Origin of the sequence: Rouxiella badensis (assembly GCF_026967515.2) — a bacterium.
Lineage (GTDB): Bacteria > Pseudomonadota > Gammaproteobacteria > Enterobacterales > Enterobacteriaceae > Rouxiella > Rouxiella badensis.
Window position 1 is genome coordinate 4593269 of the sequence record NZ_CP114062.1, and the last position, 115343, is coordinate 4708611.

The window sequence follows — 115343 nt, forward strand, 5'->3', positions numbered from 1 at the left end:
TGGCCAAGTGGTCATCGCGTATTAGCAAACGTACCTTCGATATCATCTTTTCTCTGGCGATTATCATCTTGCTGTCCCCGGCTCTGTTTTATATTAGCCGCAAGGTGAAGAAAGACGGCGGTCCGGCTATTTACGGGCATGAGCGTATTGGCAAGGGTGGGGTGCCGTTCAAATGCCTTAAGTTCCGTTCGATGGCAATCAACTCGAAAGAACTGTTGGCTGAGCTGCTGGAAACCGATCCTGAAGCACGTGCGGAATGGGAAGAAACCTTTAAGCTCAAGAACGATCCTCGTGTCACTAAAATCGGTGGACTGCTGCGTCGTACCAGTTTGGATGAACTCCCTCAGCTGTTTAACGTGTTAAAAGGTGAGATGAGCCTGGTAGGCCCACGTCCTATCATTCACGCTGAGCTCGAGCGTTATCGCGATCAGGTCGACTATTACTTGTTGAGCAAGCCTGGAATGACCGGGTTGTGGCAGGTGAGCGGACGTAGTGACGTAGACTATGAAACTCGTGTCTATTTCGATGCCTGGTACGTTAAAAACTGGTCTATGTGGAATGATATCGCCATTCTTTTCAAAACAATTGGTGTAGTCTTTAAGCGAGATGGCGCGTATTAAAAAATATTTTTGAGGGAGTATATTTGAGCTCCCTCAATACATTCATACGTAGAGTGAAGTCAAAATGCATTTTTTTTCCAGGTTGAGGATTACAGAGTTAAAGCTAAGAAGATATAATCTCTTCTCTGGTGTTGCTTTCTGCATAAATCCATTTGTCTCTTTAATGTTTTCTGCTTACTACTATTTCAAGGGTAGGGATACTAGTTTTTTCTTTGCATTATCCTTGGCATTAATATTTGTTTATTTCCCAATAATGTATGACACATCAAGTAACTTCTTTGCACAATACTATGTAAAAGAAAATGATGTTTCAAATTTATATGTTGTTCTGCCAAGAGTTCTGCGCGAGTCATATTCCATAAATTACTATTCAGTAGTTTATCTTTACACTGCAATAATCTTCTACTGCTGGTTAAAAACTCTTTATTATAATTTTTCACAGTCTGAAAGTTCACGACGCTTATTGTACCTTATTTTTATAGCAATTTTTTCTCTGAACTACAGGGACGTAATGGACCTAAACAGGAACTGTTTAGCTATTGCCTTGACTTTTTACTGTATATTGTATTTGAATGTTAAATATAGAAAATTAAAATTATTAAACAGCATTGTATTTTTAGCATTATCAAGCTCACTACATATTACTGCACTAATGGTATGGGGGGCTTATCTAGTTGTAACAATGATGAAGTTAAGTCGAAGGAAGTATATAGTCATATTAATATCATGTTCTATTGTCGGTTTTATACTGCCTACTGTTCTACAAGCTTTCAGCGGTGTCATTTCCTCACTTGATGGACCCCTGGGAGGGCGGCTTTCTTTTTATCTGTTCAATAGTAAGTTTGGTGTACAAGTATTTACTGTCTCAACTGCATTGAAAAAGTTCTTAAATTATATCATTTTGATTGGAATAGCATATTTAGGTGTGAAGTATAAGAAAAAAAATAATAGTGATAAAACTGTAAATGTTCTTCTCTTACTATGTTCTCTGGCATTTTTATTTTCAGCATATGTGACATTCTTTGAGCGGCTCGTCTTATGTATTACTTTTTTTTATACTTACCTATTCTTTAAGGATAACGACTATAAGTCAGCAAAGAAAATTTTACTTATGTTGGTAGTTATTAGGACTCTCGCGCTAGATGTTACAGTATATGGACCAATATTCTTTGGTGATTACAGTGATGTGTTACCAGATTATGATAGTAAAGTTGATTTAGAACTTAAACCATTTTATTACCCCACGCCGTTATTATTAGATGTGGATAATGGATATTCTGATAAATATCTTTTGATAAACGACAAGTGGGACTACTGATTAATGATAAATTTACCATGGGGTTATAAATTGTCATGAGAACGGCTGTTTTAATACAGGCTCATAAAAACGAAAAATATATTGAATATCTAGCAAAGAATAACACTGATGTTGCATTCTATGTGCATATTGATAAAAAAAATAAATCCCCATATCAATACCTTATGAGGCTGAACTTATCAAATTTAATAGTTCTAGAAGACCGAGTCTCAGTCTTTTGGGGAGGAAGCAGCCAAATCCATGCGACATTGCGTTTACTTGAGGCTGCTTATGCCAATGTTGAACATAAATTCTTTCATCTCATAAGCGCTGAGTGTGTCCCTCTTAAATCGTTTTCGAAAATTGAAAGTGAATGGATGGAAGATGAAAGTCTGAATTTTATAGAAAGCCGTAAGAGAAAAGAAACAGAATGGAGACTTAAGATCAGAGTGTTCCATTCTAATACTGCATGGATGAGGACAATACCAGGGAGAGTCATAAATAGAGTTTCAAGAGTGTTAGGCTCAATTTATAATTTCTCAGGAATGGATGAAGATCTTTTTTATTTTGGCTCGCAATGGTTTTCCATCAATCGAGAGTTGGTAAGTAGAATATTATATGTTAACAAGGAAATGGATTTTTTTGATGAGTTCAATGGCATATCCTGTGCAGACGAACATGCATTTAATATTTTTGTCAAAAAGTTTGACATAAAAACGATTGATAGTAACAAAAGATTTATTATATTTGACGGCGTAAGTCCAAAATACCTGAATTATGAAGAGCTGAAGGAGTTAACTTCCTTGAAGAATGAAGACTTTTGGTTTGCCAGAAAAGTAACCCCGGCTACTGCAAAGGTTTTTCTCTCAGGAAATACTAATTAGGTTAGATGATTAATATGAATAAAAATGACAATACCGCAGGGGCTGAAATGTTTTCAGTGCTTATTTCCTTGTATAATAAAGAGAAGCCAGAATATCTTTATGAATGCTTGGAAAGTCTAGATAAGCAAATTCTAAAACCAGATGAAACTGTCATCTTTTATGATGGATTTATTTCTAAGGAGCTTGATGATGTTGTAAATGAGTTTTTAGTTTCATTAAATATCCAAAAGGTAATTTCTAAAGATAATATCGGTCTAGGATTAGCTTTGTCGGAGGGACTGAAATTCTGCAGCCATAACATCGTTGCACGCATGGATACAGACGATATTTGTATTAATACAAGATTCAGTAAACAGATTCCAATGTTCAAACAAGACAAAAATCTTGCTCTTTTGGGATCTGCTGTTGAAGAATTTGATGAAAAGGGCGAAACGCGAATCAAGATGCTACCTCTTGATTATGAAAGTATAAAAAAATATGCGCTTATGAAGAACCCTTTTAACCACATGTCGGTTATTTTTAGAAAAGATAAAATATTAGAAGTTGGCGGTTATAGCCATCACCTCTACATGGAGGATTATAATCTTTGGCTTAGATTGATCGAAGTAGGGGAAAGTCTAAAGAATATCCCTGATGTTTTGCTACGCGTCAGGGTGAACAGCGATATGGTTAAAAGAAGAAAGGGTTTGGTTTATATTAAAAGTGAAATTCAGCTCCTTAGGCTAAAGTTAAAGCTAAAAATACATACCCCTTCCAGTAGTATTGCTTCTTTTGTTGTTCGATCGGTTCCAAGAGTTTTACCAACTAATCTGTTATCTGCTTTATATAAAATTGATAGAAGTTAAAATATAATTCTGAGGTGGGTAATGGACTTGTCAGTAATTGTACCTGTATTTAAAGTGGAAGAATATATAGGTAGCTTTTTGGATTCATTATTTAGGAACGTTCCTGAAGGAGTTGAATTTGTATTTGTAGATGATGGAAGTCCAGATAAAAGCATGGACATATTAAATTCTTTTATTGAAAAAAATTCAATATGTAAATCTCTTGTCAAAATTTACTCTCAGGAGAACAAGGGGTTAAGTGGTGCAAGAAATAGTGGGGTCAATTTAGCTAAGGGGAAATATATTTCTTTTTTAGACCCTGATGACGAAATAGAAAGTAGTTATTTTGATGTCATTTTGAGTGAAGTGAAACTAGGGCAAAATCCAGATATTATTACGTTTAATGCATGCAGCATAGATACTCATGGTAATTATCTAGATAAAATAGATGTATGCGATGCTAGTTTGCAAGAAAAAAATCATGCATTGCTTGATATTTTCAACAAAGGGCGTTGGTATGCATGGTCCCGTGCATATAGGCAAGATTTTTTCAAAGACTTTGCCTTTCCTGAAGGCAAAAGGTTTGAAGATTTACTTACTACACCATTTGTTTATCTGGCTGCCGAAAAAATAGTTAATAAAAATGATATTTTAGTAAAATATAGAACAAATCCTCAAGGAATATCTAATAATCCCAAAGATGAAGATATTAAAGATATCAGGATTTTCGCAAATCAGGTCTTTAAGGATTTTGAATTTGAAACTGATAGCAAAAGAAAGTCACTACTTTATATTATTTACTTGTCAGCTATTAAGACGTTATATTTTTTAACCGTCAATAAATATGGGTATGTTAAATCCTACCTTGCAATGAAGGATTTTAGGGAGCGTATTAGTCATGTTGATCCGGTATTTGATACTATGCTGAATAAGAAGAATAAAATCTTCTCTAGAAAGATGTTTCTTTATTATATAATTCAAATCATTAGAAGAAAATAAAGCAATTATTTTTGCTACCAAGTGTAGTTTTCAAAGTTTTAAAGGATGTCATATGGAAAGTTTACCCCTAATAACTATTTACATTATCAGTTATAAACGTTTGGACCTACTCAAAAGATGTATTGATGCAGCAAGAAAACAGACATATAAAAATGTTGAAATTATTGTTGTTGATGATAATTCAGGTTCTGAAATAGCTGATTATTTGGAAAGTATTGCTGAAATCGATGACAGAGTATCCTTTTTTATTAATGATCAAAATAGAGGTGCATGTTTCAGCAGGAATGTTGCCATTGTAAATGCGAAGGGTATCTATATCACAGGATGTGATGATGATGACTTCTTTGAGGAGGATAGGGTTCAGCGATTCTATGAAAACTCATCACTACTAGAGAAATACTGTTTTTTATACACGGGTAACAAATTTAAAATATCAACTGGTATAAAAACATCAAAGATTGATAATTTATCACCTGACGTTATTTCAACACGTGAGCTTATTTATTTTAATGCTGTTGGTAATCAAGTTTTCATTAAAACTGAGCTTCTTAAGAAATATAAGTTTGATATTACTATGCCAGCTTGGCAAGATTTTGATTGCTGGTATCGTATATTGGCCGGTGAGAAAAAGAAAGCTAGAAAAATAGACTACCTTACGTTAGTTCAGGATGTGTCGCACGGTGGTGATAGAATAAGTTCATCTAAAGTTGAAAAAATAAAAAAAGCATTTTCACTTTTTAAAAATAAAAATAATCTTACCAGTATAGAATCTGTTTTATTAGAAAATCATCTAAGAAACTATTTTGAAGGTAAGAAAATGTTCTTTAAGTCACTATTTTATATGGTTGTTTGTAGGTTTTCATTTTTAGCGTTTATAATATTCTCTCAAGCTATTATTAAGTATGTAAAATCTGGTTTTAGACGTCATACGAATGTATGAGTTTCACGCTTACATTAACAGCAATAGGTGGCTCCAATGAGATGTCTGAAAGGTCTGTTTTTAATTTTTTCACTTACATCATGCGCTTACGTTACGACTGCAGATTCGGCTAACACTAACAATAGTTTAGTTCACCGGGGTGAGCCTATCTTAGACGTCACGAATAAACCTGTCGATGCACATGCTGGAGATATTGTTGAGTATAAAGGTACATACTACTGGTTTGGTGAGAATAGAAGAAAAGCTAATCAAAACCCTGGTGTACAAGTTTATGAAAGTAAGGATCTGCTCTCATGGACAAATAAGGGTGTTGCTCTTGCACAAGTCGGCGATCCTAGTTCAGAAATTCAATATGGAAGCATTATTGAAAGACCTAAAGTCATATACAACGATAAAAATCAAGACTTTGTAATGTGGTTTCATCTTGAACACAAAGGTGATGGCTACAAAGATGCTTTAGTCGGTATTGCTCGTTCAAAAAGTATTACAGGCCCCTATAAGTTCATAAAGTCATTTAGAATCAATGCAGAAAAGTTGCCAATGAATACGCTTTCAATGCAGCATGTTCCTAACGGCAAGTTCTTCCAAAGAGACTTCGCCAATGGGCAAATGTCTCGAGATATGACTATTTTCAAAGATACTGATGGTCGTGCTTATCTTGTTAGCTCGTCAGAAGAAAATAGTTCTTTGACTATTTCGCTTCTGAATGACAGCTATGATGGGCTGACTGGCGAGTTTGTTCGTGTCGCCCCTAATGGATATAACGAAGCCCCAGTTATGTTTAAGAAAGGACAGCGATATTTTCTTATAACATCTGGAACTTCTGGATGGAAACCTAATAAGGCAAGGCTTTTCTACTCTGATTCCATCTTAGGAGATTGGCATGGCGCGAAGGCTCCGATCCAAAGTAATAATCCAAATGATGTGAACACGACTTTCAAGTCTCAAGGTGCATTCGTTTTCAACTATCAGGGGCAATATATATTTGTTGCAGATAGGTGGGATACTTCGAATATTATGAATAGTAAATATGTCTGGATACCTATTCGTTGGGACGCAAATGGGATGCCTTATTTGAATTTGAATTAAGTTAATCAAAATTTGCAAAAATAAGCACTTCTCAAAAGGAAATATTTCTTCGAGTAGTGCTTATCTATCTAACTAGATTTTCCTTTACTGGCGGTTTCTCAACCTCCCGTACTGATAATAATTGCTTTTTGGTGCTTAGTATGAGAAAGATTTTTTTAATTTGTGCTCATCAACCTTCTAAATCACTTTCATGGTGCGTTGATTACTTGTCTTCATTTGATGAGAATACAATTATCATACACTATGATAAAAAAAGTGATATTAACCAGGTTGTCAGTTTACAAAAAAATAACGTTCACTTTATTGAAAATAGAGTTGATGTTACGTGGGGGGAGGTAACTCAAATTCAAGCTACTCTCAGACTTCTTAATTTTGCAGTTAAGTTCGATTTTGAGTATTGCTTCTTTTTATCTGGTGATGATGTACCTGTAATGAGTAATGATAAAATGAATAAGATTCTTACCCGATACTCAGGGGCAGAGTTTATTCATTATCAAGATGAAAGAAATAGCTACGTTGATCCCTATGAACGTTGTATTTACCGCTATTCAAATGTATTCTTTTCAAGAAAAAAAGATGTCACCTCCAAAATATTGATGAAATATCATAGAATTACACGTGCAATTTTTTATAAAAATCATCAATTTATAAAATCAATGCGTGATGGCATAATTCCAAAATTATTCAAAGGAACGAACTGGTTTGCTTTTACATCAGATACAGCCAGCTGGTTAATCCAAACAATTGAAAAAAACCCCGCATATCTAAAGTCTTTTGATCATACATTTTGCGCGGATGAAATATTTTTCCATAGTTTATTAAAAACCAAGAAAGGCGTTAAGTTATATCACGATGTTACAAAAATGAATGACTGCCTAAGATACATCGACTGGAAAAGTGGGCCGCAGTATCCAAAGCTATTGAATGTAAATGATATTGATTTAATTAAAAATAGTAATACTTTCTTTTGCCGAAAAGTTGATGAGTCGATGAGTGAATCCGATTTTACTAAATTTAAAGAATTAGTTATTGATTGAAAAATTCATGCGGAGAAAGTATGAGCAGTTTGTTGTTAATCGTGCTTTATAATAAAAAGATCGAAGCTTCCCAAACACTTGCAACTTTGCTAGATTCAAACTATCAGGGCGAAATTTTTATATTTAATAATGGTCCAAACTCAGTCTCATTAGATGAACCATTATTAAGTTCTTTAGAAAGCAAGTTTGCAAAAGTCCATTTTGAGCAAGATATCACTAATCGTCCGCTAAGCGTGATGTACAATGATATTCTATCTTTGCCTGAGTATGATGTTTTTTATCTATTTGATGATGATACTTCAATACCAAGTGATTTTTTCGAAACTCCATTTACAGACTCTGATCTTGGGTTGCCAATAATTAGAGATGTTTCAAATAACCAGGCCTTTTATCCCGCTGTGAACGATTGTATTGCTTTAGAGCAGGGTCCTTTGCATAATAATGATGATGTTATATCGATTGGTTCTGGGTTGATTATCTCGCGAAGTTTACTCGATAAGTTTTGCCGACATAAGTTGAAGCCTTTTGATGAACGTTTTTCTCTTTATGGTGTGGATTTTAGTTTATTTAGAAGAATAAGGAATTTGAAATCTTCAGGAGAAGTAATAAAAATAAGTATCAAAGGTGAACTTAGCCATTCTCTATCTCGGGTAGGAGGGAAGAAATCAAAAGCACGTGAGTTAGAACGCATTATCGATAGAGTGTTATGCAAAATTCACTATTCTAATAGATTGCCTATTTTAACTTATGGCCATCTAGCTTGCATGGTTTTAATAAGCTTATTAAAGTTTGACTTTAAAACTGCAAGGGTAATTATCATGGTAATTAGAGATAAATGCCATCCTCGCAGTAAAAAATTTAAATTTAGATGGTGACTTTTAAAGGTTACCAATTTTATAAGGTTGATTTATGAAAGTTTTAGTAACCGGAGGGGCAGGTTTTATTGGCTCAGCGGTTGTTCGACATATTATAGAAAAGACTTGTGATGAGGTTATCGTACTTGATGCTTTGACCTATGCGGGTAATTTGGACTCTTTAAACAAAGTAAATACAGATCCAAGATTCCATATTGAGCAAGCCAGTATCTGTAATCATGAAAAAATGGATGAGATATTAAATAAATACCAACCAGACTTTATTATGCATCTCGCGGCAGAAAGCCATGTGGATCGCTCTATTGACGGCCCGGCGGCATTCATCGAGACAAATATTGTAGGAACTTACACCTTACTCGAAGCCACTCGCCGTTATTGGAATGGACTATCCGCTGAGAAAAAATCGGCGTTTCGTTTCCATCATATCTCTACGGATGAAGTTTATGGTGATCTTGAAGGGACAGACGACCTTTTCACAGAAACCACCCCTTATGCCCCTAGCAGCCCATATTCTGCTTCTAAAGCATCGAGTGACCACCTTGTTCGCGCATGGCATCGCACCTATAAACTGCCAGTCATTGTGACCAATTGCTCAAATAACTATGGTCCATATCATTTCCCCGAGAAGCTAATCCCTCTCATCATCCTTAACGCTCTTGAAGGCAAATCTTTACCCGTTTATGGCCAGGGTACGCAGATTCGCGACTGGCTCTACGTCGAAGACCATGCGCGTGCACTCTACAAGGTAGTCACAGAAGGCAAGGTTGGTGAGACTTATAATATTGGCGGACACAATGAACGTAAGAACATTGATGTAGTCAAAACCATTTGTTCATTGCTTAATGAGCTGGTTCCAGCAAAACCTCAGGGCGTTGCTGACTATGCTGATTTGATTACCTACGTGACTGACCGTCCTGGGCACGATCTGCGTTATGCCATTGATGCAAGCAAGATTGAAAGAGAGTTGGGATGGACACCAGAAGAAACCTTCGAAAGCGGTATTCGCAAAACGGTTGAATGGTATCTTGCCAATGAGGCTTGGTGGTCACGAGTAAAAGACGGTTCATATGCAGGTGAACGTCTGGGTCTTTCTGAATAACGTTGTTGAGTAGATATTGAAAATGAAAGGTATTGTTTTAGCCGGTGGATCTGGCACACGTTTGTATCCTATTACCCGTGGTATCTCCAAGCAGTTGCTTCCTATTTACGATAAACCGATGGTTTATTATCCAATATCTGTGCTAATGCTGGCCGGTATCAGGGATATCCTGATTATCTCTACGCCAGACGATATGCCTGCGTTCCAGCGTTTACTCGGCGACGGTAGCCAATTTGGTATCAACCTCAGCTATGAGGTTCAACCAAGCCCAGATGGCCTCGCCCAAGCGTTTATCATTGGTGAAAAGTTCATTGATGGTGACAGCTGCGCGTTAGTTTTAGGTGATAATATTTACTTCGGCGAAAGCTTCGGCCGTAAATTAGAGAGTGCAGTTCAAAATAATCAGGGTGCTACAGTCTTTGGTTACCAGGTGATGGACCCAGAGCGTTTTGGCGTGGTTGAATTTGATGAAAACAATCGGGCTATCTCTCTTGAGGAAAAGCCCGCCAATCCTAAGTCTAACTGGGCAGTGACTGGCCTCTATTTCTATGACAACGCCGTTGTTGAGATGGCAAAACAGGTAAAACCTTCTCCCCGTGGTGAACTCGAAATCACCACGCTGAATGAAATGTACCTCAACAAAGGTAAATTGAACGTCGAACTATTAGGGCGTGGATTTGCCTGGTTGGATACAGGTACACACGATAGTCTGCTTGAGGCGTCGCAGTTCATTCACACTATTGAGAAACGTCAGGGCTTTAAAGTGGCCTGTCTTGAAGAAATCGGTTTCCGAAATGGCTGGTTAAACAAGGATCAGGTTGCAGCTCAGGCTAAGGTTTTATCCAAGACGGGATATGGTCAGTATTTGCAACAATTGGTTGAAAGGGGATAAATAATGCAGATTATCAATACTAAAATTGCTGATGTTAAAATTATTCAGCCCAAAGTGTTTGGTGATGCGCGTGGCTTCTTCCTGGAAACTTTTGAACAGAAACGTTATCAAGAAATGCTTAATATTGACCTGAATTTTGTTCAGGATAATCACTCACGCTCCAGCAAAGGAGTACTGAGAGGCTTGCATTTCCAGACTAAAAATCCGCAAGGCAAACTTGTCCGCGTTGTTCGTGGTGAAGTGTTTGACGTCGCAGTGGATATCCGCCCTGATTCACCTACATTTGGTCAGTGGGAAGGGGTAGTGTTATCCGAAGAAAACAAGACTCAATTCTGGGTGCCACCGGGTCTTGCACATGGATTTGTGGTTCTGTCTGACGTCGCGGATTTTGAGTACAAATGTACTGACTACTATAATCCTGAGAATGAAGGCTGCTTGCTGTGGTCTGATTCTGATGTTGGAGTAGAGTGGCCGATTGAGTCTCCGTTGCTTTCCGAGAAAGACAAAGTCGGAAAAACGCTGAGGGAGCTTTTTGCATGAGGCTCCCACCTATCAGTGGCAGGCTTTTTCTCAGTTCGATGTACGCAATGCTGTCAGCCAATGGCTGGCAGTATCCGTTCTTTAGAGCCCTGGGTGGTATCGAGAGATGAGCTTACTTGCTAATGCAAAATGGAATTCGTTCTCTCAATTTTTCAAGATAGGTATTCAGCTAGTCAACATTGTCTATCTGGCGAAGCTAATCCCGCCCGCTGAGTACGGCCTAATGGCGATGGCTTTGGTAGTCTTAAATATGGCTATTCTGCTTCGCGACCTTGGAACCTCTGCTGCTATTATTCAGCGCAAGGAACTGACGAATTCTTTGATTAACACGGTATTCTGGCTAAATACCTTCATGGGGTTGGCGCTTGCAGTTATCGTCGTTTTGGCCTCACCTGTTATAGCCGAGATTTATCATCAGCCTAAACTTATCCCAGTGCTGATGCTTTTAAGCATAACCTTCCCTCTTTCAAGCTGTGCCGCAGCGCACCTCGCTCTATTGGAACGTGATTCAAAGTTTAAGAAAATCTCAGGGATAGAAATAAGCTCTTCAATGGTATCGGTTATTGTTGCTGTGGTTCTGGCAAACCTTGGGTATGGCGTATATAGCCTTGTTTTTCAGGCGATTACTCTTAATCTGATGTCGGCAATACAGTTCTGGCTAGCATCCTCTTGGAGACCTTTCTTAAGGGAATTTATAAAGCTAGATGAGCTTAAGAGCATTTTTGGCTTTAGTGCTAATCTTTCCTTTTTTAACTTTGTAAACTATTTCTCGCGCAACGCTGACAGCTTCATTATCGGGAAATTCATGTCAGTGTTTATTCTTGGCAACTATAGTCTTGCCTACAGAATAATGCTGTTCCCTCTGCAGAGTCTAACGTTTATAGCCTCGCGTTCTCTTTATCCTGTATTGAGTCGGAGCCAGGATAATAATGCCGATATATCTAAAACTTATCTGAACTGTGTTTTCGTTATTCTGCTAATCACAGCGCCGCTAATGAGCGGCCTTGCCCTGCTCAGCAAACCTTTTGTTCTTATGGTGTTTGGTCAGCAGTGGTCACTGGTTGGCGATATACTGAAGTGCCTTGCTCCGACGGCAATCATACAGTCAGTGTTGAGTACGACCGGTTCCGTGTTTATGGCAAAAGGACGAACCGATATTCTGATGAAGTTGGGGATTATTGGTACGATTTTGCAGGTTGGCGCATTTTTGATTGGCGTTCATTTCGACATTATCACGTTTGCATTGCTCTATTTTGTCGCCAACGTTTTAAATGCTTTCCCTGTTATGTACTGCCTGTTAAAGCTGATTAACTCAAACTTTAAAGATTTAATCGTCAAAATTGCACCAGTGGTTGGCGCTACGATCGTTATGGTCGTTGCAATGAAGTTTACCATTGCTCACATTGGCATCGATTTTATTTCTACTTTCCCAAGGCTGATCTCATTCTCTCTGTTTGGCGGCGCGATCTACTTTTTATCAATCGCGATACTGTCCACGCAGGTCAGAGGTGTGATTAAATCTGTCGCTAGAAAAAAATATTCTTAATTATTTAGGTGCGAGTTTTATGAAAATAACCATCGCCGGCACCGGCTATGTCGGGCTCTCAAACGGTATTCTGCTGGCGCAGAATCATGAAGTCGTTGCTCTGGATATCGATCAGAGCAAAGTGGACAAGTTGAACAACAAGATTTCTCCAATCGTTGATAAGGAAACTGAAGAGTTTCTCGCGACGAAGGATCTCAACTTTACTGCAACCACCGACAAGCATCAGGCTTATGAAAACGCTGATTTTGTTATTGTGGCAACGCCTACTGACTACGATCCGGTATCTAACTACTTCAACACCAGAAGCGTTGAGCTGGTGATTAGCGATGTCCTGGCAATCAATCCTCGGGCTACGATCGTTATCAAATCGACCATCCCGGTCGGATTCACCCGCAGCCTGAAAGAAAAGCTGGGCGTCGACAACATTATCTTCTCGCCAGAGTTCCTGCGTGAAGGGCGTGCGCTTTACGACAACCTGCATCCTTCACGCATTGTAGTGGGCAGCAAAAGTGAAAAGGCTCGCCAGTTTGCCGATCTGCTGGTTGAAGGAGCTATCAAGGAAAATATCGCGGTTCTGTTTACCGATGATACCGAAGCTGAGGCCATCAAGCTTTTCGCTAACACCTATCTTGCGTTGCGTATTGCCTACTTTAACGAGCTGGACAGCTACGCCGAGCACCACGGCCTTAACAGCCGTGAAATCATCGAAGGTATCGGCCTCGATCCGCGCATTGGTTCGCACTACAATAATCCTTCGTTCGGCTATGGTGGCTACTGTCTGCCTAAAGACACTAAGCAACTGTTGGCGAACTATGAAAACGTGCCAAATAACATCATTAATGCGATTGTTGATGCTAACCGCACGCGTAAGGACTTCATCGCTGATAGCATCGTGAAACGTAACCCTAAACGTGTTGGTATCTATCGTTTGGTTATGAAAGCAGGTTCGGATAACTTCCGTGCGTCTGCGATTCAGGGCATCATGAAGCGTATCAAGGCGAAGGGCATTGAGGTCATGGTTTACGAACCTGTTCTCGAAGAAAGCTATTTCTTTAACTCCCCAGTGACCCATGATCTGGCAGAGCTGAAGCAGGAATGTGATGTGATTATCGCTAACCGTCTGGTTGAAGAACTGAACGACGTGGCGGACAAGGTCTACACCCGTGACCTGTTCGGCAGCGATTAATCAACCATTGCACCCTCGTTAAACCCGCGAAAGCGGGTTTTTTATTGCCTAAATTTTGGTTTCTTCATCTGTTTCTTAATTGTATCGTGAGTTTGTAAGTATCCCAGCTGATGGCTGAGAAACCGGAAATCTCAAAAAGTGTGTGGAACTAAAGCCGGGATACTTACAAGCAAATGGCGGACGTAATGCGCTTCGGAAAGGGCAAGAAAGTAAAGCCACCGTTTGGCACGGTGGCTTCTACTGTTAGTGCAGGCAGCAGTTTTTGTACTTTTTACCGCTTCCGCAGGTGCAAGGGTCGTTACGGCCAATTTTTGGCGCAGCAACGCTCGGCGTTGCTGCCGGAGCAGGATCGTCCGACTGCTGGCTCAGCCAATAATCGTGCAGAGCAAGCGCGGCAGGAATGATGTTCTCGATATTTTCTTCAACGTCTTCATCCGACATTGCTTCCAGTCGCGCTTCGTTTTCATCGCGACCATGTAGAGCGATGGTGTCGAGAGAAGCCGTAAGCGATTCAGGTAGCGCAGACCAGTCATCCAGATCGACACCGCGCATATAGCCGTGGCACCACTCTTCGGCGACGGTATAGTCTTCGTCATCAATAGTATGCACGCCGAAAAGCGGCTCAAACTGATCGGGATAATCAATCAATCTGTCGGAAATATCATTCATGTGCTGGAAGGTCAGGTCCATAAAGCGATTAAGCTCGCGCTCTGACGCCCATTTAGGAATGTTTTCAGCACCGCCCCACAGCGCGACCAGCCATTCGCTCGGCTCAATCATGCGCGGGCCTGAAAGAATCGCAGTCAGAAAGCCGTCCAGCTCGGCAACATCCAGAACTGAATCGTCATTGCCGTACTTGACTAATACCTCTTCAAGCCATTCCAGCTCTTTCTCGTTCAGTGGTCCTTCTTTCATGTTGTCGTCTCCCGTGGAGTTTTATCTAAGTAGTGGCTCGATGGACGGCCAGATCTTCGCCCAGTTAATGAAGATCAGGAGTGCTGCGGATGCTGCGATGATGAAAAGCCACTTTCCAAGCATGTCCGTACCTCTTTCGTCTGAGATTGATTATCAGCCTTTTTATCTTATCCCGCGAGATTGTACCTCGTTACTTATAATTTGTTTAAATCCGGTTGTGATTTTTTCCAGCATGCTGAGATATCACTCTTTTAAGGCGCGACAGGCTATGAAACTGGCTTTTAATCCTACAATTTTGCCCCCGATTTTCTTTATCCTTTTGGGCATTTTATTGATAGCCAACGTGTGTGCGGCCGACAGGCGATTCGTTTTAGAGCCTGAGTTTCCGAAAAAAATCTGTGTGACACTGCTACCGCTTAAAGATGAGGGCAGCGATCGGCAGAGGATCCAGGCTGCAATCGCGCATTGTCCTTCCGGTGAGGCAGTACGATTGACCGCAGGGCGTTTCCTCAGTGGGCCTTTGCTGATGCGCTCTGGCGTATACCTTTGGATAGATAAGCGCGCCGTGCTTGCTGCCTCAACCGATCCTCATGATTACGATCGCGGGCAAGGAACCTGTGGAACATTAGGAACGCCTGGAAACGGCTGTCGACCATTTATTACATTTAACGGAAACGACGGCGGCGGCATTGTCGGCGACGGTGTGATTGACGGGCAAGGCGGGCAGCCAATGACCGGCAGCCGTGAGTCGTGGTGGCAGCTCGCGCGACGGGCGCAGAAAGAGCATAGTCAGCAAAACGTTCCACGACTTATTCAGCTCGAGCAGGCTAAAAATCTTATTTTCTATCGTATCCGATTGGTAAATTCCCCCAACTTCCATTTAGCGATGAACCATGTCGAAGGGATCACCGTATGGGGCGTCACAATCGATACCCCCGCCACGGCGCGTAATACCGACGGCATCGACCCCGGTGCCGCAACCGATGTCACCATTGCTCACACCACCATCAGCACCGGCGACGATAACGTGGCCATCAAGGGGGGCAGCAGCGGGGGAAGCCATTTTATTTCTCTCATTGATAACCATTTCTACGCCGGACACGGTATGTCTATCGGCAGTGAAACCTCGAGCGGCGTAAGCGACGTTTTAGTCAGAGGACTAACGCTGGATGGCACCACTTCAGGCCTGCGAATCAAAAGCGATGCCAGCCGGGGAGGATTGGTGAAAAACGTCGCTTTCCAGGACGTTATCCTGCGCAACAACCGCTGGCCGATCAATTTCGATACCCGCTACGACCCTGAAGCCAAAGGAGATTTAATTCCAGAGTATCAAAACATTACCCTGACCCATGTCAGTGGCGGCACGGGCAATCTCGTCATGCGCGGTTATGACGCTGCCCATCCGATCGGCATCACCCTCAATGGCGTACGCTTTGATAAGAGCGCGCGCTGGGAGATTGAGAATACGCGGGTGAAGGTTGTGGGGAAGGGCGTCTTTCCGGAGGTTACAGGGGGTATGCAAATCCAATGAATCTATTAAGTTATCTTAGGGGTAATGACTGCTTCAAGGCTATTCAGGCAGGAGTCTCAGGTAACTATACGCCAATGTTGCAGCCTGTTGATGACATCTCGCCCAATTAATGAGCTAAACCAACCGCCTTGGCTTGAGCCTGATACTGTTTAAGATTCTGCTCAATTGTCTGCACTGCTGCGCCAGTTTCGATAGCCGTTGAGCTAGCTACGGAGCGGTAGATTTGCTGTTTCGTTACTTTGGGGCGGGTATTTTTATCGGACATTTTATATTCCTCACTGTGCTTGAAGGAATTGTAATCAGTGATAGGGCTCCTTTAGAAGGTGGTTTTATTTTAGTCAAAAATTGCATTTGCTGACTTTATGCCGACTAAATTTTCTCTGTTGCCATTTTGTCGCCCAGTTTCCCCAAAAACAAAAAAGCCACTCCTCGCGAAGTGGCTTAATGTGCTGATTTAACAGCTAAATTTGGTGGCCCCTACTGGACTTGAACCAGTGACCAAGCGATTATGAGTCGCGTGCTCTAACCAACTGAGCTAAGGGGCCGCGGTGCAGGATTATACGGTAGTTAACTACTCCAGGTCTACACTTCATCCGACTGTATGCTTGTTTTATGTGCAACTTTTAGCTTGTTGTTATTGCTGCGAGTTTTTAGGATAGCAAGATTAAAATAGGCTGAAGGAGCAAGCATGATCACCGACATTATCGACCATAATCTGCGCGTCGTTTTCTGTGGTATCAACCCGGGTCTGTCTACCGCCCATCACGGCTATCACTTTGCCAATTCAAATAACCGTTTCTGGAAAGTGATTCACCAGGCGGGATTTACAGAACGTTTGTTGAAACCGGAAGAGGAGCAGCATCTGCTGGATACCGGTTGCGGTATCACGATGCTGGTTGAAAGGCCGACCGTAGAGGCTACCGAGTTGGCGCGCAATGAACTGCGCGACGGCGGTGAGGCGTTAAAAGCCAAGATGATGGAGTACCAGCCGAGGGCGCTGGCAGTGCTCGGCAAGCAGGCATTCAGCAGCGCATTTGGCATCCGCAAGGTCGCGTGGGGGCGTCAGGAAATAACGTTGGGCGATACTGAAGTCTGGGTGTTACCCAACCCAAGCGGCCTCAATCGCGCGACGCTGGACGAACTCGTTCAAAGCTATCAACAGTTGTCCGATACCATAAAATAGCGCTCTGCGTCTCCTGCAAGCATTTGTAGGCAATAAAAAAGCCCCGTCGGATTATCCAGACGGGGCTTTTGCTTTCAACTAACGATTATTGACTAATCGTCGAGGAAGCTACGAAGTACTTCAGAGCGGCTCGGGTGACGCAGCTTACGCAACGCTTTGGCTTCGATCTGACGAATACGCTCACGGGTAACGTCGAACTGTTTGCCCACTTCTTCCAGCGTGTGGTCAGTGTTCATATCGATACCGAAACGCATACGCAGAACTTTCGCTTCACGCGCGGTCAGGCCTGCAAGCACGTCGTGCGTTGCAGAACGCAGGCTCTCGGAGGTTGCAGAATCCAGCGGCAGCTCGAGGGTGGTATCCTCAATGAAGTCACCCAGATGCGAATCTTCATCGTCGCCGATTGGCGTTTCCATGGAAATAGGCTCTTTGGCGATTTTCAGCACTTTGCGGATCTTGTCTTCCGGCATCAGCATACGTTCGGCCAGCTCTTCAGGCGTTGGCTCACGGCCCATCTCTTGCAGCATCTGACGGGAAATACGGTTGAGCTTGTTAATCGTCTCAATCATATGCACCGGGATACGGATGGTACGTGCCTGGTCGGCGATGGAGCGGGTGATAGCCTGACGAATCCACCAGGTCGCATAAGTCGAGAACTTATAACCACGGCGATATTCAAACTTATCAACGGCTTTCATCAGGCCGATGTTACCTTCCTGAATCAGGTCGAGGAACTGCAGACCGCGGTTGGTGTATTTCTTGGCGATAGAAATAACCAGACGCAAGTTCGCTTCAACCATCTCTTTCTTGGCGCGACGCGCTTTAGCTTCACCGATCGACATGCGACGGTTAATGTCTTTGACCTGCTCGATGGTCAGACCGGTTTCTTCTTCGATCTGACGCAGCTTTTGCAGCCCACGCTGAACGTCTTCGGTCACTTCTTTCAGTTTTTCAGACCATGGCTTAGCCATTGCCAGTGCAGCATCGAACCAGGTTTGGTTGGTTTCGTTGCCGGCAAACAGGTTGACGAAGTTTTTCTTCGGCATTTTGCACTGTTCAACGCACAGCTTCATGATCAAACGTTCTTGAGCACGGACGCGATCCATCATGGAACGCATGCTGTTTACCAGGAAGTCGAACTGTTTTGGCACCAAACGGAACTGTTTGAAGACTTCGGACAGCTTCAGGATCTCTTCAGCAGAGCTCTTGTGGCTGCGGCCGTTTTTCTTGATAACCTGACGGGTAGCTTCATGTTGTTCACGCAGTTCGGTGAACTTCTGGCGCGCCAGTTCAGGGTCGATGCTGTTGTCGTCTTCAGCATCGTCGTCTTCGTCTTCATCGTCGTCCGAGTCGTCTAATTCTTCATTAGAAAGTTCAGAACCAACGTGCGTCGCGGTCGGTGCAACTTCTTCTTCTGCGTTAGGGTCAACGAAACCGGTGATCAGATCGGACAGGCGTGCTTCGCCCGCTTCAACACGGTCATATTGCTCTAACAAATAGGTGATAGCTTCAGGGTATTCAGCAACCGAACACTGAACCTGGTTGATACCGTCTTCGATACGTTTAGCGATATCGATTTCGCCTTCACGGGTCAGAAGTTCTACGGTACCCATCTCGCGCATGTACATACGCACAGGGTCGGTGGTACGGCCGATTTCAGATTCTACGCTTGAGAGCACCTGCGCTGCTGCTTCTGCTGCATCTTCGTCGGTATCAGGTCTATTTTCGGCCAGCATCAAGTCATCGGCATCAGGCGCTTCTTCAAGTACCTGTATACCCATGTCGTTGATCATCTGGATGATGTCTTCGATCTGGTCGGAGTCGACGATATCTTCCGGCAGATGGTCATTGACCTCAGCAAAGGTCAAATAGCCTTGCTCCTTACCACGGGTGACAAGTAGCTTAAGCTGTGACTGCGGGTTTTGCTCCATAAGACGGTATCCACACTTCAGAGTATTGGGTTGGTGTCGGTCGGCGAAACCGCCAACTATAACATTTGGGGCGTATTTGATTTCGCCGCGGCCCACTATGGCGGCATTTTGCGGGGTAGCATCCCGCTATATATCGGCACTTAAGCCGTGAGTTCTTTAACGCTTTGTCCATGAAGCTACAGCGCTGTTGGCTACGTTCATTCACACCAGTCAATTACTTAGTGTACGTAACTGGCGATTAATTCAGCTTACCGCCTTGCTGTAACTTCAATGGCTTTGCGTGACGCTGAGTATCTGAAGTTTTGGCTTCACTACTTTGCGTAAATTCTGTTATTAAGCGTTTTAACGCTTTCTGCGCGCTTCGGTAATGGCTCTGACTTCTTCCCGCTCTTCGGCACTCAAGCCTTCAGTTCGTGAGCGGGCAATCAATGTTTCTAGCCTTTGTACCAGTGCTGAATCGAACAAATGGTCCAACGCGTCCAGGAATGTTTTTTCTGCAATGTCCCTATCTGCTATATCGTCCCACATTGCCAGGATTTCAAGCTGTGGGCCGAATTTATTATCGCGGTACATCTCCAGCAACTGGCCTGTTTTCAGGCCTGGCTGTGCGTTGCAGATGTCGGCCAGTTCTTTCAGCAAATCAAGACCTGGAAGTTTTGATTGCTCTAAACCTTGCAACGAGGGTATAAGTGTAGCCAGTTGTGGATTTTGTACCAGTAACCCTATCAGTATACGCATGGTTGTGCGTTTTAGCTGGGGCGCCTGGTAGCTATTTGCACTCTCCGCCGGTTTCGGCATCAGTTTTTCCAGCTGGCTATCATCTAAAATCCCGAGTTTGTTCCCCAACTGCTGACGCAAGTACAGCCGCAGCGTCTCGCCTGGCACCTGACTTATCAGCGGCAGCGCGAGCATGCTCAGCTTGGTGCGCCCTTCAGGACTGCTCAGGTCGACCTGCGGCATTAACGTGTCGAACAGGAAGGTCGAAATCGAATGCGCCTCTTCCATACGTTGTTCGAACGCCTGCTTGCCCTCTTTACGCACCAGCGTATCCGGGTCTTCGCCGTCGGGTAAAAACATAAAGCGCAGCTGACGGCCATCCTGCAAATAGGGCAGGGCCGTTTCCAGCGCACGCCATGCTGCTTCACGCCCCGCACGGTCGCCGTCGTAACAGCAAATCACCGTGTCGGTTGCGCGGAACAACAGTTGAATGTGTTCAGCCGTGGTGGAGGTGCCCAGCGACGCAACGGCATAATCGATGCCAAACTGCGCCAGCGCGACGACGTCCATATACCCCTCAACCACCAGAAGTCGGGCAGGAGTAGGGTGATTCAACTGTGCTTCATAAAGGCCATACAACTGGCGGCCTTTATGGAAAATCTCGGTTTCCGGTGAGTTGAGGTATTTGGGTAATGCGTCACCCAGCACTCGTCCACCAAACGCAATGACCCGGCCGCGCTTATCGCGGATAGGAAACATGACACGTTCGCGAAACCGGTCATAACTGCGTCCTTGTTCGTTGGTAATCAACATGCCAGCGTCGGTCAGAGAGCTTCTGTCGTCGGCCGTTTTACCAAAGCGCTTTAGCGCGTTGTCCCAACCCGCAGGGGCGAAACCGATGGCAAAATGATTGATAACCTCATCGCTTAAACCGCGTTGAGCCAGATAGTCGCGGGCAGGTGCCCCGGCAGGCTGCTTAAGTGACTGCTGATAGAAGGCGCTGAGCGGCTCCATCAACTGGTAAAGACTTTGACGCTGATGACGTTCCATCGGAGTCGGGCCGGTGCCAACTTCATACGGCACTTCCAGACCTTGCATGGTCGCCAGTTCCTCGATGCACTCAACAAACTCGAGTCTGTCGTAGTTCATCAGGAAGTCGACGGCGTTGCCGTGTGCTCCACAGCCGAAACAATGATAAAACTGCTTATCGCCGTTTACGGTGAATGAGGGTGTTTTCTCATGGTGAAATGGGCAGCACGCGTGATAATTCTTGCCTTGTTTCTTGAGCTTTACCCGAGCATCGATGAGATCGACAATATCGGTACGAGCCAGCAAGTCATTGATAAAAACGCGCGGAATTCTCCCAGCCATAAGCCCCTTACTCACTTACCCTTTAATCAGTCGCGCTGCTGCGCTTGCCGCATCACGAAATTTATTGGGTGTAGCCTATAAACGAGAACAAGCCGCGCATTCCTTTCGGAAAGCACGGCCTTCGTATGCAACTACTCGGTCTGCGCGTTTTAAAAAACAGTATCACGCGGGTGGGGTTGCCCCCGAAGAATTAATACAGACGAGTGCGACGTGCGTTTTCGCGAGCCAGTTTCTTGGCGTGGCGTTTTACTGCAGATGCTTTAGCGCGTTTACGTTCGGTAGTCGGTTTTTCATAGAATTCACGACGACGAACTTCAGCCAAAACACCTGCTTTTTCGCAGGAACGCTTGAAGCGACGCAGAGCTACGTCGAACGGCTCGTTTTCACGTACTTTAATTACAGGCATGTGCCTCTCACCTCGATAAAATCGGTTTGTTCGCTAGCGTTGTGCCAGCTCATTTCAAAATGGTGCGGAATTTTACTCCAACTTGCCTAGCCTTGTAAAGCCCAATGGCAAATTGAAACAGGCGCATTACAATCCATTTATCGATGGACTGTGCGCTCGCTTTTGCGTCGGCCGCCGATTATATACCAATCAATTTGAATTGCTCGACATTAATCATTGATTTGTGCAAAAAGCTGGCGATTGTGCGCATAAAACGCGCGTTCTGACGTCGACGATGTAATACCGTCGGCGGGTTATGTGCTAGACTACGCGCCGCGAGATAGCGCGAAAACATGATGGAAAGAGTGATGCGAGTACTGGGTATTGAAACGTCCTGCGATGAAACCGGCATTGCAATTTACGACACCGAAAACGGGTTATTGGCTAATCAACTGTATAGTCAGGTAAAACTGCACGCTGACTACGGTGGTGTGGTGCCAGAATTGGCCTCACGCGACCACGTGCGCAAGACGTTGCCCCTGATCAAGGAAGCGCTGAAAGAGGCTAACCTTAGCGCTGCCGATATCGACGGTGTGGCCTATACGGCCGGTCCGGGACTGGTTGGCGCGCTGCTGGTCGGTGCCACTATCGGGCGCTCTCTGGCGTTTGCCTGGAACGTTCCCGCTATCCCCGTTCACCATATGGAAGGGCATCTTTTAGCCCCTATGCTCGAAGATAACCCGCCTGAATTCCCCTTTGTGGCGCTGCTGGTTTCTGGTGGTCACACCCAGCTCATTAGCGTTACCGGCATTGGCGAATACACTCTGCTCGGTGAGTCAATTGACGACGCAGCGGGTGAGGCCTTTGATAAAACAGCAAAACTGCTGGGTCTGGATTACCCCGGTGGTCCATTGCTGTCGAAAATGGCCCAGCAGGGCGTGGCCGGACGCTTCACGTTCCCGCGTCCGATGACCGATCGCCCAGGGCTCGATTTCAGCTTCTCGGGGCTGAAAACCTTTGCTGCCAACACGATTCGCGGTAATGAAAACGATGCCCAGACTCACGCCGATATCGCCCGCGCCTTCGAAGATGCGGTGGTCGATACCCTGGCTATCAAGTGTAAAAGAGCGTTAGAGCAGACCGGCTTCAAGCGTCTGGTGATGGCGGGTGGCGTAAGTGCAAACCGCACGCTGCGCAGTAAACTGGCTGAGGTCATGGAAAAACGCGGTGGAGAAGTGTTTTATGCGCGCCCTGAATTCTGTACCGATAACGGCGCGATGATTGCCTATGCGGGCATGGTGCGGTTGAAAACCAGCGCGAATACAGATTTGAGTATTTCTGTACGCCCTCGATGGCCTCTGGATGAACTCGCGCCTGTGTAAGGCGAGTGACAAGGGTATTGCTGACTTGCTTCGAAACAGGGACCGGCCTCAGGCGACTTGTCTCTCAATGTCTAACGCAAGCTTTGTATGACGCGCCGGAAACTAAAAAACGACCCTTGAGATCGTTTTTTTATGTCGGCTATTTGTTACTTTTCGCTTCTTCGGCGGCTTTTCTGGCCGCTTTCTTCTCTTTCAGCCGCGTCCAGATTTTGGTTTCCTGACCGCGCCACAGACGTTGAATATTGTCATGATGGCGAAGCAGTATCAGGCACGAAAGCATGGCGACGGGGAAGGTAAACTGTGGTTTGAACCACCAGACATAAAAAGGCGCAATCAGCGCACTGATAATCGCGCCGAGCGAGGAGTAGCCGCTCAGCAGCACCGTTAACAGCCAGGTGCCGGTCATCAGTCCGGTCAGGTCCCAGCCGATGGGGGCAATGGCGCCTAACGCGGTCGCCACACCTTTACCGCCCTTGAAGCGGAAAAAGACGGGATAAATATGACCAACGCAGGCCGCGATTGCCGTTAGGCCAAGATACATCGGGGTCACGTTGAGCTTATAGGCCACCCACACCGGCAACATGCCCTTCAAAATGTCGAAGACCAGCACGGTGGCTGCCGCTGCTTTACCCCCCACTCTCAGGACGTTAGTAGCGCCCGGATTGCCGGAGCCTTGGGTTCGGGGATCGGGTAATCTCGCCAGGCGGCAGACCAGAATAGCACTGGAAATCGAGCCGCAAAGGTAGGCGAAAATAATCATTCCAAGCGCGGTTGCACTCATAAAAGCAATTCCGTCTATTAGGGGTCGTTTTAATCACAACATCCATGGATAATACGCATTTTCCGCTGGAAGTGGTATACCCATCATCCTTCAAGCCGCAGGTAAGTAAGCTCTCTCACTGCATTTTGGAATTGATCGGGCAACTCCGGCAAGGCCTAAAACGGAGAAACGCGTGATGGATATCGTATTTATAGAACAACTTAATGTAATCACCACAATCGGCGCTTTTGACTGGGAACAAACCATTCAGCAGAAGCTGGTGTTCGATATCGAACTTGCCTGGGACAACCGAAAGTCCGCCAAGAGCGATGACGTGAATGACTGTCTAAGCTATGCAGACGTCAGCGACGTGGTTATCCAACATGTCACTTCCCACAGCTTTGCACTGGTCGAGAGAGTGGCCGAAGAGGTCGCAAGCCTGCTGATGGCGCGCTTCAATACCCCGTGGGTCAAAATTAAATTAAGTAAGCCTGGCGCCATTGCTCATGCGGCGAATGTCGGCGTGATTATTGAGCGTGGAACGCGCAGTAAATAAATTTTCGTTTAAATTATCCTTTTAAAAGTATAAGTTGAAAAACTGCTGTCATAATAAAGCATTACTAATGACCACGTTCAGATGTTGTATTTAGGGTAAAACTAGGCAAATTCTTAATTTTGTCTTAAGCGCTACGCATTTTGCGTTTTAAATGAATCTCTCTCTGGGGCAGGGAATATTATGGTAACTGAAGGCCATCAGCTATTAATTGCGCTGATTTTAGGTATCGTCGAGGGCTTGACTGAATTCTTACCTGTATCGTCAACCGGACATTTGATTATCGCCGGTAACCTGATGGGTTACACCGATGATAAATCTAAAGTTTTTGAAGTTATCATCCAGCTAGGGTCTATTCTTGCCGTTGTCGTGATGTTCTGGCGTCGTCTGTTTGGGCTGATTGGCATTCATTTTGGTAAGAAGGTCGAGCATGAAGGAATAGGTAAGGGTCATCTTACCCTGCTGCATATTATTCTGGGTATGCTTCCGGCAGTCGTAATTGGCCTGGTGTTTAGCCATGATATTAAGGCGCTTTTCGAGCCTAAATATGTCATGTATGCGCTGGTGGTCGGGGGTATCTATATTCTCATCGCTGAATGGGTAAAGCCGAAATTCCCGAAAGCGGTCGGCGTTGATGATATTACTTACCTTCAGGCATTCCTGATTGGTTGTTTCCAGTGTCTTGCGCTGTGGCCGGGATTCTCACGTTCAGGCGCAACTATCGGCGGTGGGCTGCTGATGGGCGTGAGCCGCTATGCCGCCTCTGAATATTCCTTCCTGCTTGCGGTTCCGATGATGTTGGGCGCCAGCGCGCTCGATCTCTATAAGAATCACTCGATTCTGAGCTGGTCTGACTTACCGATGTTTGCCGTCGGCTTCGTTACCGCGTTTATCGTGGCGCTGATTGCGATTAAAACCTTCCTGGCATTGATCAAACGTATTTCGTTTGTGCCGTTCGCCATTTATCGTTTCGTGGTCGCGGCGCTGGTCTATTGGGTATTCCTGACCTGATAGAGTGAGAAAGCATTAAAAAACCCGCCTCGGCGGGTTTTTTGTTTTCTGATGACGATAAGTCGATATTTAGCGGGCCAGGATTTCCTGATGCTCCCGCCATTCAGCAATCGCGGCAACGCGACGTTTGCTGAGTTCTTCACGAATGGCCATACCCTGCAAACCTGACTCCACAACCTCTTTGATCGATACGCTGTTAGCAGCGGCAAACGCGGCGCGCACATAATCGCCCTGCGGATAGGGATTACGCTCAAAGCCAGTTCTGCCACGGGCATCGGCCTCACTGGTCAGTATCATCTGTTCGAGGCGCTGAGGTTTACGCCAGACGTCTATGGTATCGAACAACTTGAGCAACGTCTCGGGACGCAGTCTTTCAACGGTATGGATGAGATCGTGGAATTCCGCGACCAGCACCGCCAAATCGCGAATAGCGGTCGGCACGCGCAGCCGCTGGCACAGTCCTTCGACCAGTTTCACGCCCGCTGGACCATGGCCGTGATGGCTTGGCCAATGTTCTTTTGGCGTTAAGCCTTTACCCAGATCGTGGCATAGCGCCGAGAAGCGGATATCGACAGCTGGGCTGAGTTCTGCGGCCAGCTTTAACGTCATCAGGGTGTGTATGCCGGTGTCTATTTCTGGATGCCATTTGGCGGGCGCTGGCACACCAAATAGCGCATCGATTTCCGGGAACAGAACTTTGAGGGCGTTGCAATCACGTAACACCTGGAAATAAACCTGAGGATCCTGGGTTTGCAGCGCCTTCTCGGTCTCTTTCCAAACTCTTTCCGGGGTCAGAGCCTCAAGTTCACCGCTGGCGGCCATTTCTGTAATCAAACGCTGAGTTTCTGGCGCAATAGTAAAGCCCAGATGAGCAAAGCGAGCGGCAAAGCGCGCCAAACGCAGAACGCGTAAGGGGTCTTCACCGAAGGCATCGGAAACGTGACGCAGCACGCGCGCTTCAATGTCGGCCTGCCCATGATAGGGGTCGACCAGCTCACCTTCGGCGCTGCGTGCGATGGCATTGATGGTTAAATCACGGCGCATCAGGTCCTGCTCGAGCGTGACGTCCGGCGAGGCATAGCAGGTAAAGCCGTTATACCCAGCGCCAGACTTGCGTTCGGTGCGGGCAAGGGCATATTCGTCGCGGCTGACCGGATGGAGGAATACCGGAAAATCTTTGCCAACCTGTTGATAGCCAAGTTCGAGCATTGCCTCGGGCGTGGAACCGACCACGACCCAATCGTGCTCACTAACGGCGAGATTTAACAGACTGTCGCGGACGGCACCGCCGACCAGATAGATTTCCACGAGATAACTCCTGATGAAGATAAACAAACCAAAAAGGGATTAAGCCCTTATTGTAGCAAATTTGTTAACGCGATTTCTGCCTATCAGTCTGTCAACAATGCTGGATTTGGCGTGAAATGGCTGACTGGCAGCAACACGAAAAGGCACGTGAAGTGCCTTTTCTGAAATCAGCTTTATAGTGCGGAGTTAAGAAACTCAGCTCATCCAGCGATCTTTCTTCTTGCGACGTGGAACCAGGTGAGGCAACAGCAGACCGAGGATCAGGCCAATGCCTGCCACGCCACCGCCGTACATAAACCATTGAAGAATAATGGTTCTCTGCTTGTCATCCAGCTGGACGTTCACCGCGCTGACTTTCTTCTGCGCCACGAGCAGCTGGTTTTTCAGATCCTGATTTTCTTTCTTCAGACCGTTGATAATGCTATCGCTCGAGGCAACTTTTTGCTGCATCTCGGCGGTGCGCTGGTTCCAGCTATTATCAATATTGCTCAGCTTGTCAGTCAGGGTTTTCACCTGCTGCTGAAGGTCGGGTACCTGGGTGCGCAGACTTGGCGATGTGCTCAACTGGTCGAGTGGGATCCAAGCATCGCGGCCTTTAGCGTCAACGATTTGGCCATAGTTGGTGGCAGAGTTGACGCTCTTTAAGGTGACTTCATCACCAGAATTCAGCGCACCGACAATGCGAAACTGATTGCCTGGGCCGCTGTGAATATAGGTAATCAAATCGTCGGAAATGTAGCGCTTCTCATCGGCGTGAGCGCCCCAAGTGATGCCTAAAGTGAGCAAAGCGAAACCAAAAAGGCGTAATTTATTCATTATTCGTCATTCTTCGTAGTTGGCGGGCCTGTGAATCAGTGCCCCATCTGTCGATAAAATTTGTGATGAACGATAGTAAGGGCAACAGTGTGACGACGCAATGCATAAACCTAAATGAGAACTATCTTACAATCCCACGAGATGCGGCTCCCGGCGGGCGTGTATGATAGAATTGCCTAAACTTTTTTAAACTAAAATGCTTTATCAGCGAAGAAGCGGTGCAAAGACTTATGACCTTAGAAATAGAATTAAAATTTATTGCCACTCCTGCGGCAATTGCCGAGCTTCCTGAGCAGTTGGCTGCGTTTACCTGTGAGCACTCTGCGCCACAGAAGCTCACCAATATTTATTATGAAACGGCGGATAACCGCCTGCGTAAGCTGGATATGGGGCTGCGTATTCGTGGTTTTGACGACAGCTACGAGATGACTATCAAGACCGCCGGAAAAGTGGTGGCGGGGCTACATCAGCGTCCTGAATACAATGTCAGTATCAAGAAGCCTGAGCTGGACCTGAGCCTGTTCCCGGCTGATATCTGGCCAGAGGGTTTCGACGTCACCGCGCTACAGGCCGAGCTGAAGCCACTGTTCCGTACTGATTTTGTGCGTGAGAAGTGGGTGATCACTTACCAGCAAAGCGAGATTGAGCTTGGCCTCGACCAAGGTCACGTGACGGCGGGTGAGCAGTCAGAGTCGCTTTCTGAAATCGAACTCGAGATCAAAAAGGGCAATACCGGTGATTTACTGGCGCTGGCGGCACTGCTGGGTAAAAACGGTGGACTGCGTCTCGGCGGCCTGAGTAAGGCGGCACGCGGTTATCATCTGGCACAGGGCAACGTGGTGCGAGAAGCGCGTGCGCTGCCTGTTTTCCACGCGGCCCCTAAAGCGACCGTAGAACAAGCTCTTAGCGGCATGCTTGAGCTGGCGTTAAGCCACTGGCAGTATCACGAAGAGCTGTGGGTGCGTGGCGACAAAACCGCGCGTATCAGCGTTTTGCAAGGCGTTGAGGCCGTGCGCCAGACGCTGGTGATTTACGGCGGACTCATTCCACGCAAAGCCTCTACCGAGCTGCGCGCTGCGCTGACTGCATTGGCGGAAAAGCTCGAGAAGAAAGGGCTGGACGCGCAGGAAACCTGCCTCAGTGCAGACTATCTGCAATGTAAGTTAGCACTCACTTCATGGTTGGCAAACCAGGCCTGGAAGCCATTCGTCGACGATAAGTCGCAGAAGAAGCTCGACGGCTCCTTCAAGCGATTCGCCGATATCATGCTTGGCCGCACTGCGGCAGACTTGAAAGAGGCTTTCGCCCAGTCGCTGACCGAAGAGGGATTCCGCGACCAGCTCGCGCGCCTGAAGCGCCAGGTGATCGCCTTCCACCTTCTGAGCGGAGCTTATCCTCTAGAGGAATCAATGGCTTATATTAATGTCTGGACTGAACTTCAGCAGGCTATCGTGCAGCAACAGCACGCCTGGGAAGACTCGGCTCGTCAGCACGCGGTGATGCAGACTGCGTTTTGGTTAAACGGACAACCCCGCTAATCCTAAGCCCGGCCTGACGCCACGTCAGGCCGACTATGAAAGGAACCCAAGAATGTTGCCTCTCACCCCGCTGCTCGCGGCTCAGGCCGAAAAGCTGCACCTGCGTTTTAAACAAAGCCAAGAACAACAGCAATTAAACGACCTGCCTCCGCTCACCGAAGGTGCGCTACGCGTGCTTGCCAGCAGTGACTTTATGAGTGAGAACTTTATTGTGCATCCGCAGTGGTGGCAGGAGATTTCCGCCAACCCGCCGCGCGTGGATGAGTGGCAATATTATGCACAGGAGCTTGCCGACGAGCTGGCTAAGGTACAGGACGAAGCGGGGCTGATGAAGGCACTGCGCCAGTTTCGCAAGGCTAAAATGCTGCGTATCAGCTGGTCGCAGGCGATGCAAACTAGCAGCTGCGAGCAAACGCTACAGCAGCTGAGCGTATTGGCCGAGACGCTGATCGTCGCCGCCCGCGACTGGCTCTACGAGACCTGTTGCCGCGAGTGGGGCACGCCGGTAAACGCGGCGGGTGAGCCGCAGAAACTGCTGATTTTAGGTATGGGCAAACTCGGTGGGGGTGAACTTAATTTTTCCTCTGATATCGACCTGATTTTCTCTTATCCGGAAAACGGGCAGACACAGGGCGGACGTCGTCAGCTCGAAAACGCCCAATTTTTTATCCGTTTGGGTCAACGTCTGATTAAAGCGTTGGATCAGCCGACTATTGACGGCTTCGTCTATCGCGTTGACATGCGCCTTCGCCCTTTTGGTGACAGCGGTCCGCTGGTAATGAGCTTCTCGGCGCTCGAAGATTACTATCAGGAGCAGGGCCGAGACTGGGAACGTTATGCGATGGTCAAGGCCAAGCTGATGGGCGACGCTGAAGACGCCAGCAGTCAGGAAATTCGCAAGATGCTGAAGCCGTTCGTGTTTCGGCGCTACATCGATTTCAGCGTGATCCAGTCACTGCGTAATATGAAAGGCATGATCGCCCGTGAGGTTCGCCGTCGCGGGCTGAAAGACAATATCAAGCTCGGCGCGGGCGGTATCCGCGAGATTGAGTTTATCGTGCAGGTGTTCCAGCTGATACGCGGTGGCCGTGAGCCCTCGCTTCAGCAGAGGGCGCTGCTGCCGACCCTGCAGGCGGTCGCGGCGCTGCACCTGCTGCCCGAGTCGCAGGTCCGTCAACTCAATGAAAGTTATCTGTTTTTACGTCGTCTTGAGAACTTGCTACAGGCTATTGCCGATGAACAAACGCAGACCCTGCCGGGTGATGATCTCAACCGGGCGCGCCTCGCATGGGGCATGAATTTCAATACCTGGGACGAGCTGCATCAGCACACGACCCAGCATATGTTGGCGGTGCGCGGGGTCTTTGATGACCTGATTGGCGACGACACGCCAGACGCCGGTGATGACCCACAGCAGGAGCAGTTCAACAGCCTGTGGACCGATGAACTCGATGACGGCGACCTGCTGCCGCTGGCCGAACCTCTTAGTGAACAGGCCCGCACCAGGCTGCTGCGCACCATCGGCGATTTCCGTCAGGACGTGGACAAACGTACCATCGGGCCACGTGGACGTGACCAGCTCGACCAGCTGATGCCAAGAATGCTGGCGCAAGTGTGTACTTACAAAAACGCCGACGTCCTGCTGCAGCGCCTGACCCTGCTGCTGCTCAATATCGTCACGCGGACCACCTATATCGAGCTGCTGGTGGAGTATCCCGGTGCGCTTAAACAGCTTATTCGCCTCTGTGCCGCCTCCCCGATGGTGGCCAATCAGCTTGCACGACACCCGATCCTCCTCGACGAACTCCTCGACCCGAACACGCTATATCAGCCTATCGCTCCGGAGTCCTACCCCGATGAACTGCGCCAGTATCTATTGCGCGTGCCAGCGGATGACGAAGAGCAGCAAATCGAAGCGCTGCGTCAGTTCAAACAGGCCCAGCAGCTGCGCATTGCCGCCGGAGATATTGCCGGTGTACTGCCGGTGATGAAGGTCAGCGATCATCTGACCTATCTGGCCGAGGCGATTCTGACGGCGGTTATCCAGCAGGCATGGGACCATATGCTGTCACGCTATGGCCAGCCGACCTATCTGCAGCAGCAGGAAGGGCGCGGTTTTGCGGTTATTGGCTACGGCAAGCTGGGCGGCTGGGAGTTGGGCTACAGTTCAGATATGGACCTGGTATTCCTGCACGATTGTCCAATGGATGTGGTGACCGACGGGCCACGCAGCATCGACGGACGGCAGTTTTACCTGCGTCTGGCGCAGCGCATCATGCACCTTTTCAGCACCCGCACGGCGTCGGGCATTCTTTATGAGGTCGACGATCGTCTGCGTCCTTCTGGCGCCTCGGGCATGCTGGTCAGCACCCTCACCGCTTTCCGGGAATATCAGCAGGAAAACGCCTGGACCTGGGAGCATCAGGCGCTGGTCCGTGCCCGCGTGGTGTACGGCAGTCCTGAAATGACCCAGCAGATTAACGGCATCCGTCGCGAGATCCTTTGTAAGCAGCGCGATGGCGAGCAGTTGAAAAAAGAAGTTCGCGAGATGCGTGAAAAGATGGTCGCTCATTTAGCAACCAAAAAGGGTGACGTTTTCGATCTCAAGGCAGATCCGGGCGGGATTACCGACATTGAATTTATCGCTCAGTATCTGGTTCTGCGCTACGCCAGCACTGAGCCTGACCTGACCCGTTGGTCTGATAACGTGCGTATTTTCGAGCTGATGGCGAAGTACAAGATTATGTCGCATGAGGAGGCGGTACAGCTGACTCATGCCTATGTGACCCTGCGTGATGAAATACATCATCTGGCTTTACAGGAACATAATGGGAAAGTTGCGGTCGATATGTTTGTCACCGAGCGCGAGCAGGTGATCGAGAGCTGGCAGCGTTGGCTGAGCTGAGTCGGTTTTACCAACAACCTTTTTCGCTTGTGATATTATCGCGCGCATTGTTTTTGGTGTGACAAAACGATTTTCGCTACGAACAACACCATTTTGGCTACGATTTGTTCAGATAGCCTGTTTGCTAAGTTTTATACCCGGAAATCGCGGGTATCTCTGTTTTGGAGTGTGGGATGAAAGTAACTTTGCCTGAGTTTCACCGTGCCGGCGTTCTGGTCGTAGGTGACGTAATGCTAGACCGCTACTGGTATGGCCCAACCAGCCGTATATCGCCGGAAGCGCCGGTGCCGGTTGTTAAAGTCAATACGATTGAAGAGCGTCCTGGCGGTGCGGCAAACGTGGCGATGAACATTGCCTCGCTCGGCGCCTGTTCTCGCCTGATTGGCCTGACCGGTGCCGACGATGCCGCCCGGGCGTTGAGTGAGCGTTTGAGCGAAGTGAACGTCAGCTGCGATTTCCTGGCCGTACCCACACATCCGACAATTACCAAGCTGCGCGTACTTTCGCGTAACCAGCAGTTGATTCGTCTCGACTTCGAAGAAGGTTTCGAGGGTATCGACCTACAGCCTATTCTGGACAAAATTCAGAACGCCTTGCCAGAAACAGGTGCGTTGGTGTTGTCTGACTATGCTAAAGGCGCCTTGCAAGACGTGCAGTCTATGATAGCGCTGGCTAAAAAGGCGGGTGTACCGGTGCTGGTCGATCCTAAAGGATCCGACTTCGAACGTTATCGCGGTGCGACGCTGTTGACGCCAAACCTCTCCGAATTTGAAGCGGTGGTCGGCGCCTGTAAAGACGAGGCTCAGCTGGTGGAGAAAGGCATGGCGTTGATCGCCAACTTTGAGCTTTCTGCACTGTTGGTGACCCGTTCCGAACAGGGCATGACGCTGCTGCAACCGGGCAAGGCGCCGCTGCATTTGCCAACCCAGGCGCAGGAAGTGTATGACGTGACCGGTGCAGGCGACACAGTGATTGGTGTGCTGGCGACCGTGCTGGCCGCGGGCAGCAGCCTTGAGGAAGCCTGTTTCCTCGCCAACGCCGCTGCCGGTGTGGTAGTCGGTAAGTTGGGAACCTCCACCGTTTCTACCGTTGAGCTTGAAAATGCGGTACATGGTCGTACCGAAACCGGTTTTGGCGTGATGACCGAAGAAGAGCTGAAAGTTGCCGTCGCCCATGCGCGTCAGCGCGGCGAGAAGGTTGTGATGACCAACGGCATCTTTGATATTTTGCACGCGGGCCACGTTTCTTACCTTGCCAATGCGCGCAAGCTGGGCGATCGCCTGATTGTGGCGGTAAACAGCGATGCCTCGACCAAGCGTTTAAAAGGCGAAACGCGCCCAATCAATGCTCAAGCACAGCGTATGGCCGTGTTGGCCGGATTAGGTGCGGTTGACTGGGTGGTCGGCTTTGAAGAAGATACGCCGCGTCGCCTGATTGCCGGAGTGTTACCCGACCTGTTGGTCAAGGGCGGAGACTACGAGCCTCATCAGATTGCCGGATGCGACGAAGTGTGGGCCAATGGCGGTGAAGTCAAAGTCCTGAATTTTGAAGATGGTTTATCAACTACCAAGATAATCAATCAGATTAAATCTCAGGAGTAGAGAGCCTCGCTTCTCGCGCTCTGACCATTAAAAAAGGCCTGCTTATGCGGGCCTTTTTATTGCAAGAAGACGGTTATTCCTGCGGCTTCTCTGCGCTTGGGGCGGCAGTCGCTGCCAGTTGGGTTTCAAGCTGGGTCAGGCGCTGTTCCAGCAGCGTCAGTTTTTCACGGGTGCGCAGCAGAACCTGCGTCTGTACGTCAAACTCTTCGCGGTTAACCAAGTCCATGCGGCTAAACTGAGCCTGAAGAACCTGACGCACTTTCTTTTCTGTATCTTCCCCAAACTCGCGGATCCCTTTAGGCATGGCTTCATGAACCTGGCGAGCTATTTGTTCAATTTTTTTAGTGTCGATCATTGTCGTTACCCTGTTTCAGAAAAGTGGCGTTCTCTTAGTGTAATGCCAGATTGCCATTCTATAAACCTTTCACGACACCTTTAATCGTTCATCTCCCCGGTCCAATAGCACGATGGGTGCATTGCCCGCAGCTTTTTTTGGCGTTATAGTTGGCATGCTTATTCTCAGGGCGGGGTGCAAGTCCCCACCGGCGGTAAACCACAGAACAAATTGATGAAACACTCTTTCATCATCGTGGAAGCCCGCGAGCGCTTAGGTTTCTTCATCTTTGATGGAGGGCATAAGGTCAGCAGATCCGGTGTAATTCCGGGGCCGACGGTTATAGTCCGGATGGGAGAGAGTAACGAATTGATCGGGCTTAAATGCCCGCTACGTTATTTTATAGCGATAGCCTGCTATACGCATGGCTATGCTGACTCCGCAAGACGCCCTGATTCTGGTAATCCATTTATTTTCATAGAGTTAATGAGGTTATTTTACCATGAATCAGACTTTACTTTCCGAATTCGGCACGCCGTCAGAACGCGTTGAACGCGCACTCGCTGCGCTACGCAATGGCCAGGGTGTGATGGTGCTGGATGACGAAAACCGCGAAAACGAAGGCGATATGATCTTCGCCGCAGAAACCATGACCGTTGAGCAAATGGCGCTAACTATTCGCCACGGCAGCGGCATCGTGTGCCTGTGTTTAACCGACCAACGCCGCAAGCAGCTCGAGCTTCCGATGATGGTTGAGCAAAACTCCAGCCACTATCAGACCGGTTTTACCGTGACTATCGAAGCGGCTAAAGGGGTGACGACCGGTGTTTCCGCGTCAGACCGCTTGACCACTATTCGTGCAGCAATTGCCGAGGGTGCAAAACCTTCCGATCTTAACCGTCCAGGGCACGTGTTCCCGCTGCGCGCGCGCGACGGCGGTGTATTGACCCGCCGTGGCCATACCGAAGCGACCATCGATCTCGTGAGTCTGGCTGGATTCGGCCCTTACGGCGTTCTGTGCGAACTGACCAATGACGACGGCAGCATGGCTCACGCGCCAGAAGCCATTGTGTTTGCCAACAATCATAATATGCCGGTGGTGACCATCGACGATCTGGTGGCTTATCGCGAAGCTCTGACTCAGCAGGCTGGCTAAGCTTTTTATTTACCAGGTCATGTATTAACAAGAGCCGACAGAGTTTATGTCGGCTTTTTAATTTTTCAGCAACAAGATCACAGGGTATTAAGGTTTTATAAGGGGAGGACGGTAGGATGCCGGTTAACCAGTGAGTAGAATTTTATCATTCATTTATTAACTTAATTGGTTTGATTTTGATAAATAATTCCTCATTGAATATAAAAGTTAAGTTTGGTGTCTTATTTCTGTTTTGCCTGATCTCATGCCTGTCCTTTGGTTACCCATTTAAAATTATGCATGTTATTACACTATTTTTAATCATGCTTACCGTCTCAAGTTTTTCATCGTTTTTATATAAATTACTTATCGCCATAATCTTTATTATTTCTTCATTCTATCTCCCAGTTGCATTATCTTTTGGTCCGGTTGATTTTAATACCCTCCTTTCGGTGAAATATAGTAATGTAAGGGAAGGTATTATGCTCATAAAAACCATTCCTGGGTTCTATTTTAGCTTGCCACTCGTGACTCTCGCTATGACGATTTTTATTTTCGACATAAAGGTCGACAAATTAAATTTCAGGCCGATAATTATCACTTACCTTTTTATCTCCTTAGTTTCGACGCCGGTCAGGCTTTATATCAATGAGGGTAGGGTGAAAGTTTTTAGCACAGGTATTCCTGTTGTAAGATTTGTCACTGATGTTCTCGAGAATTACCGCCAAGTGGATGAGGAAACGGCCTTAATGCAGCAGAGCCTGACCACCCCAGACGTCTGGGCTCCAGAAAGAACGCTCACTAACTATCAGAATTACATAATAATCATCGGTGAGAGCGTACGCAGCGACTACCTGAATGCCTATGGTTTTCCGATCGGTAATACGCCTTTTATGAGCTCGGCTCCGGGGGTGTTATTTACCCATTATATTTCGGCAGCATCATCAACGCAGACTTCGCTGAAGAATTCATTATCACTGCGGCGAGGTCTCTACGTTGAGCTGAATAATAATATTATTACCCTGGCTAACAAGGCGGGTTTTACGACCTTTTGGTATTCTAATCAGGGCAGTCTCGGTCCGCACGACACCTCTGTTGCCTCATTCGCCAAAAGAGCTAATTTATTTAATTTTATGCAAAAAGGTAAATCCTCTGATGGGGTTGGATCGGGGGATTTCGATCTTTTAGGCGGTGTCGCCTCAGTGATGAAAAAAAATAAGCCGGCGAAACTGATTGTATTACACCTGATGGGTTCGCATCCTCTTGCCTGTGACAGGACGAAAGGGAAATATCAGGAATTCAGCCAATCAAAGGAAATATCCTGCTATATCCAAAGTATTAGAGAAACGGATGAACTTCTTTCCAGGGTAGTGGAATTAGCGAAAGAGAGCGGTCAGAGTTGGTCAATGATGTATTTCGCTGACCATGGCCTAGCATTTAAGGGGCCGGACACCGATAACGCGCGATTACAGCACGGTGATAAATTAAAACAAAATTATACCGTGCCGATGTTTATGACTTCATCAGACAGTAAAAGAAGGGAAGTTAATTCTTACCCTAGAAGTGCGATTAATTTCCTGAGCCTGTTTGCGCAGTGGACGGGTATTAAGGATAAGCTGATCGGCACGGGCTGCAATATGCTGGCTGATGTCCCCTGTGACAATCAGGATCGGGTGATTCAATTCACTCAGAAGCAAGTACTATTCTCATCACTTGGAGAAGATACCCCGGCCCATTAACTTAACCATTCAAATTTATTGAACATCATCATCACGGTTATCCGGCTGATCCGAGTAGAGGAAAAGAGTAACCTCTTTCTATCGAATGGTCGCCGTCGCGGTGACCATTACCTCTTAATCCGAGCGGTAAGGAACATTTTATGACTACCTCACGCATGCCAGCACTGTTTTTGGGACACGGTAGCCCGATGAACGTGCTCGAAGACAACGTCTATACCCGTGCCTGGGAAGCGCTGGGGGAAAACCTGCCGCGTCCGAAGGCGATCCTTGCTGTTTCTGCCCACTGGTACACCCGTGGTACCGCAGTGACGGCGATGGAGAATCCGCGCACCATTCACGATTTCGGAGGCTTTCCGCAGGCGCTGTTTGATAAACGTTATCCAGCACCGGGCTCTCCCGCGCTGGCAAAACGTGTTCAGGCGCTGCTGGCACCGCTAGACGTGATTGCCGATCAAGAATGGGGTTACGATCACGGATCCTGGGGCGTGCTGATCAAGATGTATCCTGAGGCCGATATCCCCATGATCCAGCTCAGCATCGACGGCACTAAACCGGCTGAATATCATTATCAGCTGGGTAAAAAGCTTGCTGCACTGCGTGACGAGGGCGTGATGATCGTTGCCAGCGGCAACGTGGTGCATAACCTGCGTATGGTGAAATGGGAAGGAAACGCCGAACCCTACCCGTGGGCAAGGGCTTTTGATGAATACGTGGTGAATAATCTTGGCTGGAAAGGGGAGGCGAAGGACCATCCGCTGGTTAACTTTATGCAGCACGAAGGTGCCGCGTTGTCTAACCCAACGCCCGAACATTACCTGCCGCTGCTTTACCTGCTGGGCACCTGGGACGGCGTGGAGCCAATCACACTGCCAACCCAGGGAACGGTGATGAGTTCCCTGAGCATGCTGTCGGTGCAGCTGGGCTAAGCGCCGTTAGCCGATAATCGCATGCGGATAAAAGCGCGAGAGATCCTGGGTGATTAATGCCCGATCTTCGCGTAGGCCGATGCCGCAAGGTTCGCCGTTGACCAGCCAGCTGCCGATTAGCGTGTAGCTGTCGTTAAAGCGCGGCATCGGGCAATATTCCTGCACGATCATGCCTTCCTTGCCGTACGGGCCTTCCGCACTGGCGATCTCTTTGCCGTTCTCAATGATGCGAATGTTGGCACCTTCACGTGAAAACAGCGGCTTAATGACATAGCTGTCCATCGGCGGGTGTGCGTCTTCGGCAAAGTAGGACTCAAGCAGATTCGGGTGGTTAGGGAACATCTCCCACAGCAGTGGCAGCAGCGCTTTGTTGGAGATAATCGCCTTCCAGGCCGGTTCAAGCCAGCGAACGCCGGCGTCTTCCAGCTTGGTGGAAAAAGTCTCGCGGAACATAAATTCCCACGGGTATAGCTTGAACAGGTTGCTGATGATTTGATCCTGCGGATCGGTAAACTGACCGCGCTCACCTAAACCGATCTCTTCTATATAGAGGAAATCGTTCGCGAGTCCGGCTTCCTGCGCGCAGTCCTGCAGATACTGTACGGTGCCGCGATCCTCTTCCGTGTCCTGACAGCAGGCAAAATGCAGCAGTGAAAAGCCGTGCTGATTCTTCAGTTCAGAAAATCGCTCGATCAGTTTTTCTTGCAGACTGTTGTACTGATCCGCCTGCTGAGGCAAACCGCCTGCAGCAATTTGATCTTCAAGCCACAGCCACTGGAAAAATGCGGCCTCATAGAGCGAGGTCGGCGTATCGGCGTTGTTCTCCAGCAGCTTGGGTGGATTTACGCCGTCATACACCAGGTCCATGCGTGAATAGAGCGAAGGTTGCTGCGTGCGCCACGAGGCCCTGACAAACTCCCAGACGTGTTTGGGGATCTGGAATCTGGCCATCAGCGCGTCGCTGTTCACCACGCGATCCACGACCTTCAGGCACATTTGGTGCAGTTCCGCCGTAGCATCTTCCAGCTGTTCAATCTGCGCCAGCGTGAATTGATAGTAGGCGTCTTCACACCAGTACGGCTCGCCGTACATTGTGTGGAAGTTAAAGCCGAACTCGGTGGCTTTTTCGCGCCAGTTAGGACGCTCTTGCAGGGCTACGCGTTTCATTATTAGCCACCCATACTGCGCATTGGAGTACGCGTACTCGAGGCTGCACTGCGCTGCATCGAGGTTTGTTTCGCCACGCTCTCGCCGAAGCCCCCGCGGGTCACTGTGCTGGTGGTCGCCGGTTTTGGTGCCATCGCCGATGGCGGCACGTTCATGCTGCGGCCGGTCGTTGCCGGACCATAGCTCTTACCGCTCGCATCGACAAACTTGCCGTTAGCCGGGCTGCCTGCGTTCTTGGAGGTAAACAACGGCTGCTGTGCATATCCGCCGCCGCCCATCATTCTGCCCATCATAAAGCCTGCCATCAGCGGCATCCACATGCTGCCACCTTGCTGAGACTCGGCAGACATGCCGGCCTGCGCTGGAGCCTGCGTACATTGAGACTCACCAAATTCGGCCACACAGTCGGCACGATTGGCGTATTTTGGCGCGGTTTTAGCCGCTTCGGCTTTGGCTTCGGTAAAGGCTTTGGCACATTGCGCACTGCTGGAAGGGTTTGCCTTTGAACAGTCGTCGGCGTTCTGATAAAGCGACACGTTTTCATCACTTTTTTCACAGGCGCTGAGCATAAATACGGCGCTGATAGCTATAGCGGCCGGGGTAATTCGCGAGCTACGCCAGGATTTCCGGAAGGTAGCAAGATTAATATTTTGTGTCCGTTTCATTGTATAGATCCCATTGTCGGGCTTTTATTTGCCCTTACCCAGAGTGAGTTACATTTGTAACAGAATAAGAATAAGGTAAAGATGCTTACTATTAAAGCAGGAACGGCCAACGTTACGAGACTTTACGTTCAGACGTGAAATCTGACCAGAAAAGGGGGGGTTGGTGCGGATTATGGGCTGGATGAGAAAGAAAACCGCCTCTGGAGGCGGTTGTAGAAAAGCTTTAGCGTGTTTTCAGAAACATCTACCTAGTTTTGGAAAGGATTACCGCTGGCCTTCACTGCCCTTGGCGTCGCTGACACGCTGGCGCGTTTAATCGGTGCAGGGGCTGGCATTGTGCTAGTGTTTAAACCATCTGCCGCCGCATTTTGCTGCGGTGTTTCAGGCGCAACCTGCTCAGGACTGGTTGGCACCGGCTGTCCCAGCACGCCGTTGAGCGCCAACAGGTCGTTTTCATTGAGCGTACCCAAAGCTGACTTCACGTTTAACTGGTTAATAAGATAGGTATAACGGGCGCTCGAGAGCTCCTGTTTAGCGTTATACAGCGTGGTCGTCGCGTCGAGCACGTCAACGATAGTGCGCGTGCCTACCTTGTAGCCTGCTTCCATCGCGTCCAGAGAACTTTGGGCGGATACCACCGCCTGCTTATAGGCGTTGATACTGCTGATGGAGGCTGAAATATTGTTAAACGATGAACGGACGGTCTGCACGACGCTGCGGTGCGCGCTCTCAAGTTGCTCGCTGTAGTTAACGAAGCTGAGCTGTGCCTGTTTAACCTGCGAAGTCACTGAGCCGCCGCTGTAAATAGGAATAGTCAGGCTCAGGCCAACCTTGTTTTCACCGGCGTTAGAGTCATCATAACCATACGCCGGGCCGGTTCTTGAGCCGTTGTATTTAGTATTGGTCAGTCCCGTTGAGGCGGTAAGATCCAGCGTCGGCAAGTGGCCTGCTTCGTAATAGCGAATTTCTTCACGCGCCAAATCCTGCGACAGTCGGGCTGACAGCAGGCTCAGGTTGCGGTTATCAGCTTCTTTGAGCAGATTGTTGACCGGCTCAGGACGCTGGGTGTTAAAGGTTGCGATATTTAGCGATGCCAGCTGCGGGTAGTAAACACCGGTATATTGGCGCAGGACCTCAAGGTAGTTATCCAGGTTATTGCGCGCGGTGACTTCGTTCGCCAGCACGGTGTCATAACTTGAACGAGCGTTCTGCACGTCGGTGATGGCCACCAGGCCTACATTGAATCGCTGTGTGGTTTGGTCCAGCTCTCGGTAAACCGCCTGTTTCTGCGCTTCGGTATAAATGAGGGCATCAATCGCACTCAAAACGTTGAAATACGCAGTAGCGGTGTTCAGAATAAGAGTCTGCTGCGCAGTCTGATAGGTGACATCGGCAATACCGGCCGTTTTTTCCTGCAGCGTCAGAGAGCGCCATTTAGACATATCAAAAATAGTTTGCGTCAACTGCAATGCGCCACTGGCGATCTTACTGTTTACGCCGTTTGCATCACGATAACCGTTGGCATAGTCGTAATCGAGGCCTAATCCCAACTGCGGCAGCAACGGGCTGCGTGCTTCATTAATTTTCTCAAATGCGGCATCACGGGTTGCAGCAGCCGCACGCAAATCCGGGTTACTTTCCTTAGCTTGCCTGTATACCTGCATGAGATTTTCAGCCTGGCCCATCGTGCTAAAGCCGCCGAGACCCAGAGCGACGAGAAGAGGTAGCAGTTTCTTCATTTGCATTCCTTGTAGTGCAGCAATGTTATTATTTAATGCTGTCATTAAAACTAACAGACGCGGATTCTAGCAGAGATTTTTAGGCAATTTGCATGACGTAATGTGCCATCTCAGCCGCTTGTATCCAAATCTAACACAAAAAATCTTGATTATTATTACCGCATCTTCATCAAAAATGCCTGAAATGGAGATAATTTAATTTTAACCGTGGACGGGGTAGCATCGTAATGGACAAATTCAAAGATTCGCCAGTAGTTTTCGGCAGAAATGATTTAGAAATTATTGCGATAGAAAACCGTTACCAAGGTTTTTTCTCCATTAACGCCTATCGGTTTCGCCATCGCCTGTTTAATGGTGAAATGAGCGGAGAGGTGGTGCGAGAAGTTTTTGAACGTGGCCATGCTGCCGTTCTGCTACCTTATGATCCCATACGCGATGAAGTGGTGGTGATTGAACAAATTCGTATACCTGCACTGGGATCCAGCGAGACCCCATGGTTACTAGAGATGGTCGCAGGTATTATAGAAGAGGGCGAAACGGTAGAAGACGTCGCCCGCCGCGAAGCATTGGAAGAAGCTGGCGTAGTGGTTAAACGCTGTAAACCGGTACTCAGCTATCTGGCAAGTCCAGGCGGTACCAGTGAGCGCCTTTCTATTATGGTCGGCGAAGTTGATGCGACGACGGCAGAGGGAATTCATGGTCTGGAAACTGAAAATGAAGACATCCGGGTACACGTGGTCAGCCGGGAGCAGGCTTGCCGCTGGGTGGAAGAAGGAGCGATAGACAATGCTGCGTCAGTGATTGCCCTGCAATGGCTGGCTCTGCACCATGAATCCTTAAAAAAAGAATGGGTTGAATAATGATCAAGCGCTATGTTCCCGATTTTCCTGAAATGATGCGACTGTGCGAGACCAATTTTGCACAGCTGCGCCGTTTGCTGCCTCGAAATGATGAAGTGGGACAGACGGTGACTTATCAGGTAACTAACGCGACCTACCAGTTAAAAATTCTGGAATCGACACGCTATACTTCGCTGGTTGAAATCAAGCAGACCGCCCCCGCCGTCAGCTATTGGAGCCTGCCTTCAATGAGCGTCCGCCTTTATCACGATGCCATGGTTGCTGAAGTGTGTGCGAGCCAACAGATCTTTCGTTTCAAAGCACGCTATGATTATCCTAATAAAAAGTTGCATCAGCGTGACGAAAAGCATCAAATTAACCAGTTTCTTGCTGATTGGTTGCGCTATTGTCTGGCGCATGGAGCCATGCCAGTTCCGGTTTGTTAGACAGACTTGAATAACAAAGGATCGAATTTGGAAAGCCTGTTTAAGCTGCCTTTGGTAGATGGGGCCAAAGTCAGGATATTACAGATTACAGATACTCATCTTTTTGCGGGTGAAGACCAGACTTTGCTGGGCGTTAACACGTTTCGCAGCTATCGCGCCGTGCTGGACGCCATTTCTGCCGAGCAGCGTGAGGTTGATATTATCGCGGCGACCGGGGATTTAGCCCAGGATCAATCGGTCGAGGCCTATCACCACTTTGCAGAGGGCATTAATCGATTTCATGCCCCCTGTGTCTGGTTGCCCGGAAATCATGATTTCCAACCTGCCATGGTGGATGCATTGGCCGAAGCAGGGATCCACCCTTCCAAACAGGTATTGCTGGGCAACGATTGGCAAATTCTTCTGCTCGACACTCAGGTTTTCGGCGTGCCGCACGGTGAGCTGAGCGAATATCAGCTCGACTGGATGACCCGTTGCCTGGACCAGTATCCCGACAGATTTACCCTGATTATGCTGCACCATCATCCGCTGCCGTCGGGCTGTACCTGGCTTGATCAGCACAGTCTGCGCAATGCGCACACGCTGGCGACGGTGCTGCAAGCGTATCCGCAAGTGTCGACGCTGCTTTGTGGGCATATTCATCAGGAGCTGGACCTCGACTGGTACGGCAAGCGCCTGTATGCCACGCCGTCGACCTGCGTGCAGTTCAAACCTCACTGCACCAATTTTACGCTGGATACGCTCGCCCCAGGTTGGCGATATCTGACGCTACACCCTGATGGCCGCGTCGAGACTGAGGTTTGCCGTTTGCAAACCAGCGAGTTTAGCCCCGACGCCGACGCGGAAGGTTATTAATGAGTACCTTGCTTTATCTGCACGGGTTCAATAGTTCTCCTCAGTCTGCCAAGGCGACCGCGATGAAAGCCTGGCTCGCCGAGAACCACCCGCGCATCGAAATGATTATCCCGCAGCTTTTGCCTTATCCCGCCGACGCCGCCGAGCAGCTCGAAACGCTGGTGATGGAAAAATCGGGCGAGAAGATTGGCATCGTTGGCTCGTCTCTCGGCGGCTATTACGCTACCTGGCTGTCGCAGTGCTTTACTCTGCCGGCGGTGGTGGTTAATCCCGCAGTGCGGCCTTATGAACTCTTAATCGACTATCTCGGGGTCAATCAGAACCCCTACACCGGCCAGCAATATGTGTTAGAGTCTCGCCATGTTTACGATCTCAAAGTGATGCAGATCGAGCCTTTGGAGTCACCCGATTTACTCTGGTTACTCCAGCAAACCGGCGATGAAACCCTCGACTACCGTCAGGCCGTGGCGTATTACACCGCGTGCCGCCAGACCGTAGAACCCGAGGGTAATCACACTTTTGTCGGGTTTGAACGTTATTTCTCACCGATTGTGGATTTCTTGGGGTTGGCATCGGATTGAGTATTACTCACGGCGGGCGTTTTGCTTGCCGCAGTCTCGTTCGCCAGCAACAGTATCGTTCACTCACAACCAGAGCCACGAATTAATAAACGATGAGCCAATCAACTTATAACGCGGATTCTATTGAGGTTCTCAGCGGCCTTGAACCTGTGCGTCGCCGTCCTGGCATGTATACCGATACGACTCGGCCCAACCATCTGGGGCAGGAAGTTATCGATAACAGCGTCGATGAGGCGCTGGCCGGTCATGCCCGTCGTATCGAGGTCATTCTGCACGCCGATCAGTCGCTTGAAGTGACCGACGACGGACGCGGCATGCCGGTGGATATTCACCAGGAAGAGGGCATTCCTGCGGTTGAGCTGATCTTCTGCCGCCTACACGCGGGCGGTAAATTCTCGAACAAAAACTACCAGTTCTCCGGCGGCCTGCATGGCGTAGGGATCTCCGTAGTTAACGCCCTGTCCACGCGTGTGGAAGTGACCGTGCGCCGCGACGGGCAAGTCTATGCCATGGCGTTTGAAAACGGCGACAAGGTGCAGGACCTCAGCGTTACCGGCACCGTCGGTAAGCGTAACACGGGGACCAGCGTCCATTTCTGGCCAGACGCCAGCTTCTTCGACAGTCCGCGTTTTTCCGTCAGCCGACTCAGCCATTTGCTGAAGGCCAAGGCGGTTCTTTGTCCGGGCGTTGAAATCATTTTCAAAGATCAGGTCAACAACACCGAGCAGCGCTGGTGCTATGAAGACGGTCTGACTGATTACCTGATGGAGTCGGTCAACGGCCTCATCACGCTGCCTGAAAAGGCTTTCGTCGGCGCGTTTGCCGGAGATACCGAAGCGGTAGACTGGGCGCTGCTGTGGTTGCCTGAGGGCGGCGAGATGCTGACCGAGAGCTACGTTAACCTGATCCCGACCATGCAGGGCGGAACGCACGTCAATGGTCTGCGTCAGGGTCTGCTTGATGCGATGCGCGAGTTCTGCGAATTCCGCAATATTCTGCCTCGCGGCGTTAAGCTCTCCGCAGAGGACATCTGGGAGCGCTGCGCCTATGTGCTGTCGGTCAAGATGCAGGATCCACAGTTTGCCGGTCAGACTAAAGAGCGTCTTTCTTCTCGTCAGTGTGCGGCGTTCGTTTCCGGCGTAGTAAAAGATGCTTTTAGCCTGTGGCTGAACCAGAACGTGCAGGCCGCCGAGCAGCTTGCCGAACTGGCGATTTCCAGCGCGCAGCGTCGTATGCGTGCAGCGAAGAAGGTTGTGCGTAAGAAGCTGACCAGCGGTCCTGCGCTGCCGGGCAAACTGGCCGACTGTACCTCGCAGGACCTGAAAATGACCGAGTTGTTCCTGGTCGAAGGGGACTCGGCGGGCGGATCCGCCAAGCAGGCACGTGACCGCGAATATCAGGCGATCATGCCGCTTAAGGGCAAGATCCTCAACACCTGGGAAGTCTCTTCCGATGAGGTGTTGGCCTCGCAGGAGGTTCACGATATTTCTGTGGCGATCGGCATCGATCCTGACAGTGAAGACTTGACCCAGCTGCGTTACGGCAAGGTTTGTATCCTCGCGGATGCGGACTCCGACGGTCTGCACATCGCCACGCTGCTGTGTGCGCTGTTCGTGCGCCACTTCCGCTCACTGGTACGCGGTGGTCACGTTTACGTTGCCATGCCGCCTCTCTACCGCATCGACTTGGGTAAAGAGGTGTTCTACGCGCTGGATGAAGAAGAGAAAACCGGCGTGCTTGAGCAACTGAAACGCAAGAAAGGCAAGCCAAACGTTCAGCGATTCAAAGGGTTGGGTGAAATGAACCCCCTTCAGCTGCGTGAAACAACGTTGGATCCCAATACCCGCCGTCTGGTGCAGTTAACCATCGACGAAGACGATGTCGATCAGACGCTGCGGATGATGGACATGCTGTTGGCCAAGAAACGTTCTGAAGACCGCCGCAACTGGCTGCAAGACAAGGGCGATACCGCTGAGCTCTCAGTCTAATCTTTTCATGCTTTGTTCGGGGAATGGGTCTCTTGGTGCACCTGAATTCTGCATGACTGGGTGGAACAAGTTAGAGACATAAAAAAACCGGAGCCCTTACAGCTCCGGTTTTTTTTAGGTTCTCATCAGGAAAAACTCAGATATAGGTCAGCTTTTCTCGATGATATTGATCTTCACGTCCACGACGTCGTGTTTGATATTTTCACGATGTGCGTGCATGTGTGCCGCCTGCTGATGATCTTCCAGATGTGCCAGGCTTTCCCAATCTTCCAGCATAAAGATGGAGTTGGGCGCACTCTGACGCCATGGGATATGCCCTTTAACGTCAAGAAAAGGCTCATAACGATGGCAGCCTTTTTCTTGCAGAACCTGTGGCAGCAGCTGGGTAATTTTTTCCAGCACTGAATCACGACGGCCTGGCTTGATGATGATTTCAGCGATAACGGTTATCATAAAAACCTCGTTTTCCCTTTAAATGTGTGAGCCTTACAAACTCCCGGCTCACGAGAATGGCGCATTCTGAGTGTGGCAATAAACGCAGAATTTGCCAAACTCAGGATTTACTCAGCGTCTTCCGCTTGACCAAATACGTGTTCAAGGTGTGCGCGGTAGTTAGCGAAGTAACCTTCGATGTCCGGCTGTTTGATAACGTCGTTACACATAAAGGTCGGCAGGGTGTCCATACCGAGGAACTGGTTGGCTTTGTGGAACGGCAGATAAACACCGTCAACGCCCACGCCGTGGAAGAACTGGTCTTTATCTTCAAAGGCTTCCAGTGGCGCATTCCAGGTCACGGAAAGCATGTATGCGGTGCCTTGGATAAGGCCGCCGGAACCGTATTTTTTCGAAGCGTCGGAGCGGGAACGGCCGTCGCTTTCGTACAGACGACCATGGCCTTCGGTGAAGACTTCATCGATATATTTTTTCAACGTCCACGGCGCGCCCATCCACCAACCTGGCATCTGATAGATGATAGCGTCGGCCCACAGATAGCTCTCGATTTCGGCTTCGACGTCGTAGCCTTGTTCGATATGAGTTACGCGAACGCGGTGGCCAGCGTCACGCAGGAAAGAATCGGCAACCTCGGTAAGGCTGATGTTCAGTGCGCCTTTAGAGTGGGCAAAGGTTTTTCCGGCATTGATAATCAGTATGTTGCTCATGGCATAGGCCTCATTAGTAAACTGTTGAGGGAATTGTAACTGAGATTGTTGCGCTTAAAAATGTGCGCCAGAGCACAATACTATTGCTCTTAATGCAATAATTGGCAGGGGTTTATCGACTTTTAGCTGCGCTTTCGTGCAGTGACTGTTCGCTGAAAACACAGCAACTGTGACAGCAAGACGCCATATGATGTACTATCGCGGACATCATCGCCCTGTGCGACAGCGCCCGTGCGTGTCTGCAACCGGGCCTCCTTATTTTCCAGAACGTTCATTTTCCAGCACGACAGTGCGATGGATCTGAGGATAAAAAAGTAATGAGTGAAGTGACTCATGACGGTACAGAGCGTTTAGCGCTGCATACGTTTACCGAGAATGCCTACCTGAACTACTCCATGTACGTAATCATGGACAGGGCACTCCCTTACATCGGCGACGGCCTCAAGCCGGTTCAGCGCCGCATTATTTATGCTATGTCTGAGCTGGGTCTCAGCAATAACGCAAAATTTAAAAAATCTGCCCGTACCGTCGGTGACGTATTGGGTAAGTATCATCCGCACGGCGACAGCGCCTGTTACGAAGCGATGGTATTGATGGCTCAGCCTTTCTCCTATCGCTATCCGCTGGTGGACGGGCAGGGGAACTGGGGCGCACCGGATGACCCTAAGTCGTTTGCCGCGATGCGTTACACCGAATCGCGTCTGTCGAAATACGCCGAAGTTCTGTTGCGTGAGCTGGCGCAGGGTACCGTTGACTGGGTGCCAAACTTCGACGGCACGATGCAGGAGCCGAAAATGCTGCCTGCGCGTCTGCCGAACATTCTTCTCAACGGCACCACCGGCATTGCAGTAGGCATGGCGACGGACATTCCGCCGCATAACCTGCGTGAAGTTGCCAACGCTGCTGTCGCCTTGCTTGAAAAGCCCGGCAGCACGCTCGAAGATCTGCTGGAATACGTGCAGGGGCCGGACTTCCCGACTGAAGCCGAAATCATTACGCCGCGTAACGAGATCCGCAAAATTTACGAATCCGGCAAAGGCTCGGTTCGTATGCGTGCGCTGTGGAAAAAAGAGGACGGCGAAGCAGTGATAACCGCGCTGCCGCATCAGGTTTCCGGTGCCAAGGTGCTGGAGCAGATTGCCAGCCAGATGCGCGCCAAGAAGCTGCCGATGGTTGAGGATTTGCGCGACGAGTCGGATCACGAGAACCCGACCCGTTTGGTTATTGTTCCGCGATCTAACCGTATCGATCTCGATCAAGTGATGAACCACCTGTTTGCGACCACCGATCTTGAGCGCAGCTACCGGATCAACATGAACATGATCGGTCTGGATAACCGTCCGCAGGTGAAAGGACTGGTTGAGATCCTGACCGAGTGGTTGTCGTATCGCCGTGACACCGTGCGCCGCCGTCTGAACTTCCGCCTGGATAAGGTGTTGAAGCGTTTGCATATTCTTGAAGGTTTGTTGATAGCCTTCCTGAACATCGACGAAGTGATCCACATCATTCGCTCCGAAGATGAGCCGAAACCGGTGTTGATGGAACGTTTTGCGCTGAGCGAAACGCAGGCCGAGGCGATTCTCGAGCTGAAATTGCGCCACCTCGCCAAGCTGGAAGAAATGAAGATCCGCGGCGAGCAGGACGAACTGGCGAAGGAGCGCGACCAGCTGCAGGCGCTGCTGGCTTCAGAACGTAAGCTGAGCACCCTGATCCGCAAAGAAATTCAGGCCGACGCTGAGGCCTACGGAGACGACCGCCGTTCGCCGATTATCGAGCGTGAAGAAGCGAAGGCGATGAGCGAAAGTGACTTCATTCCGTCCGAGCCGGTGACCGTTGTTCTGTCCGAGATGGGCTGGGTTCGCAGTGCCAAAGGGCATGATATCGACCCGACCGGCCTGAGTTACAAGGCGGGCGACAGCTTCCGCAGCGCCGCACGTGGTAAGAGCAATCAACCGGTGGTGTTCATCGACTCCACCGGTCGCAGCTATGCGTTGGACACCAACACGCTGCCGTCGGCGCGTGGTCAGGGCGAGCCATTAACCGGTAAGCTGACGCCGCCGCCGGGCGCGACTATCCAGCAGGTGCTGATGGCCGCTGACGATCAGAAGCTGCTGATGGCCTCCGACGCAGGCTACGGTTTCGTGTGTACCTTTAACGATTTGGTTGCACGCAACCGTGCGGGCAAGGCGATGATCACGCTGCCTGAGAACGCCAGTGCGCTGCCGCCTATCGAGCTGGTGGGTGACGACGACATGCTGTTGTCGATTACCAGCGCGGGCCGCATGCTGTTGTTCCCGGTCGCCGATTTACCCCAGCTGTCGAAGGGTAAAGGCAACAAGATTGTCTCGATTTCTGCGGCTGATGCCGCATCGGGAGCCGATAAACTTGCCTGGTTACTGGTGCTGGCACCGCAAACGTCTATCACGCTGCACGTTGGCAAGCGCAAGCTGACGCTGCGTCCTGAAGATTTGCAGAAGTTCCGCGCTGAACGCGGCCGCAAAGGCACGCTGCTGCCACGCGGTTTGCAGCGTATTGACAGGGTCGAAGTCGATGGACCGGCGCGTCCTTCAGTCGGTGACAGCGAAGAATAACGCATCTTATATTGCTTTAATCAGGGCACTTCGGTGCCCTTAATTGCCCAGCTTCACAAAGAATGAAACGATAATTATCAACTTGTGCACGAGCTTGATAATCTTTATTCCTGAGTACAAATAATTTACGTTTGTTGCAATCGCTATTATTTGGATTAATAAAAACCCTCTCCGGGTGAAGAATAACTATTGTATAGAGCCAGCTGAGGCCCGAGAATAGTCCAGCGGCAAGGGAACGGCAGGGGCAAACAGAGTTTGACTCCGGTTGTATGCTTAAGAGGGTGTTATGTTATTTATTTTTCGCTTTATTTATGTCGTGGTTTTCTCAATTCTGTTGTGCATTTTCGGTTCTATTTATTGCCTTTTCAGTCCAAGAAATCCAAAACATGTTGCGACTTTCGGCCATCTTTTTGGCGAACTGGCACCTATCCTTGGCCTGAGGGTTGAAAAACGAACGCCTCCTGAGGCCGCCCATTACGGCAACTGTATTTACATTGCTAACCACCAGAATAACTACGACATGGTGACAGCGGCCAAAGCCGTTCAGCCTCGCACCGTGACCGTGGGTAAAAAAAGCCTGGTATGGATCCCGTTCTTCGGGCCGCTGTACTGGCTGACCGGTAACCTACTGATTGACCGTGATAACCGCACCAAAGCGCACGGCACTATCTCTCAGGTTGTCGAGCAAATTAAAAAGAAAAACGTTTCTATCTGGATGTTCCCGGAAGGCACCCGCAGCCGTGGGCGCGGTCTGATGCCGTTCAAAACCGGTGCTTTCCACGCAGCCATCTCCGCCGGTGTGCCTATCGTCCCAATCTGTGTGTCTAACACCAGCAACAAAATCAAACTGAACCGCTGGAATAACGGTTTGGTGATTGTTGAAATGCTGCCGCCGATTGACACTACGCAGTATGGTAAAGAACGCCTGCGCGAATTATCGGAACACTGCCGTCAATTGATGGCCGATAAAATAGCCGAGCTTGATGCGGAAGTTGCGCAGCGCGAAGCCGAGATGAAGATAAAAAAATAAATAGTTATTTTTAATTCCCCGCCGGATAAGGGCTTTTTACAGAGCCTCACGGCGGGCAATTATTATAGGGTCCGCCGCCATTGAAGGTCAGTGGGCTGATATCGCAGCTTAGATTTTGTGTTCATGGAGAAGATATGTCCCTCAGTCGTCGCAGTTTTATACAGGCAACTGGAATGGCGCTTGCCGCCGGGTCTTTGCCGCTGAGGGCAAACGCAAGCGAGGCCCAGCCCGTATTACCTGTTCCTCCGCTGATTGAGTCCCGCCGCGGACAACCTCTTTTCCTGACGCTTCAGCAGTCGCATTGGGCATTTTTGGGCGGCAGTAAAGCACCGGTCTGGGGCTTTAACGGGATGTATCTCGGCCCGACGGTGCGGGTTTACAACGGCGATGACGTTAAGCTTATCTACAGCAATCGCCTGCCTGTGCCGGCGGCTATGACCATCAGTGGTCTACAGGTTCCCGGCACGCTGACCGGCGGCGCGGCGCGTTTGATGTCGGCGGGCAGCGACTGGTCACCGGTGCTGCCTATTCGTCAGCCTGCCGCAACCTGCTGGTATCACGCCAATACGCCAGGGCACATGGCTGCGCACGTCTATAACGGGCTGGCAGGGATGTGGCTGGTGGAAGATGACGTCAGCAAGAGTCTGCCGCTGCCTAATCACTACGGTGTGGACGATTTCCCGGTGGTTATTCAGGACAAGCGTCTGGATAATTTCGGCGTGCCACAGTACGACACCCCCGCCAGCGGCGGTTTCTTCGGTGATACCATGCTGGTTAACGGCGTGCAGAGTCCGTTTGTGCAGGTCTCGCGCGGCTGGGTGCGTTTGCGTTTACTCAACGCCTCAAATGCGCGTCGCTATGAGCTGACGCTGACCGACAATCGCCCATTCCACGTGATAGCCTCCGACCAAGGGTTCCTGCCTGCGCCGGTCTCCGTGCAGCGCCTTTCTCTGGCGCCCGGTGAACGCCGTGAAGTGCTGATTGATATGTCGCAGGGCGACGAGGTGTCGGTGTCTGCTGGCGAAGCCGCGGGTATTATGGACAGGCTGCGCGGTCTGTTCCAGCCTTCAAGCATTCTGGTTTCGACCATCGTGCTTACCTTGAAACCTACCGGCCTGCTGCCGCTGGTGACTGACAATCTGCCTATGCGCCTGCTCGCCGATCAGCTGATCGTCGGTAACGTTGTGCGCAGCCGCGAGTTCCGCCTGGGGGATAACCAGCCGGGCATCAATGGCGCGGTGTTTGATCCCTCAAGGACCGACGTTCAGGCGTTGCAAGGGACGTGGGAGCGCTGGACGGTGCACGCGGACCTGCCGCAGCCATTCCACGTTCAGGGCGTGACCTTTATGGTCAAGACGGTTAACGGTGCTGCACCGCTGGTAGAAGACGCTGGATTCAAGGATACGGTGTGGGTTGATGGCGAGGTTGAACTGCTGGTTTACCTCAATCAGCCGTCCTATGACCATTTCCCGTTCTTCTTCTACAGCCAGACGTTAGAGCTCGCCGATCGCGGTTCGATGGGGCAGATGGTCATACAACCCTCGCCGAGCTATTAATAAACTCGCCAGGCTATTCAATAAAAAAGGGAGCGGCAGGCACCGCTCCCTTCCGCATTCAGATCAGAAATTCAGTTTATGTTCAGGGTTTGGCCCTAAACGTTTGCCGGTATCCAGCTTAGTGAACTCTGACAGCTCTTCTTTTTCCAGCTTGAAGTCGAAAACGTTGAAGTTTTCGTGAATACGCTTTGGCGTGACGGATTTAGGGATAACAATCAATCCGTTATCAAGGTGCCAGCGAATTACGATTTGCGCCGGTGTCTTGCCATATTTCTTGGCCAATTTCTGAATCAAAGCTTCTTCGAACAGGCCGTCTCCGCCCTGAGCCAGTGGGCTCCAGGACTCGGTCGCGATGCGATGCGTCGCGTTCCATGCGTGCAGTTGGCGCTGCGGCAGTGAAGGGTGCAGCTCTATCTGGTTCACGGTTGGCGCGGTGCCGGTTTCATCAATCAGGCGCTGTAGGTGAGGAATATGGAAGTTACACACGCCGACACTCTTCGCCAGTCCCTGTTCCTTTAATTTCAGCAGCTGTTTCCACGACTCGACGTAGTTGTCCTGATCCGGCAGCGGCCAGTGGATGAGATACAGATCGATATAGTCGAGTTTGAGTTTCTCGAGGCTCTCCTCGAGGGCTTTCTGTGCATACAGCTGCTGATCGTTCCACAGCTTAGTGGTCACAAAAATCTCTTCACGCGGGATACTGGTTTCCGCCAGCGCTCGGCCAACGCCCACTTCGTTTTTATACGCGGCGGCGGTGTCGATGTGGCGATAGCCTGCGTCAAGTGCGGTAGCTACCGCATGGGTCGCTTCGTCGTTGCTGGCTTTCCAGACGCCGAGGCCGAGTTGGGGAATGCGATTGCCGTCATTGAGCTTTATGATGGACTGCGTTGACATAAATTTCTCCTGTAGGGGAATGCGTAATCCACGCATTAATTGCCTGATTGAGTAAGTTTAGTAAATGAATAGCCATTTCGCTGAGTTTGCTAATGATTCATTTTCAGGTATTTATCCGAAAAATGTGCTTAACCTGCTCAGAGAAAGACTCTGGCGGACCCGGCGAATTTTTATAATGCATATTCCTGTTTAAAACTTGCCTAATCCTGCAAGCTGCTATAGCAATCATAAGAGTTATGGCAGAATCATTGCCAGTTTGTTTTATTCGGAGAAGAGTCATGCAAGATGTTGAAAGCCTGTGCGCCGAACTGGCAAAAAAAGTCGAGCGGCTGACCGAGACGTCTCCCAAATTTCAGTCTAGCGTGCCGCAGGCAACGCTGATGTGTTACTCGAGCTATCACGCTCGGCAGCCGGTGATGTATAACCCCAGCGTCACGATTGTGTTTCAGGGCAGCAAGATTGGCTATCTGGGCAACAAAACCTTTTCCTACGATCCCAAGAATTACCTGATGCTGACCGTTCCGCTGCCGTTCGAATGCGAGACCTTTGGTACACCAGAGAGGCCGGTAACCGGCGTGTCTATCCGCATCGATCCCGGTATGTTGCAGGACCTTCTGATGGAAATGGGCGATGAAGGGTTCCCGCATCAGCCGGACCAGTCTTCGGGGATCACTTCGGGTTTGCTCGATGAGGACATTCTCTGCGCCAGCGAGCGTCTGCTAGACGTGATGGACAAGCCGCTGCGCGCCAAGGTGCTCGGCCCACAGATCATTCGTGAGATTTTGTTTTTTATTCTGACCAGTGAAAATGGCGGTGCGTTGCAGGCATTGGTGAATCGTCATACGCATTTCAGCCAGATAACCAAGGCACTGCGCAAGATTGAGAATCACTATGCCGAGACGCTCAGCGTTGAGCAGCTGGCCAGTGACGTTAATATGAGCGTCTCGGCGTTCCACCACAATTTCAAGGCCGTCACCAGCACCTCGCCCTTGCAGTATCTGAAGAATTATCGTCTGCACAAGGCGCGGGCAATGATGATCTACGACGGCGTGAAAGCCAGCAGTGCGGCCATCAGCGTGGGATATGAAAGTGCCTCACAGTTTAGCCGCGAGTTTAAACGCTACTTTGGCGTTACGCCGAGCGACGAAATCGCCCGCATGCGTGAGGTAAACTCGCAGACCATTACCGAAACGGTATTCGGCTCTTAAGAGGCGATTTTATGGCGATTACGCCATACGACCAGCAGCGCGCCGGCCAGTCCGGTGACCAGGAGCAGGGCAGGTAAAATCATCAAGCCTGCCATAACCTTGTCTTCGTGACGTTGCACGAAAGGAATATGGCACAGTGCATAACCCATGCCCATGATAACCCCCACCCATAGCACTGCACTCAGCCAGTTGAATACCTGAAAACGACGGTTTTCGAGGCCAGAAATACCGGCAATAGTGGGCAGCAGGGTGCGGACAAAGCCGATAAACCGCGCCGCGAGCAGGGCGGCTAATCCGTGGTTATTGAAGAGGGCATGGGCACGGTCATGATACTGGGCGGGCAGTTGAAGCAGCCAACCTTTTACTACGCGCGTGTGCCCCAGCCAGCGACCTTGCAGATAGCTTAGCCAGCAGCCCAGGGCTGAAGCGACAATCAGGATAATCAGCGTGGGGATCAGGCTCATGACACCTTTGGAAACCAGCGCACCAGTGAGCAGCAGCAGGCTGTCGCCGGGCAGGAATGAAGCAGGAATCAGACCATTTTCGAGAAGCAATGTGGCAAACAGCACCGCGTAGACCACCCATAAAACGTTGGGGTTCGCCAAGACGCTAAAGTCGTGTTGCCATAAAGCATGAAGAATTTGTGTTAATACCGCCATAGGCTTTCCTGTCTGGTTGCTGCAAAAACGTGAGAATTCAGGATCGCGAATCGCTCCCCAACGTCACGATTAAAAAAAGAGTATCAACAATCTTTATAAGTATTTAACGTATTATGTTCAAAAACCGCGCACCATCCTATCAGATAAGTAAGGTTTTGCGCGGTTTGTCGCAATCATTTGATTAAGATCAGGCAATGCGCGCGAAGGCCGCTTCTAAATCGGCAATCAGGTCGTCGCAGTGCTCCAGCCCGATATGCACGCGAACCAGTGTCCCCGTGAAATCAACCTCTTCACCTGGGCGAATGGCCTGGATCTCTTCCGGTTGATTAGCCAGCACCAGCGATTCAAATCCGCCCCACGAATAGGCCATACCGAAGTGCTCGAAGTGGTCGAGATAGTGGGCAAGCTGGTCGTCGGTCAGGCGTTTGGACAGAATAAAGGAGAACAACCCGCAGCTGCCGGTGAAATCACGTTTCCAGAATTCATGCCCTTTACTGCCTGGCAGAGCAGGGTGATTGACGCGTGCTACCTCAGGTCGGGTCTGGAGCCATTCGGCGATGCGCAGGCTGCTTTCCGCGTGCTGCTTGAGACGAACGCCCATGGTACGCAGGCCACGGCTGGCGACGTAGGCGCTGTCGGCATCGACCATTTGCCCCATCAGATAGGACTGCTCGCGCAGCTGTTCCCAGCAACGTTCGTTGGCAACGGCGGTCCCAATCATCGCGTCCGAATGGCCGACGATGTACTTTGTGCCCGCCTGAATCGAGATATCGATATCAAATTCAAGCGCCTTGAACAGAATGCCCGCCGCCCAGGTGTTGTCGATCATCACGATAACCTCAGGAGATACGTCGCGTACGGCCTTGACGATCGTTGGGATATCAGGCACTTCCATAGTGATAGAGCCCGGTGATTCGAGGAATAGCACGCGAGTGTTGGGCTGGACCATGCTGGCAATGTCTGCGCCAATCGAGGCCGGATAATAGGTCGTGCTAACGCCCAGCCGGGTCAGCACTTTCGAGCAGAAGTCCTGCGTCGGTTCATAGGACGAGCTGGCCATCAGGAGGTGATCGCCGGTGTTCACGAACGACAGAATCGCGTTGCTGACCGCCGCTGCGCCACACGGATAAAGCACGCAGCCCGCACCGCCTTCAAGTTCGACCATCGCCTCCTGGAAGGAGAAGTGGGTCAGCGTTCCGCGACGTCCATAAAACAGCTCGCCGTTGGCCCGATTCGCGGTCGCGAACTTTTTCTGCGCAACGGACTCAAACATCAGCGAAGACGCGCGCTGGATAACTGCATTAACCGAACCCTGGGTAAATTTTTTATCTCTTCCTGCACTCACCAGCGCAGTTTCAATCTTCCTGGACGTCATAAGAAAAATTTCACCTTGTTAACCCTGCCATCTGGCATTTTTATTACGTTAGCATGGCCTCCGCGCAGGGTCATGGGTTTGGCGCGATGTGTGAAGATTTTTCATATGAGTAAGAGTGTTTACTTTTCAGGCTACTGCGGAATGTAAATAATAATGATAACCACTATCAATTATGGCTTTTAATTTGTTATCATTTGCCGCGAGTAAATTATTCAATCCTTTGATCACGGCTGGAGGCGCTGCGTGCAAACGTGTCGCATTAAGATGAACAAAGCGGTGTCATTTTTGACGGATGTAAAACAGATGATGAGTACGCGTAAAAGCGGTACAGCAAAAATCGGTACTGTATTGACCTCACTGGTGCTGATGGCAGGATTAACCGGTAGCGCCTGGGCGACGCCTTCTTCGAACGCGGCCAATGCGGTTACCCCTTCCACGACGACCTCGGCATCGGCAGCCCCTGCGGCCACCTCAACCGATGGTAGCGCGGCACCTTTGCTGCAAAGCACTAACGGTATCGATATTAGCGCAACGCCTGCTCAAGACCCGCAAGTCCCCGCGATCCCAAAAGACCTCTCCGTATTAGGCATGTATCAGCATGCTGATATCGTGGTGAAAATCGTGATGATTGGCCTGCTGCTGGCCTCGGTCGTAACCTGGACCCTGCTTTTCAGCAAGGGCGCTGAAGTGTTCTCAGGTAAACGTCGCCTGCGTCGTGAACTGGCGGCACTGCTGCCGGTACGCTCGCTGAAGGAAGCGCTGGAACAGTCAGAAGGCTTCTCGGCCAATAGCGTAAGCAGCCAGATGCTGCGCGACGCTGAAAACGAACTACAGCTGTCTGCCGGTTCTACTGACAACGGCGGCATTAAAGAACGCACCGGTTTCCGCCTTGAGCGTCGCGTGAGCGCCGCGGGCCGTCACATGGGGCGTGGTAACGGTATTCTGGCGACTATCGGGGCAATCTCTCCGTTCGTCGGCCTGTTCGGCACCGTGTGGGGCATTATGAACAGCTTCATCGGGATTGCTCAGACACAGACCACTAACCTGGCCGTAGTCGCACCGGGTATTGCAGAAGCACTGCTGGCCACAGCCGTGGGCCTGATTGCCGCCATTCCGGCGGTGGTTATCTACAACATTTTCGCCCGTACCATCGCGTCATATCGTCATCAGGTTGGCGACGTGGCGGCCCAGATTCTGCTGCTGCAGGGCCGTGATTTGGACCTCGCGGCAAGTGCAGAAGAGGCACCGCGCGCTCAGGCGGGTCATCAGTTACGCGTAGGGTAAGTCAATCATGGCCATTCGTTTGAACGACGACCTCGATGAAAGCGGCGAAATGCATGACATTAACGTCACGCCGTTTATCGACGTTATGCTGGTTCTGCTGATCATCTTTATGGTTGCAGCACCCTTGGCAACGGTAGATGTGCGGGTCAATCTGCCCGCATCTACCGCGCAGTCGCAGCCGAGACCGCCGAAGCCTGTCTTCCTGACGGTCAAAGCCGACAACCAGATGTTCCTCGGTGACAGTCCTGTTCAGCCTGGCAGCCTCAAGGCGTTGCTCGACCAGCGCACACAGGGTGACAAGCAGACGACCATCTTCTTCCGCGCCGACAAGTCTGTCGATTACGCGACCATCATGAGCGTGATGGATAACCTGCGAACCGCCGGATACCTGAAGGTTGGATTAGTCGGTGAAGAGAAAAACGGTGCGGCAACAGGTTAACTCGCGCACGCTACGCTGAGTATCGAGGCCCGGGACAGGATAATGTCCCGGGCTTTTTTATTGCCCGCGCGCGGGGCTGTTATACTTGAGACTGATTAAGCTGGAAGGAGGACGCATGAATCTGGATCTCTTCGATCACCCGGATTTCCACCCAAGCTGGCGTGAAGACCTGTGCCCAGGCGCAGTCGTGCTGCGTGGTGCGGCGCTGGCCGATGACCGCGAGCTGCTCAAGGCGATTGAGAATATCGCCATTCAGGTGCCGTTTCAGTATCGTGCTACCCCCGGTGGCTATGCGATGTCGGTCGCGATGACTAACTGTGGCGATCTCGGTTGGGTCACTGACAGTCGTGGTTATCGCTATCAGTCTACTTCGCCCGAAACCCACCGCCTCTGGCCCGCAATGCCCGACATCTTCCGTACCCTCGCCGTGCACGCAGCGGAGGAGGCCGGTTTCAAAGACTTTCAGCCCGATGCCTGCCTTATCAACCGCTACCAGCCTGGGGCCAAGATGTCGCTGCATCAGGACAAAGACGAGGAGGACTTTGGCCAGCCGATAGTCTCTATCTCGCTCGGCCTGCCTGCGGTGTTCCAATTTGGCGGTATGGAGCGCAGCGATAAAACTCAGCGCGTCAACCTGACCCACGGTGACATCGTGGTGTGGGGCGGTCCAGCGCGACTGCGCTATCACGGAATTTTGCCGCTGAAGGCGGGTGAACATCCGTTGACCGGACAGTACCGCTTTAATCTGACCTTTCGCAAAGCCGTTTAGCGTTCTATAAACATGAGTGAACGCGCAAAGCGCAGGACTTCGCGGGCAATGTGCATTAAACTAGGCGACTTCACTGTTTTCCCCCTCACTTTGTGAAAGACGGACGGGATTAACAGGCATTTTTGAACGAATTTATTAGGCGGTAAGAGCGATGAACGGTGTAATCACAACCTGGTTTGAAGATAAAGGTTTTGGCTTTATCAAAGATGAAAACGGAGATAATCGTTATTTCCATGTGATTAAAGTCGCCAATCCTGATTTGATCAAGAAAGATGCCGTGGTGACCTTTGAGCCAACCACCAACACCAAAGGGTTGTCGGCCTTTGCGGTAAAAGTGATGCCAGAGAGCAAATTTATTCACATTGCCGGTGAGCGCATCAAGATAACCAGCATCAAGTCGTTCCTGGCCTTCAGTGAAGAAGTGCCTGCGGATTCTACAATCGATAAAGAGAACGCCGTTCTGTCTGTTGGCCTGTTGATGAACCGCATCAAGCCAAAAGACGAAGAGACCAAGGCGACAACCCGTACCATCAAGAAGCTGTTGATTACCACCTTCCAGAACAGTACCTACACCTTCTCTGAAGACGAGATAGACATCGACGCGACGATTAAGATCCTCAAAGCGCTGTAATTTCTTGCCTTCAGATGCATAAAACCGTCAGGTCTTTCGACGCTGACGGTTTCTGTTAAAACCGGTTAGATTTCCCCCTCTCCTTGGGCATGCTGTTTTACAGCGGCACAGTGCCAGTCAATACCAGCGAGAACACCATAATCAGCGACACCACCGAAACCGGCACGAACGAGTAGCGAATGTGGTCACGCAGCTCAACACCGGTAAGGCCCAGAGCCAGATAGGTGGTCGCAAATACCGGGCTTATCATCATCGCGATGTTCTTGCCGACGACCATGGTTAGCCCCATCTCCTGCCACGACACGCCGAAGTGTGTACCCACCTTGGCAACCAGCGGATAGATACCATAGAAGAAGGCATCGGGACCAATAACGAAACCGACCAGACCGCCGACGATCCCCATAATAATATGCAAGTGTGGACCCAGGTAATTCGGCATAATAGCTAATACAATATCCGCCATTTGGGTCAGAATAGACTTATCTCCACCACCACTTAATATACCGACGAATACCCCGGCGGCCATCACCGTACCCGAAATCATATATGCACCGTAGGCATATTTTTTCATGACGGCTTCCTGACCCTTCAGAGACGGGTAATTCAGCAGCATAGCTGCGGCAAAGGCACACATAAATATGACATAGGCCTGAAGGTGAGTGACCAGCAGTAACAGCGTTACGCCAATGACTAATAAGACATTAATACTAAATTTCAGGCGGCCGCTTTCAATGGTTGAGTGCGCGCTGTCGGCCACATTTTTGCTTGGCTCTTCAAGATTTTCAGGAATAGGCAAGTTGTTGGCGATACGCTTTTTTTCCTGAAAACCTAGCACCACGCCGAGCACCAGTACGCAGACTAAACCGATGATTTGCACCGGGATCAATTGGTGGTAAAGCGCGTTAACGTCAAGTCCTGAAACGGCGGCAACGCGCGCCAGAGGCCCAGCCCACGGGGTTATATTGGTCACGCCCATGCCGCAGGCCAGCAGGCAAAGCAACACCACGGGGCGGATTTTCATCTTCTGGTAAACCGGCAGCATCGCACCGATGGTAATGAGGACAGAGGGCACCGAAGAACCATCGATGTGAGCGACCAGTGCGATAATACCGGTGACGGTAACAATGGCCACCACGTTATTTCCGGCAATTTTCGTCAGCCAATTGACCAAGGGCTGAAATACGCCAGCCTCGGTCATAATACTGAAGAAAATAATCGAGAAGGTAAAGAGAACGGCGTTTGGCGCAGTTTGCATTACGCCTTTAATAATATACTCATTCATTAACGTTGGGGAATATCCTGCAACAAATCCCGCGATAACGGATAAGAATATAAATAAAGATATTGGCGCTGCTTTTCCCTTAATCAAGAAAAACATCAAGAAGGCTATGAGAATATAACCTATTAAGGCAAGGTACATGAGTTTTTCCTTTTTTGATTCTTTATTCTTTGCAAAACCTGTTTATTTCTTCTAGTTTTTAACTAAGATAAAACAGGAAGTTACATTTTATTTCAAATCGTATATTCCGTTGGTTTTTCAGTGCGCACGTGGTAAACCGATTATTGTTGTGGGAATCGATTACGTCTAATATATTATTTTATAGAATCGATGAATTTAAGGAATAGCAGTTGAATAACAAAGACTTGATATACTTCCTTAAAGTGGCAGAGCTCAAGCATTTGGGATATGCCTCACAGAATCTTAATTTAACTCAGCCTGCCTTATCTAAATCTATTGCTCGCCTCGAAAAGCTTTGCCAAACCCGTCTGTTTAAACGTCTGGGGCGTGGATTGGAATTGACCGAAGCCGGGCGTTTGCTCTATCAACGCGGGTTAGTTTTACAAAACGGATTCGATGAAACACTGCGCCAAATCGCCGAGATGGGCGCAGGATTGTCGGGCGTGGTTCGCCTTGGAAGTGCGGGATCGGCAACTCAGTTTCTGCTGCCTGCGGTGTGCCGTGAGATGCAGCTGCTGGCACCGAACATCAAGCTCGAAATTCAGATTGGCATGAACGACGTACTGTACGGCATGCTTGGGCGCAACGAGCTGGACTTCATTCTCGGCCCGATCGTCAAGGGCGACAAGCCGGTAATTACCGTGCCAGTGACAGAAGACCACGTGGTGGTCGCCGCCAGTAGAAATCATCCGCTCGCCGGGAAAGAGGCTACCGCTGCGCAGCTTAGTCGCTGTGGCTGGATTTTGCCTGCCAAGAGTGTGGCAATGCGCAAATGGCTCGACCGATATTTCTTCGACAATCACTGCCCGGCGCTCGACGTGCGGATCGAAATCAGCTCGCTGGCCGCCGCGCCGGAGCTTATCGCCGAAAGCGGCCTGCTCAGTTTTATCTCGGAAAACAGCCTGTCTGAGGAAGTCTTCGCCTCACGCCTGGTGAGGGTCAAAAATGACGATGTCATTATGGCGCGCAGTTTCGGTATCACCTATCTGGCTGAAAATACGCTGTCGCCTGCCGCTCAGCGAGTGATTGAGGTGATTCAAGATTATAAAAATCTCTAACTGGATTCCTTGTTTTTAGCCTGCATCAGCCGATTCATAAAGCGTCGCGGCGGTTCACCCAACAGGCGGGTGAACATGGTCGAGAAGCTGTTTGGGCTCTGATAGCCCAGTTCCAGCGCAACCTGGGTGATGTTCTGCCCGCGTGAGAGCCGGTCAACGGCGCTCACGACGCGTAAACGATCGCGCCAGCGGGTGAAGGTCATGCCGGTCTCAGCCTGAAACAGACGCGCCAGTGTGCGCGGGCTGCAACCTGAGCGTTCAGCGACCTGTTCGAGGGAATAATTATTGCCCGGATCCTGCTGAAGCAGGTGGGTTATCTGCCGTAAGCGGCGATCTTGCCCCTTGGGAATAAACAGCGCGATACCTGCACTGGCGGCACTGAGCTGGTGGACGATAAGCTGGCAGATGGCGGGAATATCGTCATTGTTGCGGCCGGGAGCCGTAAAGGTCAGCGCCTCGAGAGCCAGTTCGCGCAGCAAATCTGACACCTGCAAGGTTTGGCATTCTTGCGGCAGTGAAACGCAGTGCTGCGGGGAAATCAGCAGTTGGATCACATCTGAAAATTCGCTGTAGGATGCCGCGTGGGCCACGTCTGGCGTCACCCAGATTGCACGACCCGGCGGAGCGAGCCACCAACCGTCGCGCGTGGTAATCGATGAGGTGCCGCGCGTCACGAAGGTCAGCTGCCCCTGCGGATGGCGGTGTTCCGCAACCTGTGTTCCTGCTGAATGGGTAAAGCGTTTGGCTTCCAGCGGGGTAAAAGCAGACATGGCATAACCTCAAAGCTTATTGTCAGTTATGCGAATGTTTTTATCACTGATAGCGTCATAATGCCATTTATTCGCCGCTCACGACGTGGAGCGCCATTTAAAAAGGAAAATATTATGACTAAACCCCTGCGTATTGTTGGCATGGCCGGCAGCCTGCGTGCCGATTCCTACTGCAAGATTGTCCTGAACTCACTGGCCGATATGCTGCCTGCGGGTTCCGAGTTCGTCAGTCTGGACATTGGCGAACTGCCTCATTATAACCAGGATCTCGATTCTCCCGTGGGTCCCGCTCAGGTTCATCAGGCGCGCGACCTGATTGCCAGCGCCGATGCGGTGCTGATGGTGGTACCTGAATTCAATCACGGGATCCCCGGCGTGCTGAAAAATGCCCTCGACTGGCTGTCGCGCCCGGCCTTTACCAGCTGCATGGTCGGTAAACCGGTCATGTTCGCCACACTCTCCCCCGGCGCGCTGGGCGGGGTCAGAGCGCAGTATCAGCTGCGCGAAACGCTGGCAGCTATGCTCTGCAAACTGGATCCCCTGCCTGAAGTGGCCATCACCTTTATCGGACAGAAGGTCAGCGACGGCCAGCTCACTGATGAGGTAACTCGTACCTTTACGCAGAAGATTCTGAGCCAGTTTGTGGCACGAATCTAATCCTCAGGCTGGGAGATAACCATGCAGATTTTCTATGCGTTGCTTGCCGGACTGTCGGTCGGGCTGTTTTTTTCCTGGCTGAAACTGCCGCTGCCGGCACCGCCGACGCTGGTTGGCATCGTCGGTGCGGCAGGCGTATTTCTCGGCAGCGTGATTTTCAGGTCGGTCGCCGCCTGGCTTCACTGATCCCTTTCACACAGCGGTTCGCTGGCTGTGGCAGGGGATTTTCTCAGGCATAGCGCCGCGTAGACAATCACCGCAGAGACCAGCGTGATAGCCGCTAGCCACAGCAGCAGCTGATGAAACGCGTCGGCGTAGATCAACGTAAGCTGTGAAGCGCTGACGTTGGGTAGCGCAAGACTTGCCTGATACAAATCACCGGTTGCCAGACGCTGAATCGCCTGACTTTCCGAGGCCGAGTGGGTGACAGGAACGATTTTTTGTAGCCCATGACCGACAAACCCCGCCAACATCGCTCCGACGATGGCCAGGGCAATGCCTTCACCCGCGACGCGCGTGGTGCTGAATATTCCCGTCGCCATACCGGCGCGTTCTTTAGGCACTACGCTTATCGACAGGCCGTCCATCAGTCCCCACGGCAGGCCTATCCCGACGCCGATAACGACCATCGGCACCAACGCCCCCAGCATATTCTGATGAAGAATGGCCTGACTCAGCCAGCCAAGCCCGACGGCGGAAATCAGCAAGCCAAGGGTGCAGACCAGCCCGGCAGAAATCCAGTGGGTCAGCAATGGCGCAAACATAGGCACAAATAGCATCGGCAGCGACAGCGCCATCATCATCAATCCGGCCTGTTGTTCAGTCATTCCGGCAACGCCGATAAACTGCATTGGCAGCAGCACCAGCAGCACCACAAAAGCAAAAGCCGTGGCCAGTGGCAGCGCTTGCACGCCAATGAAGCGGGCATAGCGGAACAGCGACAGGTCAAGCATCGGGTGTTTGACGCGTTTTTCGACCCCTACAAAAAGCACCAGCAGCACGACGGTCGCCGCCAACAGGCTCAGCACCAGCGCGCTGTCTGCGCCCTGAGCCGGAATAGCCATCAGCGCCCAAGTCAGCAACGCCAGCATAGCGGTAAAAAGCACCGTACCGGGCCAGTCGATGCCCGCTGCATCAGGGTTTTTTGATTCGCGCAGGCGAGAGACGCCAATCGACAGCGACAGCAGAGCGATAACCATTGAGGAGAGAAACACCGCCCGCCAGCCGAAGTGCGCGATGAGCAGGCCCGCCAGAAAAGGGCCAAACGCTAATCCAATGCCAAAGCTGGAACCGAGCATGCTGAATGCCCGCATCTGTGCACGGCCCCCAAACTCCTGCGCCAAAGACGCCGAACCGCCCGCCAGCGCTGCGGCGGCGGCAACGCCCTGTAAGGCGCGCATCACATCAATCCACAGCAGGCTCGAACTGAAGCCAATCAGCCCGGAGAGCAGGGCAAACAACGAAACGCCGGAGATGAACACCTTTTTGCGCCCGACCTCGTCGGCAAGCGATCCGGCGGCCATTAGGAAACAGCCGAAGCTGAGCATAAAGGCGTTAGTTATCCAGCTCAACGCCTGCGCGCTGCCGCCGAGTTCGCGGCTGATAACCGGCGTGGCTATCGAGCCGCTGACAAAGCTCAACGGCAGAATAATACCCGCCAGACAAACGGCGACCAGCACCGGCGTTTTGCTTGCTGGCGCGGCGGCAATAGAAGGATTACTCATGGGCTTCTCCAGAAAAGGTGATATTGCCTGATGATAAAATGTCTTAAATTTGACGGAAATGGGCTTGTTGTCCGATGATTAAGGACAAAAGCGCTCTAATAAAGGGTCGGAAGTGAGTATGGATAATATCAACGGCATGTTGGCCTTCGTGCGAGCGGCGCAGTGCCACAGCTTTACCGCCGCCGGTGAGCGGCTGGGAATTTCCGCCTCGGCGGTAGGAAAGAGCGTAGCACGGCTTGAGTCGCGGCTTAACGTCCGACTGTTTAACCGCAGCACGCGGCGCATCAGTCTGACCGACGAAGGCCTGCTGTTTTTTGAGCGCTGTCAGGCCATTGTGTCGCAAATGGAAGAGGCCGAATTCGAGCTGTCGCGCCTGTCGGCCCAGCCGCGCGGTAAGCTGCGCGTCGGCCTGCCGGCGATTGGCTATCGCATGCTGTTGCCTTACCTGTCTGAGTTTATGCAACGCTATCCCGAGATTGAGCTGGAGCTAGACTTCAGCGATCGCATGGTGGACATCATCGCCGAAGGGTTGGACATCGCCATACGCAGCGGTGAGCTGACCGACTCCGAGATGATGTCACGCACTCTCGGGCCGTTTCGCTTTGTCATTATCGGCAGCCCTGATTACTTTGCGCGTCATCCGCTTCCCCAAACGCCCGCTGATTTGCAACAGCACCACTGTTTACGCTATCGCTTTCCTAAAAATGGGCAGTTGCAGAATTGGGACTTCAATAACGACTTTTCGGAAAGCATTCCCAGCTCTCTTTCTTTTAACAATCTTGAAGGTTTACTGCAGGCCTCGCTACGAGGGATTGGGTTGACTTATGCACCCCAGTTTATTGTGAAGGAGTATCTGGCGTCGGGTGCGCTAGTGTCGGTATTGGGGGACTATCTGGACGAAGCCGGAAAGTTTTCCATGGTTTGGCCTAGCAGCCGTCATCTGTTGCCCAAGATTAGAGTGTTTATCGATTTTCTAACCGAAAAACGGGTGTTAAGCGAAATATAAACCGATCCTGCTTTTTTGCGCAGGATCGGGGAGTCAGGCGCCGATTAATCGTAAAGATCGGGTACGATCATGGTGTCAGGCAGAAGAGTGCGCTTGTAGTCGTCACTGTAGTTGCGTTTCGGCAGCGTGATGGTTGGTGCTTCCATCTCTTCGTAAGGCACCTGTGCCAGCAGGTGGCTAATGCAGTTGAGACGCGCTTTCTTCTTGTCGACGCCCTGAACAATCCACCACGGCGCCTCTTCGATGTGGGTGCGTTTGAGCATCACTTCTTTCGCTGCGGTATAATTCTCCCAACGGCGGCGGCTTTCAAGGTCCATCGGGCTGAGTTTCCACTGCTTCAGCGGATCGTGAATGCGGCTTAAGAAGCGCAGTTCCTGCTCTTCATCGGTGATGGAAAACCAGTATTTGACTATCTGGATCCCGCTGCGGGTGAGCATTTTTTCAAACTCAGGCACGCTGCGGAAAAATTCTTCATATTCCTGATCGCTACAAAATCCCATGACTTTTTCAACACCGGCGCGGTTGTACCAGCTGCGGTCAAACAGCACCATCTCGCCCGCTGCCGGGAGATGGGCGATATAGCGTTGAAAATACCACTGTGTGCGTTCCCGGTCGTTAGGAGCGGGGAGGGCGGCAACCCGACAGGTGCGCGGATTAAGTCGCTGAGTTATGCGTTTGATTACGCCGCCTTTCCCTGCGGCATCGCGTCCTTCGAAGATAATGACCATACGGTGACCGGTTCGCATCACCCAGTCCTGCATTTTTACCAGCTCGCCCTGCAAACGCAGCAGCTCACGGAAATACTGCTTACGCCAGGCTTTCTGGTCGTCGCATTCCGGCTCCCCGTCACCCAGGCGTCGGTCGTCCAGTTCCATTTCCAGCTCTTCGTCGTAGCTGTCATAAAATTCTTGTAATAAGCGTTGGTTAAAGGTGAATTCACCGGGTGAACCATTCTCGTGCATAGCCATAACGCTTTCCCTCAAAGTCATGCCGAATGCCAATTAATCCCCTAAGATTATTCGTACCAAATGTGGCATTTTTATGACGGAAAGATGACGGTTAAATTTCTGTTTTATATTGGTATTTTTATTTATTTTCGCGGCATAAAGGGGTTGATTTTATCCTGGCAAATGGCGTAATTAAGCGATGTTCCCGGTTAATACAGATAAACCATGCTGGAAGAAAAATCGCATAAAGTAGACTTTACCGATGAGGTTACGGGATTAATCCATGGCTTTGTCTTTAAGGAACATCAGACGCCAAGGCGGATAACGTCGGGACAGATCCAGGCCGAATATCAGCAGCAAAAAGATACCCCGGGCTTCCTCTGGCTGCACATCAATCTTAATCATGCGGCCTCCGAAAAATGGCTTAGAAAGCAGTTTGATATCGAGGAGTTTTTCTTCGAGGAGATCCGCAACGGTTCACACAGCACGCGCATCGAGAGTCAGCATAACGTGTTGTTTGCGGTACTTAATGACGCCAACTTTAAGGAGGACGGCTCTGGCGAAGAGACGGCGACGCTGTGGCTTTATTGCTGCACCGGTCTGGTGATTACTGCACGTCATAAACCTCTGCGACTGATTGAGCGTTTGTTTCACAAGCTTGAAACTCTGGCACCGACCTCGCCAACTTCGCTGCTGGTGCATTTGCTGGAAGAGCAGGAGGACGTGCTGGAGCATATCGTGCGTCAGGCAAACCAGTATGTCGATCAGATTGAGGAGCGTCTACTCAGCGGACTGGTTAAGAAGAACCGCACAAGGCTCGGGCGTATGCGACGCCAACTGCTGCGTTTTCAGCGCCTACTGGCACCGGAACCGGCGGCGTTATTTCGTCTGATGAACCGCCCACCGCGTTGGCTCAGCGCCGAAGTAGTCAGGGATCTGCGCCAGTTTGCCGAAGAATTTACCGTAGTGTTAAATGACCTGGTAGGGTTGACGGAGCGTATTCGCCTGCTTCAGGAGGAGATTTCTTCGAGTCAGATGGAGCAGAACAACCGCTCGCTGTATGTGCTGACCGTGATCACCGTGCTCGCACTGCCTATCAATATCGTCGCGGGGTTCTTTGGTATGAACGTCGGCGGTATTCCGCTGGCCTCCAACCCGCACGGTTTTGTGCTGCTGGTGCTGGTTGTTGCGCTATTTACGGTGATTGCTGGCTGGTTCGCGCTGCGTAAACGGGATGATGATTGAGACACTACAGCGCGATGCTTTCCATCATCACGATCATTTTCTGAATCACAATCTGCGCCGCGCGAGAAAGCTGACGACGAGGCGCGACGCAAAGCGCCAGCGTCAGCGGCTTGACGCTGTGTCCCTGAAGCGGCACGAAGGCCAGGCGTTTTTCCTGTAAATCGGGAAACACGTCGAGCAGGCTGAGTACGCCAACGCCGGCACCTTTGCGGATCAATTCACGCATCATTCTCACATCATTACAGACAATCGATGGCGTCTCATGCAGCTGATAGCGGTTGTAAAGCAGTTTGGCGCGGGCGTTGATCATCAGCGGTTCGGCCGGGATGATTTGCCGATACTCGGTGATATCGCTGAATGACAGCATTTTTCTATGCGCTAACGGATGACCCACCGGCATGGCAATGCCAATCGGCAGTTCGGCGAAGGCGCGCACCTCGAGACCGGTGTGCTCGACAGGGTCGAGCAGCAGGCCGAAGTCAACCTCCGAAGAGCTAACGTGCTCGCTGATATTGCGGCTTTCCTCAATGCGAATATTAAAGGTCAGATACGGAAATTCTTTACCTACATCGGCAATCAGCTGCGCGACCATGCCCTCACTGAGCGCGGCGATAATAGAAATACTGACGTGTCCTCGGCGTAATCCCTGCATTTCATCAAATCTTTCGCGGGTGCGAATAAACTCTTTGCGCCAGCGTTTAATATCATCAAAGAGCATCTCACCGGCTGACGTCAATTTCAGACCGGTCGGCAAGCGCTCAAATAACGGCGTTTCCATGGTCTGTTCGGCGAGCAGAATCTGCCGGTTAATTGCCGATGCCGAGACGTGCAGCGTCTCGGCGGCTTTACGCAAACTTCCGGTACGGGCGACTTCAACAAAGTATTGTGAAAAGCGAGAAAATGGCGACATATGAGGGTGTACTAATTTTTGCAGTGAATTAGTGAGATATCTATTATGGACTGCATCACCCGTTTTTCCTAGATTGTACGGTGCTTCTTTGTAAAACAGTCACATCAGACGTTTTTTATACAAGTCGGGTGGTAAGTAAACAAGTAAGCTATAAATTAACAGGCAGTGATGACAGGGTTCGTCAAAACACGCAGTACTTTCCGTGTGTCTTATTAAGGGCCGGACGAATCTATGGCATCTGGACTCCTGGCTCGCGGACGTGTTTTGAAAAACAAAACTTATAACAAGCGTGTATTCATACAACGCGACCGAGAGAAATCTAATGTTAGAGAAAATATTTAAACTCAAAGCTCATCGCACTAACGTGCGCACTGAGATATTGGCAGGCTTGACTACATTTCTGGCCATGGCATATATCCTGTTCGTAAACCCTTCTATTCTTGGCGCTACCGGCATGGACAAAGGATCGGTATTTGTTGCTACCTGTCTTGCTGCCGCAATCGGTTCCGCGCTGATGGGATTCATTGCAAACTACCCTATTGCGCTGGCGCCAGGCATGGGCCTGAACGCCTTCTTCACCTACACCGTCGTGCTGCATATGGGCTATAACTGGCATATCGCATTGGGTGCAGTATTCCTCTCGGCCTGTATTTTCTTCGCGTTATCTATTTTCAAAATCCGCGAGTGGATCATTCGCAGCATTCCTATGCCGCTGCGTTCGGCGATTGCCGCCGGTATCGGCTTGTTCCTGGCGCTCATCGCGCTTGAAGGCTCTGGTATTGTGATTGGCAATCAGGCCACGCTGGTGGGGCTGGGTGATTTGACCAAGCCTGCACCGCTGTTTGCGATGCTTGGCTTTATCATCATTGTGGTGCTGGAAGCGCGTCGCGTTACCGGCGCCGTGTTAATCGGTATTCTGGCGGTGACCATTCTGGCTATCGCCCTGGGCTATACTCCGTTCGGTGGCGTGATGTCTATGCCGCCTTCCATCGCACCAACCTTCCTGCAGCTGGACATCAAAGGTGCTTTCAACGTTGGCTTGATTAGCGTGGTGTTCGCCTTCCTGTTCGTCGACGTGTTCGACAATTCCGGTACGCTGATTGGTGTCACCAAGCGTGCGGGTCTGGCAGACGAAGAGGGCAACATTCCTAAGATGGGTCGCGCGCTGTTTGCCGACAGCTGCGCCGCGCTGTTTGGCTCACTGTTGGGCACCTCGACCACCACCAGCTACATTGAATCGGCGGCGGGCGTTGAAGCCGGTGGCCGTACCGGTTTGACCGCTATCGTAGTGGCTATCTTGTTCCTGCTGAGCCTGTTCTTTGCGCCACTGGCGGGCAGCGTGCCTGCATTTGCAACCGCGCCTGCGCTGTTGTTCATCGCGGTACTGATGACCTCGGGCCTGGCCGAGATCGACTGGAAAGACATCACCGTTGCCGCACCGGTTACAGTAACTGCCCTGACGATGCCACTGACCTACTCGATTGCTAACGGTATCGCGTTCGGCTTTATCACCTGGACACTGGTGAAACTGCTGAGCGGCCGTGCGCGTGAACTGAATGCCGCACTGGTTATTCTGTCGCTTCTGTTTGTTATCAAGCTGGGATGGTTGAGCGCTTAAATGACAATTTATTGTTAAATTGCATTTTTAGCGCGAGAACAAGGCGGGGCAATCCAAACGGCTCCCGCCTTGAAAGTCCCACTGGCAGGTCTGGGCCGCTGCCCTGCACATAAGGCGCGTGCCCTTGACCCAATAGACCCTAAAAGCGGCTAAAGGGCCGCCGTGCTCGCAATTTGCGATTAAAACTCCCCGCTTTTAGGCCTTTCTGTGCTGACCAAACTTCAAAAATACTCCAGCTTTTGTTATATTATTGACCACTTCGTCTGTGAGTTTTTTATCAGTCGAAAGAGTTTATTTTTGATACCGCTTTCCCAGGATAACGACATGTTAGATTTTCGCTTTCCGACAGCAATGCAGATGGTCTTTAGTGTGGCACTGGCTGAAAAGTCAGGACAGCGCTGTACCAGTGCGACTCTGGCAGCGAGCCTGGAAGCTAATCCCAGCTTTATACGCAAGCTGATGGTGCCCCTGACGCATCAAGGGATCATCGTTTCAACGCTTGGCAGGACCGGTTCTATCCGCCTTGGCCGCGTGGCAGAATCCATTACGCTGCGTGATATTTATACCAGCGTCATCGAAGACAAACGCCTGTGGGCGGCCCGACCAGAAGGGTCGGCCAAGTGTCTGGTGAGCGCCAACGCCTGCGGCTATTTTAAGTCCGTGGTCTATGAAGCTGAAGAGGCCTCGATGGCCGTACTGGCGAAATACACTGTCGCCGACGCGCTAAACGAGTTCGAACGCAACGGCAGCTACAGCTGTGGCGGCGAAGAGCTGGCCGCTAAATAGCGCTTCAGGCTCAACCTGTTTGCCGCTCAACATCCTTTCCTGATTAAAACAAAGGGGACTCGCCGCCAGGCGAGTCCCCTTGTTGTTTCTACAGCTTAAGCGTTTGCATTAGCTCAGGGTTACCGCCTCGGCTTCAGGCTGCGCCTTTCTGCTGACCAACTTCCTCAGAGCGACGTAGAATACCGGCGTCAGGAAAAGACCGAACAGCGTCACGCCGAGCATGCCCGAGAATACGGTAATCCCGGTCACACCGCGCACCTCCGCCCCGGCACCGTGGCCGAGAATCAGCGGGATAGTCCCTGCAATAAACGCAATCGAGGTCATCACAATCGGACGTAAACGCAGTCGACAGGCTTCGAGTGCGGCCTCAATTATGCCCTTGCCCTGAATTTCCAGCTCGCGGGCAAACTCGACGATCAGAATGGCGTTCTTACAGGCTAGCCCCATCAGCACCACCAGTCCAACCTGGACGAAGACGTTGTTGTCCCCGCCGGTCAGCCAGACGCCGAACAGCGCTGACAGCATGGTCATGGGGACGATGAGGATCACTGCCAGCGGCAGCGTCCAGCTTTCATACAGCGCGGCCAGCACCAGGAATGCCAGCAGCACAGACATCGGGAAGACGATGAGTGCCGCATTGCCCTGCGTAGACTGCTGGTAGCTCAGGTCTGTCCATTCGATATTCATGCCGTTAGGCAGCAGATTCTTCGCCATTGATGCGACCTCGGTCATCGCCTGTGAAGACGACAGCACGCGCGGATCGGCGTCGCCAATCAGGTCCGCCGCTGGATAACCGTTGTAGCGGATCACCGGATCCGGCCCATAGGTAGTCGTAATGTTGACCATGCTGCCAATCGGCACCATTTCACCCTTGTCGTTGCGAGTGCGCAGATTGGCAATGTCTTCCACACTTTCCCTAAATGGCCCGTCAGCCTGCGCGATGACCTGCCAGGTGCGACCAAAACGGTTGAAGTCATTGATGTATGACGACCCCAGATAGGTCTGTAGCGTGCTGAACAGCTCGTTGAGCGACACACCCTGTGCCTTGGCTTTGTCGCGGTCAATCTTCGCTTCCAGCTGCGGCACGTTGGCCTGATAAGCCGAAATCGGGAAGCTCATACCCGGCGTCTGCATGATGGCGCCCGACAGTGTGTTTACCGCCGACTGGAGCGCACCGTATCCCAGCCCCGCACGGTCCTGAATATAAAGAGAATAACCCGACCCCTGGCCTAGTCCGAGGATCGGCGGTGGCATTATCGAGAACGCAAAGCCTTCCTGAATCTGAGAGAGCTTGGCGTTGATCTCGGCGTTAATCTGCGCCGCCGTGCGGCTGCGTTCGCTCAGCGGTTTCAACGCGAAGAACACCGTGCCGGTATTCGGCGTATTGGTAAACTGCAGTGCGTTAAGTCCCGGGAAGGCAACCGCGTCAATCACGCCGTCGGTTTGCAGGCCCAGAGCGCTGATTTTACGAACTACTGCGTCGGTACGTGACAGCGACGAACCTTCGGGCATTTTGACCCCGGCAATCAGGTACAGCTTGTCCTGCGTAGGGATGAATCCGCCCGGCACGGTTTTAAACATTAATCCGGCGGCGCACAGCAGCAGAACGTAGACCACAAACACGGCACCGCGACGGCTCAGCGTTTTGGACACTGCGCTTTGATAACGATGCGAACTGGCGTTAAAGAAGCGGTTAAACGGACGGAAGAGCCAGCCAAAAAGACGGTCGATAATCCGCGTTGGTACGTCCTTCGGTGCGCCGTGAGACTTCAGCAGTATCGCCGCCAATGCCGGTGACAGCGTCAGGGAGTTAATCGCTGAAATCACAGTGGAGATGGCAATAGTCACCGCAAACTGTTTGTAAAACTGACCGGTTACGCCGGATAAAAACGCCATCGGCACAAATACGGCGCAGAGCACCAGCGCAATCGCGACGATAGGACCCGACACCTCGCGCATTGCCTGATGCGCCGCCTCGCGCGGGGCCAGTCCTTCCTCGATATTTCGCTCGACGTTTTCCACCACCACAATGGCGTCATCGACCACTATCCCGATTGCAAGCACCAGCCCGAACAGGCTGAGCGTATTCAGTGAAAAACCCAGCAAATACAGAATGCTAAAGGTACCGATCACTGAAATTGGCACCGCGAGCAGCGGGATAATCGACGCGCGCCAGGTTTGCAGGAACAGGATGACAACCAGCACCACCAATACCACCGCCTCGAGCAGGGTATGCACTACGGCGCTGATGGAGTCACGCACGAATACCGTCGGGTCATACGGCGCGCGCCAGGTCAGCCCATCAGGAAAGCGGGTCGCCAGTTCGGCCATTTTGGCCCGTACGGCGTTCGACAAATCGATCGCGTTAGCACCCGGTGCCTGGAAAATACCGATCCCCACGGCGTCCTTATTGTTGAGCTGAGAGCGAAGGGCGTAGCTGCCCGAACCCATCTCGATACGAGCGACGTCTCGCAGCCGCACGATGGAGCCGTCCTCACTGGTTTTCAGAATGATATTGCCGAACTCGGTTTCGTCCTTCAGACGGCCTTGGGCATTGATAGACAGCAGATAGTCGCTGTCTTTCGGCATCGGCTCTGCGCCCAACTGACCGGCAGAAACCTGCACGTTTTGTTCACGTATTGCGGTGACGACGTCCGAGGCGGTCAGGCCACGTGCGGCCACTTTATTGGGATCGAGCCAGACACGCATCGCATATTCACCCGCGCCAAAAATCTGCACCTGACCGACGCCGGGCAAACGTGCCAGTTCGTCTTTGACTTTCAGCGTGGCGTAGTTACGCAGGTACAGTGAATCGTATTTGCCGGAGGGTGAATACAGATGCACCACGAGCGTCATGGTGGGCGACTGCTTCTGGGTCGTCACGCCTTGGCGCTGTACGTCCTCTGGCAGCCGTGCCGCAGCCTGCGCAACGCGGTTTTGCACCTGAACCTGCGCCTGATCGGGATCGGTTCCAGGGCGGAAGGTCACGGTGGTGACCAGGACACCGTCGGAGCCCGCGACCGACTTCATGTACATCATATTTTCGACGCCGTTGATCGCCTCTTCCAGAGGCGTAGCGACGGTTTCAGCGATTTCTTTCGGGTTCGCGCCGGGATATTGGGCGCGAACCTGCACGCTTGGCGGCACGACGTCTGGGTATTCGCTCACCGGCAGCAGCGGTATGGCTATCGCCCCGGTGACCAAAATCAGAATCGACAGGACGGCGGCAAAGATTGGCCGGTCGATAAAAAAGCGGGAAAAGTCCATGAGACGGCGTCCTGTTATTGTGCTTGTTCAGAGGCAATTGGCGTTAAGTTTCTCGCCATATCCACGTTTTTCGCGTTGACCGACATGCCCGGCATAAAGACCTTCTGCACGCCGTCGACTACCACCCGATCGCCTGCTTTCAGACCCTGCTGCACGATGCGCAGTCCGCCGGACATTGCGCCCATCTGAATGTCGCGACGTTCTGCTTTGCCGCTCCCGTCGACCACGTAAACATATTTGCGGTCCTGATCGGTCAACACCGCCTTGTCATCGATTAACAGAGCGCTAAACATAGGACTGCCGGGCATTTGCACGCGCGCGAACAGGCCGGGCGTGAAGCTGCGGTCGCCGTTATCGAGCAAGGCGCGCATGCGGATGGTACCGGTGCTGGCGGTAAGCTGGTTATCGGTGAAATCGAGCATCCCCTGATGCGGATACCCCTCCTCACCGACCAGTCCAACGTGTACCGGCAGCGGTGCGTTGTTGTGCTTTGCGTCGCGAGCCATGGCCTGATAACGCAGGAATGTGCCTTCATCGACGTCGAAATAGACGTAAACTTTATCGAGTGAGACTAAGGTGGTTAGCACGCTGGCGCTGTCACCGGCGGTCACCAGATTGCCGGCGGTTATCATTGCGCGGCTGGCCTTGCCGTCGATCGGGGCGGTTACGCGGGTGAAATCGAGATTGAGCTGAGCCATATCCAGCTGGGCCTGTGCGGCCAACACGTCAGACTGGGCCTGAGCGGCGGCGGCGCGACGCTGTTCCCAAAGTTCTTTGGATACCGCCTCGGAACCCACCAGTTTTTCAGTGCGAGCCGATTCGCTACGAGCGAGATTGGCCTGATTTTTGGCATGCACCAGTTGGGCCAGAGCCTGCTCCTGTGCTGCACGATAGGTACGGTCATCGATGGTAAACAGCACCTGGCCTTTTTTTACTTCCTGGCCTTCGACATAGTTTACTTTGTCGATGTAGCCTGAGACACGAGGGCGAAGTTGAACGCTTTGCACCGCCTCAACCCGGCCGGTGAACTCGTCCCACTGTTTGATTGGTTTTACCACTACGGCGGCCACGCTGACGGCCGGTGCAGGCGGAGCTGAGCTCTGCGCTACGCTGTTGTCACACCCTGAAAGTAAAGCAACCATCAACGCTATCCCTGAAAGGGGGAGAGCAAGATGCGTACCAGAGCGACGCTCGCTTGGTATCACGAAAGGATTTTGCAGGCTAATCATTGTTTTAATGTCCGGTATCTATTGCGATGAACACGCGCTATCAGGCAGTCCTCCCCGGTCCTGTCCACCGGCGATGAGTCCTTTGACTGATATTTTTATGCGGATTTGCACCTGTCATAGGCACAATAAGGTATCAATTACTGATACACTATTTCATGGCGATTGTAGGGAGTGGCCTAGTAAAGTGCAAGAATTATTGTTGCACTTTATGTGCTATTCTTTATGGCGATTTGTTTTGATGTGTAACTATCCGCAATCGAAAAATTAAATGCAATAGTAAAACTTGCATTTTATTCAAAACTGCGTCAGCCTTAGCACAGGCTCTCTTGCGAGGGCAAAAAAAACACAGCGGGAGAGCGGACATGAAAACCGAAGATTTTATTCACGATCTGATCGACTGGATCGATAACAACCTCGAAGAACGCCTGGATATTAAAACCGTGGCCAAACGTGCAGGTTATTCACGCTGGCATTTGCAGCGCATGTTTAAAGAGCATACCGGGCTGCCGATGGGCGAGTATATTCGTGCCCAGAAGATGAAAAAGTCGGCGGATATGCTAGCCAGCAGCGGTGAAACCATCGTCAGTGTTGCAATTTCACTGGGGTTCGACTCACAGCAGTCTTTCACCCGCAGCTTCAAGCGTCAGTTCGGCCAAACGCCGGGGGATTGGCGTCGAGCCGAAAATGGCCAGCCTGCGGCACATGCTTGCCACTGATGCATTTTGGGCGGCAAACTGCCGCCGCATTACTCGGCTGCGCGATGCAACTCTCGGCTTAAGGCCATTAGCTGCGCATTTAGCGGCAACAACTTTTTCTGAATCGCATTGTATTTATCCAGCTGAGCCTGGTTGGCAAACTGCAAGGTGTTACCAGAAATAGTGACAGTTTTACCCTGACTTTTAATGAAATCGGCCTTAACAACAATGTTTTTCAAGACTTCTGGCAGCAGCGTGAATATCTGTTCTGCCGCCGCAGAGGGCTGTGAAACAACTTTGTTATAGGCCTGGTCATAGGTTTTTTTCAGATCTTCAGGCTGTTTCAGCCCCTCTCTCTGCGCGTCGGTCTGAACCTGCAGCAATTTTGTTTCTTCAAGCCACCTTGGACTTTTATCTGCCATTTTCTGCAGCTCGTCTCGTTGCTGAAGTAACGCATTGACTGACGTTAGCGCATTCATACTGCTAAATACCGGTACCAGCGAAGAGTTAAGCTCTGTTTCCATTTTCTGATGAAAATCCCTCATCACCGCGTAGTCTTTGATGTACTTACCGAAGGCCGTTTTCTGGTCCTGCGTCAGTGCAGGAAGATTCGTTCCCTGTGCGGTAATAATCTGCGCCTGTAAAAAGTCGATAAAGGCTTTACGCTGTGCAGGCTCCTTATCTCCGCAGCCTGCAATCGCTGTTACCAGCACCAACAGCAGGCTGGTTATCACTAGCCTCCACGGCTTCTTTCCCTGCTTAACGGGTAGTTTGAACTTAGTTAATGCAAATACGCCCATGACTTACCTTCTCCTCTTCTGCAGTTCCCTCATTATTTACCTTAGCTCAAGGGGGCAATTTATGTCCTTTCATCGACAGAGTGACCCTAGGCGTTGTTTTTTCTAAATGCATTGAGGTTTTCTGCCGAGCGTTTTCAACGTGAAATAGACGCTTTCATCAAGGAGAAATGGCAGGTATTTAACAGCAATAAGAAAGTGGTGTAATGAGACGTTAGGCTGGGAAGATTTCCGGCATCGTGAATGGAAAAGCGATGCCGGAGAAGAGGGCGTTAATGCAGTTCACTCAGCAGCTGTGCGCGAGTCCACGGTGGATGGCCGGTAATATAGGCCGCGAGCTGTTCAATCATGTTCTGAGTGGTGGCCTTATGGCCGGTGCTCAGCAAAATAATGGGCAAGATCAACATAATGGCCAGCTGTGGCAGCGTAAAATGTTTCACCGTCTGATGGCGATGAGCATAGAGGAACAGGCTGCTGGCAGAGAGTCCCAAAATCAAGCCGGTAATCACTTCGCTTGGCGAGTGCGCCTGCAACACCACTCGACTTATTCCAATCATAACGGGCAGGAGATAGCCGATGACTATCATCGTGCGGTGGATGCCGCGGCGATAGCCACCGCTCAGGAGCCACATTAATACCGGCCAGAAGGTGGCTGACATTGTGGTATGCCCGCTAAAACCTGTAAAATCATAGGTTGCGCTGCCAATTCCCCAGCCGAGAAAAAGCAGTTTTGAAACACTGACGATGAAGCCGGTGAGGCCAAAAGTAAATAACCAGGCCCAGGGAGTGAGTCTGCCCGTTACTTTCCATGCCATAAATAAGGCGATAATTATCCCGCTCGGCAGCAATAGCATACTGTCGCCAAAATAAGTCAGGCTATTCCAAGACAATAGGATTCCCCTTAATTAAATCTAACTTTATGTTTAAAAAAGATTTGTAATAAGAGGAAGTGTATCAGTAGGGGGACACTGAGTGAAAGCAAAATGACCTTCACTCAGCATCAGATAAATCATATTTTACCGCAGTTTATTCTCACTCTAAGAGGCGGTTGATTTATAGCCACATTTTTCGCGTGCTTTACAGGGCGTCGGCAATCGCCTGACCTAACTCACGCGTATTTCCCTTACCGCCGAGGTCGCCCGTCAGTGGGGCTTCGTCTGCGCCTCTGCTCAATACTTTTTCAATCGCCTGTAATACTTCTGCGCCTGCCTTTTCATAGCCGAGATGTTCCAACATCATGGCACCACACCATATTTGACCAATCGGATTAGCGATCCCCTTGCCCGCAATATCTGGGGCAGAGCCGTGAACCGGCTCGAAAAGGCTTGGGAACAGTCCCTCGGGATTAATATTGGCTGAGGGAGCAATGCCGATAGTGCCTGTGCAAGCGGGACCCAGGTCCGAAAGAATATCGCCAAACAGGTTGCTGGCGACCACTACGTCGAACCAGTCAGGGTGAAGTACGAAGTTCGCGGTGAGAATATCAATGTGATACTTATCGACATCAACCTCAGGATAATTTTTACCCATCTCTACGACACGCTGATCCCAGTAGGGCATGGTAATCGCAATACCGTTAGATTTTGTCGCCGAGGTAAGATGTTTTTTCGGTCTTTTTTGCGCCAGTTCGAAGGCATATTTCAAAATACGGTCGACGCCTGTTCGCGTCATTACCGTCTCCTGAATAACCACCTCACGCTCTGTATTGGGGAACATTATCCCGCCCACGCTAGAGTATTCACCCTCGGTATTTTCCCGCACGACATGAAATCGATATCACCCGGCTTTCTTCCTGCAAGCGGTGCTTTTACGCCTGGCATCAGGCGTACCGGGCGCAGGTTAACGTACTGATCGAACTCACGTCGGAACTGCAATAATGAGCCCCACAGTGAAATGTGATCTGGCACCACATCGGGCCAACCGACTGCCCCGAAATAGATAGCGTCAAACCCCTTCAGCGTTTCATACCAGTCATCTGGCAGCATTTTTCCGTGCTCGAGATAGTAGTCGGCACTGGCAAAATCGAACCCCTGCCATTCCAGGTTAATACCATGTTTTGCCGCCGCTTTCTCTATCACCTTGATGCCCTCAGGCATCACTTCTTTACCGATGCCGTCACCGGGGATAACGGCGATTTTGTGTGTTCTTTCAGACATGCTGTAGGCCTTCTGCTGTTTTAATTTATTTATTGAGATAGGTTGCTGGAGATGTTTTATCGGACTGATTGAGTGTAAATGCTTCACTGGTGCTCAACAATTTGCTAAATATTTAAGGCATTCTTAACTTAAAGTGAATAATGATGTCCTCTACCGACGATCTGCGGTTTTTCACCCTGTTGGCGCGCCTCGGCAGTCTGACGGCGGTCGCACGTGAAATGGGATTGACCCTGCCTGCGGTCAGTAAACGTTTAACGCTCCTTGAACAACGGCTGGGTGTGCAGCTGGTGCTGCGCACGACACGACGTCTGGCTCTTACGCTAGAGGGAGAGCGTTACGTTGAGGGCGCTCGGCCGATCATCACGCAGATTGCCGAGCTTGAGAGCGCAGTTTCCAACAGCCAGGCGCTGTTAACCGGCCGTTTGAATCTCAATGCCTCGTTTGGGTTTGGCCGCCGTTTCATTGCGCCGCTCATCTCTTCTTTTCATCGGCTTCACCCCAATCTGGATATCGATTTACAGCTCACCAGCCAGCCGCTCAATTTTCTTGATAACAGCGTCGATATCGACCTGCGCGTCGGTGAACCGCCCGACTCACGGCTGGTCGCGATTAAATTAATGAGCAACTCTCGCGTGGTGTGCGCGGCGCCTGCTTATCTGGAGAAGTATGGGGCACCGAATACCGTTACCTGCCTGGCGCACCACAACTGCATCGTTCTGCGACAGTACGAAAGCGATTATTCGCTGTGGCGTTTTACTAAAGACGGCAAGGAGTATGTGCAGAAGGTGAACGGGGATTTGTCCAGCAACGACGGTGAGACAGTCGTACACTACGCCAGGGATGGACAGGGTATTATTTTGCGCTCGCGGTGGGATATAAAGAAAGACCTGGAGCAGGGGGATCTTATTCCATTACTGACCGACTATCAGGCACCGGCTGCCGATATTTATGCCGTTTATACTTACAGGAAACACCTTCCAGCTCGGATTAGCGCGTTTATCCATTATCTGAAGCAGCATTTAAGCTAACCAGATTGTTTATTAGGCGGCAGGTAAAAGCATCGAATCCGACATGCCTGATCACCTGGCATGCCCTGAGCAGGGTGAGGCGATATTGATTAACTCATTGAAAATATCCCGTCTTTAATGAGTTTATGAATGCAAAACAACCGTTTCAATGTTTTTTGCTCTAAAAAGCAACGTTCAGGCGTGTTATCCTGACAATCCGTTAAAAAGCCGTTGACGCCGAGCGGCCATTACGGTTTAATGCGCCGCGTTGCCCGGATAGCTCAGTCGGTAGAGCAGGGGATTGAAAATCCCCGTGTCCTTGGTTCGATTCCGAGTCCGGGCACCATACATCGAAGCACACTGGTTAGAAGTGAGATCTCTGACGGGTGTCTAAACGAAGATGGTGTTCAAAGCAACGGTGACTGCATTTGCAGATGCATCATCCAAGATTGAACATAAAAATCTTCAAGAACGGGTATCAGTGACCGCTGATTCCCTTTTCTCGTTGGCGTAAATAATTGCAATCATTGTCGCATCTGTCAACCACACCTCAAGTTTAGCTACCCCTTCCCAGCATAACGTCTTCAATCTGCTGCGCGTTCAGGACTGTTCCTGCACCAACGATCGCTTCAGAAACTTTATTTGCAATCGCTCGGATGGTATCCAAAGGCACCAGGGTCCGCAGAGTGACGTCAAGCCCCCTAACACCGCCTGCAACCAATGCTTATGCCATCGGTATGGCGTGGCTCAGGTCATCTGCCACAAGTTAAGCAACTGCAATTTTAGCCATGCCGATGGAATATTAGGCCACGCACCAAAATTTCCGATGTATGCTCATGCTCCGTACAGAAGCGCACTCAGGGAGATGACATAATACAAGTAAGCTAACCATATGTTTGAAAGAGATATTTTGTAGCTGTATTGTGATTTCAATTACTTTAAATCAACAAAATACCCGCCCATCAGCGCGGCAGTTTTCTACTCTAGCAAAGATGCTTTTAGATGAGGGACCTTCAGAGTGAGTAATTTTGATAAAGTTGACCTAGCATATGATTTCTTAGTGTCGAGAGAGCGGAACCAAGAGTCATTTACGATTGATGAATTAGCAGCGGCGACTGGATGGAAAGTTCAAACCTGCAAAACATATCCTACTAAGACGTGGAATAAGTTTATATCGAGGGATGGTAAGCATTACACCACTCTCGGAATAAAATATATTAGCAAAGAAGATTTTCGACACATAAATACTCAAAAATATGTTGACTCTATGCCTCAGTCAGAGCGAAGCATAAATTTAAAAAAAGCAAGGGAGTTTGCACTGCTTGCAGTTGCAACTTACAACAACCCTTTTACTGAATTCAAGACATTTGGTTTTATAGTAAATATTATTATTGCATATACTTCGCTTTTTCATGCTGTTTTTGCCAAGAATGGCACGCCGTATAATTATCTTGAAGCTGATGGAACGCCAAAATTGGTGGATGGACAAGAAAAGGCTTGGGAGCTAAAAACGTGTTGCCAAGAATACTGGCCGGGCATTGAATCTGCTGAAAAAGCTAACTTATTCTTCCTCATCGGATTAAGGAATATAATCGAGCATCGAGGTCTTCCTGCAATTGATTTACTGACTTTTGGTGAGTGCCAAGCAGCCATCAATAATTTTGAGAACATTATAATTAAAGAGTTTGGGGAAGATAGTGCCCTGATGATTAATTTGGCGCTTGCTATGCAATTGACCAGAGCAACTCAACAAGCACAAATTGATGCCGTCAAACAGTTTCAAATGCAAAATTTCAATGCAGTAAAAAAGTTCATTGATGATTATAAAAACGAGCTTTCGGATAATATAGTAGAAAGTCAGCAGTATAGGTTAAGAGCGTTATTGGTGCCGTTAGTTGGAAAAAATGCCAAACAATCAGATTTAGCAATTGAGTTCATTAATGTCAGCAATCTCGATCAAGATGAGATAGAAAAGTATGAGTCTGGAATAGCCTTCATAAAGAATGTCGAAAATCAGTTTAAATTAAAGCCTACTAAAGTTGTCGCATTAGTCCAAAGCAAAGAGAAAAGCTTCAATATCACGACTCATACGAAATTCTGGAAACACTATGAGGCCAGACCAATCGAAAATGACAAAAAATTCAAAGGAAAATACTGCGGTTTTGTTGAGGGGTTTGACGGTTATCTGTATTGCCAAGAATGGGTGCGTTTTATTCTAAGTGTCTACAAGGATAAGGATGAACTGAAAAAGGTTATCACTTCCTAGCCCAACGAAAGTGTTCAATCACTCATGGTTAAGAGCTTTTGTAATTAGGCCTTAACCATGATGATTTTACATTTCGTTTACCATCAATAAATATCCTTATAGAAGTTTTCAGAGAAAAAAATTTAACCGCACTATAATATTCAATAGATTAAATGATCGCTGATATTCGTGTCTATCAATGAACATTAGAAATGACATTGGAATTCTATGCAAATGGAAACGTTATAGGAGAACACTTCCACTTTTTCTTTTCGCGTATGCTGCATATTTACACCAGCCCGACATTGCGACCTCTTAATATCATTTCTTTTTTATATGCAGGGGTTCCTTCCTCAACAAGTCTTTTGAGTTCACTCAGGCCCCCATACATTTTTTTTGATACTGTAAAGTAAACATTTCTCTCAGCAAGTATAGGGATTAGATATTCATACTGCTCAGAGTCATCACAATAGCTCATTGCACACATATCCCATTCTGAGTTGATAAATGGGTCAATAACTTCATAGATAAACTGTGAGGTTAGTAACGACACATCTTTGTTTGGAGCAGCAAAGTGTTGAATAGAGTTCCTCATTTTACCAAAGTCATTATATAACTGGATATTATTTATCTTCTTTCCTGTCGCGGCCCAAACCTTTTCAGGTAACTCAGAATAATTAATTGTCTGTCCTTTTTCTAATAAACTTTCAAAATCAAGTAAACCTGTCGTTTTGTTTACGCAATCAGCTGTTGACTTTGGTAGTGATTCAAAAATAAGAAGAGGATGTTCTTGAGCGAGGCTAGCTTTAAGGAATATTTCGCAAGCATGTGCTGCCTGCAATACTCCTGTAAGTATCCCAACTTTAGTTCCACACACTTTTTGAGTTTTCCGTCTTCTCAGCCATCAGCCGGTATTCTTCCGGCGTCAGGTTATTCAGGGATTCATGAGGCCGCTCACTGTTGTATTCATTAAGCCAGCGTTCCGTTATTTCCCGTGCTTCATTCAGTGTTCTGAACAGATAAAAATCCAATATTTCGGTCCGGTACGTTCGGTTAAACCGTTCGATAAATGCGTTTTGCGTCGGTTTACCTGGCTTGATAAATTCCAGCATTACACCATGGTCCTCAGCCCTTTGTGCCAGAGCCAGTGATATTAGTTCCGGCCCGTTATCCATCCGCATTTTCAGCGGATGTCCACGGTTTGCCACTATCCTGTCCAACACCCGCACGACACGCTGAGCCGGGATATTCAGGTCAATTTCGATAGCCAGAGCTTCACGGTTAAAATCATCGACGACATTGAAAGTCCGAAAACGTCGGCCACATGTCAGCGCGTCGTGCATAAAATCGATGGACCACCTCTGATTGAGCGCTTCCGGCGTTGCCAGCGGAGCCGGATTGCGCACCGGCAGGCGTTGTTTACCTTTACGACGAAAATTCAGTTTTAACAGACAGTAAATCCGGTGTACCCGCTTGTGATTCCAGGCGTACCCCTGCCTGCGAAGCACCTGAAAAAGCTTCTTAAATCCGTAGCGAGGATAGCGTTCAGCTGCCTCAGTCAGGCTCTGAATCACCGCTTCATCACGTCGCGTATCCGATTGATAACTAAACATCGTCCTGCTCAGCGATAACGTCCTGCATGCGTGACGTATGCTCATCGAAAACTGCGCGGTCAGATAGCTGACGAGCTCACGCTTTACCGCTGGTTTTAAAGCTTTTTTTCAATAACGTCTTTCAGTGCCCGGCATTCCAGACTCAGATCGGCAAACATCTGCTTCAGACGACGATTCTCATCCTCAAGATCTTTGATCTTTTTAATATCAGCGGCTTCCATCCCGCCATATTTCGCCTTCCAGTTGTAATAACTGGCTTCTGAAATAGCGGCCTCGCGGCAGACATCTTTGACGGTGCGCCCGGCTTCGACAGACTTCAGAACGGCGATGATCTGGTGCTCGGTGAATCGGATCTTACGCATAGCGATCTCCTCAGGTGACATAATCAGTATGTCGTAAGATCTCTAAAAGTGAATGGGCCGGTTTAGCGGGATACTTACAAGCGTATCGAGCGTGCTGAGGAAGTAAGGATTCAACGGCGTTGCCGCACTCTCGCAGGAATAGCCTGAAATGCTGCCGCCAATCAGCGATGTTGCCGGATGGCCAATCGCGTCGGCGTATTTGAAGTGCAGATTGGTTTTACGTTTACCCGGCGCTTTAAGTTCTTCATTACCGCCACCGGCTGGCACTCCATACATGCCGTTTTCGAGCCCGCCCGCTGTCTGGCTGACGAACGCCATTTCGTTCCAGGGATTCGCGCCCGGTTGTGCATACGCCGACACCACGGCTTCCGGAATAAAGTGAGTTACCTTTACCGATGTGCGTACCTTGCAGCCCCACGGCGTGCAGAACAACCAGTAACAGATGCCGCTGACGCGCCAGCTGATGCAGGATGGTGACACCGCGCTCGCAATGATCTGCGCGCTGGTGATCGCCGATTCGGCTGCCGGTTGCAGCGCGGCTAACAGCAGCGCGGTAGTTGCCAGCTTCGCGCGCGTCATGGATGGCCACCTTGCGCCCGGATTTTTTTCTCCAGATCCACATCGGTTGTGCCGTACACTACATAAACGTCATCGAATACTACGGCAGGTATTTTTTGACTCCTAATTCCCAGGCAGTAATAACAGAGTTCCATGCGTTAACTATTTTTCGCTGATGGATAATGGAAAATTCACGGGATTTATTTCTTAAAATATTTTCGCTAGTGCTTAATGAATTTTCATCTATAACTAAAAGATTGGATATTCTGTCGGGTGAATCAAGGTATACGACTTCAAAATCATCTTTGGCACTATTAGGTGGTAAGTCAGTTGTTGTATATAACACGGTTTTTGCAATTGCGCCGTGAGTCAAATTAATAGCTAGAATGAAGTAGGTTAGTTTCATTATTAAACACCCCACTGTCATGTTGAAACTAAACAGTGAAGTGTTTTTAACTATCTCTCATCAGATAAACGATTTTCTCATGATGAGAATAAACTAGGACTTCTCGATGAGGTGGAGCTCGACTTTATATCCCATGCTTTCAATGGCTTGAGCAACAGGTCTAAAGCTGACTTTGCTAAAAAAGGGTAACCCTGCTCGGCTGGTCTTGACATAAGGCGCTCTCATTATACCAAAAATCACTGTTATCTTACTTACATCTAACGCTCCGTTTGCTCTTGGCAGTAGGCCATCGAAGCCTGTCTTTTTATATTTTTTTTGTCTTTTTTTAATTTCTTGGTTTAAATCCTTCCTGAATTTTAAATCATTAAGATATGCTTCAGCTGAAACGACGCCTTGGTTCCATAAATGGCTAATTGGACCCGAAGATTCACCATCTTTAAGATGTATGAATTGACTTTTTGTTGATAAAAAATCACAAGGTTCAATGTTTGCATTACTAACACCAGTAGGATTTATCTTTGCCTGATCCAAGTTAAGGAGATGAGGAAGTTTATCTAGTTCCAAAATTAGTTCTCTCTCATTCTTCTTCTTTGTGCTAGGAAGGAAAGATACTTTGGCTAAGTATTTTAAGTACGAAGATTCAACTCTGGAATGAAACTCTTTATCGACTAAATACCAATTTCCTGAGAACAAGACATATACCCCCTGAGGAAAACCAGTTGGTATATTTGACAAGATGTTATCTGCAGGATGATTCCCATCATTTGATGTTTCTTGTGATGTTTTGATCTCAACTTCAAACACTAAACAGTCATATACTTTTCTTTTGCTTTTCTTACTTTTCTCTCCATTTATAATATCGAATATATACTGATTGTTTTTTATAGCCTCAAAAGTTTGTATTGAGAGGTAATCCCCTTTTAACAACTCCGAAATATAGTCATTTATGTCTACTCCAGGAAAACTATGCTTTATTCCTTTACTGAAGCCTGCCCCATAGTAGCTCACCTCATTTGATAATTCAGGGTTTGTGACTTCTGGTATTACCATATGTAAGTCTGAAGTTCTTCCTGCAACTAGACTTGAAATCTCCTGGAAAATTATCGAGTCAAGGTAATCTTTTTGATCTGAGTCGTGCACAGGTGTAATGTGGTCTATGAAGCTAAATTCATTTTTATATTTATTGCTATAAAAGAGCTCTAATGCTTTAGAGCACTTATTCAAAAAGTCATTGGGTGAAGTTCTCGCTGTTAAAGTGAGTGCATCTTTACCGGCCAGTGCAGAAGCAAAAGATGTGTCGGATGGTATTCCTCCAGCCAGTCTTAATAAATCTCTTTCGATATTCATACCAAAACCAGAAAAGTTGGCTTTTTTGCTAGCCTGTATTCTTTTCTGAAATACAGTTGAATCTAGAGTAGCGGTATCAAGGCTGATTAGTTCAGTTCTGGTTACTGCACTCAAAGTTACTTTAAGACCAAAATTTCTCTCAAATGCAGAATTTTCGAGAGCATGATGACCATAACCAAAAGTTAAAGCCATTGTTCTTGACGCATCTTTTCCATTTGTTGAAGGAACATCTATAAATAAAACCGCAGAACAATGCTGATTAGATAATTCAGACAGATCTCGTTGGGAAAGCTCCCCTAAAAACTTTCCCCAAACAGGAGGAACCGATTCTGACTGATCAATATAAAGTTCACCTCTCGCTGTTTCTTGAGGGAGATAACCATGATCAACGGTCAGAGCATTCTTGATCGGAATGTTTTCTTTCAGAAGTCGTAGGGTTAATGTTTGGCTTTTTAATTTGTCATCATTTTCAATTTCTGATTTTTCCATGAGCTAGTCTCTGCAGATTTGATTTTTTAGCAATCCATCCTAGCTCATAAAACAACCCATAGTTAAGATAAATCTTAATTTCTGATAGCGCTGAATTAAAAATCCGCATTCGACTTAACTGTAACAAATTGAATTTAATAGATTAATCTCCTGCAGAAGTCATTATTCGCTCAATGTATAAAGTCAAATACATAAGATCCGCTGCATCCACCACCGTCATGTACCAACGTGGATGATGGTAGTCATCTTCAGTTGGCCAACTCAGGTGACTATTCACTGTAATCAGCAGGTCAATCGAGCTACACAGCTTGCCTTTGAAGTGCAGCGCGAGGCATGAATGACTGCCAACACGTTGCGGATGGCTAGTGATCTGCACGGGCGGATTTACGCGCGTACGGATTTCATCGCAAAGCCTGTCCAGTAAAGCCAGATCGCTGCTCAGGATTTCAGGTTCACCCTGCGGCATTAAAGTAAAAAGCGTGCGCGCAGCCTGGCGGGAAATCGTCGTGGTGATGCGGGGTACGGGATATTTTAGTTTTAACATACGGTTCCCTGATTATGCAGTTTCAGACTTGAGGCCACGCGCCGCATCAAGCTGGCACGCAACCATCACTGCAGCTTCCAGCTCGCTACAGTTGTGTTGTTTCATCAGCTTGCGGCGTTCGGCTTTCTCCTCTTTCTCGGTCATACCGAGAGCGAGGTAAAGGCTGGGTGGCACGGCCCGAAACAGTGCTTCAGTTTTCTTCGACAGCACCACACCTTCGGTGTAACAACGCGGCAGCTTACTAGCTGAAAGCAGTACCGATTTTTGCTCATCGCTCAGCTTCTTAAAGCGCGCGATTTGCTCCACTTCATCAGGCGGCATCGTCAGGCACAGCCACCATTCGGCCATATTCAGCATCTTCTCGGCGATATCCGGGTAATCCGCCAGATGCTGCGTCGCCATCCACAGCCAGGCACCGAGCTTACGCCACATCTTGACCACTTTTGTCATGTACGGAGACAGCAGCGGATTGGTGGTGGTGATGTGCGCTTCATCGATGGCAAAGACGATTTCGCGGTCGAGATACTGATCGCGCTCGGCAATGTTGTTGATGGTGTTCACCAGTGAAACCATCGCCAGCGCCATCTGCGCACCATAGTCCTCACGCGCTAGCGTACCTAAATCGATAAGCGTGACATCGGCTTCTGGCCATGGCGTGCCGGGACGGTTGAACAGCTCGCCTTCAAAGCCGCTGGTAAACATCGACATCGCACCGGCCATTTCATCGGCACGCGCGCGACGGCGTTCGGTCAGCAAAGGCTGGCCGCTGCTGTCCACGCTGTTATCGCGTGCGATAGCAAACAGCGCGGTTTGCAGATCTTCAGCAATCATCTGGCGCGACTCGTCGTAGCTAGTCTGCGCCGCCATCATAATGGCTTCACGGATCAGGCCACGGTCAGAGCGCGTTAACCGTTCCTCTTCGCGCTTTTCGCCGCCGGTGATCATCATGCGCGCGGCGATTTCCATCTCGCCGAGGATGTCGCGCTGTTCATCACCATCATCTTCATCGGCATCCGGGATGTCGGCTTCGTTAAGTTGCAACTGCTCCGGTTTGAGGTCGAGCAACTGATGCGCATCGGCGAACAGCGCCAGACTGACGCCGCAGCCGGGACGAATACTGATTTTATTCACCGTCAGGCCAAGGCTTTCGCAATAGTCAGCGTATAGGCCAAAGGAGTTACCGGCTTCGGCAATAAACAGACGTGGGCGATGAATGGCCATCAACTGGGAAAGCGTCGCACATAGCGTGGCCGACTTACCCGCGCCGGTTGGCCCGAGCAGCAGCATATGCGCGTTCTGCGTGCGGTCCTGCTTATTCATCGGGTCGAAGGTCAGCGGTTCACCGCCGCGATTGAAGAAGCTGAAGCCGGGATGACCGCTGCCGGTCGCGCGGCCAGTCACCGGTAGTAATCCCGCCAGATGCTGCACCCACGTCAGGCGCGTATACCAGTGGCGGCGATCTTTCTGCGGGTTAAAGCACATCGGTAGTGCGCGCAGCCAGGTATTTAGTGGGGAAACGTTGAACTCAGGCCGCACAGGTTGCAGGCCGGCAGTCAGAAGCGTGGCTGACATGTTTTGCTGGCGTCGATTAAGGTCAGCCAAATCATTGCCGCGTAGTAAGAAAGTCAGAGCGCCGCGATAAAGCTTATAGCGGCGGCCAAGATACTCTTTCACTTCGCGCACATCCTCGCGCACACGCCCGGATTCTGTCTTCTCACCTACGGCGTTTTTGGCCAGCTTGATGAAGTCGTTTTCCAGCACGTCCTGTGGCTGGGACACGATGGTCAGTGAAACCACTGTGCCTTCGGACAACAAATCCATCAGCTGACCTGCTCCCCGTTGATTAACACACCGCGATGTTAGTAATGTCTTCATAAGCCACATGAGGACATCCCCATGAAGAAGCGTTTTTCCGACGAACAGATCATCAGTATTCTCCGCGAGGCCGAAGCCGGAGTTTCTGCCCGTAAGCACGCCATTTCCGACGCCACCTTTTACACCTGGTGTAAAAAGTATGGCGGTATGGAGGTGCCTGAGGTTAAGCGCCTGAAGTCGCTTGAAGAGGAGAACGCCCGCCTTAAGAAGCTGCTCGCCGAGGCCATGCTGGATAAGGAGGCGCTTCAGGTGGCTCTGGGGCGAAAGTACTGACGACAGACCAGAAGCGCGAAGCCGTGGTGTTGATATGTGATGCGACCGGTCTGTCGCAACGACGTGCCTGCAGACTTACAGGTTTGCCCCTGTCGACCTGCCGCTATGACGCTCAGCGTCCGGCGGCTGATGCCAATTTATCAGGGCGCATTACTGAACTGGCACTGGAGCGCAGGCGTTTTGGCTACCGCCGCATATGGCAGTTACTGCGCCGTGAAGGGCTTCTGGTTAATCACAAGCGCGTGTACCGCCTTTATCATCTGAACGGGCTGGGCGTTAAACGCAGACGTCGTCGTAAAGGGCTTGTAACAGAACGTCTGCCGCTGCTCCGCCCGGCGGCCCCCAATCTGACCTGGTCGATGGATTTCGTCATGGATGCGCTGGCTACCGGTCGCAGGATCAAGTGCCTTACCTGCGTCGATGACTTCACAAAGGAATGCCTGACGGTCACTGTTGCCTTCGGGATTTCAGGCGTGCAGGTCACGCGTATTCTGGACAGCATTGCGCTGTTTCGCGGCTATCCGGCTACGATAAGAACCGATCAGGGCCCGGAGTTTACCTGCCGCGCGCTCGATCAGTGGGCCTTTGAGCATGGAGTGGAGCTGCAACTTATCCAGCCCGGCAAGCCGACACAGAACGGATTTATTGAGAGTTTTAACGGACGCTTTCGCGATGAATGCCTGAATGAACACTGGTTCAGCGACGTCAATCATGCCAGGAAAACCATCAGCGAATGGCGTCAGGATTATAACGAATGTCGCCCGCACTCCACGCTGAATTATCAGACGCCGTCTGAATTTGCAGCGAGCTGGAGAAAGGGTAATTCTGAGAGTGAAGGTTCCGACATTACTAACTGACGGTTGTATCTAATCCCGGGGGCAGGTCCGTCATCTTCACAGTCATTACTCGTAAAACGTTAGATTTAAGCCTCGCCACCTTCACGACTTATCCTGTTACTAAGCTTATCCAGATTTTAAACGCTATCCATATGGCAGCTTTTTTGAGTTAAAAGTGTTTTGATCCGATATTTCACCAAACCTATTCCCGCTTAGGATGATAGTTTTCTGGACTGGAAAACTGTGAAGATTGACAGGGTGGGCATTGGTAAAGGTAAGTTGTATACGAGCCGTTTTGCCCTCTCAGATGCGCTGGAGCGGGTCAAAAAGAAGACATTACTAATCGGGGTGTACTAATTAACGGAGGGCAGGCCAGATTAGCAGGCTTAAGGCAATTATATTTTTAACATGTATATGCAGGAACTGACGATTTCCCCGTTATCGGAAGTAACATTGACGGGCACACTCTCATATTGACTACCTTCAAATTCGTCAAGTACTTGCCAGTGACGTTGTAAATTCTCTGACGTAAAAAGGAATCCTTGTACGCTATTGCCTGAGTTATCCAAAATAATACCGGGATAACCCATTTCGGCTCCCCAACCCTCATTGATAAGAGAGCCTGCGACATGCCCTTCGCGCCATGTACCACCTATCTTTTCGAGAATATGAGCGTTAGGACGGCCTGGTCCCAGCGTTCCGTAAACAAACAGACTTTCCATACATTCTCCTGGTTAAAACAATAATTAGGATATCTCATTATCTACTTTTTCATCCAGAGCAGAGGCAAGGAAAATTCATCAGCGTCTGCTAATGGTCGTGAACCGACTCCGATGATGGCCGATTTTAATAAAGCCGTACTTGAGCATGACATTTAACTGGCCACTCCTCCATCACGCCCATGGGTTCTGCCAAGAAATTTCTATTTAAAGGTAAGAACTCTCTAGCTAAAAAACTAATTTGATATCAAACAATATTTCAACATGTTAATAATGTTTACATTTGCGCCCTCTGTTACACCACGAACAAAATCACATTGTTACGTTTTTAAAAGGGTGCACTTAAGTGAAAAAAACACACAAACTCCAGGGGATGGCATTATCCCTCCTTACCGCCAGCATGTTGTTGTCATTCCAACTACATGCCTATGATAAATATGATATTAAAAAAGCCTATCCTGGCGGAGAAAAAGTCACCCATCAGGGGGGTGATTATCAATCTCAATGGTATGCCAACCCAGGTGAAAAACCGAATGCCTCGGTAGCCCATATCTGGGAAAACGTATGGAAAAAAATCGGCACTTCAACTGACCCGGATACTGACCCCACGCCAGGCCCAGACCCGGATACAGACCCGGATACAGACCCTACGCCTGGACCTTCTGACTATCCGCAATACCAGTCAGGCAAACATTACAAAATGGGCGAGATTGTCAGCAATAAAGGCAAAGATTATCAATGTCAGGTTGCTAACTGGTGTAGTGGGGAACCTTCGGCCTATGCACCAGGCGATGGCTGGGCATGGGAATCAGCGTGGAGTCTGCACGGACTCGCGCCTGAACCGGGTATGGAACTCACCCAGAAAGCGCTGAATGAGCGTGAAGATGCTTTGACAAACACCTCGCAACTGGTTGCAGTGAAAAAAGCCATCCGCACCCTGAGCAACGAAAAGGTTGAGCAAATTAAACCCGGTGCGGCGAACAATCCTTCCAACGTGAAACGCGTTGAAGAGTTGGTGACGGCAGAGAAATGGAATACCTTCTTCCCACACCGCGACCCTGCTTACACCTATGAAAACTTCTTGAAGGCAGTCGGGAAATTCCCCGTTCTTTGTGCTGATAGCGAAAATGGGCAGGACGCCGATGGGATTTGTAAAAAGACACTGGCGACCATGTTTGCTCACTTTGTTCAGGAAACCGGGGAACATGCCAACCAAAGTGATGTAGCGCAGTGGCAACAAGGATTGCATTGGGTCCGGGAAATGGGCCTGAATGAAACGTCCTATGATAAATACACGGGTGCTACCTGTGATCCTACCACCTGGCAGGGAAAAGCTTGGCCTTGTGCAAAAGACAAACAAGGTAATGCGCTGAGCTATTTTGGCCGCGGGGCGAAACAACTGAGCTATAACTTCAACTATGGTGCCTTTTCACAAGCCATGTTTGGCGATGTGAACGTTTTACTAAAAGAACCCCATCGCGTAGCCGACACCTGGCTCAACCTGGCCAGTGCAATATTTTTCTATGTTCAACCACAGCCCCCTAAACCGAGCATGCAAGCAGTGATGGATGGCAGCTGGCAGCCTAATGCGGCAGACAAGGCTAATGGGCTGGTTCCTGGTTTTGGTGTCACCACCCAAATCATTAACGGTGGCGTGGAATGTGGCGGCAGCGTGGAAGTTCAACAGTCTCAAAACCGTATCCAGTATTACAAAGAATTTGCCAAGCAATTTGGGGTACCCGTACCTGACAGTGAAGTGCTGGGTTGTAAAGGCATGAAACAATTTAGCGAGGCCAGCTCAGCGGCCATGCCGTTGTTCTGGGTGAAGGATGATAGTTATGTTGCTGAAAATAAAGGTGGCAAGTCCTATGCATGTAAACTTGTTAACTGGCAGGAAAACGATTTTAGCGCGCTGACCAAAGGGGATTACACTCGCTGCGTTAAAGCGAGTTTCCCTGACGTCGTTATCAAGAACTAACTAGCGCGTCTCCGTTGATGTTTGTTTAACATATCGCCCCTTCAGTTAATAAGAAGGGGCGAATCGCTCAGACACTCCCGGCCCTGTCGCCGCGTCCAGATATAAGTCACACCGCCGCACTCAACCTCGATTCCAGCGCACCCTGCGGATTTATGCGCTTTACAAGGAGCGACAGTCTCCATCATTCTTTCGGCAGTGACGGTAAAATACGCTGTGTTTACCGCACACTAAGCATTTATTATTTATTAAACAGGCTATCTGAAGAGATAAGTTTCTAACTGACAGAGGGGATGCATAAAAATTAAATGCGTCGCGCTTTGCCTTAACTTTCATGAGCTCATGATTTAATCTTGTAAATAAATGATTAAATTTTCGATAAAGTTTTTTAAGGTTTATATTTATTGTTAGCTAAATTTAACTGTTGAATGTAAATCAATCAACCTTGTTAGGTTGGCCTAACAATCGATGAAATAATAATCCAGGCCAATAATTAGCGCGAATATTTATATGTTGAGCTCGTTTCTTGCGTGTAAAAGCTCGGCAAAAAGCTTATTGAACTCGTCGACCTTACTTTGCAGTTCGGCCATGTGCCGTTCTTTCTCAGACTCGGGCAGGTAAGCGAAAAGCCGCAGCAGTTCTAGCTCGCGCTCTGCCAGGGGCGGGGCAATGGATTCAATGGGGATGGGAGAAGTCTCTGTATCGCCATATAAAATCCAGGTAGGCGTACACTTGAGTGCGCTAGCCAAAGCAAACAGGTTCCTGCCACCGGGCGTGGTGTCACAGCTCTCCCACTGTGAAATTGTGACATGGGAGACCTTCACAACCGATGCAAGTTTGCGCTGGGTGTATTTCATCTCTTTTCGTCGCAATTTAATGCGGTCACCGGGAGTCATCATAGTTAGGTAATTCTAAGTTCTCTTGCGTTAAATATCTCAAACACATGATTTTTAGGTTAAACTAACAGCACTCTATTAATAACTCATAAAATATCATCATGCGTTTTTCACGCCACCCGTCCGCCTCGATTAAATTATAAAAACTCAATCGAAAGAGGTTTTTCGATAAAAAGGAGATTATTGTTTAATATAGAGCGGTGGACTTTTAAACGCTGTTCTAATATGGACCCATTTTTTCTATAAGTCCGGTGTATTAATCAAAAGGGCGCATAACGGATGTAAAAGGCAAAATTAAGCGGGGATGGATCGTTATGGCAGGGAAAAAGGGGCATTTACCCCTTAGTAGTCCACGTAAGTGCCCTCGAGCGCCAAAACTTGTTCGACGTTGTGCCGGTGTACGGCTTCATAGGGTTCAAACCAGGCAACGGCGCCGGTTGCCAGAGACTCTGCGGCAAACTCCTTCAGCGAAAGATTGGCAAGGCTGGAGTCGGTTTTAAGCCTGATAAGTTGGGCCACATATTTTTCCGTCGCATCGATAAGCTCACGCGGATAGCCGCCCAGCTCAATGATTTCATACCTGCCGTGATTAGGTAATAGCCACTGGAAATGCCATTGTTTAAAACGGGCAAGTTCTTTGAGATGAGTGTCGAGCCTATCAGGCTCCGTCACGTAGGTCAGCGTATCTTCAAGTGTGTCACCGGCCAGAACCAGGCCCAGAGAAGGGATTTTTACCACCACACCGTCAGCGCTATGAATGTCCAGTTGCCTCAGCTCAAGCTCGATAGTGCCGACATGCAGAGTCAAACAATTGTGAAAAGTTGCGGTAGGCATCACCACCGGCTTAATCGGTGGCTTACCGGTCTCCAGGCGTTCGCGATTTTCGCTGAGCAACGCCCGGGTAAGGTCACAGGCGATAATTTCACAGTCACTGAACGCGCCATTGCCCGCCACATGATCGGTGTGCCAATGACTCATGACGACGCGAATATCTGTAATACCCTGGGATTGTAGAGTGTGACGAATGAAAGCGGCATGCCGAAGGCTCATGTGGGTGTCATAAACCACGGCCTCAGTGCCTTGATAAATCACGTAAGTGGCGGTGCCGAGAGAATAGGCACCGTCATCAAGCCAGTTAGCTTCCTGACTATAAAGCCTTTTATTTTCGATACGGCCATCATAAAAAGCCATTATTCCGGGCCACGGCATGCAAACTCGCATGGTCGCAGCCCAGGACTCATCTCGCTCTATCGTTGACATACCTTACCTTGTGTAAAGACCGTCGGTCTTTAAGAAATACAACCTGAAACAGGCGTATGCAACAACAAAATATCGAGAGAGAAAAGAAGCTTAAACGGTACCGGTTCCACCGTCAGAACACCAAACCTGACCGGACGAGTAGCTGTTATCGGCCGAGGCAAAGGTAACGTAAAGTGGCGCAATTTCGCCCGGCTGACCGGGGCGCGCAAGAGGCGCTTCTTCGCCAAACACTTCAACTTTTTCCTGTGGTTGCCCACCGCAAACCTGTAGCGGAGTCCAGTAAGGGCCCGGTGCGACGGCGTTTACGCGTATACCCTCTGGGCCAAGCTGTTTAGCAAGAGACTTGGTGAAAGCGACGATAGATGCCTTGGTCTGCGCATAGTCGAGCAGGATTTCGCTCGGCTTATAGGCTTGTACGGAGGTGGTGTTAATGATTGAGGCACCACGCGGCAAGTAGTCGAGCGCCGCTTTTGTTATCCAGAACATCGCATAAACGTTGGTTTTAAAGGTCGCGTCAAATGCCTCTGTAGTCAGATCCTTGATGGACTCGCAGAACTGCTGACGACCGGCGTTATTAACCAGAATATCCAGGCCGCCAAGCTCGCTCGCTGCCTGTTTCACCAACTTCTGACAAAAGGCCTCATCGCGGATATCACCCGGAATCGCCACCGCCTTGCGGCCTTCTTCCCTGATTAACGCGATCACTTCCTTCGCGTCTGATTCCTCGGCGGGGAGGTAGTTGATAGCAACGTCGGCGCCTTCACGGGCATAGGCAATCGCGACGGCTCGGCCGATACCAGAGTCACCGCCGGTTATCAGTGCTTTGCGACCTGTCAGTTTACCGCTGCCTCGATAGGATTTCTCCCCGTGATCAGGGCGCGGAGACATCTCGCTCACCAGACCCGGGAAAGGTTGTTTCTGCTGTTTAAACGGCGGAACAGGATAAGACTCAGCATTGCCCAGAATATTTGAGGTGGGGGAATTTTGCTTGTTGCTCATTGTGTGCTCCTTCCATTAGGTTAAACATACCTAAAGCCTAGTGTAAAAAATTACCTTTTTGAAATATTCAGATTGTTCTGCTGATTATTTTCCTTATTTACACTGACTCTGTTTGCACGATGCTGGAGACTCATGGAACGGAATCAGACTTGAACCCTGTATAGATATTCAGTAGAATCCGCATTGTCTATTTTTTGCCCTAAAAAACGCCTCGCAGCTCTGTTTATCTTATTAAAAAGCGCCCTATGCCAAACGAAAATACGCCTCTGCTTTACCAGTATCCGGAACACCTTCGCCATACGCTCGAGACGCTGCCCGCGCGCAGTGGGGTCTATATTTTCTATGGGCAGGACCAGACGTTTCCGCTGTATATCGGCAAAAGCGTTAATATCCGCAGCCGCGTGCTGGCGCATTTCAGAGCCGTGGATGAGGCGAAACTACTGCGCATGACCTGCAATATCGAGTACGTAGAAACGGTTGGGGAAATAGGCGCACTGCTGCTTGAGTCGAAGATGATCAAGGACCGGCGGCCGCTGTTTAATAAACGACTGCGCGTAACCCGCAAGCTCTGCTCGCTACGGGTTGATGATCAGACGACGGGCATTGTTTTCAGCAACGAGCTCGACTTTTCGACCTCGGAAGATCTCTTCGGATTGTTTAAAACCAAGTTTGCGGCTATTGAAAAACTGCGCGATATCGCCGACGAGCAGAAGCTCTGCTACGGCGCGCTGGGGCTGGAGAAACTGTCGGCCAAGCGAGCCTGCTTCCGTTTTTCTCTGGGGCGCTGCGCCGGCCTGTGCTGTGGCAAAGAGACGCGGGTGGAGCACCAGACGCGCCTCAAAATGGCGCTTGAGGCGATGAAGGTTCGCAGTTGGCCCTATCCGGGACGGATCGCTATCGAAGAAAAATCAGGCCAGCAGACGGAATATCACGTGTTGAACAACTGGTTTTATCTGGGCACCGTCAGCACGCTTGAGGCGGCCAAAGGCGTACAAACCGCGACGCCTCATTTTGACCGCGACAGCTATAAGATCCTCTGCCAGCATGTGTTCAGGCACCAGGGGCTGAACATCACGCTATTGGATTAGAGCCTGCCCGCACTGCCGCAGATGCGGATCTTTTCGGCCACCACCTCTTTCATCGCCTGCTTGCCGGGCGTGATATATTTACGCGGATCGTTGGCGTCAGGGTTTTCACTGAAATAGCCCTTAACCGCATCGGCGAAGGCGATTTTTAGTTCGGTGGCAACGTTCACTTTGCATACGCCGAGCGCGATGGCCCGGGCGATCATCGCCTCGGGAATGCCAGAGGCGCCGTGCAATACCAGCGGAATTTCCACCTGCTGGCGGATCTTCTCCAGCCTGTCGAAATCGAGCCGGGGCTCGCCCTGATATAGTCCGTGTGCTGATCCTATCGCCACCGCAAGCGAGTCGATCCCGGTCACCTCGACAAACTCCTTCGCGGCCAAAGGATCGGTGAAGAAACTGTCGGCTGAATCGACCACCAGATCGTCCTCCTGCCCCCCCAATCTGCCCAGTTCGGCCTCAACGCTGGCACCGTATCGATGGCAGAGTTTTACCGCCTGCATCACCAGCTCGATGTTCTGGCGAAACGGCAAGTGCGATCCGTCGATCATCACCGATCGGATCCCTTGCCGGACCTTGTCCTCGATATCGCCCATCTCTTCGTGGTGATCAAGATGCAGAGCCAACGGCAGGTTATAGCGTCGGGCGGCGGCCTGGCAGATCTCGACCAGATAATCCGTTCCTGCATAGCTGAAGGTGCCGGGCGTACCGGCCATGATCACCGGCGAGCCCATCTCGGCGGCGGTTTCTGCCACCACCTGCACCGTTTCCAGATTGTGCACGTTGAAAGCAGGCACCGCGTAACCTTCGCGCTGCGCTTTATTTAACATCTCGCGGTTAGAGACTAAATACATGGAAACTCCCTGAATTGGCGCAAAAAAACCGTCGTCTATATCCGTCAGAGTGCGGAAGCACTGGCCGGATTAACGGGTTTTGAATAGTGATAAATCGTGACCCCTTTCACCACGCGATTCACCTCGCCGGTTGGGCAAGGGTTATCCGGCGTCAGGCCATGTGCCAGCGAGGTCTCCATCGCCAGCATCTGGGCGAACAGCAGGTAAGGGAACATCATCCACACGTCTTCGCGTTCGTTATGCAGGGTCTGAATGTCATAATGGTCTTGTACGTCGGCTTCGCCGCTGAGCCCTACCATCTGCTGCACTAGGCCATCGCGTTTCAGCTCGTGCCACAGGTCAAGATCGTATTTGCGCGCGTAACCGTCGCCGGAAAACATCATCAACACCAGCGTCTGGTCATCGACCATAAACTTGGGGCCATGACGCAGGCCCAGCGGCGAGTCGTAGCGGGTAACGATACGTCCCGCGGTGAGTTCCAGCATCTTCAGCGAGGCCTCTTCCGCAAGTCCGGTAAAACAGCTGCCGCCGAGCGTGATGTAGCGGGTGAAGCCGCTGTGTGCCAGCTTCTTGACCTGAGATTGCAGGCTTTCGCGCAGGCGGTAGCCGCTTTCTACCATCCGATTCAGCGGCGGGTAGGCTTCATCGAGCGACTGCGGGCCGAGCAGCAAGGCCGCGCCGAGCATCATGCAGCTAAAGCTCGAGGTCATCGCGAAGCTCTGATCGTTGGAGCCTTTCGGCATCACTACGGCCAGCACGTTGTCGCGGCCTTCGGCATACTGCGCCAGCTGACTGTCGGGATTGCACACCAACATCAGGTGATAACATTCAGGTACCAGCTGATCGGCCAGCGCCACGCTGGCGACGCTTTCAGGGCTGTTGCCGGAACGAGCAAAAGATACCAGCAGCGTAGGACGCGAACGGTCGAGATACTGATGCGGATTGGCGACGATATCCGTGGTGCCATAGGCCACCACGTCGCGGCCGGTCTGCTGGCGTAGCCAGGGCGCGAGCGCCCGACCGGCAAAGGCCGAACTGCCCGCACCACACAGCACAATTTGCAGACGCGGGTTTTCAAGCAGCGGCCGCAGGAAAGGCTGCCACTGTCCGCTGTCCTCGGTGAGCTGTTGATGCAACTGACGCCACAGGTCGGGCTGATTCCATATTTCGCGTGCGGTGTGCAGCGCGTTGTGCTGTTCCAGCCAGTCGGTGCTGTAGGAAAAATAGTGGCTCATGATACGTGCTCCTTCGCAGCGGGCTGGCAGGCATCGGCGTAATCCGTCAGCACTTCACTGATTTTATGTAATACCCAATCCTCGGGATCGGAAGAGAGTGTTCCGGCGTTAATGGCGCGCGCCTGTTCGGGCAGATACTGGCTCAGCAGCGCCAGCGGGACCGGGTTTTGACGCAAATTCTCCAGCAATGCCTCGACGGCCTGTGATACCTCAGGCAGCGGCCAGTAATAGCGCACGCGGTCACTCAGGCTGTACTGGCGATACAAATGCTGCTGATGCGGTTTGCCGGGATAATAGCGACGCCACTGTTCAGGGCGCTCGCACATGACCTGCTCGAGCGTCGCACAAAGGTGTGATGCCTGATGTTCGCCGAGCCACTCGCGCTCGATGTGGTCGAGGGCAAACAGCGCCTCGCGCAGTGCGAAGGTTAGCGCCGGACCCACCTTTAGAATGGCGAAATGGTCACGCACCAGCTGGCGGTAGGCCTGCGGGGGTTGATAATCGGTGGAGTGCGCCTCATACACCAGCGTGGGCCAGCTCTCGATAAAACGAGTGAGCTGACGTGCTCGCTCAGGCTGATAACGCTCTACGCTGTGGTTGTCGAATTCGACGCCCGGCTGCACTACGACGGCAATCACACGCGGCCAGACCGCTGCGAGACCCTGTGCCATCCACGCGCTGCGGTGCACGCCCAGCGTGGTTTCGACGGCATCCGGCGTGGTGACGTGCATCTCTTCTTCCTCGAGTTCGCCCTGCGCACCGCCCGGTACCGGCACTTCGGTGCCAATCACATAAACCGGTGCTTCACCGCCGTGCTGCTGCCAGCTTTTCTCGGCAACGGCACACAGGCGCGCTGCGCGGCGGGCAACTTCTTCGTCGCCGAGCGGGAAGGGATCGCCTGCGCATGACATTGAGCAGTCGAGATGAATCTTGCGAAATCCGGCGGCGACATAGTCGGCTATTAGCGTATCGGCGAGCGCCATCGCCTGTTCTGCGTCTTTATCCTGCCAGGCGTTGGGGCCAAGGTGGTCACCGCCGAGCCATACGCGGTCACGCGGCAGCCCCAGCGCATCTGCCTGCTGCCAGACGGCATCGCGAAACTGATGCGGCTGCATGCCGGTGTAGCCGCCAAACTGATTGACCTGATTGGAGGTCGCCTCAATTAACACTGCGCTGCCTCGCTGAAGTGCCTGACGCAGCGCAGCCTCGATAACCCAGGGATGCGCCGAGCAGACAGAGAACACGCCAACCGGCTCTCCGGATTTATGGCGCTGGATCAGCGAAAGTAGTTGTTGCATGAAAACTCCTTAGCAGGATATTCAACGGACAGAATGTTTGGATACGCCGGCCCTTTAGCTGTCGGCGATGATGACTTCAACCCCTAAACTTTGCAGTTTTCGGCGGTACTCCTCGGGAATGCCGCTGTCGGTGACCAATTTCTGGATCTGACCTATCTCACGGATCATGCAGAAACTGGTGCGGCCGAACTTGCTGGCATCCGCCACGGCGATAACTTCGCGCGCCACGTCGCACATGGCACGGTTCAGCTGCGCCTCGCCGGGATTTGGCGTGGTGATGCCGCTGACCAAATCGAAACCGTCCACGCCGAGAAACAGCTTGTCGAAACGATACTGACGAATGTGTTGCTCGGCCGATGGGCCGTACAGCGACCACGATTTGCGCCTCACGCTGCCGCCAATCACCATCAGGTCGACCTGCTCATTGCTTGCCAGCTCAAACGCAATGTTCAGTGCGTTGGTCATCACCACCAGTTCCTGTTTGCCCTGCAGCTGCGGCACCATCTGGCTGATGGTTGAACCCGAATCGAGGATTATCGAATCTCCATCATTGACCAGCGCGGCGGCGGCGCAGGCGATGGTGTATTTCACGTCGCGATTAATGCGTCCCTTGTCCTGCAGCGGGCGGTCAAACACGAACTGTTTGTTTAGTTTGGCGCCTCCATAGGCGCGCACGGCACAGCCGCTTCTTTCCAGATAACGCAGGTCGTTACGGATGGTCACGCTCGATACGTCGTACTGCCCGCTGAGCTCTTCGACCCGCACTGACCCCTCGCGGCACAGCTGGTCGATGATCAATTCCCGACGTTTTAGCGTATTTATCATTGGCGTTTATTCTCCCGAGGCAGCGGCCACGTTTCCGCTTACGACAACCTTGCTGCTTTCAGTGTTTCGGCTTGATTACAACAAACGGAACACTGAAAATCAACGTCATTTTTCACAATAAATCTTTATATATCATATGTTTAATTTTATTTTTTCTTTCGATTGAGACTAAATCGAAAGCACAACATATGGCGTATAAAGCGCCAAAAACGTTATGAATCAGCCGTTCTTTCGATTTGTTTCACCGTGCAATCCGCACAGAGTGAAAGACGGCCCCTCTGGCTGTGCGTTTTGTCTTTCGCTTGCCCGGCGGAAAATAATTTATCCCTTCATCCGTCAAGCAGAGCCGCACCGCGCACGCCGCTGCTGTCGCCATACACCGGCGGTAAAATCGCTGCCGGTTGACTGTGAGCGAATAGCCAGCCGCGCATCGCCTGCGGTAGCAGTTGGTAGATCTCCGCAATATTCGACAGGCCGCCGCCAAACACGAACGCATCGACGTCGAGCATCAGTTGCAGGCTAGCCAACGCGCTGGCAAGAATATCGATATACATCGCGATCAGTCGTTGAGCGAGCGGGCAGCCTTGACGATAGTGCGTCAACAGGTCCGGTACGCTGGTGGCCTGATGATGAAAATGCTGGCTGAGTGCCATCAGCCCTCGTCCTGAAACGTAACGCTCGAAACAGCCGCTAAGACCGCAGCTACAGGCAAACAGCGGCAGGTCATAGCGCTGCACCAGCTGGGCAGAAATAGGCGTATGCCCCCATTCACCCGCCAGCCCATTTTTGCCCTTGTAGAGGTGCCGATTCAGCACTAATCCGCCGCCTGCACCGGTGCCGATAATCACCCCGAATACGATATCGTGCGCACGCGTCTGTTCAGTGCTGGCCTCCGACAGGGCAAAGCAGCGGCAGTCGTTTTCAATGGTCACCGGGCGGTCCAGCGTATTAGCGAGGTCGTCTCCTAGGCAGTGGCCAGAGAGGCAGGGCACGTTGACCGACAGCTGTTTATGGCTGATGGGGTCGGTCACGCCGGGCAGGCCGATGCCGATGCTGCCGCGCGTATGCAGAGTCATGTCTGCCTGCGCGACCAGCGTTTTCACACAGTCCAGAAACTGCTGATAGTCTGCGGTCGGCGTATTAACGCGTTGGCAAAATACCTGGTTAAGCCGGTCGTCGAAGGCCGCCATTTCAATCTTGGTGCCGCCGATATCAAATCCATAGCGCATCCATTTTCTCCTCGCGAGTCAGGCAGAGTGCACGGCGATAACGGCACATTCGCGGCGTGCTCGCTCGGCGGCAAAGACCATCAGATGGCTTTCCAGGGTCTCTCTCGGGCCAGAGAGGATCTGGCTGGCATCGTTGCGGCGTATGGCGTCGATGAAGTGTGCCATCAGGTAGTAGTCACCGCCGCCGTGGCCGCTCATGGTACTGCTTTGCGCCGGGTCGATGCTGTCGATATCGTCTACGTCATAGACCGTCTCGCTGTCGTCGATAAACGAGGTGATGCGGATAAAGCGACCGTCGCCTTCGAGCGTGCCGTGACTGCCAAACAGCTGGGTTTTACGGTCTTCATGGCGGGTAAAGGCGGTCATGGTGAAGGAGGCCGTTTTGCCACCGGCGAACTGAATATTGACGACCTGATGATCGACCACGTTATTGTCGCAGCGGTAAACGCAGCGGCCGTACTGCCCGTTGCGCAGTGCAGCGAGGAGATTCTCCTGACTGACGTCCGGCGTGAGTACGCGCAGAAAACCCTGGGTCGATTTATGCGTGTCGCCGAGGTAGATCTTTTTGGCTGAGTAGGGGCATTGTGACTCTACGCCGCAGTCGAGGCAGTTGTCGGCGGCTCCGGCAGGCTGGTTCTCGGCGCGAAAATGGCGCAGGCCGCCGAAGGAGCTGACCTGTTCGCATGGGGTATCCATGATGTAGCGGATCCAGTCGATGTCATGGCAGGATTTCTGCAGCAGCATTGAGGCCGAATGTTGGTCGTTGCGCCAGTTGCCACGTACGAAGGAGTGCGCCTGATGCCAGTATCCGACCGGCTCGAGGTGCTGCATGCTAACCACGTCACCGATCGCTTTATCACGCAGCAGCTGCTTGAGTTTTTGGGTGTAGCGGGTATAGCGCAGCACGTGGCCGACCGAGAAAATCACCCCGGCGCGTTGCACCGCCTGCACAATATCGCGACATTCCTGGCTATCAGGAGAAAGCGGTTTTTCGAGCAGCATATGATAGCCCAGGGCGGCGAAGGCCAGCGCCGGTTCGAGGTGCATACTGTCCTGAGTGCAAATCAGCACCGCGTCGGCCATTTTTTCTTCCGCCGCCGCGTCTTTCCAGTCTTTAAAAACGCCCTCTGGTGCAATATCGTGCTGCGCGACGAACTGCTCTCGATAGACGTCACGCGGCTCGGCCACGGCCACCACGCGCATCAGCTCGGGATGCGCCAGCGCGTAACGTGAATAAATTTCCCCGCGTGCACCGGCGCCGACCACCAACACACTGACGGGTTTAACTGAAGATGAGGTTAATGACATTGCGATTCTCCACTTGTTTCAGGCGAACAAAAGGCCGTAATTTTTAATGACGCTGTTTTAGATTTAGGCCGGTTTCTTTGTCGAACAGGTGCGCGCGGTCGAGTGCGAAATCCAGCCAGATTTTTTCACCCAGCAAAGGATCCCAGTCGTGCCGCGTCGCGACGCGAGTGATAAAGCGATACCCGCCAATGTCGCAGTGCAGCAGCTCTTCATTGCCCATGCGTTCAACGGTCATGATGGTGGCGGCAAGGGCGTTTGGCGTCCCGGCCTCGACCCGGCGCAGGTACTCGGGGCGGATGCCAAGACAGACTTCGTTGTGGTGATAACCGCTTAGCTGAGCCTGAAGTTCTGGCGGCAGCGTCAGCAGCGCGTGTTCGCCAAGACGCAGGCCAATGTCTCCGTTCTGACGGCTTAACGCGAGGTCATGCAGGTTCATTGACGGGCTGCCAATAAACTCCGCCACGAATCGATTGGCCGGTGAATGGTAGAGATTCACCGGTTTATCAACCTGCATTATCTGCCCACGGTTGAGCACGCAGATACGGTCGCCCATGGTCATCGCCTCGACCTGATCGTGCGTGACGTAAATCATCGTTGCGCCGACGCCTTCTTTTTTCAGCTGGTTATGCAGGTCGATCAGCTGTACGCGCATCGAGACGCGCAGCTTGGCGTCGAGGTTGGAGAGCGGTTCATCAAACAGAAACACCTTGGGTTTGCGCACGATGGCACGGCCGACCGCCACGCGCTGGCACTGACCGCCCGAAAGTTGGCCGGGCTTGCGCTGTAGCAGGCTGGTGATTTCCAGCTTTTCGGCCGCTTCACGCACGCGTCGGTCGATCTCCTGTTTGCTCTCCTTGCCAATCAGGCTAAAGGCCATATTTTTATAGACCGTCATATGCGGATAGAGCGCGTAGTTCTGAAATACCATCGCGATGCCGCGGTCTTTCGGTAAGGTATCGTTAACGCACTGATTCTGAATCACGATTTGCCCTTCGCTGACGCTTTCCAGACCGGCAATCATCCGCAGCAGGGTGGACTTCGCACAGCCCGACGGGCCGACAAACACCATAAATTCACCGTCGTGGATCTCGAGATCGATACCGTGGAGCGCTTTAAAACCGTTGGGATACACTTTTTCAACGCAGTGCAGCTGTATTCCAGTCATATTTCAGTCCTCCCCCTTCAGGGCATTACATTAATAGTGTGATGGATAAAAAGGCCTAGCTCTTGACGCCCGAGCTGGCGATGCCCTGAATGAAGTAGCGCTGAAAAAGAATGAACAGCATCAGCATGGGAATAATGGCCATCAGCGCGCCTGCCATCAGCATCGGATACTCTTCCCCCGCTCGGCTCGACAGCGACGCCAGGCCGACGGGAAGGGTGAGTTTGTCGCTGCTGGTATTGACGATCAGCGGCCACATCAGGTTATTCCAGCTCCACAGGCCGTTGATGATGATGCAGGCAATAATGCCGGGCCGGATCAGTGGCAGCATAATGCGCCAGAAGATGGCGAAGTGGTTGTAGCCGTCCATCAGCGCGGCTTCCTCCATCTCCTTGGGCACCGCCATAAAGAACTGACGCAGCAGGAAAGTGGCGTAGATACTGAAGATGCCGGGCAGGATCATCCCGGTCAGGGTATTGAGCAGCCCGAGCTTCTGCACCACCAGAAACTGTGGGATCAAAAACGCCTGACCCGGCACCATCAGAATCGAAATACACAGTACGAACACGACGTTGCGGCCGCGAAAATGCAGTCGCGCAAAGCTGTAAGCGGCCATTGTGGCGATCATCATCTGTAGCGTGACGGTGAAAAAGGTCGAGAGGATCGAGTTGATATAGAACTCGGTGAACGGGATCTCGTGCAGGATGCGCCCATAAGCCGAGAAGTTCGGGTGCGAGGGCAGCATTTGCAGTGGGATCTGAATGCTCTCGGCTTGGGTTTTCAGCGAGGTGATCAGCATCCACAGAAACGGCACTACCGAGGCGAGGCTGGCGAGCAGCATAAAGGCGTACACCGCCCATTTTTGAGCGTTGAACTTCTTCGCTGCCATTGCGCTGCCGGGCAGTTCTTGAGAGGCGGTTGAAAACAGGCTCATGTCCTACTCCTTATGCCACTTTCAGGCGTTTGCCGATGGCCATCTGAATGAGGGTAATCAGCATGGTGACGATAAACAGCACCACGGTGATGGCGGAGGCGTAGCCTTTTTCCTGCAGGTAGAACGCATTCTTGAAGAACAAATAGGTGATGGTCATGGTGTCGTTCTCAACCATCGAGCGGTTAAACATCAGATAGATAACGTCGAAGATTTGCAGCACTTCGATAAAACTCATGACTGAAACGAAGAACAGCGTCGGCACCATCATCGGCAGGGTCAGGCAGAAGAAGCGGCGCAGTGTGCCGATGCCGTCGATGTCCGCCGCCTCGTAAATAGATTTTGGAATGTTCTGTAGCCCGGCCAGCAGAATGATGATTTTCAGCGCTAACGAGGACCAGATAATGATGATGGAAACGCTGAGGCGCACCACTTCAGGGTCCGAAAGCCAGCCAATGGCCGACACATTGAAGAAGTGCAGCAGGTAGTTGATAAGGCCAAAATCTTTGTTAAACAGCCACTGCCAGACCATCGCAACCGCCGCAGGCATGGTGACGGCGGGCAAGAACAGCAGCGTGCGGAACAGCGCCTTGCCGCGAATATTCTGGTTAAGACCGATCGCCAGCAGCAGTGAAAGCGTCAGGCTAATTGGCACGCAGACCAGAACATAAAACAGCGTATTGAAAATCGCCGAGTAAAAATCGTCGTCGGTAAACAGGTCGCGGTAGTTGTCGAGATTGAAGGTCGTCCAGTGCATGAACTGATCGAGATCGGTGAAGCTGTAGAAGATATTTTGCAGGAAGGGGACAAAGTAAAACACCAGCAGCCCTATCAGCAAAGGCAGGACCATCACCCAGCCCCAAAAGCGTTCGGCGCGCTCCAGGCGAGTCAGCACTCGGCGGGCGGGTTTGGTAGACGTGGCGTCAACGCTTTGGGTAACGGCGGTTTGCCGTTTCACCGCAACGGAAACCGATTCTGCAAGCGACATGGTGAATACCTCAGTTCGTGTGCAAAAACCTTCTCCAGCCGGGTGTCATCTCCGCGGCTGGAAGGTGTTTAGGGACTTTTTAGCTAAGCGTTACTCTTCCATGACCCGTGAGATTTTCTTAACCGACTTGTCCATCTCTTGTTTGGCGTCCGCGCCCATGAAGATGCGCTTCAGGCTGGCTATCCACATGTTTTGCCATTTCGGTGTGTTGGTACCGGCCGTTGGATAGGCTTTGGTAAAGTTAAGGGTTTCGATATAAGGCGTGACGTCGACGTTCTTGATGTTGGCGGCCCAGGCTTTGGCAGCGGTCTTATTGGCAGGGATAACCGCCTTGGCGAGGATTTCCTGAGACGGCTCCGAGCTCATAAACTGAATATAGCGCCAGGCTTCGGCTTTATGCGTACTCTTGGCCGACAGGGCAAATCCGAGACTGTGGGCTACACCAGATTGGCGATCGATTTTTGGCATGATCACCACGCCAATATGGTCGTTAATCAACGGATTGCTGGCGAACGGTGCAGCAAGCCAGGATCCGGCGTAGGCCATCGCGGCGCGGTTTGACTGGAAGATGTTTTCGGTTTTAACTTCGCTCATCTGCTGCGCAGTGGGTAGCAGCCCGGTTTTCATCATTTCCTGCAGCTGCTGGTAGACCCAGATTGACTTGTCGTTGGCGATGTCGGTGGGTTTGCCGTCGGTCGGCACGACGTTATTGCCGCTTTGATAGAGCAGGTTAAGATAACTGTCCTGACCATCGTTGCTGAGGTCCATTACCAGCGGGAATTCGTCCCCTTTCAGGCCGGCTTTGAGCTGGGTTGCCTTGGCCTTGAGCTGGTCCCAGGTCCAGTCATTGGTTGGATAGCTGACCTTGGCTTCATCGAACAGTTTCTTGTTGTACCAGACCGCAATGGAATCGACGTCACGCGGGATGGCTAACTGCTGTCCTTTATATTGATAGGCTTTAACCGAGCTAGCGACGATATTATTCATATCTAATTTGCTTTTTTCGATGTCGCTATTTAACGGCTCTAATAATCCATTCTTGGCATACTGGATAAAGTACGGCATGTTTATCCAGAATATATCGGGTGCAACACCGCCGGCTGCTGCTGCATCTAATTTAACAAAATATTGAGCGGCGGGAGTAAGTTCAATATCAATTTTAATATCAGGGTTTTCTTTTTCGAAGTTCTTAGCAATCTGTTGTTCTGCCGCCAGTTGGTTTTTATCCCACACGGCATAGCGTAATGTCACCGGATCGGCAGCTTGGGCAGATAAAGAAAACAGGGCGGGTAATAATATCGCTGAGGCAATCATGCTACGGCTAAATAAAGCCGGTTTAAATAAAAAGGCGGTGCATTTTGTTCGTGACATTGACATCCCCTTGGTCGTTCGAAAAATAAACATTGTCGTAACGTACATTCTTTCTATCCCCTAAATTTCGGTGTGTCAATATCACGACTTTTGCCCTAAATCAGTGCGGATTGCTTTCGATCTTGTTAAAAACGAAAGGCTAAAAGCGAAAGATGAAAGCCTGCCGAGTTGTAACTTTTCGATAACATTTTGGGTCTCACTTCCAGACAACAAGCGGTATCAGGGCCAGTTACACCGGGAGATTGCCGCACAAGCCCTGCACTACAATGGGGAATAAAAAAGCTTTTATTGTGCATGCGGATAAATCTTTCATTTTTGTGATGCCATTAAACAAAAAAAATGATCTCTCGCGAGCCTAAAGTGTGAGATGGGTATTCGAAGAAGATTATTAATGAGACTTGCTCTCATCTACCCACTGCTGATTTAATTTATTCCCTTATTGTCTGTTGATTAAAAAAATGGCAGGCTAAATATTCATATTTTCCGCTGGCCCCGCGAGTCTGACTATTATGAATCTTTCACTGTCTTTTACTCATAGTCTGGAAAAGATATTTCATCAGAGATCACGTCCTGATTTTATATCGATTAAACATCTTTCATTGTTAAACAATGAAAGTATTTCTTTTCAGTGTGTCTACTGCCTGCATAAAGAAGATGATGAACCTCGCCGTAAATTGCGCTTTGAAATCCAGGGGACGTTGTCAGAAAACATATCGGTGCGGCAGGTCAGGCATGTACCCAGTCTTTTCCCCTGCTATCAAACCGTTGATGACGATTATTTGACCGTTGAACCGGGGCTATTTCCCGATCCGCTGATGCCATTGCCGAATAACACCTTTTTTGTGAACGGCAATTATTATGGCAGCCTGTGGCTAACGCTTTCGCCAGAAAACGAAACCCTGCCTGCCGGAAACAGTGCGGTCTGCCTGCGTATTATCGACGTGGAAAGTGGGAAGACGCTGGGCGACGCGAGTCTTAGCCTTGACGTTTTACCGCAGGCCCTTCCAGCGCAAACGTTGCTGCACACCGAGTGGTTTCACGCCGACTGCCTGGCCGACGTCTATCGCATTGCGGTGTTCAGCCCCGAGTGGTGGCTGGCGGTGAGAAACTTTGTGCGCTGTGCGGTCCGCAACGGCGTCAATATGCTGCTGACACCCGTTTTCACCCCGCCACTCGATACGGCTATCGGCGGTGAACGCACTACGGTGCAGCTGGTGGGGGTCAGTCAGGAGGTCGGCGAGGGTTATCGGTTTGATTTCACGCAGCTGGAAAAATGGGTAGAGTTGTGCCAAGAGGAAGGCATCACTACCTTCGAGATTTCACATCTTTTTACCCAGTGGGGCGCTAATCATGCGCCAAAAATCACGGTCGAGAGAGAAGGGCGACTGAGCCGGGCATTTGGCTGGGAGACCGACGCTCAGGGCCCCGAATACCGCGACTTTTTGCAGGCATTTCTGCCCGCACTGTGCGATTGGCTGCGTGAAAGGGGGTTGCAGAAACACGCCTGGTTCCACGTCTCTGACGAGCCCAAGATGGAGGATATCGACGCCTACCGGCGGGCAAGCGAACTTATTCGCCCGTTGATCAAAGGGTTTCCAGTATTGGATGCGCTGTCAGACTATGAGTTCTATCAGCAGGGGCTGGTGCAAAATCCGGTGACCGCGAGTGACCACATAGAGCCGTTTCTGCAACATAAGGTGCCGGATCTTTGGACCTATTACTGCTGCGTGCAGAAGCTCGATGTCGCAAACCGTTTCTTCTCTATGCCCTCTTACCGCAATCGGATTTTAGGCGTACAGCTTTATCTTTATTCGATTACCGGTTTTCTGCACTGGGGATTTAACTTCTACAACAGCGGGCACTCGCTTGAGCATCTCGATCCCTTTGCCATTACCGACGGGCAGGGCGCTTTCCCCTCTGGCGATCTTTTTGTAGTCTATCCCGGCGAGGATTATCAGCCGATAGAATCTCTGCGCCTCGTGGTGCTGAGGGAAGCGCTACAGGATCTGCGCGCACTGCAACTGCTGGAAACCGTCACCAGCCGTGAGGAGGTGGAAGCGCTGATCGAGCGCATGGCGGGAATGCGTATCACCTTTAAACACTACCCTCGGCAGGCTAATTTCTTACTCGGCCTGAGGAGTGAGGTTAACAGTATGATTAAAAAGACTTTGAGCTGATTAGTGCGGGGTACGTAATTAAATGATTGCGTACCTTTATTAATTATTTCGATTTGTTTTGAAATATATTTTTAACAAAAATGCTATAACTGCATTAATTTAGCTAATAATAGTACGATTATCTTCAGTTTGACTGTGCAATATCTTTGGGTCTGTGAGAAAATTACGCACACACGATGTGCTGCAGCAATTTGCTCGGTCGCCATCCTGTCGTTTAACACCAGGTGGTCATTTTAGCTGAATAAAGAGATCTAATAGGTGGCGTGCAATGACAGGCTGCTTATGATGTTGATCTAAGGAATTGTATGAAATTAGCAAGTTTTTATCGCCCCCAGTCAGATGAAAAGTCTTACGGTATTGTTACTGAACATGGTGTTATTGATGCCGGAAGAAGATTCTCCGATCGGTATTCCACGCTGCAATCTCTTTTAAATGACAATGCATTAAACATCCTGCATGAATTGGATGGAACTCCTGCCGATTACGCGACAGATGACATTGTTTTCCTTCCGGTTATTGAAACCCCAGGAAAGATTTTCTGCGTTGGGATGAATTATTCTGATAAGAGAAAAGAGTTCGAAGAAAATAACAATGCACCGACTTTGTTCATTCGCTTCCCGGACACTTTCAGCGCTCACAAAGATAATCTTATCAAACCAGCTACCAGCGATGAGTTTGATTATGAAGGTGAGCTGGCGGTAGTCATTGGCCGTTACGCGAGCGAAGTGAAGAAAGAAAACGCTCTGGATTATATCGCCGGATATAGCTGTTTCATGGACGCCACTGTGCGCGATATGCAACACACCTGGTTTACCGCAGGTAAAAACTGGAGACAAACTGGCGGCTTCGGACCATGGTTGGTGACCACCGACGAAATTACCGATCCCCAGGCTCTGCCAATCGAGACCTATCTAAACGGTATGCGTGTGCAAAACGACACCACCGGAAATATGATCCACACCGTTGCGGATATCATTGAATATATTTCTCGTTTCAGCCCACTTTCTCCGGGTGACGTTATCATCACCGGCTCGCCGGGCGGCGTAGGTAAAAAAAGAACGCCACCGCTGTTTATGAAGAGCGGCGACACTATCGAGGTAAAAATTGGTGGTATCGGTACCCTCACCAACCAGATAGTTGCTCAGGCGGTCTAAATAACCCTGCCAGCCCAAAGCCATAAGTTATTGGCTTTGGGAGGCATTGTTATCCAGATGATTCACTCAGGCGTTATCTAATTATTGGCTAACACCGTATCTAGTGTTTTCGCGATACGTGAAGAGCTGCGGCTTTATTCGCATTAATGACCGATGTGCTTAGTGTCTCGCCGCGCATTATTGACGCGCAAAGGGTACCCATAAAACAGTCTCCTGCGCCGTGGGTGCTGACCAGCTCAACTCTTTCTGCTTCTATCTCCTGAACATTGCCTTTATTTTCACTGTACGCCACACCGAGTCCACCCGCCGTTACGATGACGGTAGGATAATCTTTATTGAGTAATTTCGCGGCGAGTGCGGCATCGTGCAGACTTTCTACCGTCATACCCGACATATCGCGCGCCTCAACCGCGTTGACCACTAGCAGGTCAATGCAGCCTTGCAGCGCGGGCGATAACAGTTTAGCCGGGGCGGCATTGATGCACACCGGAATGCCGCGCTGTCTGGCCGCTTTCGCCGCCTGTAAATTGACCTCTTCCGGTAATTCGTTTTGCAGTAACAGCATGCCAACGTTTGACCAGACGCCAGCATTCGAGAACTGTGCTGCGTCGATGCGCGTATTGGCGTTGGACAACACCACCGCACCATAATCGCCCTCGGCGTCAGTGGTCGCCACGCTCATACCCGAGGCGACACCCGCAATAATCTCCACCCGTTGGCTATCGATGTGATTTTTTTTCAACACCTCGAGCAGCCATTTACCGTGCTCATCGTCGCCGACTGCGCCGCAAAATACCACCTCGACCCCCGCCTGAGCCGCAGAAACGGCCTGATTGCCCCCTTTACCGCCAAATTTGAATGAACATCCGGTGCCGATAACCGTCTCACCTTTCTCAGGGCGGTGGTGCGCGTCCACCATAATATCGTAATGCAGACTGCCGACGACGAGGAGCTTACTCATGCTAATACTCTCTTAAGTTTTTAACCGCTTGTTGAGTCTTATTGAGATTTTGCGCCGCTTTCTTCAGGTCTTTTTTAGCAATCGCGACAAACAGCGCGTCCAGTATATTGAGCTGGGCAATGCGCGCCGCCGCGTTTTCTCCGAGTAAATGTGACCCTTGCGAGGTCGAATTAAGCACCACGTGGGCATCTTTAGCCAACTGTGACTGCGCATAATTGGTGATAGCAATAACCTTGGCACCGTTCCTGGCCGCCAGTTTTACCGGGTCGATCACCGCGCGAGTCATGCCCGAATGACTTATTGCAATCACCACATCGTCGTCACTTAAAATAGCCGCCGACATCATCATGATATGTGCATCATCATGCACCATCGCCTTAATGCCGATTTTCAGCAGTTTGTGCGACAGGTCGCGAGCAACCGACGCCGAACCGCCAACACCGTACAAGTCGATGTGTCTGGCTTTAAAGAGAATATCTGCTGCACGATTAAACTCGGAAATATCTAAAATTGTTTTTGTTTCTTCTATTGCCTGAATCGAGGTGCGAAAAACTTTCTCAAGTAATTCTTCCGACGAGTCATTAGGCCCAATTTCAGAATGCAGGTTTGCCACATCAGAATTATTGTAGTAAATCAGGCTGGTCCTGAATTCCCGGAATCCCGAGAAGTTTAATTTCTTTGCCAGTTTAACGATCATTGCTTCTGAAACGGCATTTTCCACGGCCACTTCTTTTAATGACGTCTGCTCTGACAAATCACTTTTGGACGTAATTGACTCAACTACTTTTCTTTCTAATGGCGTGAGTTGTGGCAACCTCATTCTAATATGAGCACCTATTGCTCGCGGGTCTTGCTTCATTACTTACCTCGTGTCGCTCGGTCAATCAGCATGGCTATAATAATGATGAGACCCGTTGCAAGCAATTGATAAAAGGCCTGTATATTCATTAGTGTTAAGCCGGTCCGCAATGAGCCTAAAATAATTGCGCCGATGATAGTGCCGATAATGCTGCCTTTGCCGCCCATTAACGAGGTGCCGCCTATGGCCGCCGCCGCAATAGCGTCAAGTTCCCACAGGTTGCCAAGCGTCGGTTCTGCCGCGCCGAGGCGACCGATCAGGATAAGCGAGGCCAATGCCGCCAGAACGCCGGAAATAACGTAAACCGTGACCTTAGTGCGTTTGACCGGCACCCCGGCGACGCGGGCTGCCTCTTCGTTACCGCCCACCGCCAGGATGTATTCACCAAGCGGCGTCTTGTTCATCAATACCCAGGCCGCGATAGCGATGACCA

At 50.4% G+C, this 115343-nt stretch carries 101 protein-coding genes, 2 tRNA genes, 4 pseudogenes and 1 riboswitch (2 of these 108 running past the window's edge); of the genes and pseudogenes, 54 read left to right on the forward strand and 53 right to left on the reverse strand.

Going from position 1 to position 115343, the window contains the following annotated elements:
- The 14 genes from wbaP to O1V65_RS21320 form a co-directional block, all read left to right on the forward strand.
- On the forward strand, window positions 1-620 hold the 3' portion of the coding sequence (gene wbaP, locus O1V65_RS21255) for an undecaprenyl-phosphate galactose phosphotransferase WbaP (RefSeq protein WP_017493091.1). 808 nt of this gene lie to the left of the window's left edge; only the last 620 of its 1428 coding nucleotides appear in the window; its start codon lies off the left edge, out of view; the stop codon is at window positions 618-620.
- A 64-nt stretch (window positions 621-684) separates the two neighbouring features.
- On the forward strand, window positions 685-1938 hold the full coding sequence (locus tag O1V65_RS21260; protein ID WP_165428819.1) for an EpsG family protein: 1254 nt from the start codon (window positions 685-687) through the stop codon (window positions 1936-1938).
- A 35-nt stretch (window positions 1939-1973) separates the two neighbouring features.
- Window positions 1974-2801, forward strand: coding sequence for a beta-1,6-N-acetylglucosaminyltransferase (locus O1V65_RS21265; RefSeq protein ID WP_165428820.1), 828 nt, complete (start codon window positions 1974-1976; stop codon window positions 2799-2801).
- A 14-nt stretch (window positions 2802-2815) separates the two neighbouring features.
- On the forward strand, window positions 2816-3646 hold the full coding sequence (locus tag O1V65_RS21270) for a glycosyltransferase (protein WP_227977637.1): 831 nt from the start codon (window positions 2816-2818) through the stop codon (window positions 3644-3646).
- Window positions 3647-3667: 21 nt separating this feature from the next.
- Window positions 3668-4624 (forward strand): glycosyltransferase family 2 protein, encoded by a 957-nt coding sequence (locus tag O1V65_RS21275; protein ID WP_269130008.1) that lies wholly within the window; start codon window positions 3668-3670, stop codon window positions 4622-4624.
- Between the two features lie 52 nt (window positions 4625-4676).
- Window positions 4677-5564, forward strand: a complete 888-nt coding sequence (locus tag O1V65_RS21280; RefSeq protein WP_165428822.1) for a glycosyltransferase — start codon at window positions 4677-4679, stop codon at window positions 5562-5564.
- Window positions 5565-5600: 36 nt separating this feature from the next.
- On the forward strand, window positions 5601-6653 hold the full coding sequence (locus O1V65_RS21285; RefSeq protein WP_165428823.1) for a glycoside hydrolase family 43 protein: 1053 nt from the start codon (window positions 5601-5603) through the stop codon (window positions 6651-6653).
- Between the two features lie 140 nt (window positions 6654-6793).
- On the forward strand, window positions 6794-7690 hold the full coding sequence (locus O1V65_RS21290) for a beta-1,6-N-acetylglucosaminyltransferase (protein WP_165428824.1): 897 nt from the start codon (window positions 6794-6796) through the stop codon (window positions 7688-7690).
- Between the two features lie 20 nt (window positions 7691-7710).
- On the forward strand, window positions 7711-8565 hold the full coding sequence (locus tag O1V65_RS21295) for a glycosyltransferase family 2 protein (protein WP_165428825.1): 855 nt from the start codon (window positions 7711-7713) through the stop codon (window positions 8563-8565).
- A gap of 34 nt (window positions 8566-8599) precedes the next feature.
- Window positions 8600-9664 (forward strand): dTDP-glucose 4,6-dehydratase, encoded by a 1065-nt coding sequence (gene rfbB / locus O1V65_RS21300; protein WP_165428826.1) that lies wholly within the window; start codon window positions 8600-8602, stop codon window positions 9662-9664.
- 22 nt (window positions 9665-9686) lie between these two features.
- A complete protein-coding gene (gene rfbA, locus O1V65_RS21305) occupies window positions 9687-10556 on the forward strand; it encodes a glucose-1-phosphate thymidylyltransferase RfbA (protein WP_165428827.1) in 870 nt (289 codons plus the stop codon).
- Window positions 10557-10559: 3 nt separating this feature from the next.
- The gene (gene rfbC / locus O1V65_RS21310) at window positions 10560-11096 is read left to right on the forward strand and encodes a dTDP-4-dehydrorhamnose 3,5-epimerase (RefSeq protein WP_165428828.1); all 537 of its coding nucleotides are present in this window, start codon (window positions 10560-10562) and stop codon (window positions 11094-11096) included.
- Window positions 11097-11202: 106 nt separating this feature from the next.
- Window positions 11203-12642: a lipopolysaccharide biosynthesis protein gene (locus O1V65_RS21315; RefSeq protein WP_165428829.1), complete on the forward strand. Its 1440-nt coding sequence runs from the start codon at window positions 11203-11205 to the stop codon at window positions 12640-12642.
- A gap of 19 nt (window positions 12643-12661) precedes the next feature.
- A complete protein-coding gene (locus O1V65_RS21320) occupies window positions 12662-13828 on the forward strand; it encodes a nucleotide sugar dehydrogenase (RefSeq protein ID WP_017493536.1) in 1167 nt (388 codons plus the stop codon).
- Between the two features lie 243 nt (window positions 13829-14071).
- On the opposite strand, the gene O1V65_RS21325 is transcribed toward O1V65_RS21320, so the two are convergent.
- Window positions 14072-14743: a YecA/YgfB family protein gene (locus O1V65_RS21325; RefSeq protein WP_017493535.1), complete on the reverse strand. Its 672-nt coding sequence runs from the start codon at window positions 14741-14743 to the stop codon at window positions 14072-14074.
- 268 nt (window positions 14744-15011) lie between these two features.
- On the opposite strand from O1V65_RS21325, the gene O1V65_RS21330 reads away from it, so the two are divergent.
- The gene (locus O1V65_RS21330) at window positions 15012-16274 is read left to right on the forward strand and encodes a glycoside hydrolase family 28 protein (protein WP_269130009.1); all 1263 of its coding nucleotides are present in this window, start codon (window positions 15012-15014) and stop codon (window positions 16272-16274) included.
- Between the two features lie 106 nt (window positions 16275-16380).
- Here O1V65_RS21330 and O1V65_RS21335 read toward each other — a convergent pair whose 3' ends face one another.
- Window positions 16381-16539 (reverse strand): hypothetical protein, encoded by a 159-nt coding sequence (locus tag O1V65_RS21335; protein ID WP_017493533.1) that lies wholly within the window; start codon window positions 16537-16539, stop codon window positions 16381-16383.
- 203 nt (window positions 16540-16742) lie between these two features.
- Window positions 16743-16819 (reverse strand) — tRNA-Ile (locus O1V65_RS21340).
- Between the two features lie 143 nt (window positions 16820-16962).
- Between O1V65_RS21340 and mug the strand changes: the two genes are divergently transcribed.
- The gene (mug, locus tag O1V65_RS21345; RefSeq protein ID WP_017493532.1) at window positions 16963-17457 is read left to right on the forward strand and encodes a G/U mismatch-specific DNA glycosylase; all 495 of its coding nucleotides are present in this window, start codon (window positions 16963-16965) and stop codon (window positions 17455-17457) included.
- Between the two features lie 92 nt (window positions 17458-17549).
- On the opposite strand, the gene rpoD is transcribed toward mug, so the two are convergent.
- From rpoD to rpsU, 3 genes are all read right to left on the reverse strand, one after another.
- Window positions 17550-19388: an RNA polymerase sigma factor RpoD gene (rpoD, locus tag O1V65_RS21350; RefSeq protein WP_017493531.1), complete on the reverse strand. Its 1839-nt coding sequence runs from the start codon at window positions 19386-19388 to the stop codon at window positions 17550-17552.
- Window positions 19389-19730: 342 nt separating this feature from the next.
- Window positions 19731-21476 carry a DNA primase gene (dnaG, locus tag O1V65_RS21355; RefSeq protein WP_017493530.1) on the reverse strand — a complete coding sequence of 582 codons (1746 nt, stop codon included), beginning with the start codon at window positions 21474-21476 and terminating at the stop codon, window positions 19731-19733.
- Window positions 21477-21666: 190 nt separating this feature from the next.
- Complete coding sequence (gene rpsU / locus O1V65_RS21360) at window positions 21667-21882, reverse strand: 30S ribosomal protein S21 (protein ID WP_001144069.1); 216 nt, start codon at window positions 21880-21882, stop codon at window positions 21667-21669.
- Between the two features lie 347 nt (window positions 21883-22229).
- Here rpsU and tsaD point away from each other — a divergent pair, with 347 nt between their 5' ends.
- The gene (tsaD, locus tag O1V65_RS21365; RefSeq protein WP_084913067.1) at window positions 22230-23243 is read left to right on the forward strand and encodes a tRNA (adenosine(37)-N6)-threonylcarbamoyltransferase complex transferase subunit TsaD; all 1014 of its coding nucleotides are present in this window, start codon (window positions 22230-22232) and stop codon (window positions 23241-23243) included.
- A gap of 139 nt (window positions 23244-23382) precedes the next feature.
- On the opposite strand, the gene plsY is transcribed toward tsaD, so the two are convergent.
- Window positions 23383-24024: a glycerol-3-phosphate 1-O-acyltransferase PlsY gene (gene plsY, locus O1V65_RS21370; RefSeq protein WP_165428832.1), complete on the reverse strand. Its 642-nt coding sequence runs from the start codon at window positions 24022-24024 to the stop codon at window positions 23383-23385.
- 175 nt (window positions 24025-24199) lie between these two features.
- On the opposite strand from plsY, the gene folB reads away from it, so the two are divergent.
- Both folB and bacA read left to right on the forward strand, forming a co-directional pair.
- Complete coding sequence (folB, locus tag O1V65_RS21375; RefSeq protein WP_084913069.1) at window positions 24200-24559, forward strand: bifunctional dihydroneopterin aldolase/7,8-dihydroneopterin epimerase; 360 nt, start codon at window positions 24200-24202, stop codon at window positions 24557-24559.
- A 180-nt stretch (window positions 24560-24739) separates the two neighbouring features.
- The gene (gene bacA, locus O1V65_RS21380) at window positions 24740-25567 is read left to right on the forward strand and encodes an undecaprenyl-diphosphate phosphatase (protein WP_017492974.1); all 828 of its coding nucleotides are present in this window, start codon (window positions 24740-24742) and stop codon (window positions 25565-25567) included.
- Between the two features lie 69 nt (window positions 25568-25636).
- On the opposite strand, the gene O1V65_RS21385 is transcribed toward bacA, so the two are convergent.
- The gene (locus tag O1V65_RS21385; RefSeq protein WP_017492973.1) at window positions 25637-26875 is read right to left on the reverse strand and encodes a multifunctional CCA addition/repair protein; all 1239 of its coding nucleotides are present in this window, start codon (window positions 26873-26875) and stop codon (window positions 25637-25639) included.
- 195 nt (window positions 26876-27070) lie between these two features.
- A complete protein-coding gene (locus tag O1V65_RS21390; RefSeq protein ID WP_269130010.1) occupies window positions 27071-27691 on the reverse strand; it encodes a TIGR04211 family SH3 domain-containing protein in 621 nt (206 codons plus the stop codon).
- Between the two features lie 230 nt (window positions 27692-27921).
- Here O1V65_RS21390 and O1V65_RS21395 point away from each other — a divergent pair, with 230 nt between their 5' ends.
- The 3 genes from O1V65_RS21395 (at window position 27922) to hldE (ending at window position 33735) form a co-directional block, all read left to right on the forward strand.
- A complete protein-coding gene (locus O1V65_RS21395; protein WP_017492971.1) occupies window positions 27922-29229 on the forward strand; it encodes a CYTH domain-containing protein in 1308 nt (435 codons plus the stop codon).
- A 52-nt stretch (window positions 29230-29281) separates the two neighbouring features.
- On the forward strand, window positions 29282-32134 hold the full coding sequence (gene glnE / locus O1V65_RS21400) for a bifunctional [glutamate--ammonia ligase]-adenylyl-L-tyrosine phosphorylase/[glutamate--ammonia-ligase] adenylyltransferase (RefSeq protein ID WP_269130011.1): 2853 nt from the start codon (window positions 29282-29284) through the stop codon (window positions 32132-32134).
- Window positions 32135-32307: 173 nt separating this feature from the next.
- Window positions 32308-33735, forward strand: coding sequence for a bifunctional D-glycero-beta-D-manno-heptose-7-phosphate kinase/D-glycero-beta-D-manno-heptose 1-phosphate adenylyltransferase HldE (hldE, locus tag O1V65_RS21405; RefSeq protein WP_017492969.1), 1428 nt, complete (start codon window positions 32308-32310; stop codon window positions 33733-33735).
- A 73-nt stretch (window positions 33736-33808) separates the two neighbouring features.
- Here hldE and ubiK read toward each other — a convergent pair whose 3' ends face one another.
- Complete coding sequence (gene ubiK, locus O1V65_RS21410; RefSeq protein WP_017492968.1) at window positions 33809-34090, reverse strand: ubiquinone biosynthesis accessory factor UbiK; 282 nt, start codon at window positions 34088-34090, stop codon at window positions 33809-33811.
- 156 nt (window positions 34091-34246) lie between these two features.
- A riboswitch (FMN riboswitch) is annotated at window positions 34247-34436 on the forward strand.
- Window positions 34437-34571: 135 nt separating this feature from the next.
- Between ubiK and ribB the strand changes: the two genes are divergently transcribed.
- From ribB to ygiD, 3 genes are all read left to right on the forward strand, one after another.
- Window positions 34572-35225 (forward strand): 3,4-dihydroxy-2-butanone-4-phosphate synthase, encoded by a 654-nt coding sequence (ribB, locus tag O1V65_RS21415; RefSeq protein WP_017492967.1) that lies wholly within the window; start codon window positions 34572-34574, stop codon window positions 35223-35225.
- 461 nt (window positions 35226-35686) lie between these two features.
- The gene (locus O1V65_RS21420; RefSeq protein WP_227955757.1) at window positions 35687-36943 is read left to right on the forward strand and encodes a phosphoethanolamine transferase; all 1257 of its coding nucleotides are present in this window, start codon (window positions 35687-35689) and stop codon (window positions 36941-36943) included.
- A 140-nt stretch (window positions 36944-37083) separates the two neighbouring features.
- A complete protein-coding gene (gene ygiD, locus O1V65_RS21425; protein ID WP_017492965.1) occupies window positions 37084-37869 on the forward strand; it encodes a 4,5-DOPA-extradiol-dioxygenase in 786 nt (261 codons plus the stop codon).
- A gap of 6 nt (window positions 37870-37875) precedes the next feature.
- On the opposite strand, the gene O1V65_RS21430 is transcribed toward ygiD, so the two are convergent.
- The 3 genes from O1V65_RS21430 to tolC form a co-directional block, all read right to left on the reverse strand.
- Entirely contained in the window at window positions 37876-39036 is a 1161-nt protein-coding gene (locus O1V65_RS21430) for a glutathionylspermidine synthase family protein (RefSeq protein ID WP_017492964.1), read from the reverse strand.
- A 2-nt stretch (window positions 39037-39038) separates the two neighbouring features.
- Window positions 39039-39701: a DUF1190 family protein gene (locus O1V65_RS21435; RefSeq protein ID WP_017492963.1), complete on the reverse strand. Its 663-nt coding sequence runs from the start codon at window positions 39699-39701 to the stop codon at window positions 39039-39041.
- 248 nt (window positions 39702-39949) lie between these two features.
- The gene (tolC, locus tag O1V65_RS21440) at window positions 39950-41446 is read right to left on the reverse strand and encodes an outer membrane channel protein TolC (protein WP_086005823.1); all 1497 of its coding nucleotides are present in this window, start codon (window positions 41444-41446) and stop codon (window positions 39950-39952) included.
- 221 nt (window positions 41447-41667) lie between these two features.
- On the opposite strand from tolC, the gene nudF reads away from it, so the two are divergent.
- From nudF to parE, 5 genes are all read left to right on the forward strand, one after another.
- Window positions 41668-42300, forward strand: a complete 633-nt coding sequence (gene nudF / locus O1V65_RS21445; protein ID WP_017492961.1) for an ADP-ribose diphosphatase — start codon at window positions 41668-41670, stop codon at window positions 42298-42300.
- The gene (locus O1V65_RS21450) at window positions 42300-42725 is read left to right on the forward strand and encodes a DUF1249 family protein (RefSeq protein ID WP_017492960.1); all 426 of its coding nucleotides are present in this window, start codon (window positions 42300-42302) and stop codon (window positions 42723-42725) included. The genes nudF and O1V65_RS21450 overlap by 1 nt, the downstream gene beginning before the upstream one ends.
- A 27-nt stretch (window positions 42726-42752) precedes the next feature.
- The gene (gene cpdA, locus O1V65_RS21455) at window positions 42753-43580 is read left to right on the forward strand and encodes a 3',5'-cyclic-AMP phosphodiesterase (RefSeq protein WP_017492959.1); all 828 of its coding nucleotides are present in this window, start codon (window positions 42753-42755) and stop codon (window positions 43578-43580) included.
- The gene (yqiA, locus tag O1V65_RS21460) at window positions 43580-44161 is read left to right on the forward strand and encodes an esterase YqiA (protein WP_017492958.1); all 582 of its coding nucleotides are present in this window, start codon (window positions 43580-43582) and stop codon (window positions 44159-44161) included. Before cpdA ends, yqiA begins: the two co-directional genes overlap by 1 nt.
- 92 nt (window positions 44162-44253) lie before the next feature.
- Complete coding sequence (parE, locus tag O1V65_RS21465) at window positions 44254-46149, forward strand: DNA topoisomerase IV subunit B (RefSeq protein ID WP_017492957.1); 1896 nt, start codon at window positions 44254-44256, stop codon at window positions 46147-46149.
- Window positions 46150-46296: 147 nt separating this feature from the next.
- Here the strand turns inward: parE and O1V65_RS21470 are convergent, their stop codons facing one another.
- Window positions 46297-46602 carry a putative quinol monooxygenase gene (locus tag O1V65_RS21470; protein ID WP_017494184.1) on the reverse strand — a complete coding sequence of 102 codons (306 nt, stop codon included), beginning with the start codon at window positions 46600-46602 and terminating at the stop codon, window positions 46297-46299.
- 107 nt (window positions 46603-46709) lie between these two features.
- Window positions 46710-47309, reverse strand: coding sequence for an NAD(P)H-dependent oxidoreductase (locus tag O1V65_RS21475; RefSeq protein WP_017494185.1), 600 nt, complete (start codon window positions 47307-47309; stop codon window positions 46710-46712).
- A 317-nt stretch (window positions 47310-47626) separates the two neighbouring features.
- Here O1V65_RS21475 and parC point away from each other — a divergent pair, with 317 nt between their 5' ends.
- The 3 genes from parC (at window position 47627) to ftsP (ending at window position 52486) form a co-directional block, all read left to right on the forward strand.
- A complete protein-coding gene (gene parC / locus O1V65_RS21480) occupies window positions 47627-49900 on the forward strand; it encodes a DNA topoisomerase IV subunit A (RefSeq protein ID WP_017494186.1) in 2274 nt (757 codons plus the stop codon).
- Window positions 49901-50186: 286 nt separating this feature from the next.
- On the forward strand, window positions 50187-50930 hold the full coding sequence (locus tag O1V65_RS21485; protein WP_017494187.1) for a 1-acylglycerol-3-phosphate O-acyltransferase: 744 nt from the start codon (window positions 50187-50189) through the stop codon (window positions 50928-50930).
- Between the two features lie 134 nt (window positions 50931-51064).
- The gene (gene ftsP / locus O1V65_RS21490; RefSeq protein ID WP_084913073.1) at window positions 51065-52486 is read left to right on the forward strand and encodes a cell division protein FtsP; all 1422 of its coding nucleotides are present in this window, start codon (window positions 51065-51067) and stop codon (window positions 52484-52486) included.
- 63 nt (window positions 52487-52549) lie between these two features.
- Here ftsP and dkgA read toward each other — a convergent pair whose 3' ends face one another.
- Window positions 52550-53380, reverse strand: a complete 831-nt coding sequence (gene dkgA / locus O1V65_RS21495) for a 2,5-didehydrogluconate reductase DkgA (protein ID WP_017494189.1) — start codon at window positions 53378-53380, stop codon at window positions 52550-52552.
- A 278-nt stretch (window positions 53381-53658) separates the two neighbouring features.
- Here dkgA and O1V65_RS21500 point away from each other — a divergent pair, with 278 nt between their 5' ends.
- The gene (locus O1V65_RS21500; RefSeq protein ID WP_165428838.1) at window positions 53659-54588 is read left to right on the forward strand and encodes an AraC family transcriptional regulator; all 930 of its coding nucleotides are present in this window, start codon (window positions 53659-53661) and stop codon (window positions 54586-54588) included.
- Here O1V65_RS21500 and O1V65_RS21505 read toward each other — a convergent pair.
- Together O1V65_RS21505 and metC are read right to left on the reverse strand one after the other, a co-directional pair.
- Window positions 54585-55247, reverse strand: coding sequence for a DedA family protein (locus O1V65_RS21505; RefSeq protein ID WP_017491494.1), 663 nt, complete (start codon window positions 55245-55247; stop codon window positions 54585-54587). The genes O1V65_RS21500 and O1V65_RS21505 overlap by 4 nt on opposite strands.
- Before the next feature lie 187 nt (window positions 55248-55434).
- A complete protein-coding gene (metC, locus tag O1V65_RS21510; RefSeq protein ID WP_017491495.1) occupies window positions 55435-56622 on the reverse strand; it encodes a cystathionine beta-lyase in 1188 nt (395 codons plus the stop codon).
- 306 nt (window positions 56623-56928) lie between these two features.
- Between metC and exbB the strand changes: the two genes are divergently transcribed.
- The 4 genes from exbB (at window position 56929) to O1V65_RS21530 (ending at window position 59745) form a co-directional block, all read left to right on the forward strand.
- Window positions 56929-57906, forward strand: coding sequence for a tol-pal system-associated acyl-CoA thioesterase (gene exbB, locus O1V65_RS21515; RefSeq protein WP_225741552.1), 978 nt, complete (start codon window positions 56929-56931; stop codon window positions 57904-57906).
- A gap of 7 nt (window positions 57907-57913) precedes the next feature.
- Window positions 57914-58345: a TonB system transport protein ExbD gene (gene exbD / locus O1V65_RS21520; protein WP_084913076.1), complete on the forward strand. Its 432-nt coding sequence runs from the start codon at window positions 57914-57916 to the stop codon at window positions 58343-58345.
- A gap of 115 nt (window positions 58346-58460) precedes the next feature.
- The gene (alkB, locus tag O1V65_RS21525; protein ID WP_017491498.1) at window positions 58461-59114 is read left to right on the forward strand and encodes a DNA oxidative demethylase AlkB; all 654 of its coding nucleotides are present in this window, start codon (window positions 58461-58463) and stop codon (window positions 59112-59114) included.
- 151 nt (window positions 59115-59265) lie between these two features.
- Window positions 59266-59745, forward strand: a complete 480-nt coding sequence (locus tag O1V65_RS21530; RefSeq protein ID WP_017491499.1) for a cold-shock protein — start codon at window positions 59266-59268, stop codon at window positions 59743-59745.
- A gap of 97 nt (window positions 59746-59842) precedes the next feature.
- On the opposite strand, the gene O1V65_RS21535 is transcribed toward O1V65_RS21530, so the two are convergent.
- Complete coding sequence (locus O1V65_RS21535; protein ID WP_017491500.1) at window positions 59843-61165, reverse strand: CitMHS family transporter; 1323 nt, start codon at window positions 61163-61165, stop codon at window positions 59843-59845.
- Between the two features lie 209 nt (window positions 61166-61374).
- Here O1V65_RS21535 and O1V65_RS21540 point away from each other — a divergent pair, with 209 nt between their 5' ends.
- On the forward strand, window positions 61375-62262 hold the full coding sequence (locus O1V65_RS21540) for a LysR family transcriptional regulator (RefSeq protein WP_017491501.1): 888 nt from the start codon (window positions 61375-61377) through the stop codon (window positions 62260-62262).
- On the opposite strand, the gene O1V65_RS21545 is transcribed toward O1V65_RS21540, so the two are convergent.
- Window positions 62259-63032 (reverse strand): AraC family transcriptional regulator, encoded by a 774-nt coding sequence (locus O1V65_RS21545; protein ID WP_017491502.1) that lies wholly within the window; start codon window positions 63030-63032, stop codon window positions 62259-62261. The two genes, O1V65_RS21540 and O1V65_RS21545, sit on opposite strands and share 4 nt — an antisense overlap.
- A gap of 114 nt (window positions 63033-63146) precedes the next feature.
- On the opposite strand from O1V65_RS21545, the gene O1V65_RS21550 reads away from it, so the two are divergent.
- Together O1V65_RS21550 and O1V65_RS21555 are read left to right on the forward strand one after the other, a co-directional pair.
- Entirely contained in the window at window positions 63147-63689 is a 543-nt protein-coding gene (locus tag O1V65_RS21550; RefSeq protein WP_017491503.1) for an NADPH-dependent FMN reductase, read from the forward strand.
- Window positions 63690-63710: 21 nt separating this feature from the next.
- Window positions 63711-63875 (forward strand): XapX domain-containing protein, encoded by a 165-nt coding sequence (locus tag O1V65_RS21555; protein WP_017491504.1) that lies wholly within the window; start codon window positions 63711-63713, stop codon window positions 63873-63875.
- Here the strand turns inward: O1V65_RS21555 and O1V65_RS21560 are convergent.
- Complete coding sequence (locus O1V65_RS21560; protein ID WP_227955761.1) at window positions 63869-65413, reverse strand: MFS transporter; 1545 nt, start codon at window positions 65411-65413, stop codon at window positions 63869-63871. The two genes, O1V65_RS21555 and O1V65_RS21560, sit on opposite strands and share 7 nt — an antisense overlap.
- Before the next feature lie 118 nt (window positions 65414-65531).
- Here O1V65_RS21560 and O1V65_RS21565 point away from each other — a divergent pair, with 118 nt between their 5' ends.
- Entirely contained in the window at window positions 65532-66419 is an 888-nt protein-coding gene (locus tag O1V65_RS21565) for a LysR family transcriptional regulator (protein ID WP_017491506.1), read from the forward strand.
- A gap of 44 nt (window positions 66420-66463) precedes the next feature.
- On the opposite strand, the gene ppk2 is transcribed toward O1V65_RS21565, so the two are convergent.
- Window positions 66464-67387 (reverse strand): polyphosphate kinase 2, encoded by a 924-nt coding sequence (gene ppk2, locus O1V65_RS21570; RefSeq protein ID WP_017491507.1) that lies wholly within the window; start codon window positions 67385-67387, stop codon window positions 66464-66466.
- Window positions 67388-67591: 204 nt separating this feature from the next.
- Here ppk2 and O1V65_RS21575 point away from each other — a divergent pair, with 204 nt between their 5' ends.
- A complete protein-coding gene (locus tag O1V65_RS21575) occupies window positions 67592-68611 on the forward strand; it encodes a transporter (RefSeq protein ID WP_017491509.1) in 1020 nt (339 codons plus the stop codon).
- A 4-nt stretch (window positions 68612-68615) separates the two neighbouring features.
- Here O1V65_RS21575 and O1V65_RS21580 read toward each other — a convergent pair whose 3' ends face one another.
- Window positions 68616-69521 (reverse strand): LysR family transcriptional regulator, encoded by a 906-nt coding sequence (locus O1V65_RS21580; protein ID WP_026110478.1) that lies wholly within the window; start codon window positions 69519-69521, stop codon window positions 68616-68618.
- Window positions 69522-69843: 322 nt separating this feature from the next.
- On the opposite strand from O1V65_RS21580, the gene O1V65_RS21585 reads away from it, so the two are divergent.
- Window positions 69844-71139: an NCS2 family permease gene (locus tag O1V65_RS21585; RefSeq protein ID WP_017491511.1), complete on the forward strand. Its 1296-nt coding sequence runs from the start codon at window positions 69844-69846 to the stop codon at window positions 71137-71139.
- Between the two features lie 324 nt (window positions 71140-71463).
- Window positions 71464-71925, forward strand: coding sequence for an RrF2 family transcriptional regulator (locus tag O1V65_RS21590; RefSeq protein WP_017491512.1), 462 nt, complete (start codon window positions 71464-71466; stop codon window positions 71923-71925).
- Window positions 71926-72033: 108 nt separating this feature from the next.
- Here O1V65_RS21590 and oqxB read toward each other — a convergent pair whose 3' ends face one another.
- Both oqxB and O1V65_RS21600 read right to left on the reverse strand, forming a co-directional pair.
- Window positions 72034-75192 (reverse strand): multidrug efflux RND transporter permease subunit OqxB, encoded by a 3159-nt coding sequence (oqxB, locus tag O1V65_RS21595; RefSeq protein WP_017491513.1) that lies wholly within the window; start codon window positions 75190-75192, stop codon window positions 72034-72036.
- Window positions 75193-75206: 14 nt separating this feature from the next.
- On the reverse strand, window positions 75207-76334 hold the full coding sequence (locus O1V65_RS21600; protein WP_017491514.1) for an efflux RND transporter periplasmic adaptor subunit: 1128 nt from the start codon (window positions 76332-76334) through the stop codon (window positions 75207-75209).
- 449 nt (window positions 76335-76783) lie between these two features.
- Here O1V65_RS21600 and O1V65_RS21605 point away from each other — a divergent pair, with 449 nt between their 5' ends.
- Window positions 76784-77137 carry a helix-turn-helix domain-containing protein gene (locus O1V65_RS21605; RefSeq protein ID WP_017491515.1) on the forward strand — a complete coding sequence of 118 codons (354 nt, stop codon included), beginning with the start codon at window positions 76784-76786 and terminating at the stop codon, window positions 77135-77137.
- Window positions 77138-77166: 29 nt separating this feature from the next.
- On the opposite strand, the gene O1V65_RS21610 is transcribed toward O1V65_RS21605, so the two are convergent.
- From O1V65_RS21610 to O1V65_RS21620, 3 genes and pseudogenes are all read right to left on the reverse strand, one after another.
- On the reverse strand, window positions 77167-77916 hold the full coding sequence (locus O1V65_RS21610; RefSeq protein WP_017491516.1) for a DUF3053 domain-containing protein: 750 nt from the start codon (window positions 77914-77916) through the stop codon (window positions 77167-77169).
- Window positions 77917-78185: 269 nt separating this feature from the next.
- Window positions 78186-78803: a phosphatase PAP2 family protein gene (locus O1V65_RS21615; protein ID WP_017491517.1), complete on the reverse strand. Its 618-nt coding sequence runs from the start codon at window positions 78801-78803 to the stop codon at window positions 78186-78188.
- Window positions 78804-78990: 187 nt separating this feature from the next.
- A pseudogene (locus tag O1V65_RS21620) lies at window positions 78991-80069 on the reverse strand (tartrate dehydrogenase).
- A 143-nt stretch (window positions 80070-80212) separates the two neighbouring features.
- Here O1V65_RS21620 and O1V65_RS21625 point away from each other — a divergent pair.
- Together O1V65_RS21625 and O1V65_RS21630 are read left to right on the forward strand one after the other, a co-directional pair.
- Window positions 80213-81097, forward strand: coding sequence for a LysR family transcriptional regulator (locus O1V65_RS21625; protein WP_192504420.1), 885 nt, complete (start codon window positions 80213-80215; stop codon window positions 81095-81097).
- 249 nt (window positions 81098-81346) lie between these two features.
- Window positions 81347-81422: transfer RNA gene (locus O1V65_RS21630), tRNA-Phe, on the forward strand.
- Between the two features lie 231 nt (window positions 81423-81653).
- Here O1V65_RS21630 and O1V65_RS21635 read toward each other — a convergent pair.
- Window positions 81654-81821, reverse strand: a pseudogene (locus O1V65_RS21635) (bifunctional 4-hydroxy-2-oxoglutarate aldolase/2-dehydro-3-deoxy-phosphogluconate aldolase); the annotation flags it as partial.
- A gap of 273 nt (window positions 81822-82094) precedes the next feature.
- On the opposite strand from O1V65_RS21635, the gene O1V65_RS21640 reads away from it, so the two are divergent.
- Complete coding sequence (locus O1V65_RS21640; RefSeq protein WP_269130013.1) at window positions 82095-83342, forward strand: DUF3644 domain-containing protein; 1248 nt, start codon at window positions 82095-82097, stop codon at window positions 83340-83342.
- A gap of 268 nt (window positions 83343-83610) precedes the next feature.
- Here O1V65_RS21640 and O1V65_RS21645 read toward each other — a convergent pair whose 3' ends face one another.
- The 7 genes and pseudogenes from O1V65_RS21645 to O1V65_RS21680 all read right to left on the reverse strand — a co-directional run.
- Complete coding sequence (locus O1V65_RS21645; protein WP_269130014.1) at window positions 83611-84198, reverse strand: hypothetical protein; 588 nt, start codon at window positions 84196-84198, stop codon at window positions 83611-83613.
- A protein-coding gene (locus O1V65_RS21650; protein WP_269130015.1) for an IS3 family transposase occupies window positions 84185-85296 on the reverse strand; the annotation gives its coding sequence in 2 pieces (ribosomal slippage) (window positions 84185-85035 and window positions 85035-85296; 1113 coding nt in all). Before O1V65_RS21650 ends, O1V65_RS21645 begins: the two co-directional genes overlap by 14 nt.
- 78 nt (window positions 85297-85374) lie before the next feature.
- Window positions 85375-85875: pseudogene (locus O1V65_RS21655) on the reverse strand (TraU family protein); the annotation flags it as partial.
- 79 nt (window positions 85876-85954) lie between these two features.
- Window positions 85955-86260, reverse strand: coding sequence for a DUF1525 domain-containing protein (locus tag O1V65_RS21665; protein WP_269130017.1), 306 nt, complete (start codon window positions 86258-86260; stop codon window positions 85955-85957).
- A 93-nt stretch (window positions 86261-86353) separates the two neighbouring features.
- The gene (locus tag O1V65_RS21670; RefSeq protein ID WP_269130018.1) at window positions 86354-88096 is read right to left on the reverse strand and encodes a DUF6119 family protein; all 1743 of its coding nucleotides are present in this window, start codon (window positions 88094-88096) and stop codon (window positions 86354-86356) included.
- A gap of 142 nt (window positions 88097-88238) precedes the next feature.
- Window positions 88239-88640, reverse strand: coding sequence for a hypothetical protein (locus O1V65_RS21675; RefSeq protein WP_269130019.1), 402 nt, complete (start codon window positions 88638-88640; stop codon window positions 88239-88241).
- Window positions 88641-88652: 12 nt separating this feature from the next.
- Window positions 88653-90464: pseudogene (locus tag O1V65_RS21680) on the reverse strand (conjugative transfer ATPase); the annotation flags it as partial.
- Between the two features lie 72 nt (window positions 90465-90536).
- On the opposite strand from O1V65_RS21680, the gene O1V65_RS21685 reads away from it, so the two are divergent.
- A protein-coding gene (locus O1V65_RS21685) for an IS3 family transposase (RefSeq protein ID WP_269130021.1) occupies window positions 90537-91645 on the forward strand; the annotation gives its coding sequence in 2 pieces (ribosomal slippage) (window positions 90537-90783 and window positions 90783-91645; 1110 coding nt in all).
- A gap of 374 nt (window positions 91646-92019) precedes the next feature.
- Here the strand turns inward: O1V65_RS21685 and O1V65_RS21690 are convergent.
- Window positions 92020-92346 carry a gamma-glutamylcyclotransferase family protein gene (locus tag O1V65_RS21690; RefSeq protein WP_269130022.1) on the reverse strand — a complete coding sequence of 109 codons (327 nt, stop codon included), beginning with the start codon at window positions 92344-92346 and terminating at the stop codon, window positions 92020-92022.
- Window positions 92347-92743: 397 nt separating this feature from the next.
- On the opposite strand from O1V65_RS21690, the gene O1V65_RS21695 reads away from it, so the two are divergent.
- Window positions 92744-94321 (forward strand): glycoside hydrolase family 19 protein, encoded by a 1578-nt coding sequence (locus O1V65_RS21695; RefSeq protein WP_265578409.1) that lies wholly within the window; start codon window positions 92744-92746, stop codon window positions 94319-94321.
- A 503-nt stretch (window positions 94322-94824) separates the two neighbouring features.
- Here O1V65_RS21695 and O1V65_RS21700 read toward each other — a convergent pair.
- The 3 genes from O1V65_RS21700 to O1V65_RS21710 all read right to left on the reverse strand — a co-directional run bounded on the left by O1V65_RS21700 (window position 94825) and on the right by O1V65_RS21710 (window position 97473).
- Window positions 94825-95217 (reverse strand): helix-turn-helix domain-containing protein, encoded by a 393-nt coding sequence (locus O1V65_RS21700; protein ID WP_017491522.1) that lies wholly within the window; start codon window positions 95215-95217, stop codon window positions 94825-94827.
- Between the two features lie 339 nt (window positions 95218-95556).
- Entirely contained in the window at window positions 95557-96474 is a 918-nt protein-coding gene (locus O1V65_RS21705; protein ID WP_192504140.1) for an MBL fold metallo-hydrolase, read from the reverse strand.
- A gap of 90 nt (window positions 96475-96564) precedes the next feature.
- Complete coding sequence (locus tag O1V65_RS21710; protein ID WP_225741531.1) at window positions 96565-97473, reverse strand: SDR family oxidoreductase; 909 nt, start codon at window positions 97471-97473, stop codon at window positions 96565-96567.
- A 245-nt stretch (window positions 97474-97718) separates the two neighbouring features.
- Between O1V65_RS21710 and cho the strand changes: the two genes are divergently transcribed.
- Window positions 97719-98561: an excinuclease Cho gene (gene cho / locus O1V65_RS21715; RefSeq protein WP_017491525.1), complete on the forward strand. Its 843-nt coding sequence runs from the start codon at window positions 97719-97721 to the stop codon at window positions 98559-98561.
- On the opposite strand, the gene O1V65_RS21720 is transcribed toward cho, so the two are convergent.
- The 10 genes from O1V65_RS21720 to O1V65_RS21765 form a co-directional block, all read right to left on the reverse strand.
- Complete coding sequence (locus O1V65_RS21720; RefSeq protein ID WP_017491526.1) at window positions 98558-99412, reverse strand: tagatose bisphosphate family class II aldolase; 855 nt, start codon at window positions 99410-99412, stop codon at window positions 98558-98560. The genes cho and O1V65_RS21720 overlap by 4 nt on opposite strands.
- A gap of 44 nt (window positions 99413-99456) precedes the next feature.
- Window positions 99457-100647: an SIS domain-containing protein gene (locus O1V65_RS21725; protein ID WP_269130023.1), complete on the reverse strand. Its 1191-nt coding sequence runs from the start codon at window positions 100645-100647 to the stop codon at window positions 99457-99459.
- Entirely contained in the window at window positions 100644-101945 is a 1302-nt protein-coding gene (locus O1V65_RS21730) for a D-tagatose-bisphosphate aldolase, class II, non-catalytic subunit (RefSeq protein ID WP_017491528.1), read from the reverse strand. The genes O1V65_RS21725 and O1V65_RS21730 overlap by 4 nt, the downstream gene beginning before the upstream one ends.
- 54 nt (window positions 101946-101999) lie before the next feature.
- Complete coding sequence (gene agaR, locus O1V65_RS21735; RefSeq protein ID WP_017491529.1) at window positions 102000-102770, reverse strand: transcriptional repressor AgaR; 771 nt, start codon at window positions 102768-102770, stop codon at window positions 102000-102002.
- Window positions 102771-103099: 329 nt separating this feature from the next.
- Entirely contained in the window at window positions 103100-103999 is a 900-nt protein-coding gene (locus tag O1V65_RS21740; RefSeq protein ID WP_017491530.1) for an ROK family protein, read from the reverse strand.
- An 18-nt stretch (window positions 104000-104017) separates the two neighbouring features.
- A complete protein-coding gene (locus tag O1V65_RS21745) occupies window positions 104018-105307 on the reverse strand; it encodes a Gfo/Idh/MocA family protein (protein WP_227990096.1) in 1290 nt (429 codons plus the stop codon).
- 43 nt (window positions 105308-105350) lie between these two features.
- On the reverse strand, window positions 105351-106472 hold the full coding sequence (locus tag O1V65_RS21750; protein WP_269130024.1) for an ABC transporter ATP-binding protein: 1122 nt from the start codon (window positions 106470-106472) through the stop codon (window positions 105351-105353).
- A gap of 55 nt (window positions 106473-106527) precedes the next feature.
- The gene (locus tag O1V65_RS21755; RefSeq protein ID WP_026110483.1) at window positions 106528-107358 is read right to left on the reverse strand and encodes a carbohydrate ABC transporter permease; all 831 of its coding nucleotides are present in this window, start codon (window positions 107356-107358) and stop codon (window positions 106528-106530) included.
- A gap of 55 nt (window positions 107359-107413) precedes the next feature.
- Window positions 107414-108388: a carbohydrate ABC transporter permease gene (locus O1V65_RS21760; RefSeq protein ID WP_017491534.1), complete on the reverse strand. Its 975-nt coding sequence runs from the start codon at window positions 108386-108388 to the stop codon at window positions 107414-107416.
- A gap of 90 nt (window positions 108389-108478) precedes the next feature.
- A complete protein-coding gene (locus O1V65_RS21765; RefSeq protein ID WP_017491535.1) occupies window positions 108479-109759 on the reverse strand; it encodes an ABC transporter substrate-binding protein in 1281 nt (426 codons plus the stop codon).
- 698 nt (window positions 109760-110457) lie between these two features.
- Between O1V65_RS21765 and O1V65_RS21770 the strand changes: the two genes are divergently transcribed.
- Window positions 110458-111936: a DUF4091 domain-containing protein gene (locus tag O1V65_RS21770; RefSeq protein WP_225741530.1), complete on the forward strand. Its 1479-nt coding sequence runs from the start codon at window positions 110458-110460 to the stop codon at window positions 111934-111936.
- Between the two features lie 305 nt (window positions 111937-112241).
- The gene (locus tag O1V65_RS21775) at window positions 112242-113090 is read left to right on the forward strand and encodes a fumarylacetoacetate hydrolase family protein (RefSeq protein ID WP_017491537.1); all 849 of its coding nucleotides are present in this window, start codon (window positions 112242-112244) and stop codon (window positions 113088-113090) included.
- Between the two features lie 100 nt (window positions 113091-113190).
- Here the strand turns inward: O1V65_RS21775 and O1V65_RS21780 are convergent, their stop codons facing one another.
- The 3 genes in view from O1V65_RS21780 to O1V65_RS21790 are tightly spaced (at most 1 nt apart) and all read right to left on the reverse strand, a layout consistent with a single transcriptional unit that may run on beyond the window.
- Window positions 113191-114051 carry a ribokinase gene (locus O1V65_RS21780; protein ID WP_084913140.1) on the reverse strand — a complete coding sequence of 287 codons (861 nt, stop codon included), beginning with the start codon at window positions 114049-114051 and terminating at the stop codon, window positions 113191-113193.
- 1 nt (window position 114052) lies between these two features.
- Complete coding sequence (locus tag O1V65_RS21785) at window positions 114053-114910, reverse strand: MurR/RpiR family transcriptional regulator (protein ID WP_026110485.1); 858 nt, start codon at window positions 114908-114910, stop codon at window positions 114053-114055.
- Window positions 114910-115343, reverse strand: partial view of an ABC transporter permease gene (locus O1V65_RS21790; RefSeq protein ID WP_084913141.1) — the end only. Its footprint extends 538 nt past the window's final position; only the last 434 of its 972 coding nucleotides appear in the window; its start codon lies beyond the right edge, outside the window — the gene reads right to left on this strand; it ends in the stop codon at window positions 114910-114912. Before O1V65_RS21790 ends, O1V65_RS21785 begins: the two co-directional genes overlap by 1 nt.

Excerpts from the sequence above, each read along its gene's own strand:
- O1V65_RS21695 (WP_265578409.1), top strand. The coding sequence starts at position 92,744 with ATGTTGTTGTCATTCCAACTACATGCCTATGATAAATATGATATTAAA.
- tsaD (WP_084913067.1), top strand. The coding sequence starts at position 22,230 with ATGCGAGTACTGGGTATTGAAACGTCCTGCGATGAAACCGGCATTGCA.
- rpsU (WP_001144069.1), bottom strand. The coding sequence starts at position 21,882 with ATGCCTGTAATTAAAGTACGTGAAAACGAGCCGTTCGACGTAGCTCTG.
- O1V65_RS21290 (WP_165428824.1), top strand. The coding sequence starts at position 6,794 with ATGAGAAAGATTTTTTTAATTTGTGCTCATCAACCTTCTAAATCACTT.
- O1V65_RS21665 (WP_269130017.1), bottom strand. The coding sequence starts at position 86,260 with ATGAAACTAACCTACTTCATTCTAGCTATTAATTTGACTCACGGCGCA.
- O1V65_RS21675 (WP_269130019.1), bottom strand. The coding sequence starts at position 88,640 with ATGTTAAAACTAAAATATCCCGTACCCCGCATCACCACGACGATTTCC.
- O1V65_RS21315 (WP_165428829.1), top strand. The coding sequence starts at position 11,203 with ATGAGCTTACTTGCTAATGCAAAATGGAATTCGTTCTCTCAATTTTTC.
- O1V65_RS21390 (WP_269130010.1), bottom strand. The coding sequence starts at position 27,691 with ATGAATAAATTACGCCTTTTTGGTTTCGCTTTGCTCACTTTAGGCATC.
- O1V65_RS21270 (WP_227977637.1), top strand. The coding sequence starts at position 2,816 with ATGAATAAAAATGACAATACCGCAGGGGCTGAAATGTTTTCAGTGCTT.
- O1V65_RS21475 (WP_017494185.1), bottom strand. The coding sequence starts at position 47,309 with ATGAGCAACATACTGATTATCAATGCCGGAAAAACCTTTGCCCACTCT.
- O1V65_RS21785 (WP_026110485.1), bottom strand. The coding sequence starts at position 114,910 with ATGAAGCAAGACCCGCGAGCAATAGGTGCTCATATTAGAATGAGGTTG.
- O1V65_RS21700 (WP_017491522.1), bottom strand. The coding sequence starts at position 95,217 with ATGATGACTCCCGGTGACCGCATTAAATTGCGACGAAAAGAGATGAAA.
- O1V65_RS21325 (WP_017493535.1), bottom strand. The coding sequence starts at position 14,743 with ATGAAAGAAGGACCACTGAACGAGAAAGAGCTGGAATGGCTTGAAGAG.
- ftsP (WP_084913073.1), top strand. The coding sequence starts at position 51,065 with ATGTCCCTCAGTCGTCGCAGTTTTATACAGGCAACTGGAATGGCGCTT.
- O1V65_RS21500 (WP_165428838.1), top strand. The coding sequence starts at position 53,659 with ATGCAAGATGTTGAAAGCCTGTGCGCCGAACTGGCAAAAAAAGTCGAG.
- O1V65_RS21690 (WP_269130022.1), bottom strand. The coding sequence starts at position 92,346 with ATGGAAAGTCTGTTTGTTTACGGAACGCTGGGACCAGGCCGTCCTAAC.
- O1V65_RS21730 (WP_017491528.1), bottom strand. The coding sequence starts at position 101,945 with ATGCAACAACTACTTTCGCTGATCCAGCGCCATAAATCCGGAGAGCCG.
- O1V65_RS21775 (WP_017491537.1), top strand. The coding sequence starts at position 112,242 with ATGAAATTAGCAAGTTTTTATCGCCCCCAGTCAGATGAAAAGTCTTAC.
- O1V65_RS21710 (WP_225741531.1), bottom strand. The coding sequence starts at position 97,473 with ATGAGCAACAAGCAAAATTCCCCCACCTCAAATATTCTGGGCAATGCT.
- O1V65_RS21745 (WP_227990096.1), bottom strand. The coding sequence starts at position 105,307 with ATGTCATTAACCTCATCTTCAGTTAAACCCGTCAGTGTGTTGGTGGTC.
- O1V65_RS21670 (WP_269130018.1), bottom strand. The coding sequence starts at position 88,096 with ATGGAAAAATCAGAAATTGAAAATGATGACAAATTAAAAAGCCAAACA.
- parC (WP_017494186.1), top strand. The coding sequence starts at position 47,627 with ATGAGTGAAGTGACTCATGACGGTACAGAGCGTTTAGCGCTGCATACG.
- O1V65_RS21285 (WP_165428823.1), top strand. The coding sequence starts at position 5,601 with ATGAGATGTCTGAAAGGTCTGTTTTTAATTTTTTCACTTACATCATGC.
- O1V65_RS21265 (WP_165428820.1), top strand. The coding sequence starts at position 1,974 with ATGAGAACGGCTGTTTTAATACAGGCTCATAAAAACGAAAAATATATT.
- O1V65_RS21725 (WP_269130023.1), bottom strand. The coding sequence starts at position 100,647 with ATGAGCCACTATTTTTCCTACAGCACCGACTGGCTGGAACAGCACAAC.
- oqxB (WP_017491513.1), bottom strand. The coding sequence starts at position 75,192 with ATGGACTTTTCCCGCTTTTTTATCGACCGGCCAATCTTTGCCGCCGTC.
- exbB (WP_225741552.1), top strand. The coding sequence starts at position 56,929 with ATGAGTACGCGTAAAAGCGGTACAGCAAAAATCGGTACTGTATTGACC.
- O1V65_RS21600 (WP_017491514.1), bottom strand. The coding sequence starts at position 76,334 with ATGGTTGCTTTACTTTCAGGGTGTGACAACAGCGTAGCGCAGAGCTCA.
- O1V65_RS21535 (WP_017491500.1), bottom strand. The coding sequence starts at position 61,165 with ATGTACCTTGCCTTAATAGGTTATATTCTCATAGCCTTCTTGATGTTT.
- O1V65_RS21605 (WP_017491515.1), top strand. The coding sequence starts at position 76,784 with ATGAAAACCGAAGATTTTATTCACGATCTGATCGACTGGATCGATAAC.
- exbD (WP_084913076.1), top strand. The coding sequence starts at position 57,914 with ATGGCCATTCGTTTGAACGACGACCTCGATGAAAGCGGCGAAATGCAT.
- O1V65_RS21530 (WP_017491499.1), top strand. The coding sequence starts at position 59,266 with ATGAACGGTGTAATCACAACCTGGTTTGAAGATAAAGGTTTTGGCTTT.
- O1V65_RS21625 (WP_192504420.1), top strand. The coding sequence starts at position 80,213 with ATGTCCTCTACCGACGATCTGCGGTTTTTCACCCTGTTGGCGCGCCTC.
- O1V65_RS21610 (WP_017491516.1), bottom strand. The coding sequence starts at position 77,916 with ATGGGCGTATTTGCATTAACTAAGTTCAAACTACCCGTTAAGCAGGGA.
- rpoD (WP_017493531.1), bottom strand. The coding sequence starts at position 19,388 with ATGGAGCAAAACCCGCAGTCACAGCTTAAGCTACTTGTCACCCGTGGT.
- O1V65_RS21590 (WP_017491512.1), top strand. The coding sequence starts at position 71,464 with ATGTTAGATTTTCGCTTTCCGACAGCAATGCAGATGGTCTTTAGTGTG.
- O1V65_RS21755 (WP_026110483.1), bottom strand. The coding sequence starts at position 107,358 with ATGGCAGCGAAGAAGTTCAACGCTCAAAAATGGGCGGTGTACGCCTTT.
- plsY (WP_165428832.1), bottom strand. The coding sequence starts at position 24,024 with ATGAGTGCAACCGCGCTTGGAATGATTATTTTCGCCTACCTTTGCGGC.
- agaR (WP_017491529.1), bottom strand. The coding sequence starts at position 102,770 with ATGATAAATACGCTAAAACGTCGGGAATTGATCATCGACCAGCTGTGC.
- O1V65_RS21450 (WP_017492960.1), top strand. The coding sequence starts at position 42,300 with ATGATCAAGCGCTATGTTCCCGATTTTCCTGAAATGATGCGACTGTGC.
- O1V65_RS21705 (WP_192504140.1), bottom strand. The coding sequence starts at position 96,474 with ATGTCAACGATAGAGCGAGATGAGTCCTGGGCTGCGACCATGCGAGTT.
- O1V65_RS21505 (WP_017491494.1), bottom strand. The coding sequence starts at position 55,247 with ATGGCGGTATTAACACAAATTCTTCATGCTTTATGGCAACACGACTTT.
- O1V65_RS21585 (WP_017491511.1), top strand. The coding sequence starts at position 69,844 with ATGTTAGAGAAAATATTTAAACTCAAAGCTCATCGCACTAACGTGCGC.
- O1V65_RS21550 (WP_017491503.1), top strand. The coding sequence starts at position 63,147 with ATGACTAAACCCCTGCGTATTGTTGGCATGGCCGGCAGCCTGCGTGCC.
- O1V65_RS21565 (WP_017491506.1), top strand. The coding sequence starts at position 65,532 with ATGGATAATATCAACGGCATGTTGGCCTTCGTGCGAGCGGCGCAGTGC.
- O1V65_RS21435 (WP_017492963.1), bottom strand. The coding sequence starts at position 39,701 with ATGAAACGGACACAAAATATTAATCTTGCTACCTTCCGGAAATCCTGG.
- O1V65_RS21470 (WP_017494184.1), bottom strand. The coding sequence starts at position 46,602 with ATGATAACCGTTATCGCTGAAATCATCATCAAGCCAGGCCGTCGTGAT.
- O1V65_RS21280 (WP_165428822.1), top strand. The coding sequence starts at position 4,677 with ATGGAAAGTTTACCCCTAATAACTATTTACATTATCAGTTATAAACGT.
- ubiK (WP_017492968.1), bottom strand. The coding sequence starts at position 34,090 with ATGATCGACACTAAAAAAATTGAACAAATAGCTCGCCAGGTTCATGAA.
- O1V65_RS21395 (WP_017492971.1), top strand. The coding sequence starts at position 27,922 with ATGACCTTAGAAATAGAATTAAAATTTATTGCCACTCCTGCGGCAATT.
- rfbA (WP_165428827.1), top strand. The coding sequence starts at position 9,687 with ATGAAAGGTATTGTTTTAGCCGGTGGATCTGGCACACGTTTGTATCCT.
- O1V65_RS21760 (WP_017491534.1), bottom strand. The coding sequence starts at position 108,388 with ATGTCGCTTGCAGAATCGGTTTCCGTTGCGGTGAAACGGCAAACCGCC.
- ribB (WP_017492967.1), top strand. The coding sequence starts at position 34,572 with ATGAATCAGACTTTACTTTCCGAATTCGGCACGCCGTCAGAACGCGTT.
- O1V65_RS21335 (WP_017493533.1), bottom strand. The coding sequence starts at position 16,539 with ATGTCCGATAAAAATACCCGCCCCAAAGTAACGAAACAGCAAATCTAC.
- dkgA (WP_017494189.1), bottom strand. The coding sequence starts at position 53,380 with ATGTCAACGCAGTCCATCATAAAGCTCAATGACGGCAATCGCATTCCC.
- ygiD (WP_017492965.1), top strand. The coding sequence starts at position 37,084 with ATGACTACCTCACGCATGCCAGCACTGTTTTTGGGACACGGTAGCCCG.
- O1V65_RS21580 (WP_026110478.1), bottom strand. The coding sequence starts at position 69,521 with ATGTCGCCATTTTCTCGCTTTTCACAATACTTTGTTGAAGTCGCCCGT.
- ppk2 (WP_017491507.1), bottom strand. The coding sequence starts at position 67,387 with ATGGCTATGCACGAGAATGGTTCACCCGGTGAATTCACCTTTAACCAA.
- O1V65_RS21420 (WP_227955757.1), top strand. The coding sequence starts at position 35,687 with ATGCTCATAAAAACCATTCCTGGGTTCTATTTTAGCTTGCCACTCGTG.
- O1V65_RS21545 (WP_017491502.1), bottom strand. The coding sequence starts at position 63,032 with ATGTCTGCTTTTACCCCGCTGGAAGCCAAACGCTTTACCCATTCAGCA.
- metC (WP_017491495.1), bottom strand. The coding sequence starts at position 56,622 with ATGACGTCCAGGAAGATTGAAACTGCGCTGGTGAGTGCAGGAAGAGAT.
- O1V65_RS21750 (WP_269130024.1), bottom strand. The coding sequence starts at position 106,472 with ATGACTGGAATACAGCTGCACTGCGTTGAAAAAGTGTATCCCAACGGT.
- O1V65_RS21575 (WP_017491509.1), top strand. The coding sequence starts at position 67,592 with ATGCTGGAAGAAAAATCGCATAAAGTAGACTTTACCGATGAGGTTACG.
- O1V65_RS21555 (WP_017491504.1), top strand. The coding sequence starts at position 63,711 with ATGCAGATTTTCTATGCGTTGCTTGCCGGACTGTCGGTCGGGCTGTTT.
- folB (WP_084913069.1), top strand. The coding sequence starts at position 24,200 with ATGGATATCGTATTTATAGAACAACTTAATGTAATCACCACAATCGGC.
- parE (WP_017492957.1), top strand. The coding sequence starts at position 44,254 with ATGAGCCAATCAACTTATAACGCGGATTCTATTGAGGTTCTCAGCGGC.
- mug (WP_017493532.1), top strand. The coding sequence starts at position 16,963 with ATGATCACCGACATTATCGACCATAATCTGCGCGTCGTTTTCTGTGGT.
- hldE (WP_017492969.1), top strand. The coding sequence starts at position 32,308 with ATGAAAGTAACTTTGCCTGAGTTTCACCGTGCCGGCGTTCTGGTCGTA.
- cho (WP_017491525.1), top strand. The coding sequence starts at position 97,719 with ATGCCAAACGAAAATACGCCTCTGCTTTACCAGTATCCGGAACACCTT.
- rfbB (WP_165428826.1), top strand. The coding sequence starts at position 8,600 with ATGAAAGTTTTAGTAACCGGAGGGGCAGGTTTTATTGGCTCAGCGGTT.
- O1V65_RS21295 (WP_165428825.1), top strand. The coding sequence starts at position 7,711 with ATGAGCAGTTTGTTGTTAATCGTGCTTTATAATAAAAAGATCGAAGCT.
- O1V65_RS21720 (WP_017491526.1), bottom strand. The coding sequence starts at position 99,412 with ATGTATTTAGTCTCTAACCGCGAGATGTTAAATAAAGCGCAGCGCGAA.
- O1V65_RS21740 (WP_017491530.1), bottom strand. The coding sequence starts at position 103,999 with ATGCGCTATGGATTTGATATCGGCGGCACCAAGATTGAAATGGCGGCC.
- O1V65_RS21275 (WP_269130008.1), top strand. The coding sequence starts at position 3,668 with ATGGACTTGTCAGTAATTGTACCTGTATTTAAAGTGGAAGAATATATA.
- O1V65_RS21430 (WP_017492964.1), bottom strand. The coding sequence starts at position 39,036 with ATGAAACGCGTAGCCCTGCAAGAGCGTCCTAACTGGCGCGAAAAAGCC.
- bacA (WP_017492974.1), top strand. The coding sequence starts at position 24,740 with ATGGTAACTGAAGGCCATCAGCTATTAATTGCGCTGATTTTAGGTATC.
- O1V65_RS21330 (WP_269130009.1), top strand. The coding sequence starts at position 15,012 with ATGAAACTGGCTTTTAATCCTACAATTTTGCCCCCGATTTTCTTTATC.
- O1V65_RS21560 (WP_227955761.1), bottom strand. The coding sequence starts at position 65,413 with ATGAGTAATCCTTCTATTGCCGCCGCGCCAGCAAGCAAAACGCCGGTG.
- O1V65_RS21320 (WP_017493536.1), top strand. The coding sequence starts at position 12,662 with ATGAAAATAACCATCGCCGGCACCGGCTATGTCGGGCTCTCAAACGGT.
- yqiA (WP_017492958.1), top strand. The coding sequence starts at position 43,580 with ATGAGTACCTTGCTTTATCTGCACGGGTTCAATAGTTCTCCTCAGTCT.
- alkB (WP_017491498.1), top strand. The coding sequence starts at position 58,461 with ATGAATCTGGATCTCTTCGATCACCCGGATTTCCACCCAAGCTGGCGT.
- O1V65_RS21780 (WP_084913140.1), bottom strand. The coding sequence starts at position 114,051 with ATGAGTAAGCTCCTCGTCGTCGGCAGTCTGCATTACGATATTATGGTG.
- dnaG (WP_017493530.1), bottom strand. The coding sequence starts at position 21,476 with ATGGCTGGGAGAATTCCGCGCGTTTTTATCAATGACTTGCTGGCTCGT.
- O1V65_RS21485 (WP_017494187.1), top strand. The coding sequence starts at position 50,187 with ATGTTATTTATTTTTCGCTTTATTTATGTCGTGGTTTTCTCAATTCTG.
- nudF (WP_017492961.1), top strand. The coding sequence starts at position 41,668 with ATGGACAAATTCAAAGATTCGCCAGTAGTTTTCGGCAGAAATGATTTA.
- rfbC (WP_165428828.1), top strand. The coding sequence starts at position 10,560 with ATGCAGATTATCAATACTAAAATTGCTGATGTTAAAATTATTCAGCCC.
- O1V65_RS21260 (WP_165428819.1), top strand. The coding sequence starts at position 685 with ATGCATTTTTTTTCCAGGTTGAGGATTACAGAGTTAAAGCTAAGAAGA.
- glnE (WP_269130011.1), top strand. The coding sequence starts at position 29,282 with ATGTTGCCTCTCACCCCGCTGCTCGCGGCTCAGGCCGAAAAGCTGCAC.
- tolC (WP_086005823.1), bottom strand. The coding sequence starts at position 41,446 with ATGCAAATGAAGAAACTGCTACCTCTTCTCGTCGCTCTGGGTCTCGGC.
- O1V65_RS21765 (WP_017491535.1), bottom strand. The coding sequence starts at position 109,759 with ATGTCACGAACAAAATGCACCGCCTTTTTATTTAAACCGGCTTTATTT.